Below are 113,128 nucleotides of genomic sequence, written 5' to 3'. Positions count from 1 at the left end.
CCCATCTCTTCAACCAGCCGTTCCATGCCTTCCAATCCTTGGAACAAGGCATCAACGCGGGGATCTTTCTTGTTTATCAAATCGTAGCTCATAATGTCATGTTTTTTTGAGGGTGGTAACTTGATTCCAGCAAGTGGCGTATGTCTTCCGGCTTGTAGAACATCTTGTGCTTGATGCGTGCGAAAGGCAGAAGCCCCTTGTCGCGGTACACCTGGAGCGTCCGTTTGGATACCCGGAGGATCTCGCACGCCTCCTGGTTGTCTATCCAGTTTTTCAACCCGGCATCCTTCGACGGACGGCACAGGCGGGATATTTTCTTCTCCACTTCACAGAACCGGACAACCAGCTCGTCAAATATCTTTTTTTCTATACATATTATTTCCATCACAATTTCATTTTTAGTGCGTTAAACATCCGACCGTCCATGCTTCGCGGGCAGCGGCTTCCCCTTCCTGCTCAGGAAATCCTGGACCTCCGAAGCCTTGTAATAAGTCCGGCCGTCAATCATGTAATAAGTCACCAGCTTCTTCTGGCGGTAACGGGCAAGGGTGCGCTTTGTGACCCCGAGCAGCTCGCACATGTCCTGGTTGTCGAGCAGCCTGTCGCCGTCAAGGGCGGAGGTCTGCCTGTTCATGCGGTTCAGCCTGTCATCAATCCTGTCGAACCGTTCCATTATCTGGTGGAGCATCATCTGGAATGTCTCCCTGTCTGTCTGTATCATACGAATTCTGTTTTTAGTGCGTGAATACTTCGTTTCTCACACTGTTGCGCAACAGCTTTCATTATTATACAGGCCAAAACATAGACCAATGAAGTGGACAGCCTCCGGACAGAAAGGCAAACTTATGATTATCAGAAAAATAAAAAATCAACCCCCGGAAATGGAGGCTGATGGGCGTATTGCAAATGCAAGTCTTTGCAATGTCTCATTGCAATCTTTTGCGATAAAGCAGGCGGCAAACCCCGTTTTTGAATGTCTTGGACCTGACCAGTTCCCACCGTCCTTCAGGCAGATGCCCCGATATGGAGCCGCTTCCTGCACAGACGGCGGGCAGCAGGAAAATGACCATTTCATCTATGAGGTGGTACAGGGAAAGCCCACGCAGGAATTCGGAGCTTTCTTCATCGCAGACTTCCGCCAGATAGATGTCGGAGGGGGCGGACGTGTCCTTGTCGCACATAAGGTCGATGAAGGGACAGCCGGAATGGAGCATCCTTGTGCGTTTCCCGTACCAATACGGGAAACCGTGCCTGCTGTCCTTCACCCATTTCAACAAAGGGTCTGTTTCCGCAGGTATGGAACCGTCCAGCGTCATTGCAACCAGTACCTGTATTTTAGCCATGCCTTGATCCTCCAAATTGAAAAAGCGTGAAATCCACGCATTATCAGGTAGAGGCTCTGGCAAGCCCAAAAACAGATCTGCATGGACTCACGCTATAGGATATAGCACAAGCCTCACGCAAAAGCCTCTGTTTTTGAAATTTTTGCCAGATTTCTACCTGAGACGTCTTGCGACTTATGTACGTAACCGGCAGGGCAACAGCCCTTGCCGTTATCTTCTTAAATATTTAATTGACAATTCTGCAATGCAGAAATTGCCAACTATATGCAAATGTAGGCATTTTATTCCTTTTCGGAACACATTATGCCGTTTATATTTTACTGTACACGGTAAAACGGGCTTTATTTGTCATTCAGCCCGTATTTCTTCATTTTCCTGTACAGGGTGGAAGGGTCTATATGCAACATGTCGGCCGCATTTTTCCGATGTCCTCCGCACATCCTCAAGGCCCGGAGAATTGAAAGTTTCTCTTCCGTCTCATTCTCAGGGAACAGGTAAATCTCCTCTTCCTCCTTTTCCTGCCTGATGCACAGGTCCTCGATCCCGATTACCGGTGATTTCGCCATCAGGACCGCGCGTTTCACCTTGTTTTGCAGTTCCCTGACATTGCCCGGCCACCGGTATGAAAGGAGAAGCTGTTCCGCTTCACGGCTGAAACCGTCCGTGTCCCGTTTAAGCTCTTTCGAGAACTTTTCCCTGAAATGTCCGGCGAGGGGCAGTATGTCTTCCGGGCATTCGCGGAGGGCCGGGAGGACGATTTCAAATTCGGCCAGCCTGTGATAGAGGTCCTCCCTGAAACGTTTCTCCTTTATGGCAAGTTGCAGGTCCTCGTTCGTGGCGGCTACAATCCGCACGTCCGTACGCTTCTCGCGGTTGCTTCCTATGGGAATATAGCATCCCTCCTGCAAGACACGCAACAGCATGGCCTGCACCTCCATTGTCAGGGTGCCTATCTCATCCAGGAACAATGTTCCTCCTTTTGCCATGTCGAAATATCCTTCCCTGTTGGCATCCGCACCGGTGAATGTCCCTTTCGTGTGCCCGAAAAAGAGCGTGGGAGCCAGTTCCCTCGGTACGACACCGCAGTTCACGGCCACGAACGGCATGTCCTTACGTTCACTGCCGTGATGTATGCCCCGTGCCACGGATTCCTTGCCTGTCCCGTTCGCGCCGAGTATCAGCACGGAAATGTCGAACGGGGCGACCGTCCGCGCCAGATTCTCGACCTCCTGCATCCGCACGCTGTTCCTGCGGAAGAGGGTCTTGTCGCCTTCATATATCCGTGAACTCGGTTTCAGCAGTTCCTTTATAAGATCCAGCAGCTCCTCCATCTGCACGGGTTTTGCAAGGTAGTCTTCCGCTCCCATCTTGACGGCTTTCACCGCATCCGAAACGGACGCATACCCGGTCATGACGATGAAAGGGAGACCGAATCCTTCCTTCTTCATCCATCCCAGCAGGGAAATGCCGTCGCCGTCCGGAAGCCTGACATCAGACAGGACAAGGTCGAAAGACTCTTTCCTGAGCAGTTTTCTCGCACCGGGTTCGTCTATCGTCACCACGGCCTCATAACCGGATTTCTCGAACCATTTCCTCTGCTGTTCGGCCAGCATGATGTTGTCTTCCACTATGAGTATCTTCGGTTTCATCTTCATTTTATATCATATTTTCATTTTTTTCTTCATCAGAATCCGCAAGCAGGCTCTGCGCCTCGGCGACAAGCCTGTCTATTCTTTCCATGACGGTTTCCGTATGGCGTTTAATAGCCGAAGCGTCAGGATTGTCGCTATAAATGGCTTCACCGTATGGTTCCAGTTCATGGGCTATGCCCAGCTGTTCCCACGTGGGATACATTCGGTGCAAGGTTTCCTTCATGCGCTTTATACCCGTTTCATTATCCTGCAAGGCCCGCCGGAGTTCCGCCTTGTTGCCGAGCGATTCTTCCATGAACGTGCCGAGCATCCATTGCCTGTCACCGGCAGCGGCTGCCAGACCTTCGAAATCCGCAGTGTATTCATTCCCGCTTTCCCTGTTCCCTGCCACGGATGAGATAAAGGACAGCAGTTCGTTCATGGAAAAAGGTTTCCGTATGCAACCGGCAAAGCCGGCCTCGGTATAATGGTTGTCGTCCTCGTCGTTACGGGCTGTCATGGCGACAACGGGGATGATGCGTGAATCTCCGATATTGGAATGCCGTAACAGGTACAGCAGGTCGAACCCGCCGGTTCCCTGCATCTGTATGTCTGCCAGGAGCAGGTCGTATTTCCCGTTACGGAGTCCGTTTACCACTTCCTTTGCATTCAGGCACATACGGCAGGATATGCCGTTCCTTTCCAGCATCTCCCCGACAATACGCAGCTGGATCGGGTCATCGTCCACACAAGGACACTTTTGGGCAGATGCCGTTTCCTGTCTGGCGGCATCGTGCTGTTTGCTACAGGCTCGTCAGTAATCGGGAGCGGGATTTCAACCTTGAACATGCTGCCTTCGCCGACACGGCTTGACACGGAAATACTGCCGCCCAGCAGATTGACCAGCCCCTTTGTTATTGCGAGTCCCAGACCGAACCCGGCAGAATCCACATCGGGTGCGGCCCGTTCAAACGGGCGGAATATGCGTTGTACCGTCTCCTCGTCCATGCCTATTCCCGTATCACTGACACAAATGAATAAGACACCGTCTTTGTAGCGGGCGGAAAGACTTACAGTACCGGACTTCGTGAATTTTATGGCATTGGAGAGCAGGTTGCTTATGACCTGGTCAATACGGTCGGCATCGCCGGAGAGTATCAGCCCGGCATCTTGTATGTCATGGACGAACAGCAGCCCCTTGTCGTTGGCTATGCGTGTATACTCTTCCGTAATCCTCTCCAGAAGCGAGGACAGGTTGAACGGGACTTTATTCAGGGTCTCTTTGGCTTCATTGAGACGGGAAAGGTCGAGCAGGCTGTTGGCAAGTCGCGTTATATGTCGGGATGAGCAGATTATGTTTCCGATATAGGTGTTGCGGCGTTTTCTGTCCCGTGTGTCCAATGCCAGCTCCGCACTGCCGCAGATGGCATTGAGAGGGCCGCGTATGTCATGCGAGAGGGTGACGATAATCCTTTTCCTCATCTCGGACAGGGCTTTGTTCTGTTTCAGGGTATCCTCCAGCCTGATACGGTCGCGTTCCCTGCGGCGGATGTCACGCTGTATGACCATGTGGGAAAGGACAAGCAGGATGATGGCTGCGCCAACAGTCCCGGCGACAAGCCGGTAGGAATATTTCTGTGCCTTCTCCATATCCTGTTCCCTGCGGCTGAACGATTCGTGCGCCTGTCTGTCAAGGGCTGAGAGGATGGCGTAAAGTTTACGGTTCAGTTCCTTGTTCTGCCTGCGCAGGCTGTCGGCATAGTTGTCAAGGTCGTTCCTGCGTTCCTCCTGCATGGTTATCAGACGCTTGTTGAGGGTTTGCAATACAGAGGAAGGAGAGGCGACCCGTATCGTGTCTTTCTTGCCGAACCATCCCGCTATGCCTTTCCTTTTCCTGACAACGGTTCGGGGATGTGTCACCTGCCTTGTCACTGCCGGCAGACGGTTGGCGAGCAGGCTGTCCGCCTCCTCCTGTTTGCGGAAAGCCTGCATGATGCGCAGCAGGTGCGACTCCTTGTCGGCAAGCAACATCCGAAGGGTGTCTATCTGTTCGGAACGGATAAAGTTGCCGTTGTTTTCCTTCAGCGAAAGGAGCAGGCTGTCCACATGGAGACGGCGGTCGTGATAGGCATTGTATTCTTCCTCGTCCCAGCCTACGACCGACTCTCCCTGTGTGGCAAGTACCGTAATCTGGCGGTGGGTGGCATCTATGTTACGGCGAAACTCGCGTATCTCGGAGGTCTCCGCTTCTATTTCCCGCATCCGACTACGCTCATGCAACAGGATGGCAACCATACTGCCTATGACCACTACGAGGATGATGTATCCGAAAAGTATCTTATGCTGTAGAGTCATATATTCCATACCGGGATATCATTTAATATACAAATTCTCAAGTCATACTTTGTAGTATCTCCTGATAATTGTCCCCTGTTTCAACGTTGGATTTTCTCGGAATAAGATCCGGACTTGCATTACCTTTGTTTTTTCCCCTTAAATAGACCATTTTACCTAAATCACTATTGATATCCTGATCCGTAGGGAAATCTATAGTGCCGTCTTCTAATTTTATTCTGACATTTTCCTGTATTTCCTTATAGGGGAAAATCCCTTCTGAAATCAGATATTCTTCTATCTCTTTCAATTTTTCATGTTGTCGGACATGTTCTTGAAAATAAGGATATAAACAAACTGTACGAGCTAAATAATCCAACTTTAATATCTATCGCTAAAAGAGTTATACGTATTAAGTTCATTCTGATATTCCGACTTTCCTTGATAAAGGTAAGCCCTGATTCCATTTTCAGTGATATAGTCATCTTCGACTCCATCTATATCATCTACAGGCTTCTCTATTTGTCTATTTATAAATCCCAAAATATTATTTTTCCAATTATTGTTATTGATAGTAATATGATACATTTCCGTTTCATTTTTACTCCTTAATATTAAAATTATGCAAGGATTAGCATTTGTTGTCTGCATATAGGTATAATGGCTGCCGGTATTCAATAGGCTGCCGTATTCACTCATGCCGATTGCAAGTGTTTTTTCTTGAGGCTTTGAGTATGAGGCTAAGTTAAAATCACTACCATCCCTTTTGATATACTTCGTCCCATTCCAGATGATTACCATATCGTCCTCCAACAAAAAAGTATTCTCGTCAATTTTTACAAAAGTCAGTGGCTCTGATTCAGAAGGTGTATCATCCTTATATAAACTTCCGATTTCTGTTTGATCCTCTATTATAGGTATCGGCTTTTTCTGAATGGACATAAATGATAGAGGAGAGACAGAGTCCATGCCTTTTGTTTGTTTTGAAGCCTTGTTTATTGTAGGCAAAGTCCTTGATAATTTGACAAGGGATTTTTGTTCATATATTGTACCCATAGATATTTATTATTTTATTAGACATTATATAGAATAAGGTTTTAGGGCACTGATAATCATAAGCCCTGTTCCTTATTCTGTATAAACTCTATTGTAGGAATTTTTCCAAACCATTTCCAGTGTTCAAACCAATATTGGGATATATAATATGGATATGCTTTGTATTTACCCTTATGAACTGTTCCATTCTGCTTCATCTCGGTAAAGACCAAGTTTTCTAAAACTTCATCAGTTTCATCCATTCTTGCTATGTTTATGTATTTCGGATTTTTAATCAACTCCTCTTTTCTCATTGCTATAGCCATTTTTGAACGCATCAAAACAGACTTGGCCTCTTTGCGCAATATTCTTTTCGCATAATCCTCAGCAATTGCAGTGGACGCATCTCTTTGTTTCGGCAATTGTAGAATATTTGTAAAATCATCTTGTTGGAGAGCATTCATAAGTTCATAAACAAAACTTAGTATTGCTGTTTGCTGATCAAGTGATTTGTTGATATATATGCGCCTTGCATCAAAATCTGTATTTGCTTTTGATTCTGAACCAGTATCTCCACCATACTTAAATCCCATACTACCAACAATCTCTTCAAGTTGTTTCGCCCCTGGCAATTTTGAGAACTCGGCATACATTTTATCTTCATCGAATCCTTCCTCAGAAGAATTACGTGTCGGTTGCATATATACTCTTTCCATTTGAATGGCTTTGTTTTGTACTGTCATTTCACGACTTATCGTGCGGTTTGGTATTTCCACAGATTTTCGTAAAATGTCCGATATTGAAACGGAACGGTTATTCCTGTTGGAGGATATAATCCTTTCCGTATGCGGCTTATGTCTATAATTATATTCATATTCCATATTCTTCTTTCTTTAATACGATATTCAATATATCACAATCAAGACACCGGACATCACCAGTCAGTCTCATCGCACATCGCCTCACCACATTTGTAATCGACCCTCCGGAAAGTTCAGTCCGGGCGGCAGCAGCGATAAGTTCCTCCGCATCGTCGCCGAGCCACTCTTTGGGGAGCATACTGCGCCAGAGGGCAGCACGGAGTTCCTCATCGGGCATCGGAAAGTAGATGACGGACTGGAAGCGGCGGGAAAAGGCCTCGTCGATGTTGGATTTCAGGTTGGTGGCAAGGATGACCGTACCGGGGAAATCCTCGATGCGCTGGAGCAGGTAGGCCACTTCCTGGTTGGCATGGCGGTCATTGGAGGTGTTGGTCGAGGTGCGCTTGCCGAAAAGTGCGTCCGCCTCGTCGAAGAACAGGATCCAGTTCCGGTTCTCTGCCAGGTCGAAGACTTTGGCAAGGTTCTTTTCCGTCTCGCCGATATATTTCGACACAATCATCGACAGGTCCACCCGATAGACATCCATGTTGTTTTTCTTGCCTAAAAGAGTGGCGGCAAGTGTCTTTCCCGTTCCCGGAGGTCCGTAGAACAAGGCACGGTAGCCGGGCTTGAGAATCCGTTTCAACCCCCAGTCTTCCATGATGGTATGCTGGTGCATGATCCACGTGTTGATTTCTTCGAGAGCCTCCAGTGTATTGTAATCCAAAACCATGTCTTCCCACTCCAACGGGGTGGTGATAAGTTTGGCAGGGAAACCGATATTGTAGTCCGGTTTATAATCCCTGTCAAGCAGTACAAGGCTCAGGAACTCGTCCGAAGCGCGGAGCTGTCCGCTCAGCAGCGGTTCACCTTCACCCGCACCCTCTAACCGCAGGATATTCCGCATATAGAACCAGTGGTCTTTCTGAAACATGCGGATAACGGCCTTTTTCTTCTCCATGTCCTCTCCGGCAAGGATGAACGAGGCGGTCTCGCCCGTAGGCAGGAAGCCGCCGTGCGACAGCCCTTTCCAGCCGCCGAACTCGGTGTACTGACGGTCGAAGTCCTTGTTCTGCACGAAGAAAATGTCGAGCGACTGAGGACAGGTATGCGGCATCAGGGCCAGCATGATCACCACCCGCTCGTTGAAAGTGATATCCTGCCGTCCGGTCATGCTTTCCATCCAGCCGTCATCAGGAGGCGTGACTTCCTCTATCGAGGGGTATTCGCACCCTTGCCGGAAATAAAGCTGGATGGCCACGGTCAGGACCCTGCCGAACCAGTCGATATGCGTAGTCATCATAGGCGTTCTCTACAAAGGTCAGTAACTGTTTGCCTTAGCACCCATCACGTCGGCTTCGTGTTCCAGTGCCGGATTGTCATTTACGGGCAGTCCGCCCACTTCCGTTGTCGGCTCGACACGACCGGCCATCTGCTGCGCCACGTGCCATGCCTCGTGCGGCAGGTGCTGTTCCTGGCCGGGGGCGACATGGATGTCCGTACCCTGCGTGTATGCCAATGCCTGCACGGTAGCCGGCTTGTCCGAGTTGTAATGCACCCGTACATCGTCCATTGCAAAGCCGGACAAGTCTTCGATGCCCGCTTTCAGGTTGTCGGGCATACCGGTTTCGTTCTTTCTTTGTACCGGTACCGCAAACTTTCCTTGAAGAGAGTCTTCTTCATCCTCGCCTATCCGTTGGATGGGATTGGCGAACTTGCCCTGCATGGCTTCATCGTCATCTTCCTCACGCTGTACAGTATTCTCGAATTTTCCTTGCAACGTTTCGTCTTCTTCGTCACCGAGCCGTTGCAGAGGTTGTGCGAATTTCCCCTGTAACGCTTCGTCCTCGTCTTCGAGGCGCTGTACAGGTTCTGCTACAGCTTGTAGTATCCCATGCGGACGGTTGTCCGCAAACTCCAAAGTACCTTCACCGCTGCGCTTTTGCTGGATGGTGCGTGCCACCTTGTTCTGATATGTCCTTTCAGTTTCCATGATAATATATTTTTTAATCGTTATATTATTCAAAATCAAACTCTTCCTTGTCACGCCAGATGACGCTTATTTTCTTTTTCAGCCACGGCAGCCGTATCTGGCGGTACGACCACGGCAGGGAGTCCAGCAGGATGTCATACGCACGTTCTTCGACGTACAGTACCCATTTGTCTTCGCGCTGCTCCAGTCTGCCGGGACGTTCGATGAAGCTGTGCTGAAACCCTTTTACCGAAGTGTTCTTCAGTTTCTCCCAGTTCGCCTTCACTCCGGCAAGCATCGATTCCACGGTCTGTATCTCGTTCTCTGTCAATTTCAATGCCTTCGGCAGCGGCACATAAAACGGACATCCTGTCAGAATGCGGTTGAATGCCAGTTCATGCTCTTCGTACTCCTGTACCTCATCCGTCGCCAAGCGTTGCAGGATGAATATCGCCCGGATACGTGCCTCCATATCTTTCAGGTCTTTTCTTCCGTCGTCCGTTTCTGCAAGCAGGTCGAGCATATCCAACAGGCGCGGGAACCATATCGCCAGCAGGCAAAGTCCTGCATTCGGGATTTCAATATATTCCGGTTGCACGGCTTCTTCCAAAGCCTGTCCGGTGTCAGCAATGTGCAGTTCCGTTTCCACACTCCCCACAATAGCCTCCAATGCGGACTTCCGTTCATCGGATCGCGATGTTTTGTCGGTTTCCTCATGCTCCGGCCGACTGCCATCAGCTACAGTTGCGGGTAGTTCTGACTTGGTATCCGGAATCCTGTCTTTCCATACGGATGAAGCCAAAGTTTCTATATATTCCCTGACAACCGGTGAAGCGTTTCCGCAATAAATGCGGTCTGCCGGGTAACAGGTAATAAACCGTACCAGTCCTTCGGACAATGCCGGTTCGGTTAAGCCGTATTTTCTTGATATGGTCTCGTTTGTCCGGCGTAATGTTTCAGCTAAAGAGAACGATACTCCGGCAATCATTTCCATCCATGTTTCCGTACCGAGCCATTCAGTCCACTGCCCGAAGGGGATATTGTTTTTCCCCGGATTATCAGTGGTGGAATACCGCACAAGTTTCCAAAGCAGTTCCGGTTGCCAACGGGCATAGTGCCGTAACATCTGCGATTTTTCCGTATCGCTGACTGAAGGGGACAACAGCCACGTAATCCACTCATCGAATACACTTTCTCCCTGGTAGGATATAGAGTCTTCCAATGGCCGGACATTGTTTGTCAAGCCGGATGCCGTACCGGTTCCCGTATCCGCCGTACCCGTTTGCGAGGTGATTGTATTCGTTACCCGTCTTTCAACAGTCTCCCATTGTGCCCGGTCTGTATCCGTATATTCCTTATTCCCGGCCAGAACATATTGAAGATGGCGCAGGAATAGAGAGATGATCTCCTCTGTATCCATACTGTCCGGCTCCGGCTTTTCCGTAATCAAAAGAAGGATAGCCTTTGTTACGGACAGTTCCCATTCCCCGCTGCCACCTGCAAACAGCCCGTTTTCAGTAAATACGGAATGTACCACACCGACGGTTCGGCCCAATATACCGGACAGAGCAGGGCTTGTCTGCCCCATAAGTTTTAATATTTCATCCTTGCCGATGATTTCAGCCCATAGTGTGACCGTTTTTTCATCCGAAACGATACTATCCCGAAACAACCGTATGGCCTCTTTGGGAGAATCCTCCATATAGCGATGGAGCACTTCCCGTTTCTGCCATGAAGTGAATACCTGGTTTTGCAACCAGCCAGTCATACCGGAGACATCGTTCAGATGCTGTTCAAATATTGTTCGAACCTCGTTCAATGCAAGGTCGCCTTCGGCCGGCATGTCCGGGCTGTCGTCTGCCGAGTCTATGCGCAGTATGCTGTCTGTTCCGTCCATACCACCCTTACGGATAGCCATTACTGACAAATCCGGAGCAAGGCTTCCGGAACCGATATATTGCCGCACCCGAACCAATAGAGACAATAGCGTATTGTTTACGGTACCGGCGAGGAAGTCTTCCGTATCGAAGCTGCGGACTGTTTTATTGTCCAGCAGCCCGATATAAGGAATAGGCAATGACTGTCCGATCAGTGATTCGACAACCGCCTTTATCCTGCTTCTGTCATCGCCGACGATGGCTGCCAACAAGCGGATAGCGGTATCCAAATTACCGCTTGCAGATGCAGGGGATATGATGCCATTCCATGAAGCAAGTGAAAGAAGCAACGATTTCCATACCGTCTTTGCAGGACCGGAAACAATATTTGCGACTGTCCCTATATGCCCGGTCAACAGTCCGACAAGCTGTATGGCAGTCGTTCCGGCAGTTTGACCGTCCGTACCATAGGCTTGTACAGCCAGCCGTATGGCGATATGCCTTAATGTAACCGTGTCAAGCAAACCGATAACCGTATCCAGCAACTTTTCCGATTGCAATGCCGAAATCAGTTCGCTTTCCCTGTTGCGATAGGCATCGAACCATTGCAGTACAAGCATCTTTCTGACACTTTCCGGAATCCTGTTGTCTGAAAAAATGACTTTCAAAGAGGCGACTTTCCGGGCCTCCGGAATATTCTTGTTCGGGTGTTTTTCCCGATGTATGTTTTTCCATGTATCATGGGCAGGAGCAAAAACAGGGGAAACAGATTCCAGGAACTCCCTTATAGGCCCCGGTAGGTTCGTGCTTTCCTCAGAGACGGATTCCGGCATGTTCGTATCCTCTATTGCCATGAACCCGGCAACATCGGCAGCCGGAGTCTCCTGTCCGGTTATTTCCTTATGCAGTAAAGCAGCCAGCCGTAGCATCTGCACGGAAGCGGAATCCGATGCGGAGAAGATACCGGTTGAAATTCCCTGCAATACGGCTGTATTCAACGCCTCCGTCAGTTTGCCTTTGCCGATACCTTGAAGCCAGGAAACGGATGGGGATGCTTTGCCGAGTGTTTCAAGTAGGGCGGAAACCACCTCGGCGAGTTGCAGCGAGACATATCCGGCAAGCAGCAGCAAGGTCGGCCTCTCGGTCAGGGATGCCGGCAATGACAGATGCCTCCTGTCCGGCCGGCTTTTCAACCACTGTATCAGCAACTCCGGCTTTTCCTGTGCCAGCCGTAACAGTGCTGCCCGTTTTATATGGTCCGGCTGTCCCGTATCTTCTATCCATTGCAGGAAAGAACCTGCGTTTTCTGCGATGGCTGTAGCCCTCCCGGTATCCGGCGATGATGTATCCGTCTTTTCATCGGACGGTTGCCTGTCGGTATGTCCGGTTGAAATCTGTTCCGTTCCGAGCAGCGAGAGTTGCAGGAGCATGTAATAAAGTTCCCAGGCATAGCTGTCACCGGTGGCAGGCGAACCGTCTGCATTCAGCTTCTGACGACGGTAGATGATGCCCAGCACCGTCAGGTGATTGTCAGCCCCGAAAACTTCCATAAGGAACCGTACCGTCAGTTCCGCTTTGGAAAGATATGTCTGCCGTTCCCTCTTGCGGATAAAGGACAGCAGCCTGCGGTTCAGGTGCAATCCGAAATGCCGCTTGTCGCCGAACATCGGCACGCCGTTGAACGGGTAGTGTTCGAGCAGCCAGCCGTAGAGTCTGTACCAGTATTCAGGCACGCCGATTTCGGCACGGTCTTCTGTTTCGGTGGCCATGATACGCCTGACATGGGGATTCTCTATCAAACCGGCCATGTCTTCCAGGCTGCCGGTATCTTTGGTCTCGTGGATAAAACGGATGACAGCCTGCGGCGAATGCTCCAGGACAGCGGACAGATACCGCTGTTTCTCATACCGGCCGAGAACCGCTGAGGTAAGCCATGCGGCAAAGGGTATCGCCTCCGGCAGTCGTTCCGCGCCTGTTTGCAGGAACAGCCTGTCCATGACATACGGTTTGGAGGCAAGCAGCGACAGCAGCCGTCCTGTATGTTCCGTGTCCTTGAAATGCTGCAACTCCCCGTACAGGTGGAACTCCGGTGCATTCCATTCCGGCAGGCAGAAACCGTATTCCAGGTAGTGCAGCAGGTTCTCGAAGCGTTTCTCACGGGCATACGGGAAAGGTTTGTCCGTTATCGGGTCTGTTCCGGTATTTATGTCCGATTCCGTAATTTGCGGTACACCTGTTTCATTCAGTTTATGGGCAAAGCTGCGCTCCAAAGCCTCGCGCAACCGCACAGGGAAGAGGTCGTAAAACTCGTCCTGCGGTATGTTGCCCAGATCCAGGTCCAGACGGTCTATTTCAATATAGGTCTCTTTATCATCATACCGGGAAAAACAGTCCTCTAAAACCTCCGTGACGCAATGCCGGCAGAATCCGTCCCAGTCCGCATAGAGTTCCCTGGCAAACTGTTCGTCCGCCATTCCGAACCGGAACGATATTCTGTCAATCACCGTCATGCGTCTTCCTCCTTATATTCTTCTTTAGCCGGATTGTCGCCTTTTCTTCTCTTAGACATGAAATCATCGGAGAGTGCATCCGTCATCTTCTTTTGATGGAGCGCACGGATGTCCGCCGGGGCATCCGTACTCATGCTCTCGCGCCATTTCTTGTACCCGTCCTCGAAATACTGCATCTGCAATGCGCCGATCCAGTATGTTTCCATTTTCAGGTGCGACGGGATGACAGACCTTGCCAGCCGCGTACATGCCTCGCGGAACCTCGGGGAGCGCGTGCGTGCCGTCCAGCCGGTGAAGACCAGCATCACCGTGAACGGTTCCATCGGGTCGAACAGGTTCTTCTCTATCACATATACCGCCTCGCACTGCCTGTTCAGTTCCCGCAGGTAGCGGCACAGGGTGTTCGCCCACGCGGAAAGTGTCTCCCGGCTGTTCGAACGGCCGAGGTTCATGCGCTTTTCATCCTCTTTCCTCCGGAATACCAGCAGCCATTCCCCGCCTCCGACGCTCACGAGGTTATAGTTGCTTAACCTGATGCCTTCGCGGAAAAGGGAACCGTTTATCCAGTTCGAGTTGAAGATGGGCAGATGGCGCCTCAGGTCCTCGTAACGTTTCAGCTTCTCCTTCTCCGATGCAGGAGGCGTGTCTTCCTTTACCGCCTCCACCGAACCGGAATCGAACAGGTCGTCGTCAATCATCTGGGAGCTTACCAGTCCCCGGAACCGTTCGCCCCTTTCTCCGTCTCCCATCAGGATCAGGTTGTGGGCGGGAAGGATATTGCCGACCGTGGTCTCCTCGTCCGTGTCGAAATCCAGCAGCAGGGAGAGGTACTTCTTCACGGTCGGGACATTCTCCCCTCCGAATGTGCCCGTGATGTCGAAAGAGCGGGAGCGGTCGCGTACCATTACGGGCAGCGCCTTGAGGAAGCGCATCCTGCGGCGCAGGCGGTCGTCCGCCGTCTGCCCGTAGCAGTCGGACTCCCTCATCCACTCCGGCGCGCTGTCCACCCCGTACAGGCCGTCAAGAAAGTCCATGTAACGGTCCCTCAGCCCTGTTATGTCGCGGTAACGGTCGTTGTGCTTGCGCATGGGCAGTATTTTTTCCGGCAAGGTCTCCAGCCGTGAAAGTTCAAGATCAGCCGTATCCAATGCAAGCACCCTTTTCAGCCCGTCCAGTTCACCGAGCCCGCGCTGTATCAGGAGGTCGAAGAGTTTCAGGTAGCTGCCGAAATTGCGTGCGGCGGCCTTCTCCGGGGCAGGGGTATCCCGCAGGAAATCCCTGTCGGAGGTAATATAACAGGACGGCAGGTCGTCCGCCAGCGGGGTATGGCCGTACACGTCCCTGTATTCGGAAGGGTACAGGGTCGCTTTCTCCTGTCCCGCCTTCCTGTGGCTGACGATACTTTCCAGATACTGTGCTTCCCGTTCCTGCATCAGGCGGCGTGTACGGAATGTGCTCCGCATGAAATACTTCGCTTGCAGACGTTCCATGAATTCATTGCCGTCCACATGCACCGTCCCGGTGCCGTTTCTCACCTTTACGTTACTGAAATCCTTGGACAGGTGAAGCGTGTAGCCGGTCCTGAAGTCCGTCACGGTATGCCCGTCCTTGTCCTTGAAATAGCAGGTCTTGAACGATACGATACCGGGTATCCCCGTCAGCCGGACATAAAGTTCGGTTTCCGTGTCCTTCTGTACCGGAATCTCCGCACGGGCGTTCCTCACCGGGCCTTCATACCATTCGTCCTCCCTCATGGGCAGGGGACTGCCCGCTGTCCGGTATGCGACCTCGGCGGAACCGGAAAGGTACTGCATCGCCGTCCAGTACACCTGTACGAGTATCTCCGTGGCATTCTCTCCGGTGGCAATCCCGAAATCAGCGTGAAAGAACAATTCCTCCGGTGAAACGACCTGTACGTCCTCGAACCGCTCGCACAGGTTGCGGTGCCGGTTCAGGAAGCCGAGTACCTGGCTTGCCATATCCGGAGAAAAAGGCGAGACACGCAGGCGGACATGGTAGCATCCCCCTTCTCCGGGGATTACATCCGCGTTTTCCACATCCGGGAAACGGGTCAGTATCGCCCGGCGGTAGTCCCCGGCAGTGACCGGTGCGGAAGGATAGACCGATTCGGGAGGAAAGAGCCCGAATCTCTCTTCCGCCCATTTTCCGTCCTTGCCGGCAAGATAGTCCTCCAACGGGAAATCAAGCCTGTAATCCGTTTCGGTCAGGACATAGTCCGCCGCTTCGGACACGGTCACGCCGGGATCGCCCGGGTTGTAGTCCGTCCACACGTTTCCGGACAGGCGTTGCAGTTCCGCAAGCGTCTGCCGCTGCAATGCCGTGTAGAGGTCTTCGCCGTCTTCCGGCCGTGTGATGTATAGTGATCTTTCGTCCATAACGGTCCGTTATATTTTCCAGATGGTTTCGATACGGCAATGGATGGTTTCCGCACCGCTCTGCACGCCCTTGCTCTTTATCTGGAGGAAGAGTTTGTCGCCTGTCTTCCTCCAGCGTATCTTCATATGTCCCGACCAGCCCCACCAGTGGCTGCGCGGGGAGCGTACTTTCCTTCCGTACCCGTCCGAGTGCGAGGCGATGGCTTCGCAGGTGGAGTATTTCCGTGTAAGGCTGTTCACGTAGCAGGCGGATATGCGGTACACCCGGCATCCTTTTATCTCCTGCCCGGCTTCCGCTTCCACAGGCAGGTTCTGCCAGTATCCGTTTGCCTTGACCTTCAGCACATCCGTACCGGGCGTATCTCCCTCATCGCCGTCATCGGAAAGGAATCTGTCCGCCTTCACCGTTCCAGCCACGGTCACGTTCTTTTCCTTGTCTGCGGTCATCACAGGCTCGTCCTCGCCATTCCGTATCTCCAGACCGTTGTCCCCGGTGAGGGCGATGCGCCACAAGGGGGAGGCTCCGGGCTTCTCCGGGTCGGAGGAAAAAACGGTGGCGACCACGCCATTCTTGTCCGAAGGGAAGAGACGGATGCCGTCGGCGGGAGAGACTTTTGCCTGGCCGTCTTCATGTATGTTGGGAACCGAGTCGATGAGTTCGGCAAACTGCTCTTCCGTGGGGACATCCCCCCTTTGGAAGTACGACTTCAATGTTTCCCTGTCCTTGTATCTGTTGCCCATATCTTTATATCTTTTTTATGTTCCTATCCTATCATAAAGTCTGTCCCGATTTTTCCCTCGTCCACTCCGCGGCGGCTATCTACCAGTTCCACGTCGAGCGTGTCTATATAGAGGACTCCGCACTCGTCTGAAGCGGAAAGGACGGTATCCTCATCTCGCAATTCTTCCGTAATCCGGTACAGCTTCTTTCCTGTCCGGATTTCCAGAGAAACGAACTCCTCAATATTCTCGTCGTTGACGGTGCGTGAAAGGAGGGCGTCGCACGAATACCGCACGCCGAAATCCGGCAGCCTGCCGTCCATGTACCATGCCATCAGGAATACCCTGATGCGTCTTGCAATCCGGCGTTTTACCGTACCGGGATCGGCCGTGTCTTTTTTCAGCACCGCCCTGAAGGTGACGGACAGCGGTTCGTACACCGGATTGACCGCCTGTATCTTCGCGAATGGGGAGGCATACTGCCGTATATAATTTTCTATCTCGGACAGTTTCCAGCCGGGCAGGAACGGATAGGTCCTCTTCTCCGGCTTCGGGAACACCACGATGCGGACGGTCTCGTCATTTCCCGATGCGGGGATGCAGCACGCCTTCTCGATTTCCGGGAAACGCTCCAGTATCATTTCCTCATAGTTGCTGCCGCATACCGCACGGTTACGGGCGGAAATGCGGATGCGTTGCCGTATGACGGCATCCTGCCCCGTCTCAGCCGTCTTGCCCCCGCTGCCTGCAAAGGGCTGGCACACGGAAAGGATACGGCTGTCTTCCACCAGCGGGGCGGCTATTGTCCCGGCAGGCAGGGAGCTGCCGTCTCCGTTCTCTGCCGTCACCCGGAGACAGTTCAGGTGGATGCCTTCCAGTATCATGCTTTCCGGGGCCTTGCCTTCTGCAAAGGAGAGTTTCAGCCACAGGTTGTCCGCATCTTCAGATGCCGATGCCTTGACCTCGATGAAGCCGCTGCGGGTCAGGCCGTCCGTCTCTTCGCACAGTATGTTGTCACCGGGTATTTCCTGCCAAAAACCGTTGCCCGCATACCGGCTGATGATCAGCTTGCAGTCCGTCGGATTGCCGGAGGAATTCCTGCCGTTGGCGGCATAGCGCAATGCGAGATAAAGCCGTACACGGCTCGTGTCGCCCATGTGCTCCAGGTTCAGGAGGATGGCGGGAGGCTCCATGCACGGATGGAAGACAGGATGGCGGTTTTCCTGCAATGCGCACACCTCATATCCGGACAGCTCCGAGAAACGGTACAGGCTGCCGTTTTTGCCGGAGGCAAGCGTTTCTGCCGACTTATACCCGAAAGTCACGTCTCCCAGCATCGGCACCTGCGGCTGCTCGGGAACGGGCAGCCGGTTCTTTTCCTTCTCCCTGCCGTTGTGCAGCATCACTTCGGTAAACCGGCGGTAGTAGGCATTCGTACCGAAACCTGTTTCCGGGCTCTCCAATACCAGGCGGTAGAAACCGTTACCGTCCCGGCGGTAAGGCATAGGCTGGGGGGCGTTGGCGGTCGTCTTTTCCTCCAATGCGAGTTCAAAGACGGCTTCATCCGTCAGCTTGTCTGTTCCGTCCATACGGAACAGCTGCTGCGGAGAGGCGGCGCATTCGTGCCAGCGGCTCTCTTCCTGCCATTCGCAGCGGACGGTGAAGCTGTTCCCGTCTACCGGTTTTTCCAGGCCGTAGTTCTCGTATATCGGCTTGAAGCCGTTTCCGGGCAGTTTCGTCCATGTCCCTTTCAAGGTCACGGAGGTTGTCTTTTTCAGTGCGGCTTCCTCGTGGCCGAAAACCAGCCGGCTGCCGCGTTCGCCCGTCGGGCCGAAGGGATAGAACGGCTGCGAGGGGTCCGCCTGTCCGGACTCACCGATAAGGGTGAAGTTCCGGATGCCGTCCACTTCCGTATTCAGGGTGATTTCCTTTATATATAGTTCATGGGGTAGTGCATCTATGATTTTCCTGTCGGCGAACAGGATGCGCAGCGCCGGATATTCGGTGGCGATGCCGTGCAGTTCCTCCGTGCAGGGTACCGGGGCTTCCTCGCTTTCGGTCAGAGTGATTGTAAGGCGGAGAATGCCGTGTTCACGGTCTGTCTCTATGGCGTATTCTTCTTTTTGCCGCCAGCCTTCGCTTCCGCTGAGTTGCAGGATGAAGGCGGCTGTGTTTTCATTGAAATATGAAAGGTCGGGCATGGAATCCTCTTCGCCGCTCTCTAAACGGATACTTACAATCACTGTACGCCTGCCTTCCGAGAGGACCAGGCTGCGTGAGGTCAGGAGCCATCCGTATTCCAGTGCCGAGGCTGCCTGATTCTTTATGTCGAACAGCGGGCATGGGTTGTCCTGTCCTTCGGTCAGCAATGCTGCGGCATACAGACGGTTTTCTTTGCTGAACAGGGAATGTGCGGAACGTAACTGTGCCGGGATGATATATGCCTTTTCTGTGGTGGCATAGAGGAGGTCGGAGCCGTCCGCGTTCTGCCCGGCAAAGAATGCTGTGCTTCCCGGCAACGGAAAAGTCTCCGCCTTTTTCGTGCGGTCGGGTTCGATGATGACGTATGTACTGTCCTGCACGGCTTCTTTCGGCGTGTCGTGCAGGATGTTCTTGCGGTAGAACTCCACCCAGCCACTGAAACGCCGGTTGAAGCGATTGGCGATGCCGCAGTAATTCCGGACGAAGGTGAGCAGCAGGGCGAGCGAGGCATCCAGGTCGCCGCCCGACTCGATACGTGCGATGTATTCACCGCCTTTCTTCTGGATGTCCTCCACGACACCGAGCATCCGGTAGTACGGGCGGTTCGTGTCGTCTATCCGGTGGGAGGCATATTTCATGCGGGACTCACCGTCTTGCGACAGGGCAGCCCCTAACTGTCCCGTCATCTGCAACGCCACGGCGATGGAAGGGCTGTCCGCTGCCATGTTCCTGCTGGTGCGTACAAAGATTTCGAGACGCGATATCCAGTTGCGGAAGGACTCCTGCAGGCGGCAGAAATATGACTGGCGGGAGGATGTGCCGCGCCCTTCCACAAACGAATCGACATAGCCGCCGATGTCCTTGCACAGGATGTCCACCAGTACGGTCAGCACATGGTTCTCCCACAGCGATGACAGTCTGCCGCTCTCTCTGTCGCCGGAGTCATAATAGGGCACGTCACCGCTCACGGACATGAGCCAGCGCATCAGTTCCCGCCAGTCGCTCTCTATGGGGTGGAAACCGTCCAGGGTCGCGCGGTTCGTCATGCACTCGTCCCGCAGCGTGCCTTTCAGTTCGTATGTCGTCTTTTCTGCCATTGGGTCTCCTTTCTTTTATGGTTGCAGTCCCGACAGGTCGGTGCCTTCGTTCAGGTAGAAGGGATAGACCATGTTGGTGCGGCGGTTGGTCTGCCGGATGGTGTAGTCGAGGGTGATTTTCAGGATGCCTTCCCTGTCGTTCGCCTCGAAGTCCACCCGGTTCAGGTCCACCCTCGGCTCGAACATCACTACGGCACGTTCTATCTCGTCGCGCAGCAGGGTCTGCGTCGCCACGTCCATCACCTCGAAGGCATACCGCCGTATCGGGCAGCCGTAGTCGTAGCGGTGGACGCGTTCGCCGGGCGAGGTGCTCAGCAGTGTCCACAGGCTCTGGCGTATCTTCTCCTCGTAGGCGGCCATCCGGGTGGGTGTGCCGTCCCTGTCCAGTGCCGGAGGGAAGCTCCAGCCTTTGCCGAGGAATGTCCTGTCTTCGTTCATATTCTTGTTCTGTATATCGTTACTACTTTTGTTAATTCTCTGTTTTGCTCTTGACTAACCGGAAAAAGGAAACCGCTTTCCTTTCGCTGCATCCATGCAGTCAAGGGAAAGCGGAATAATGGGGCTTTTATATAGAAGGCGTTAAACCTGCAAGCGTCATTTCAATAAGTTGCGTCCTGTCATGTCCTCCAGTACCTGCATCTGTTGTATGGCGATGCGGTTCAAGCGAATGAGTCGTTCTCGCTGGGGTATTCCGTCTTGTATAAACACGGCATTTAGGCTTTTTATGTTCGATAAGCAAATCAACTCGTTTATCGAGGCATAGTCGCGGATGTTGCCTTTCAGGCCGGGATGGGCATCACGCCATTCCAAGGCAGTCATCCCGAACAGTGCCATGTTCAGCACATCGGCTTCGTTGGCGTAGATGCGTGAGGCTTGTGCCGGGGTTATCTCCTGCGGAACAAGGTTCTGCTTGATAGCATCGGTATGGATACGATAGTTGATTTTCGACAGTTCCCGCTTCGCGTTCCAGCCAATCTGCGCCTGTTCTTGCTCCTTCAGCCGTTGGAACTCCCGAATCAGGTAAACCTTGAATTCCGGACTTATCCACATGGCAAACTCAAAAGCAATGTCTTTGTGTGCGTATGTACCGCCATATCGCCCGGCTTTGGCGACAATACCAATAGCGTTCGTCTTCAGCATCCATTCCTTGGCACTCAGACGGTAACTGTTCAAGCCAGCCTGACTTTTAATTATGTCGAATTTGGCACAATTAAAAGTCGGGTTATTCAGTTTTTTCCATATCCCAAGAAATTCAACTGTATTCCTGTTTCTCAGCCAATTGGAAAAGAAGAATTCACCGTCTTTGGCTTTTAGCATGTCGGTAAGGTTGATATAATCATCATCCCGAACTTGTATGACTGATACTATTGTATCTTTTACCAATATTTTAGCCATATCCTTACTATTCAATTAAATATAAGCAAAGATACTATATTTATCCACTTCTTCATCCAATGGTTCGGCTTTTCTCCCCATTATTCACTTTCGTGCATCTTTACTCCGTTCGGCAAAGGATGCAAGCACCCTCTGCTCTCACTTGTCGTAAAGATTCCTTTTTCCAGTATGTCAAAGAACGCTGTCGCTTTATGGTTTCAGATTACAAATCCTAATACTCCGTCCATCTGTGCGGTGGTCACTTGTACTACGTACCATTTCTTGGCGGCATTCTTGTCGAGCGGATTGGGGCGCTGAATGGGTTTTATTAAAATTGCCATAATACTTTTTGTTTTTTATGGTTTGATTGATAGGTTCCGTTCCTTTTGCTTTACTTCCTCGAACGGGTTGGGGAAGGGGGGATTGGCTTGCAGTTTATGCGTTACCGGAGGCTTTAATTCACATGAGTCAAAAATAACCAGGCAGGATAAGCTACGTTCCGGTATCTGACGGACAAAATCAGCCGCATGATGTTTCAATTCATCCAAATGAATTTCGTTTATATTCTATGGTTGCGGATTGCAATTCTTTATACTTGTGACTGTCGGTTTCTAACCCACTTTTTATTATGTTCCCTTACCTCATTTACTATGCTCCATAATGTATCCTTTAGATTATTAGAATCTGGTTTGAAAAATATATATCTATATTCGAGTTGTAATCCTTCTTGATTAACTTTTATTTGGTCAGAATCCATTTCATCTGGAGCGTTAAAACCTCTTTCTTCTGCTGTGTTAGCTGAGGATGTAAGTTTTTCTTTATTTTCACGAAAAATATTAGAGACTAATTTTCTATCAACTATGGCTGTTCTATTTTTGTCGTTTTCATCAGCTCTACTAACTTTGAGGCCCATCCCTGTTATTGTTGACTCCCAAAAAGCAGGTGTCGCATAAGCGCTACCTTCTAAAAATACATCTATACTATGTAATAGTTTTATTAATTCTTTCTTTTTTTTATTTGGTTTACTCTTAGTCTTGATAATAAAATCATCCAAGTTTTTATCAGCTAAACAAACATTTTTCATATTTGTTAATTTTAACATAAATGGAACTGCATTTTTTATAGTGGATTTACCAAAAAAAGTTGTTTGATTTATAGCACTTCCCAGCATATACATATAAGCCAGATACAAAATGCCCATGAAACTTTCGTAGCTTTCGTAGTTATTCTTTTTTATTTTTTTTATAGCGTTTGCATTACAAAACCATTCTTCTGTTTCTAATGCTTTGATGACTTCATCAACTATGTTTATTGCAGTAACAATAACTTTTTTATATATATTTTTTTGGGGGGTGCCATTTATTTCCATCATTTCTGATTCTATAAAATTATTATGTAAATCTCTTACAGCAGAAGGAATTATGCCGGCGGTAGCTTGGATATAATAAGAATCCTTTATACTTGTTTGAAAATTGCTAATTTCATTATTAATCTTGCCATTATATTTTGTCTCTAATTCTCCCTTGGGAATACCTGTATAATAACTACTATTAGGAATAGGTATCATTTTACTATCTACATCATTGTTAAAAAGCGATTTTGTATGATTTGCAATATTTTCTATAGCTTGGTCTATTTCACAATCTTTTGATGAATCTAATTCATTAAATGGATCGGTTACATATTCTAAATTAGTCATAGGTTCTAATTTTGGAACAGTATAACCCTGTTTTATTAATGCTTTTCGTATATCAATATGAGTATTAGCAAGATTGTTATGATCTGAAGTTAATCTAATATTTTTATCTATTTGACCTAAGGGCACTCCATATCCTACTCCTCCTTTTAAAAACGTATTAATTTTACTTTCTGCATCGTCATTTTGGGGCTTATTCATGGTAGGAACACATAGTTCCGCCTCAAATCCTATTGAACGTTGAACTGGTGTATCTATAGAATTTTCTTGGATCTTTTTAACTTTTGAATGCATAATGCAATTCTCTATTCTCACCCTCTGACTTACTCCACAGCCTCCATCAATTTGCCGTGAAACCCTCTCCTTATTCTGTCTTGCCTCGTACATATTCTTCCAATTTTAATGTCGTTATTACTAATTTCCTGAAAGGCGAGCCACCTGTGAGGGTGGCTACCTTGATTCTCTTTTATGACCCATGCAAGGGTGCTTCGGGAGAAACTTCCGCTTATTACGGATTCCAACCCGTATCGCCGACTTTGTTTCCGTTGTTCCAGATGCCCTCGGGCAGCTGCTGGCTGTCGCCCCCACCGAAGCCTACTTTATTGGATGCCCCTGTGGTAAGGTGGAGCGTGGTATTCGTAAATTCGATTTTCTTTATTATCTTTTCATTTGAGTAGCTTGTATATCCGAAACCGATGCAGGCAGCTTGGTTTCCCTCGGCTGTAGCGGTTATTGTGGAGTTGCTGATGAAAATGCCTTCTAATGTGAATGGAGAACTGGTGCTATGATTAGGAGTGCCTATACAAGCCGCGTTACCTGTACTGGAGGCATTTACCGTTGAGCCATTGATGGAAATCTTGCCGTATGTTTTCTGAATATCATAAGCGTCTGTTTCTATGGCAGATATTCCTATGGCAGGCGAACCGTTGCCTCCCGTGGCTTCCAACGTGATGTTGTTAATCTCGATGTTACCGCAGTACTTAGTAACCCAGGCTTCATCTCCCGCCATCCTGAATCCGACAGCCGCGCCACTGGCAGCCGTTACTTTCAGTTTGGAACTGCTTGCATTGGTGCCGTTAATAGTGATGCTCCCACGTTGGCCGCTGTTTGTTGTATCCATAATCTTGATGCCTGCGCCGCTGGTGGAGGTGAACACGTTGTTCGTACCTTCAATGTTCAGCGTTACGGAGGCTCCGTTGTTAATGGTCATCACATTGCCGGTCGTGTTCAGCTGCACATTGTCGAGGGTGATGGTGGCAGTGCCGTTTACTACGATAGGTTCGGTGCCCGTGTGGTCTTTGATGAGCACATTATCGCCATCGTTGACAGTGAATTTTCCGCCATCGGGTTGCAAGGTTGCTTGTTTCACATTGATAGTTATCTCGTGCAGCTGTCCTTTTTGGGGAGTAACGGGCGTGGAAAGGCTTTGAAGTTTGTTGCCGACGTTCACTGTAAACTTTTCTATTGGCGAGTCCGGCACTACATTGGCTTCGTAGGTATTGGCATCTACTCGATACATATTGATTTCGCCGGTAGATGTATCATCGAAACTTACCGTTCCGTTCGTGTTCGTGCAAGAGGTACAACTCTCTATCTTTACATCAGTTACACTTCCAGCCTTTTCGCCCATGAGTTTCACCCGTATTTTGGCAAGCTGATGAGTGAATTTCAACGAAACGGGGCTGTCGTAGAAAGCCTTCTCTGCGGTGGCTTGCAGCACGTAGGCCAGCCCTTGCGATTGGTCGGCGAGATTGATAATTCCGTTTCCGTTATCGTATTCGGGCGAGGTATACCATGCCGTCACGTCATCGGTGCGTTTTGTCCAATAGACGGTATTGACAGGTTTAACCGTTATATTTTCATCTATTTTGTTTATTTTGAACTCTCCAATCTCGTCTGTATTGTCCAGTTGCACATAGATAGTTTCATTACCGTCCCACTTGCTGCTGTTCCTGTCCGGGTTGTTCTCACTGACACGGGTCTGCGGGCCGTCCGCTCCCCACGGCTGAGTACTAACCTCCGCTTCGAGGGTGACAGATGAAATCTCCAACGGGTACACGCCTTCGGGCAGGGTGTCGCCTTGCTCCGTCAGTTCATCCTGAGTACAGGCGGCAAACAGCAGGAGTGCCGCCCCGAAAATCCATTTGTTCATCATTTTCTTATTCATATTGTCTTTCTTTTTATTCTCTATCGTATATATCAGATCCTTCGACTACGCTCAGGATGACAGTTTATCCTCCAATTTGTACAGTGGGACATCCGGCGACGATAACGCCTCCGTGTGCCGTCGTGTCGCCCATACGTGCGGCGGGCTTGCCACCTATCAGCACCGTTGCCGACCCCTTGATGATGGTGTCGGGCGGGCCGACGCAGGTGCACATGTCGCCCATGACCGCCGCAGGCAGTTTGCCTATCAACACCGTGGGCATTCCCGGCCCTATTATCGGACCTCCCACATGGGGTACGGGAGGCAGCCCCGGTGTCTGCATCGGGCAGGTGTGCATGTCTGTCAGTCTTGCTGCCGGTGGCATATCGTGCTCCTTTCTTTATATGTCAGTTCTTCATTCATCATTCTTCATTTAGTTAGCCCTACGGGTTTTCTTCCTCCTCACCTCGGGAATATCAAAACAAGTTTTGTATTCCTCTCGGTTCGTCGTCAGTTAATCATTACCATTGCGCCCTTGACGGTGGTCTGTCCGCTGGAGGAAAGTTCCGCCGTAGCGTTGCCTTTCACCGTCGCGCCCATCTTGGCCTGCACCTTGACGTTCAGCCCTTCTATGCTGGCATCCTGTTTGGCGGTGCCGCTGAGCTTCATCGTGGCATCCATCGTGATGTTGCCTTTCGCCTTCAGCATGATGTCTTTGGCGGACGAGAGCGTGATACCGCCCTTGTCCATCGTGATTTCGTTCTTATGCTCGTCGGTCAGCCTGATATGCTTCCCATCGTCGCTGATTTCCACCGTATTCTTTCCGGGGGTGGAGACCGTTATGGTTTTCTTTTCCTCGTCGAACTCGATGCGCATCTTCTCGCGGGTTACGAGGGCTTTCCGGTTGTTCTTCGCCTCGTATTCGTAGGGCGGCTTGTGGCGGCTGCCGTACAGTCCGCCGAGAATGACCGGGTGCGTAGGGTCGTTGTTCACGAAGCCTACCAGCACCTCGTCTTCCGGTTCGGGCAGCCAGAAAGAGCCGGAGCCTCCCGTGGCGTACAGCGTGGAGAGACGCGCCCAGAGCAGCTTGTCTTTTCCCTCCATCCACGGCAGTTCCACCTGTATGCGGCACTGCTTCTGCGGGTCGCCGTCTAATTTCTTCACCACCGCCGTATGCAGCCCCTCCATGCCGGGCAGCAGCCCTGACGCAGGGGGACTGACCACATCCGGCTCACCGGTGATGTTTGCCGGGTCGATGCCTATCCCGGCTCTGGTAATCCATTCGTTCTTTTCGATAATATGCTCCACCGAGCCGATAAACGCATTGCCGCCGAAACGCTTGCCCAAGCCTTTCAGCTCGATGATGCAACCGGGTACGGCTTCCGCAGCCCCGTAGAAGCTGAACGAACCGTGATAGCGGGCAAGTCCCGCCTTCAACGCCATGCTGTCCGCCCACGCCTTCAGCACCTTGCCGTCTGCCGGGGCATCGGTCTGGAGCAGCATATTGTTGGCTGCCGCCATGCTTTTCGGTTCCAGGTCGCCCTGCCTGTTCAGCGTGGGGACGGATGCGCTCTCCCTGACGGGTTTCTGTTCCGCAGGATTCCACGAAACGGCATCGTAACCCGCAAACTGGTCGCCTGCCGAAAGTCCGCCGTCGAAGTCTATCAGGTCGCTGCCGTAAGTGACGGTCAGCACGGGCGAGGCTCCCACTTTCGGCTTGAACACCTTGATGTCGCTGCCCGTAGCAAGGACGAACATCCCGCAGGCATCGGCACGCGAAAGGGCGAAGTCCCAGTCCGTGCAGTAGTATTGCACCATCTCCGGGTGTCGGTAGTCCGTACCGTCCACTGACACGCTGCCGTATTCTTTCAACACTTCCTTGATCATGTCCGCATCCTTCTTCTTCTCGAAAATGCGGTTCTTCCGTACCTGTGTCGCGGCATAGGCATTATCACGGCACTCTACTGTCATCACGGAGCGGTGTCCCTTGCCGATACGTATGCCGGTATCGAGGATGATGCCCTCAAACAGGGTCTTCTGCCCGTTCAAGTCTCCGGCATCCAGGCGGATGGCGGTGCCCGGCTTGAAGCTGTCGGAATCAGTCTCGTCGAAACGCTGCGCATCCATATCCCCGGCGTTGAAACACAAAGTCGCCTTGCCGATACGGTTCAGTTCCAAACGTACATGAGCCGAGACCAGCTCGAACGAGTCGTCCAGCGCCTTGCCGTTGCAGAAGACTTTGCACGCAAGAATACGGTCTGCATATTTCGACGGTGAGTCTGCCATACTTCTTCAGTTTATTTGGTTGCTCAATTTATTCCTTTTATTCTTTCTTAAGCGGCGGGAACAATAACTCCGTCCCTGCCGGTATGTTTCTGAATCCCCCAAGATTGTTGAACTTTGCTACCTGCCGCACTAAGAGGGAATCCCCGTATATCTTGTGGCAGAGGTAAGGCAGTGTCTCGCCCTCCTTGACGGTGATGAGCCGCGACATGTCGGGCGACTGCTTGTGGAACTTCTTGCGCTCCTCCTCGCTGCACCGGAAGCCTACGAATGCCAGGGAGACAGTAGCGCGGAGCGGTATGCCCTTTTCAGAAAACAGCGTATAGTCCACATTCATCCTGGAAAGCTGTCCCTTGAAAAGGATGGCCGCAAAACAGACAACCACATACGAGGGTCTATGACCGTCGCTGTTATAGACATACAACAGTTTCTCCAGGTCATCCACCTTGTCGTAAACCTTGTCATTCTCCTGTGTCTCCTCCACAATACCGGTGCAATCTATCTCGAAATCGAAGGAGAGTGTCTCCGGTCTGTATTTCTCAAAACGGTTGCCTCCACCGACTGCCCCCTGCTGCCTGTCCTCACGATACACAATCTCCTTCCCGAACCTGATATTTTCAGGCTCCATGGGAATGGAGAGGCTGTTGCCGTTTTTTGCGCTGAACTTCCCGTCGGTATAGGCTGTCAGTTTAAGCTGTTCCATATATTCTATCTTTCTTTTTTCCTTGTATCCGATACATGCCGTCTCTCGTGCAGCAAGAGTTCCTCCACCACTTTCTCCTTGATGTGTTCATACACATCTTCGGTGATTTCCGCGGGGAGGACAACCTTCTTTTCCACGGAGGTGCGCACCTGTATTTCTTTTATTATTATGGGCATCACATTATCCTTTCCAGTTCCTTGTATTTCAGTGTCAATGTCTCTACAGCAATCTTACTCTGTGACGAATCCAACGGACTCAGCTGCCATTTGACAGGAATGACCCACCGGCACTCCCAACCGGCTATCGGGTTACGATTCTCGTCCAGAAGGGAGACGATGATTTTGCTACACGGCACAATCCTGCCGTTTTTCAGAAAATTGAAGTTCTTCCTTATCCAGGCGGCCACCTTGTCATCCAGTGGGGTCAAGGCCCGTTTCAGTACAAGACTGGAGACTTTGATTTCTTTAGGATAGTCGGCATTCCCGGAAGATTTCCTGCTTCTGGCACCAAACCCCATCTCCTGGCTCAGGCCGTCCACCTCCGAAAAGGAGGCGGAGACTTGAGCGTCTTCCAGAAGGAAAGCCACGCTGAAATGGAATCCGACCGGAGAGTGCCAGGAATCAGGGTTGTTTGCCATATATCAATACTGTTTAGGATTATTATGCCGGAGTAACGCCTTCGTGAGCCAGCACGATGGTTTCCATAGATACACCGTTGCCGTCCGCCTTGAAACCCTCCACGGTATATTTCTTCGGCCAGGCATTGGTCAGTTTCCAGCTCTGCACCGGACCGCCGCTCTCGTCCAGAAGGGCGACGGTCACGCTTTCGCGCTGGATGACGTTCATCTTCACCTTGTTGATCCAGTCCCAGAGTTTCTTGTCGTCCTTGAACATCGCTTTCTTCAGGGTCACATCGCCGCTCTTGCGCAAACCCGGCATCTTGACCTTGGTGAACCCCGGCATGTCACCGGAACGGTATTCGATCACGTCGAACTCGACATCGAGTCCCGACACTTCCTTGCAGGAGATTTTACCCACATTCGATATTTCCACGCTGAAATGAAATTCAGGTACGGGCCATGTCTGAGCGCTCTGAGCAGCTCCATTTTCGTCTGCCATAATATTCTAATTTAAAGTGTTATCAATTTGATTTATTTGTTTTCGCTTATCAACCGTCATCAGCTCTTCTGCATCTGCTGCTGGAAGGTGATTTCGATGAACTCTGCCGGACGGGTGATTGCCACGAGCACGGTGATGCGCATGATGCCGTCCAGGATGTCGTTGGCGGTCATGGTGTCGCCCAGGCCGACATGGATTTCGTAGGCATCCTCCGGCGTGGCACCTGCCAGTCCACCGCGTTTCCACACGCTGCGCAGGAAGTTGTCTATCATCGAACGCACGTTCATCCAGGTTGCAGCCACGTTCGGCTCGAACACGTATGCCTTCGCCGCGTTTTTCACGGACTCTTCGAGGAACATCATCGTGCGGCGCACGTTCACATAACGCCAGTCCTGCGAGTTGCCGTCCAGCGTGCGCGCTCCCCATACCTTGATGCCTTCGCCCGGGAAGGTGCGGATGGCGTTCACCGCCTTGCCGTTCATCGGCATGTTCAGGTCTTCCTGCATGGCGTTGTCGATGTTCTCCGTGGGGCTGTTCACATAGTTCACGGACACGTTTGCCGGAGCTTTCCATACACCCCGCGTGTTGTCCACCATTGTGTAAAGTCCTGCCATCGCTGCCGAAGGAGGAAGCAGGTTCAGTTTCTCACGCACTTTGTTCACGATGTACTGGTATCCGGGGAAGTTCTGCAATAAGGCGTTGTGCAGGTTGTTCTTCAGTGCGGCCAGTTCATCAGGAGTGAACGGAACTTCCTTTTCCTCGGTCGAGGTAGCTTCTTCGCCTTCGCCTTTTGTCACCTCTACCGTTACTGTCTTCGTGCCTTTCTTGATCTTTCCGAAGGCATCTTTGAAATAGTCAGGGAATTTGGAATCCGATTCGAAGAACGGCTTCAGGACAGGAGCTTCCTGTGTATAGTCCCAGGTCAGTACCGTGCCGTCGATATCCTTGTCGGAAAGCACGGAGGTGTTCAGCCACGGATAGTAAGCCGCACCGTAGGAGAGATAGTTTGCACCCACATTGGTACGGAAAGTCTTTATCTGGTCATCCATAGTCTCGTTGCCGGTTGTCTTGGGCTGCACGTCGAGGATGGCAAAGCGGTTCATCATCTCGCCGCAGTGGGCAAGCATCTGGGTCTGGATGTCCTTGCAGTCGGGTGTGGAGGTGGCTTCCGGAACGACCACCATCGTGATTTCCTGCTCTTTCTTCAAGTCATCGAGAGCCTTTTTCACATTGTCTTTGTCAACCTTGATGAGATTCCCCTTGGTGTCTTTCTCATTGTATGTTCCGATGGAGACAATGTAGCAGGTACCTCCGCCGTTGGCAAAGAACATCACCATGTGGTAGTACAGGGAATAAGGGTTGCTCCGGTTCACTACACGCAGGAGCCTGGTCTTGCCGTTTTCGTCCTTGAATGCTGACTCGATGCCATAGAATGTCTCGGTGGCATCCTTTTCAGGCGAATCAATTACGGAAAGAGCAAACTCAGGTGCCGGAGCTCCGCCGAAATACTGCTGGAACTCCGTCATGGACGTGATTTTCCAGGGTTTGCCACTGAGTGAATCCGCACCGTTCTGTGCTTTCTCGGTAATGCCGATGAAAGCCGGGATAGCGGTCGGAGCTTCTACTACCGAGTTCGGGAAGGCGCTTTTCTCTACGATGTACACGCCGGGTGTTTTCATTTGTCCCATACGTTCTTAGTTTTAATGGTTCAACTTAGTGTTATTAATCACTGATCAATTTTTATCTGTATTTCTTACAGGCTGCATACCTGTCTTAGCAGCCCGGGTTCCGCATCCATGAACCTGCCCGGTTCCGGAGGGTCGATGTGCCTGAGCACCGTCTGCTTCCGTCCGGTGCCGCCTGCCGGTACCACCACTTTCAACCGGTAGCCGTAGCTTTCGTGCATCGGGACGGATTCCTCGGAGACGGTACGCAGCATCTCCCTGCCGTACATCCTTGCCGGTTCGAAAGGAGGGAAATGCAGTTTGCCACCCGTTTCCTCCATGAGATACTTTCCCGGCGGGACATTCTCCCCGTCACGCGGAACAAGCAGATACTCCCACCGGTATGCCGGGGCATGGAACTGCAAGGTGCAGGTCATCGGCTTTCCGTCCCGCGCCGCCTTGACCAGCTTGTCGGTCATACGGATACGGATCCGGCAGAATCCGGAACCGATGCCGCGCTTCGGTGCGGTCTCACGGATGGCCTTCACCGCATCGGCAGTCTCTTTTTTCGACGGCAGTTCCAGCCCGTAGGCTGCATCGGGGTGAAAACCGTCCCACAGCGTATAGAGCACGAATGCAGGGTCGGTCATTTCCATGTCCAATACCAGTACATCGGAGGAGGTGTCCACGCCCGCGCCGTCGTTGTCGTACAGTATCGTCCATTCGTTCTCGCCGAGCTGTCTGAACAGCAACCCGCGACGGTGCCACAGCGTCGCTTCCGCCGGAGAAATCCGGCAGCGGAAGGAACGGCAGATACCTCTGTCGAAGTATTCATGCCCGACCCGCAGGCTGTATAAAGGACGATAATCCATAGCTATATCTGTTTCATTGTCATGTTCTTATGTATTCACATCCGGACCGGCGGCTGTGCCGCTGCCCGACACGATTGAAGAAGAGTCGATGGTCAGGCCGCGCACCTTGCAGATGACCGACGGGTAATATTGCCCGCCCATGGTCGTCCAGATATTGTGCAAATCCATTGTGGACATCGGTACCACTTCCACCGTGCAGCTCTCCCGACCCGTATTGAATCTCGGCATCGACTGGATAAACGCCAGTGTCTCGGACAGGACGGAGAGTGATTCCGCATAGCGTCTGTTCTCGTAGACTGCCGCCAGCATGATGTGCATGTTCATCATCAGGGGCGCACCCTTGCCCACGAAACCGCTTCCGCTGCGCTGCATGTACGTCCTGTCTCCCGAAGCCTCCTTTTCGAGGTTGACTAAGGAGATGACTACCTTGTTCGGGGTTTCCTCTCCGTCGGAACCTATCAGTCCCACAGTCGCCAGCCCTTCGGGTTGGTGGCGGGTGCGGGACAGGTATTCGTCCAGACGTTCGGCGTAGTATGTCAGGATACGCTTTATCATTTCATCATGTTGCTTTCGTTTTCTATATGTTCGTTTTAAGGCAGGGCTACGCTACCGCTGCCAGTGCCACCTTGCCCCCAACCGATGTTTCCTTCTTCGACAGTCACGTCCAAGCCTTGGGCATTGACGGTGATGTTGTAAATCCATTCCTCACCGCTGGTGTATTTGCCTTTCGGGCACTTGACCTCGTAGGAATAGGTGGTTTCGCCTACCTTTATCTCTATGGTCTTGCCGGTGCCGGTTATCGTCTGCGGGATTACGACAGCCTCGTAGGTGGCGTACATGCCCTCCGTCGGATTAGGGTTCCTGTATGGAATGATTTCCGACTGTTCCAGCCCCTCGGCTTCAAACAATGTTATCTTATTCGGGTCTGTCCCTATGAAATTTCCTTTTATATACCAATTTCCCCCGTTTTTGCCGGTAAGTTTGACCTCCACATCTTCAGGGGCTTGCGCCGAGAGGTATTTGGACGGCCTGAGGTTGATGGTAACCTTCGAGGTGAGGTGGCGGAAATGCAGCGTGTGGTCCCCGTCGAAGGTCAATGCCGCATAGGCAAAGAGGTAATCGCTATCATTTAATTTATCTTCTTCGCTTTGGTCCTCATAGACCTCGTGTGGGTCCGAAGTATTACGCTCGTCAGGAGTTCTACTCCACGAATAGGCATAGATATAGATTATCTCATCAGTACGTCTCCAATAGATAGGGTCACGCGTATAGTAACGATCTATTACCATTGTGCCATCCGCATATATCTGATATGTGCGGACTGTACTCACCATGTAACTCATCCAGTCGATTTTATTCTCCTCCGGATACTCGATACTGCTGGCTATTTGGAGATAATTGTAAGAATAGCCATCCGGCCACGTCCCATGCACCGTGCCGCGCGTGGCAGGCGTGGCGACTGCCTCTCCTATGGCGGCGGTCAGCTCCAGCGGGTATTTCCCGTAAGGCAGCAGCGTGCCTTGTTCGCCTCCGGCAAGCTCGTCCTGCGAGCACGAGGCCAAAGCCAAGGCCAAGGCTACTACCAGCCATAAAGCAAACTTGTGTCGTAATATACTACGTTTCATATTTCGTTTTTTAGTTGTTCATTTTAACTTCACTTCGTTCGTTTTCCTCCTTCGCACCTCGGCATAGCTCAAACAAGTTTGGCTCAACTCTCGGTTTGTCGTCGGTTGTGCCACCGGTGGAGCGACCCTGCCCGATGCACCTTATATTATTATAGGTAATTCTCCGTGCCTTACGCTGCTGCACGGGATGGCTGAAATTTATTCCTGTGCGCGTACCATCACGTCCTTGTATTCGCCTGCGACAGACTGTCCTGTCACGGGGTCGAAACTGTTCGAGTAGTACACGGAGAGCGTCCCGTCAGCTTCGATGGCCACGTCTGCCGTGGAGCTCTGCCCGTTCTCTGCCGTCCAGCGCACTTCCCCGGTGGTGCAGTTCACCACCCAGTTCGTGTCGCTTGTAAATTCATGTTCGCCGCTGCGTGAATAGGCGGTGAAGGTAGCGTCTGCGCGGTACAGGTGCCAGCCCTCGTCGGGAAGTCCGTTGGAGTTTTCCACCCATTCGCCGCCTTTCTTCTCGTAGCTTTTGGAGAGAATCCATTTGCCAACCAGCTGTTCAGCAAGTGTCTTCCGGTTTTCGTCCATGCGGGAGAACGTCCATCGGAACTCTCCCTGCATTATTTCGCCCGTTTCCGAGTCGCGGGCTTCGTCATGCCCCATGACAAGCGATGTCGCGTCCAGACTGACCACATCGACGGTCATAGTGCCGAGCGTCAGTCGGTCGGTCACTTCGTCCACTTTCCATTCGCCCAGGTTGAGCTTGGTGTAGCCGTCGGGGGCGGTAAACGCACTCAGCGCCGTGCCGTCCGGGCGCATGGTGTAGATGTGTCCCTCACCTTCGGGGATGAGGTCTTCCACCCATTTGCCATCCTGCTTTCGGAGGCTTTCCTCCATATTCCACTTGCCGGTAATGTTCTCGGCGATTGGTCTCAGGATGCCGGTTTCGCTGTCCTTGCCATTGCTGTCTTTGCAGCCTGTGAAGACAGTCATCGCTGCAAGGCAGCAGGCTGTCCAAAGGATATTATTCGTGGTAAAACAATTCTTCTTCATTTTTTCCTTTCTTTTTTATGGTTTCTTTGCGCCACCGCCCGCCGCGACGCGAGCAGCTACACCGTATATCAAAAGGGCATATCTCCGTGCCTTACGCTTGCTGCATAGGATGGCTGTCAGCGATTACTCCATTTCGGCTGTGCCATCGTCATCGCCTATTTCCTTAATCCAGTCTGTAATCTTTGCACTTACTACCTTCAGCTCCGTCAGGTTGGCAGTAACGGTAAAGCGGTATTTCTTGGCAGGATCGAACGTCTTGTCCTCCGGCAGTCTGTAAATCAATGTCCCGCCTTCGGCTGTGGTGACGCGGATGAACGGTTCGCCCGATGTGAGGGTCTGCGGTACGATGATGGCCTCGTTGAGATTCTTCTTGTTTTCGTCCGTTCCTGCCGCATCCGCCGCAGAGGTGAGGTCAGTATCTATCTCAATCGGATTTCCTCCATCCGTACCGCTCTCTATCACCTCGAATTCGTTCTCCTTGCTTGGGGTGAAGACGGCTTCGAGCTTCGTGTTCAGGATTTCCACTTTCTTAATTTCCGGGCTTCCGGCTCCCTTCACCAATACCACCTCTATCTTGGAGAGCAGGTGACTGAATTGCAGATTGATGGCTTCTTTCGTGCGGGCTACATCGGTAGATTTGGCATACATGAGGTCGGACTTGGCGTAGCCGTCCTCTCCGCTTTTTTGGTTCTGTGCTACCGTGTGCGTAATGTCCGTTGCCCAGAAGCCGCCTTCCGACCAATCCGTAGCTTCCCCGAAGTTTCCGTGTATGGCGTAGATGTTCACTGCATTGCCGGTCTGGGGGAAGTACATCGTCTCGCCCGTCAAGGCACCGTCGTCTCCTGCCGTCAGTTCCCTGTCTTTGTACAGTTCCTTGTCTGCCACGTTTCCGGCATCATCCACCCACACGTGTACCTGTTCTCCGGGTTTCAACTGCGTGTCGAGGTTGTGCAAGGTACGGGTCTGCACCTCCAGACCACCTGTCAGACGGATTTCCACCGGGGCGTTCGGGTCGTCGCCGGGCAGTCCGTCATTGCTGCAAGCCGCCAGCGCAATGGCAGCGGCTGCAAAAAGAATGTAATTCGTTGCTTTCATCTTTTTATTTGTTTTTCTGTTATTGCCTGTGTGTCCTGTCCCTTATTCCGCACTGCCGCTTTCGCCGTCAGCGTTGCCCTGTTCCCAGTCCTTGATGGTGGCCGTAATCTCGATGGCGGTCTTGTGGATGGTGATGTTGTAGATGTACTCCTTGCCCGGATCAAATCTCGTGGCTTTCTCCGAATTGTTCAGCTCCCACACGTAAGGCTGCTCGTGCCCCTTGACGTGGAACTCGAACTGCATCCCGTCATAGTCATTGCTCGGCATCACGATGCCTTCGGATGTCCGGCCGTTTTCTGCGGTGAGCAGGTCGATGCCTTCGTAACCTTTCGCAATGGCTACTTTGTCGTCAGTCAGTACGTCGAAGTCGGCGGTCGTCTGCTGTCCCGTGAGGGCTACCGTCATGCCCGCCAACTCACTGTAGTTGCCCGCGAAGCCGTTTCCGGTCTCGATATTCAGGCGCACCTTTGAAAGCTTGTGCTCGAAGCGGAACTGCACGGACGGGTCGGTCTTGCTGATGCCTTTGGTCTTGCTGCTTCCCTCTGCCTGCTGCGTCGTGCTGACCATAAAGTCGATGTTTTTCTGCTCTGCCTGATTGCTCAGGTCTATCTTGTAGGTGCTGCCCGCCATTTCCGGCTTATACGGGTAGTAGGCGGTGAAGTCGCGTGTGCTTCCGTCCACCGGCAGGTAGATGGTCGCGTTTTCGTCGGCAGGGTTGAATGTGCCGAGTGCATTTTCTAACGTACTGTACTGCCTGTTGCCCTGTGCCGTCCCGCTCGTTTCATCGGTGGCTATCTCAGTGGTTCCCGGCATCAGTGCGAAGACACCGATGGCATCATTGGCTTCCCACCGGTCATCGTAGGCACGGGTCTGGATACCGCTGGTCACTTGCAACGCCACGCGGCCATTGTTGTCATTCCCTCCGGGCAGGTTTTCATCGTTGCTGCATCCTGCCAATACGGCGAGTGCAAGCAGCCCGGTAATCGTCACTTTCATTTTTTGCATAGTCTGTTATTTTATTTATTCAGTTTCCTTGTTACTTTAGATTTTCAATCTACAATCACTCTGCCTCGGCATAACCCGAACAAGTTCGGTTCTGCCCTCGGCTTAATCGTTTATTTTATGTCCGCATCTTCACCGCCGCCGTTGCCCGGCTGCCAGTTGTCGATGGTGGCGCTCATTTCCGCTTCTATCGGGGTGTTCAGGTCGCCTGCCAGCCGGAATGCCTCTGTCATGTCGTTGCCGAAGTCTTTCAGATGGTCCGTCAGGTCGCTTCCCGTCGTCTGCGTCCGTCCGTCGGTGAACACGATGTCGAGCAGAAGGGTCTGTTTGCTGCCCATGATACCCAGCAGCCGTGCGTCGGCAGTCAGCCTGTCTCCCGTACGGATAAATTCGACAGCCGTGGAGACAGCCTCGCCGGTGGTCTGCTGCGCCGCAAGGTCGAATGCTCCGGCTATGCCCGACAGCGTTCCCCTGACAGACGCTATCCGTTCGGGGTCGCCTTCGGTGACGGTCAGTTCCAGATGCAGGTCGCGTACCCGCTGCGATACGGACATCTCCACTTTCAGACTGTCATCCGCCGTGACCTCTATTTGCCGTGTCCCCGAATGCAGATATCCGGGCAGGGGGTGTATAAGCCCGTCAGCCGCACGGACTGCTGCCCCCAAAGGAGCCACACGGGCGACAAGCCCTTCCACGGAAAAGCCTTCGGGACGGTTATATACCGTTACGGTATGTGTCCCCGGCTCGAACAGGTCGGGCACGGTAAACGCGCTTCCGGTCGTCTCGAATGTCCGCCCGTCTATATCGACTGTATATCCGTCTCCGCCGGGCAACCCGCCTATATCGAGCACTACAGCCCCTTTGTCGGGATGTGGGGTATTGAAAAGCTCGTCTTTCACGCAGCCTGTCATCGTGACAGCGAAAGTAAGGGTCACTGCCGCCATCGGCAAAACCGTTTTACGGACGACCGTTATTTCCCGTGAACGTATATTTTCCAGCATATTCTTTAATATCTTCTTCATTTTTCCTCCTTCCGTTAGAACAGTTTCCACACTAAGGTGATACCCGCATTCACGGGACCCCACCAGTTCTTGCTCTCCGTACCACGGCGTACACGCACCCCGTCGATAACCTCGTATTTCTCATAGTCGGCATGGACGCAGCCGATGCCGAGGTTGAAGTCGAGCGAGAGGGTCTTGTTCAACCGCAACTGATAACCGCCGGTAATGCCTCCGCCCATCAGGTCGCCTTGTTTGCCGGTTGCGGAGAACTTGTAGTTGAACTGCCCGGCTTTGTACATCGCACCGATATAACCGCGTTTCTCTTTACCTATATAATAGCGCACTTCGGGCGACACCTCCCAAAGGGCATATCTTCTGTCCTTGTCGTTCCACGCCCATGAGGTATATGCCCCGTTCACCAAGATACCCCATGACGGATTGACGCGCCACTCGATACCCAAGTTGGGTGTCAATGTCGCCCAGCGAAGCAGGTTCGCACGCAGGGAGAGAGTATAGTCGTCCTTTTCAGTTTCTTCGGCAGCGAGCCTTTCGGCTTCCGTCTTCTCAAGTTCGGCTTTGCGTGCGGCTTCCTCGGCCGTCCTGCGCTCCTGTTCGGCACGTTCTGCCGCAAGGCGTTCTTCCTCGGCTCTCCGGGCAGCTTCACGCTCGGCGGCAAGACGGGCTTTCTCCGCCTGTTCCGCTTTCGCACGCTCCGCAGCTATACTGTCGGCTTCCGTTTGCGTACTGTCCGGGACATCTTTCTCTGCCGGTATTGCGAAGCGTACCGTGACGAAATTTCCGTCCGAGGCATGGTTGCATGTGGTGAAGCATTTCTCCACAAGCCCGCTGCGGGTTATCAGTTCCGATTTCACACGGTTGGAACGGGTCTTCGCCATGGCGAGGTTTTCCGCTTCGGTGGATGCGGAAATACTGTAGCCGTCCACATGCAGGGGAATTTTCCCCGCAAGGATGTCAGCCTTGTGACGCTTCACGCATTCCTGAAGGCGTTGCAGTTCTTTCCCGTTCTCCCCGAACGGGACGTAGAACATGTCATTGTCTGCCTTAAAACGGAACAGGTAGGATGTGTCCGCCGGTTCCTGCGCCGCAAGAGGCAGAAGCGACAGCACGAACAGCAATGTCAATATGGGCTTTTTCAGATTCATACACTTGTGTTTATTGATTCTACATGAAAGACTTTCCGGCGACATACGGGCATGGCATATCCATGTACCGCATACCGCCGGAAAGTGTACAATCCTCTGTCCGCTGCCGCAACGGTAGCGGGGGAGGTATGGGATTTATAGCATGTGTTCCGCAGGAAAAGGCAGGATAATCCGGAAAGAAAAATCCCGCTAACTGATTGATAATTAAACGATATTTTGTATCTTGACGCGCGTGACCTGAGAGAGAGAGAGAGAGAGAGAGAGAGAGAGAGAGAGAGAGAGTACAAAAATTATCCGAACACGCAAGTATTCAGCAAAATTTCTGAAAATATTTCCGGACTTTCTGTCCTCTACCGTGTTAAAACATGTCTCAGGGAAGCCATACGCAGAAACGGTATCCTCTTCGTGGAGAAGAGGACTGCCCGTCCCGGTCTTCAGAAAGTTCAAGAACAGAACAGGTCTCCATATTCTGCCGTGATTATACATGATCGTTTTACATCTGTGCAAATCTATGAAAACTTTTCCGTTACGGCAATAGGGCGGGCGATATTTTTATTCGCCCGGACCGTTTTCAGTTAAATAAGCATATCTTTCGTCCATGAGATGTCCGCCTTCACCTGTTCATACGGCAATCGGATTGGCTTTCATCGTTTCAAGATTCAGAAACAGCCCGTGATGCTCTATCATGCCGTTACGGAACATTTTCCAGAGTATGTTGCATCCGAGCTGTGCCAGCGTGGAGTTGATGAACAGGTCCTGCTTCTCCAACGCTTCCGCCAGCGAGCAGCTCGGTCCGGAATCCTCCTCCTTTACCCTCGCATATTTCACAAGGCGGGTGATGACTTTCAGTGATCCGACCGTTTCATACAGTTTGGAAGCCGGCTGCTTTATTTTCTTGGGTATGGTTCCCAGCACAACCTGCCCCGTACTTTGCGTGTTCCCGAAATCCATCCAGTAAAGTGGGGTTTCGTAATCTCGGTAATTCGAGGAGGGCACGGCTTTCAGCACGTTCCACAAGTCAAGCCGCGACTTGATGTTGTCAGTGCAGGTGATGGTGATGTTCGCCATGTCGTCCCGCCGGGTATCTTTCAGCGCGGTCGGAAAAACATCCGCTACCGCTTTCCAGTCATTTCCGAAGAAATTGTTTATACGGGTAACCAGACATTGCGCCTTGTTCAGCCCCAAGTCGGAGCAACCGAAAAGCTGGCGGCCGATGTTGGCATCCGTAACGATGTCCGGGTCATAAAGTGTCACGAACAGTCCCGGATGTCCGAGTGTCCGCAGTGTCACGTCTATCCGTGCCAGGCAGGTGAGCACCTGGGAACCTGTCCCTCCCGCACCTATCAGGTTCACCGTGACCGGATGTTGCGGGTTCAGCAGGTAGTTGTCTATGTAATGTGCTCTTTTCATTTCAATATGTCTTTCAGTTTCAAGTTATTCAAAGGTTTCAGTTCCTCAAGATTGAAAGGCTTGTCCTTTGCCGCTTTCGTTACCAGCACCAGGTTTGATCTGGTCGGGTTGCCCCCTCCTCCCAGGTGCGAGAACTCCGTCAGCCAGAACTTCTTCTCCCAATACTCCAGCTGGTTCCTGTAAGTCAGTTCTTTCGGTCTGTCTATTTTTGCAGATCCCAAACAGACGCTCGCTCCTGTCACGTTGAAGAACGGCGCGGCATAGAGTTCCGTCTTTTCCGTCGGCTTCCTGTCTTTGTATGCGTAGATACTCAATGAGCTTCCATCGGCTACATAAATGACCCCCGGCAGGTTATACTTCGCGCTCTCTATCTTGAGGGATTCGTGGAAGAACATCATCCGCTTTTGTGGGGGATTGTACCAGATATATTTCTCGCTGCCCTTGCGTGGGTCACACCACAGCATATTGGGTGGAATCCTGCCGTATGGCGTGGTGCTGTGGCTTTCGGAATAACCTCGTACCAGCTCGTTCATGAAATCCACCGTGACGGGCCGGCCTTCTCCCATCATGCCGTCATCGTCTATGTCCCTTACCTCGACAAAATAGCTGTTGTCAGTGGCATAAGAGTTGTCTTTCTCGTCTGAATAGGCAATCAACGCCGCCCTCGGATGAAGCAGCGTCCTCAGTTTTTTTGTAAGTTCATTCGTTTCCAACATAACTCAACAGATTAAAGATATGAATTCGTCCGCCCACCGGAAGAACCGCTCCGGGTAGTCATCCATCCGGAACAGTTCTTCCGTATCAGGCGACAGGTCGCAGGTAGTCACCGGAATGATGTCGTATGTCTCCATACTGTAGGAATTGTAATAGTCGACGAGATACTCGGATACAATATCGTTGATGTCATACACCATCCTTATCTGCTGGTGCAGGTACATCGGATGGAAATCCGGATTTTCCGAATAGTAGGCGTCATACCCGTATTGCATGATGCCCCGTTCGGGTGTCAGGAACGGGAGACCCCGTTTCATCGCATCGACCAAAGGTTGTTCAAACCCGTTTTGTGGAGTATATGCTTCAAGTGCTTTCGGCAGGTTCTTGTAGTAGGATTTCGATTCCACCCGTTTGAGCAGCCTGCCGATTTTCCCTTCCTGATAGGAGTCCACCAGTTTCATGCGTTCTTTCCAAGCCTCCGGTTCGCTGTCGTCCTCTTCCGACAATATTTCAAACATGAAATCCGCTTCATAGTCATCCCAAAAGGTGCCTATGCCGTTGGCCTCCATCAGATTGTGGAGAAACGTGACGGCAATCCTCCTTAAGACAGGATTGAGCGATTCCAGGAACTTCACCGGGAAGTAGTACAGCGTGAGACTTCCCCACTTATGGTATTTCCACAGCCGGAAGAAAAGCCTGCCGCCCTCCTGCTCGATATTTACATGCAGTTCGTCCCCTACAAGCGTGTTCATCTCGTCGTATAGATTGGCGATGCCTTCCCCGGCACTTTTTCCCGGCGTGTGCACGCCTTCCTTCTGCAACAACAGGGCATACCTGAAATACGAATCACGCAGGAACTCGTAATTTTCCTGCGTGATTACGTTTATACAACCGTCATGACTATCCACGACAAGACTTTTCTGCGCCAACGGTATCAAGGCCGTGCTTAGAAAAGAATTACGGCCCCGCTTGGAGCCGCAATCCGTTCTTCCCTGTCCACACCGTAGCGTACATGCCTCCGTGTCTGGCCGATGATGAGCCTTGCCAGCTGCCTTGACTGTTGTTCGTCCAATGGTACACATGGTTGCTTTTTATTGTTGTTCTTTTTACTGTTTTTTTTCTTCATGCTTCCTATCCTTTTATCCCGATGGTGGTCTTGAACTCATATTCCGTCATGTCATCCCTGATGACCGGCCCGTGTACGGTCGCCGTCGTCAGTTCCGGATAGAGGTTCGAGTAATAGCTCATGACCATATCCGGCGAGATGTTCGGATCGGGGTCCGAAAGGATTATATACTCTGTTCCTTTTTTGAACTTGAATGAGCGTGTCATTCCTTTGATTTTCAGTGTCATGGTTACATTGCTTGATTAGTGGTTTGATACTGTGGATTCAACATGCCGACCGGAAAATCCGGATACTCCGCATACTCGTCGGGCCTGTAAGCGGGCTCGTTCTGCGGCGGATACTGCCTGCCGTCCGCTTCCATCGGCGGATATCCCGCATAGTGGGGCGGCATTCCGTTTCCGTATTCGGCTCTCGGCGGTTGTCCCTGTGGCGGGTATGTCCCGGGCTGTCCGTGATACGGCTGTTGCGGCTGGCGATAGTACACCGGCTGTCCTGCGGGCTGCTGTACGGGACGGTACTGTTCCTGTTGCGGGATATAGGAGGGTTGTGCATGTGCTCCTTCCTGATGCGGACGCGTGGTCGCCGGTGCCGGTGGGGGCGTGGCGCTTTTTTCTGCCGCCGGAACAGCCACAGGCCGCGGTGCATCCTCCATCATGCCGAAGAGGCTTCCCTTGTCCATTTCCGCCGTCTCGGCTTTGATCTTTTCCTCGATTTCCTTCAGCTGCTGCTGGGTGGCATACGCCTTGGCCTGTCCGAGTGTGGCGACGGCTTCCTTGTGGTTCTTTGCGGTGATGTACTCTCCGGCTTTCTTCATCAGTTTCTCGTATTTTTCCCGCTTTTCCTTCTCCTCTTTCGTTTCCTTGGATTTGGCATCCTTCACGGCTTTGCTGTTCGCGGCGGCCTTGTCCGCCTGTTTCTCGAACTCGGCCATATTGGTCAGCAGGCCGGAAACTTTTTGGATCGGTTTTGCCACCGCTTCCATGAAGCCCGCGTCAAGCTCTCCCGGCAATCCGGTCAGCGTAAGCGGTACGATATGGTTCTGCGCCTCGTCCTTGAGGCCGTTCGACTTCGGCAATACGGATACCGTCATGCCGTTTCCTGATTTACGGATGACCATCGTGATGTCTATACTCTGGTTCATCAACCCGTTGATTTGTGTAAAAAACATAACTTGAGATATTAAATGATTAGACAATGGTTTCATGCGTCCTTGAAGAATTCGGCCAGCAGGCGGTCCCTGTCCGGGTGCTTGCATATCTCCAGGACCGGATTCAGCAGCGTGGAGATGTGCACGGGTCCCGTTGTCCCTCTCGGAGGAAGTCTGAGAACCGGTTTCGGTACATGGATTTTTTCTCTACGGCTCACGGGCATCCGCATCGGAGCCGGTGACTGTCTTGTGATAATCGCTTGATTCATAATGTTATTTATTAAATTGTGAATAATTCGGCTTTGGTAGCCGTTGAACTACAAGGGCCTTACGGCGAATGCTTCCGGTAAGGCAAGGTTTTCGGGAAAAATACCGCAGCGGAGCGAGGATGATTTTTCCACGGAACCCCGCAGGGGCGCGACCTTGCCGTCCGAAAAGAAGCATTTGCCACCTTTGCCCTGTAGTTCTGCGGTGCCAATGCCTGCATGTCCCTTGTCATTCCCTGTCCGTCGTTTTCCGCATAAAAAAAGCCGTCCAAGAAAATCGGACGGCCCTTCTTTGCCTGTAACCGGAGACCGGTATGATACGGCATTTCCATTACTGGACTGTCAGAAGACCAGAAAACTCAGGATGCACAGGATTATCGCGAGTGCCACCAGAAAACAGGCTACACGATAGAGAAACCTGAAGAATCCCCTGAAACACACGATGGCCACGGCCGTCCATACAGGGGATACGCCATGTGTATATAGCCAGCTGAACACGATGGCTGCCGCGACTGCCACCATCGCAGTCCTTGTCCATCCGCTACCCTTTATCCTTTCAATCCATTTTCCTGTTTTCATAATCTTCATTGTTTTAATGGGACATGCAGTTCCCGATTCTGCGGGCTTCCATGCAGACCGCTTCCACAGGCAAGGTTTTCGGGAAAAATACCGCAGCGTGGCGAGGATGATTTTTCCACGGAACCCCGTAGGGGCGCGACCTTGCCTGTGGAGACAGGCGGTCTGCGACCTTTGCCCGCAAATCGGAACGGCTGCGTCACTTTTTCTTTCCGCGCCCGTTCTTCGGGAACGAGAGGGTCAGGTTGAAATCGGCGTCGAAAGCGACCGACGCGTCGAAAGCCACCCCCTTCTTGCCCTTGAAACCCTTGATGAGCCTGGTGGAGCCCGAGGAGAGGAGCTGTTCCAGGTGCTGGTCTGTCAGCTCCTTGTTCAGGAACCTCCGGAAAACGAGCAGCCCGCAACCTTCACGGTCGCACCTGGCGGTCTTGGCGCGGACGATGACATTGCCAGTCCCGCATTTGGGGCAGGTGAACGTCCGTGCGGGCATTGTCGGGACAGTGCGCCCCAGTATTTCCCGGGTAACCTTGCACGTGTAGTCATTGATGGAGGCCATGAACGTACCGGCATCGAGCGTGCGCCGTTCTATCTGTGCCAGGGCTTTCTCCCAGCTTCCTGTCATGGAGACATCCGCCACCAGCATGTCTTTCACGGCCTCGTAGATGCCGAGTCCTTTTTCCGTGGGGACAATGCTCTTTCCCCTGCGCCCGATGTAATCCCTCTTGAACAGGGTGGTGATGATGGCGGCTCTCGTGGCGGGGGTACCGATACCCAGGTCCCTGACGGCTTCCCGCGCCTGTTCGTCGGGGATTTCCCTGCCGCAGGTTTCCATGGCGGCGAGCAGCGTGGCTTCGGTATAGAGAGGCTTGGGCATGGTCTTTTTCTGCGCCAGCCCGTATCCCGTGACCGGAACCGTGTCTCCCTCGGCAAAGACAGCTTCCCCTTCGTCCGACCCGGATTCGTCCTCCTCCCTGTCCTCTTTCCTGGCGAACACGTCTCGCCATCCCGGGCTGGTGACGGAAGAACTCCTTGAACGGAAAGCCATGTCTTCCAGGCGGCATTCCATCAGCAGCAGTTCCTTTTCACAGCATGGCGAGAACGCCTCAAGCATCCTCCCTGCAATCATCCCGTAAACGGCGGATTCCGCTTCGGAAAGGCTTGCCGGCTCAATGCCGGTCGTAATCAGGGCATGGTGGTCGGACACCCTGGTGCCGTCCACACTCCGGGTGTTCAGGTTGGAGAAATCAAAGGATTGCCCGTATCCCCTGAACTCCGGCAGCCTGACAGCTTTTTCCAGCAGGGAAGGGATGTGCCGCATGACATCCTCCGGGATATGGCGGCTGCCCGTCCTCGGGTAGGAAATCAGTTTTTTCTCGTACAGGGCCTGGGCGATATCCAGCGTCCTGGCGGCCGTCAGGTCGAGATACACGTTGCAGTCTTTCTGGAGTGCGGTCAGGTCGTACAGCAGCGGCGGTTGCTGCGAGGTCTTCCTGCGTTCCACCTTCGTGACTGTCGCCACGGAATCCGGCGAGATACGCTTGTATGCCGTTTCCGCTGCTTGCCGGTCATCGAAATTCCCGGTATGGAAAAAACGGCGGTGGGAGGTTTCACCTTTCAGGCTGGCGTGCAGCTGCCAGTAAGGGGAGGAGACGAATCCCCTGTTTTCCTTGAACCGGGCGCAGACCATGGCCAGTGCCGGAGTCTGCACACGTCCGATGGAATTGTTGGATGACCCTGACACGGCTGCCAGCGCACGGCTGGCGTTCATGCCCACCAGCCAGTCCGCCTTGGCCCGGCTGTCCGCCGCCGCATACAGGCTGTCGTATTCCGAGCCGTCCCTGAGGTTTGCCATCCCTTCGGTGATGGCCTCGTCGGTGAGCGAGGAGATCCACAGGCGCTTGAATGGCCTGGTATATCCCAGGTAGGCGTATATCCAGCGGAAAATCAGTTCCCCTTCACGCCCTGCATCGGTTGCCACGATGATGCTGTCGCACCTGCCGAATACCCCGTCGATGACTTTCAGCTGTTTCGCGGCGGCTATGTCCGGGACCATGCCCCGGTCCGTCCTGACCATGCGGGGGACAAGGCGGAAAGGGCCGGGCAGCATCGGAAGATCCTGCGGTGAGGTTTTCGTATAACCGTATGTTTCCGGCATGGTCAGCGACACGAGGTGGCCCAATGCCCATGTGACCATATAGCCGTTACCGGAACAGTAGCCGTCATTTCTTGTATCAGCCCCGACTACGCGGGCTATGTCCATGCCTACACTCGGCTTCTCTGCGATGATTGCTATCATAATAATCGGATAAGATTTATGCCGTTTCCCGTCTTCCGTGCCGGAAAGCGGGAAACGGCGGTTTGACATCTTTTTACTTGTCACGGGAGGTTACTTCCCCGAAGGGCTCACGCCGAGGATTTCAAGCAGGGGCGTCCCGCCCTTGTCTACCAGCTGGAGGGTGGCGTCCATCACCACGTCCACGCCGAGCAGCACGAGGCTCAGCGACATCACGCCTGTTTTCTCCCCACGGAGGAGCGTGTCCAGTTCCCCCGCCATTTCCAGTTCGTCTTTCAGGATGCCGATAGCCTCCAGTTCGTCCCAGTTCACGTCTTCAGCCTTGAAAGGCATGTTGTTTCCATTATCTTTTTTCATCGTTCTTTCTTTTAGATTCGACATTCATTCGTTCATACCCGTTTGTCAGGCTATGCTTGCCCCCTTTGATTTGCGGTTGCCCTGTTCCTGCTTCTGGCTGTTCGCCACCACGTTGCGTTGCGACGCGTCCCGTTTGCGGTCGGGGTTCTCGTTATAGAAGTCCAGGCGTCCATGGTTGAAATTCGCTTTGACATACTGCGAGATGGTTTTCCCGTCATATCCCTTGATCCCTTCCACCAGCACCGCCTTGCCGTCCTGGAGGTCGGCACGCTGCTTTCTGGTCAGTTCCACGTCCCATACCTTGTCCGGAATCTTGAACTCGGCACGCTGGTCGAAGCCGTCCGGCGTGCGGGAGTAGCTCAGGCGTCCCGTTTCCAGGTCGGCCTTTATGAACGAGGAGAACTCCTCTCCCTTGCGGTTGACCATGTCATTGAGGAAGATGACCCTTCCTTCCCTCAGTTCCTTCTGTTCTTCGGCGGTAATCTTCACCCCGCCTATTTCATTCGGGATATAGATTTCGCGTGCTCCTTCCGGTGAATCGGGGTTGTAACGGGTGTAGGACGGCCTGCCGGTTGCCTCGTCCAGCTTGACATACGATGAGAACACCTCTCCGTCCTTGCGCTTCATCCCCTCCACGAATATCGCCTTTCCCGCGTTCAGGTCCTCGACCTGCTTCTGCGTCAGTTCCACGCCGCCCAGCGACTGCCGGTTGAAGAGCTTGTCGTTCTCGAAGATGAACTCCACGCCCCTGCGCTCGGCATTGACCTGGATGAATGCGCTGAATTCGTTGCCGGACTTGGCGGTCATCCCCTCGACATAGACCTTCTTTCCCTCACGCAGGTCGTTCTGTTCCTGTTCGGTCAGTTCCACTCCTTTGATTTCTTTCGGGATGAAGGCGTTCTCCGCTTTCATGGCGACCACCTCGTTGGTGAGCTTGTCGATACTGATGAAGGACGGGATGTATTCCCCGTTGCGTCCTTTCAGCTCGACCACACGCCCCATGTTTCCCGTTTCGAGCAGGTTCTTCTTGTCCTCGTCGGAGAAGATGTGCCCGAAGTATGGACGGTCGAGTTCGGGTTTCTGGCGGATGCCGTGTATGGCCAGCACCACATCCCCGCCCGTTGATTGCTGGAACGAGAGACGCGCGTCGGTACGCAGCACGGCCGAGCCGAAATTCATGCTGATGGGGACGGTCTGGTTGGTCTTGTAACCTTTGAGCATCTGTTCGAGCAGTCCCCGTTCCTGGAGGTATTCACGCGACAGGCCGAAGTTTTTCAACTGTTCCCAGTTGATCATGGACTCGTTGTAACGGTACGTGCTCTGCTGCTGGCTGTCGGCTGCGGCAACCTGCGGCTGTGTTTCATTTTTCTTTGCCATTTCTTCTTGATTTTGTTGGTTGATACTTTGGTTTTCCTTGTTTCGTGGAACAATCTCGTACTGCTTGAGAAATTCCTCCACGGCTTTTGTCTTCTTTCCGGCGGCAATGTCCTCGATTGCCTGCTGCACTTTCGGGTCGTCCAGGCCCTCCTCCTTGACGGAAAGGATGCCGAAACGTGTCGGGTCCTTGAGCTGGCTCCAGAAATTCTTGATGAAGTTCTCGAAGATGTCCGCATAGCGGTCTATCTTCAGGAAGGAGTTGCGGTGTTCCTTGTCGGCCGCCACCGTCTTGTACTTGCCGTCCTTCCCGATTTCGGACACCGCCTGTAAAAGCAGCTCCATCTTGTCGAGGACAAACACGATGTCGCTCATCTGCTCGTTCTCGGCGGTTTGCGGTCGGGGTTCTTCCCTTGCATTTTTCTTTGCCATAATTGAAAATTTTAGCGTTAATACTGATGTTGTCACTGCAAATATATAAGACTATATTTGATAAATAACTGATTTACAGAGTATTGGGATATATATAACATCAGATGTCATCATGTTACACCGCAGGACGGAAACCCGGACGGGAGAAGGCGGGAGCGTCAAGGCAGGGACAGGAACAAACGGGAGCAGGGAGATAGCGACGCGAGCCGCACCGCAGACGGGAAAAGGCAGGACGAAACCGCACCGAAGGGCAAAGCACGGGAAAGAGAAAGCCTGTAATATGCAGAGTTGGGAGCGAGCGCAGCCCTTGTCCCGGTTTGATGTATTCCTGGGGACAGGCGGCAGACAGCCTTCTGCGGGGTATATTCAGAAGTCGTAACGCATTGGGACGGCAGGATCCGGATAAAATATCCCCTCCGGATTCTTTTCTGTGACCCTGTATCATGCGTCGTAGGTCGCTTCGCTTGCCAAGTCCCGGTCATTTCTTCAACTCGGACGGCAATACCGGAGCGTTTTTTCGGGCGGAAAATTACCGCAGGGAATTTTGTGTCCGAAAACCGGAGGCTTGAACGTGGAGGTATTCGCCCTCCGAGTTACCTTCTCCGAAGGGACTTGCCAAGTGAAGCGGGACTTAAGATGGCTGTTTATGGAAGAATATGGAAGCAAGCTCTTGTATGATATAGAAAAGCGTAACGGGTGCATATAAATAGTCAGAAAATCATTACTTTCGCATAATCATTGCATGGAAGTGGTACTTTTCATGTTCATTTTATGGCACCGTTCATTAAAAATGAATACACCAAATTTAAGCCTGATTTTTACGGATTATCCGCAAAAATCAGACAAAAAAGTTGTCTACACAAAATTAAAACACTATTTTTGCAGAAAAATAGCAGGACTATGATATTAAACCTGGAATTTAAGAATTATCGTTCGTTTAAGGGTACATGCTCATTTACAACCGAACCGACCTCTTCAAAAGCAAAGGCCGAAAATCTGTGTGAGGTTGAAACTAAGGCGGAGGGCAACAAGAAGGCATTGAAAATTTCCTTGATTTTTGGTGCCAACGCTTCCGGAAAGACCAACATCATAAAATTCCTGTATGGTTTCAGGCGTTGGGTACTGAATCTGGATAATCGTGTCGGTGAAGATATCACTTTGTACCAGCCTTTCAAGTTCGACAGTGCAACAGCAAACGCACCGATAGAATTCTCTATGGAGTTTATCACACAAAGAATAAGGTACAAGTATGAAATCAGTTTTTCCAGACTGCAAATCGAATCCGAATCATTGATATCCTATCCTAACGGCAAGCAGACGTTACTTTATGAACGTACATTACTTCCGGAAGACAAGGAATCGGATACGATCAAGTTCGGTTCAAGCCTTTCCACATCCAAACCGTTCAACGTGTTCAAGAACCAGCTGTTGATTTCAAAGTTCTTGAAGGACACGCCCTGTGAGCCTATAACCAATGCCGCAAAGTATTTGGCGGGCATGGTCATCTCCAACGGTTTCCATGAAGATACCGTACTTGGGGAAGACAAGGAAATGCTCAGGTGGCTTTATTCCCGTCCGGACAACAAGAAGATGCTCGCCGAATTTCTGGCTTTCGCGGATACCGGACTGGCAGATTTCCAATTGGAAAAGCGAAGCGGCGATGTGGAAGTGACAAGCCTGCACGGGTTGTACAAGGATGGCGAAAGCATCGGAAAGACAGATTTGCCATTGAAAGAGGAATCCTTTGGAACAAGGGCGTTGTTCATCATCGGTTGCCATATATTACAGGCATTGCAGAGTGGCAGTCCGTTCTTTGTGGACGAGATGGACTCCGGTCTCCACTCTTACATTACACAACTGATTGTTGACATATTCAGGAATGGACGGATCAACAAGAAGAACGCACAGTTGGTTTTCACCACGCATGATGTGAATCTTCTTGACCAGAATACTATCCGTAAGGACCAGGTCTGGTTTACGGAGAAAGACAAGTTCGGAGTTTCGGAAATGTTCACACTTTCGGACTTTGATGATGTGAGAGAAGACACCCTGTTTGCCAAATGGTATTTGAACAATAAATTTGGAGGAGTGCCTTCATTGCAATCATTGGAAAAACTCTTTGTGGAGGATGGCAAGGAATAACGAAAATACACGTCACAGCAACTATGTAATAAGGATAGTGTGCGAAGGGGACAAGACCGAGCCGCTGTTCTTTACGAGCCTGTGCGACCTGTATTGCAAAGGCAATGACGGCATGGATGTCCGTACCATCCCACAACCTTACATTCCACAGGATGAAGAAGAGGATAATTCTTCCAGAGGCAGCTACAAAGGGAAAAAGCGCAAAATCAAGACAGACGGGAAGGATGCCGCTGAAGATGTGGTAATAACCGGAGCCCCGCCATTAAAGTGGGTACGGTATGCACGGCAAATCTTGTCAGAAGGGGTTGATGAATCCTGGGCTGTCTATGACAAGGACAAGCATCCGAAGCATAAAGAAGCCTTGGCGGAAGCCGGTAAGGAAATTGACGGGAAGAAAGTCAATATCGCATTCTCCAGTCGCAGTTTTGAATATTATCTTCTTCTCCATTTTGAATACGTTTACCATTGTTTCAATGAAACGGAATGCGGGGAAAAGATCCGGGGTAAAAAACATATATTTGAATGCGGTACCGGAAAGAATCCTGAAAAAGACTGTGGCGGCAAGAACTGTATAAACGGTTATGCGAGAAAACAAGGATATTGGCAGGAAACCAAATCTTCAGAATCCACATTTCCTCTTGTCAAGGATAATCTGGTGAAAGGGATGGTCAATGCTTGCAGGTTAAGGGCTGAAAGTGACTTGAACACGGAAGAACCTGTCTACAATAGAAATCCATATACAAACGTGGATATCCTTGTCGGCAGGCTGATCGGCAAAGAGACCGTCGGCTATGGCAGCACATTTGAATATAAGGAACATGGCTGTGACTGGTCAGTCGGGTTCGGCGAAGATGGCTTGATTGTAACAAACAGCAAAGACGGGGTTGAACTTTTCAGAAAAGGGATGTTCGTCATATATGATTGGGAAGAAAAGTCCCGGCGGGAATTAAATGACAATGTGCTTTTGCTGCAACCTGACGAAATGAAACTGCTACCTTGCCAACTCGAACCGACCCAGGTTATTTCCATTGAAGTTACTTCTGGAAAAGAGATATTGCTGTTGCCTAAATTTGCTATATGAGAGTTTAATATTTGATTTTTGCGGATTTTCTGCAAAAATCTTATTTTAATTCCATGAATAGCAATTTTAAGCAGAACCGTATATTTGTTTGGCAGAACAAAGGTAATGCTTACCTTTGTAGTATTAAAAGTGCCCGTGCGAGCATAGTCGTCGCATCTGCACTATAAAAAGGAAGTAGAGAAATCCCGGTCATTACGACGGGGATTTCTTGTTTTTTATACCTATACCTGTATCGGCTGTGAAGGTTCCGCAATCCACTGTCTGAATATGAGAGGACAAGGTCATTGCGGGCCTTATCTTTGATTTTAATATCCGATAATTTTAAGTTATTTGTAATAAATCTTCGTACATCCCGAAACCGAGGCATCCGGCTATGGCAAAGTCCTCCTTGCCCTTGTCCGCCAGTGATTTCAAGTCATTCACGCTGTTACAGTAGAAGAATATCTCATCGTCCTTTTCCGTGTCGGAATCCATTGCCAATGCAATCCTTGCTTCTTCCGTTTCCAGCGTGTCGTGCCATCGGATGATACAGTCCGCATAATGGGGCTCATGTCCCTGCTCGCTGTAGAATTCCAGATAGTGGCCGCCTATTTCCTTTCTGACCTCATCCGGCTTTTTCCATGAACTGTCGTCCACGATTTCAAACCCGAGTCCTTCAACCAGCAGGCGCGTTCCCTTGTCATACACCATCATGGTGCGCTTTCCCATGTATTTCTCCCGTTTCTCCGCCCAATCCGGCAAGTCCCAACGCTCGACAGTCCAAATCCCGCGATAATCCTCCGGGATGGAATTGTACCCGCTTAATGTTATCTTTCTCATTTCAAGTTATTTTATGGTGTTACAAAAGTTACCTTATACGTTTTGCACGGCTTCCCGAATGCCGGACACGGATTGAACTCCGTGCATGATTCCCAATCCACGCTCATCGTGTAGCCGTTCGGGAAATTCTCTCCGGTGAACCGGCTTATCATCTCCAAATCCTCATTCGCCAGGAACAGTTCCTCCTCGATACCGTACTCCAATGCGAAAATCGCCCATTCGGGAATATTGTCCCAAACGAGCGTCTGTCTGTTGTCCCTATTCATGGTTCCGATGTTTGTTGCGATAATCCCATAAGGCTGTCGATGATGCCTTTCATCTCCGTTTCCCATTTGTCCGTACCGTCCACGAGCGACGGATAGGTCAGCTGTTGCCACTGCCGGTAATCGAAAAGTTTCATCCGCAGCGGGTAGTAGTCGAACAGTTTCCTGTTGCCAAAGAATATTCTCAGGTGGTTGGTCCCCACTTCCATCAGTTTCAGTCCATAGCTGTCAAGAATCTCATGGAGCCTTTTCATCGGGGTGAAGTTGCTTCTCTTTCTCATGTCCTTTCTGTTTTTATTGTTTGAACTTTATTTCATTTCAACAGCACATTTCATACAAGGCGGCATCGGTCAAGGTACACAGCTCCTCGTCCGTGCAATAACCGTCAATCTCCTCGTTCGCCTCCATTGCCTCATAAACGCCATTGCGCATGTCGTTCACCAGTTCATCGCACAGGCTTTCCACCGACACCCTGAACGTGCGATTGCCGGCATGTATTTCCCTGACCGGGTAGGCACATCCTTTCCAATAGGTCTTGCCGATGACGACTTCTTCCGCATTCCCTTCGATGCGGTCCAGATATTCCTTTATGATATCCCCGTGGCAAGGGTTCGGTTTACAGAAACATCCCAATGTCTTGCCCTGCAATTCCCCGATCCGTCTTCGGAACTCTTCATCCGTGCCTAAACGGTGGTAAAAATACTTCCTGTAACGTTCCAGCGTGTCGCCCCTTGCCATTGCCGCATCCGGCCTGAACGGGTTCCCGAAATAACCGTCTTTTCCACGTCCCGCCCTTCCTATATATACATCACAGGATTCCTTGCGGATATTGACCACTTTAGTCTTGCTCATGACTTGTTGTTTTTTTAGTTGAACATTCCCGGCTCGGCGAGCCGATATTTTATTTCTTGCCTGCCTTACCGTTCCGTGCCGGATTGCGCAAGGCTTTTCGGGAAAATACCGCAAGCGCAGCGCGGAAGATTTTCCCGAAAACCCGCAAGGGCCCGGCCTTGCCCAATCCGACAGGCACGGGACGACCTTTGCAGGCTGAAATAAAACAGCGGTGCATTCCTGCCTATCCGTTTTCACCCTCCCCGTTCTCCTGCGGAATGAGATGTCTTAATTCCGGGTCATTCTTTATGCGCTCCAATTCCTCCTCGATAATTTGCAGCACATCGGCTTTTATCCGGGAGTAGTTACGGTCGATCTGCTGCTGCATGATGTCGTTCCCGTCCTCGTCCCTGAACTCGTTGATGACCGGTATTTTCTTGTATGCTTTCATTTCTTCCGACACCTTTTCGCTGTCCACGATGATGCGGGAATGGAAAATCTTCTGCTCGATTTCCTCCCCGAAGTTGTCCGCCACGCTGCCCACGAACGTACCCTGCGAGAGATTCGCAATCTTTGAGGCGGGTATCAGGGAATCGAGCTGCGTGTTGATGGATGTCGAGGTGTCCTGGCGGTTGATGGAGATGGACTGGCGCTGTTGCAGGATTTTACCGAACCTCTCGGACAACGACTTGGCCGTTTCCCCGACGACCTGCCCGCTGAAGATATTGCCCACCGTGTTCTGGATTACCTTCGCTTCCTTTTCTCCGTAGTCACGGGTCAATTGCGAGAAATCCTGGAAGCCGAGACAGACCGCCACCTTGTTGCTGCGGGCGGTGGCAATCAGGTTGTCAATGCCGCGAAAATAGATTGTGGGAAGCTCGTCTATGATGATGGAGGATTTGACTTGTCCCTTTTTATTCACTAATTTCACAATACGGCTGTTGTACAGTCCGAGGGCGGCGGAATAGATGTTCTGCCTGTCAGGATTGTTACCGACACAGAGTATCTTCGGATGTTCGGGATTGTTCAGGTCGAGCGTGAAATCATCGCCCGTCATCACCCAGTAAAGCTGCGGTGAAATCATCCTTGAAAGCGGGATTTTCGCGCTTGCTATCTGGCCACTGGCTAAGCACCCGGCGCCTTGCCATGTTTTACCATGGCAGGTTTCCAAGCACTCGCCTCCGAACCGTGCTGACAGGTCTCCCCGTACACGGCTCTCCACCTTCTCATTCAGTCTAACTTTCCCGAATGTATTTTCTGATGACATACTGTACATACTGCTAATGTTTTACGGTTACGGGAAATCATTTTTATTTCCCAATCACTTTTGCCTTTCAAGTCTTTGAGCTTGCGTACATGGTGCATTTCAAGATTATCTGTTGCACCGCAATTTTCACATACCCGTGCTTGGAGTCTCTTGATTAGACCATTTCTGCCACCCGTTATAGCGACTGTATTAGGCAACTTATCATCTAAATTTCGATTCGGCAGTTCCTTACGTTTGAAACCCTTGTCGTAAAACTCACGTCTGACCTCATATCCTTTTTTATTTGTGTAGGGTATGGAGAATACACCGTTTTTCTTGTACTTCGCGATAATCTTCTTCTTTGAAGTAGTGTATTTGCCGGCATATGTCTTGTACATACTATACTCCATAATGTTATAGAATGAGTCAATAACAGGACAGTTGTTCGCTATCGAATAGTAGTTATAGAACCCTATGATTTCGGAGTTATATTGGCTTATAATCTCCAAATCATCAAGACATCTCATATATGGACGACCTTTGGATTTCCAGACCTCTTTTCCATTCTGCTTGACAATCTTCACAGCATCATATTCAAGAAGTTTCTTTCTTATCGTTTCGGTTGTTACATATAGGACAATCTTGTGATCTAACGACCTTGTCAAATGACCGTTCTTATCTCTGCGTGTATCATTGGACTTTCGTACAAAAACATCATACCCCAGAAATTTGGCGTGTTTTCTTGCATTGGTAATCAGAGTTTTTTCATCAGACAGTTCCAATTTTAATTTGTCAGCCATAAATTGCTTTATGTCCTCCTTGATTTGGATACAATCTTGCTTACTACCGATTACTCCAATTAGAAAATCATCCGCATATCTTATGTATTTCAGTCGTTTGATACTGTTATCCATTTCATCACCAGCAGGATATTTCAGTCGTTCTTTGACAGTTTCTCTAATTTCTGCAAACAACTGTTTACATTCCATTTCATCAACAGTGTTTCGTAGTTTTGTAACTAACTTGGCTTTACGATGTCCGAGTTGTTTTGCAATCGGATTTTCCTTGCGTCTTTTTCCCTTGTTGAAGTTTTCGATGTATTCCTTGATATACTTATCAAACTTGTCGAGGTAGATGTTAGCCAGTATGGGGCTAATGATACCACCTTGCGGAGTTCCGCTGTATGATTTGTGGAATACCCAATCTTCAACATATCCCGCGTTCAGGAACTTTCTGATAAGTCGAAGGAATCTTTCATCAGAAATCCTTTCTGAAAGAATGGCTATCAACACTTCGTGGTCTATGTTATCGAAGAAGCCTTTGATGTCCCCTTCGATAAACCATTTTGTATTGTTGAATGTCTTTTGAATGCTTGAAAGTGCAGTCTGTGGACTTCTTTGCGGTCTGAAACCGTGAGAAGAATTTTCAAAACTGCCCTCATATATTGCTTCCAAAATCATTCGGATAACCTCTTGCAGAAGTTTGTCTATGAATGTCGGAATACCCAACGGTCTCATTTTTCCGTTTTTTTTCGGAATATAAACTCGCTGTGAGGGTTTCGGCTGATACGTCTCATTCTTGAGCGTATCAATTAACTGTTCAATGTGGGATATACTGAATCCGTCAACGGTCTTTCCGTCAACTCCCTTTGTCATATTGCCTTGTTTGGCATATATGCGCTGGTAGGTTATGTAGTACATCTCTTCATTAAACAGTATCCGATACAGACGTTCGAACTTGTACTCCAAGTCGGAACTGTGTTGCGTCAGACTGTTTAATATCTTTTCCGGATTTCTTTTCATGTCTCTCACATTTTCCAAAATTAGACATTAAACGATATTGGCTGCTTCCCTTCGCCATGTACAAGGCTTTCCCTTGCTCGGACTACTACGGAAGCTCTGTTACCATGTCGGATATTCAAAGGTCTTTACCTTATAGCCTTTTAAGGCATTCCGATTTAGGTAATCCCCGTTTAGACATATAATAACTATTTGGCATGGCAGATTGTCGGATACGACTTTCGTCCTTTACTATGTATGTAGTTGCTCCGTGATAAGTTCTTTTGCCCAATCAACCTACAAGGAGAAGTTGGGTATCACAGCAAAACGTCTGTAACTGTCTTCCGTTAAGGCTTAACCATCGAGCCGCTCGGACTATCGTTCAACCAGTATAGGCTTTATCCTCATATCTGTCTTTTCACCTCGCCACACGGTCAGGACTTGACAGTTAGTCCACTTGCGGCTTTGCCGACATGCTACACTCCCCATCGTCTTTCGTTGAATGGATAAGTCGGCTGGTGATAGGTTATTATTTCAAAGAACACGAACCTAATAGCTTGCCAAAGCTATATTTATTATATGCCCTTACGGGCGCAGTTGGAGCTGATCTTGTGCGCCTGATTGCCAGGCATCCATGAACGGGGAAAGGTAGTTTTCCAAGGACGGGTATGAGGTCAGGATGGTGAAAATATCGGCATACGGCTTGTTCAGAAATTCAATGGCGTGTGGGAAGGTGCAATACTTGCCGTCCTTGTAAATCCGCAAATACCAGATAATTGCGGCGAGCAGGATAATCGGCGATTCCACAAAAAAGTCACCTTGCTTCTGTATCCAGGTCTTGTTCAAATTAAGCATGATCGTATAAGCAGACTCATAGGCGTCCGATATGTCCGCCATGAATTTCGGATTGATGGGATTGCAGCGGTGGCTGCGTCTGGGGTCATCGAAATTGATGACATAGAACTCCGGCTTGACCTTATAGCGTTCCTTGTACTTAAGCAGATGGTTGTAGGCTATCTCCGAAAGGTCCGGATGCTTGTAATCGTAAATATACATGGCGAAAGATTTCTCAATCTGCTGCTTGATGTAGTTGTTCACCACTGCATAACTCTTTCCCGAACCCGGCGTCCCCAGCACGATGCTGGCGCGGAAAGGGTTCACGACATTTATCCAGCCGTCCCATTCCCTGCCTTGATAGACAAACTTTGTCGGCAAGTTCACGGAATATTCGTTCTCCATGAGCCGTGTCTCCTGCATGAAACTCTCGTTGGCGGTATTGAACACATCCTCCATCAGGTTATGCTTCAGCATACGGCTTATCCATACCCCTGACATCAGCAGGAAAATGTAGCCTGCGGTGAGCGTCAGCGTATATGCGACCGCATTCACCATCGGGTTGAAAGGCAGGTCAAGCATCCACCAGTTCATGAAGAACAGGACGAGCCCGCCGAGAAAAGCGGCATATACCTTCCGCCATGTCATCTTCTGGTTCTTTACGCCTTTTGTACCCAAACACGAGAGGGCAAGGAATATGACGGCAAAGACTTTTGTTATGAGCAGGTTGCTGAACAGTCCTGCCGTCCTCTGGAAATTCAGGAGTATCCTGTCGACTACCCCGATGTTGATACCCATGTCCACGAATGACCGGTAACAGTACCAGTAGACGTGGATGACAATAAACACGATGGATATGGCACGCATGAACTCCATGACTTTTGCCAGTCCCCTCAAATCATCTTCTTGTTGCATAACGATATGGTTTTATGGTTGAAAATTCTATAACTATGAAATCCCGCGCGAACGGCGTTTTTTCTTCTTGCGTTGCAGTCTGCGGGCAAGCGCCTCCTCTTCGGGGTCGGGACCGTTCGTGTCAAGACTGAATATTCCGAAAGCCTGTTCGATGGCACTCTCCACGCTGTCGGAAAGTCTTTCCTGCAAGCCGGTATATTCTCCCGTAGTTTCCACTCCGGGAATGTCCTGCGGCCTGTTGAATAGTTGCTCGAAGGCGTTGGCGGAAAATTCCTTCCCGAGACGGGAGCCGTTGCAGACCTCCTTGTTCACATGGTCTATGAAGGTCACGCCGTAGATGCGCCCTTCCGTGTTCTCCCGGAATACCACGTCGATTCCTTTTCCTGCAAGCAGCCGGATAAAGTCCTCCCGGTTGCCACGGCAGCCGTGCATGGCCGTCGCCACCCCGTTCCGCATTTTAGGCTTCCATTTTCCTGCCTTGAACTCCCGGGCATTGTGCCCGGCCCGTTTCTCTATCCCTTCATGGCCGAAACGTTTCCCTATAAGGGAAGACTTTATGGGCGTGCATACCGGCCTGCCCGTGTCATCCGTAAGGGTATAGACGATACCGTTGTAGGGCGAGCCTTCAAACTCCCCCTTGACCTGTTTCGCCTCGATGTTGAAGCACGCCAGCAGGGCGCTGTATTCCCCGAATGACTGGAAGCGGTAGGAGGTGAATACACTTTTCAGGATATTGGATACCTGGCGTTTCACATCCCCGTCCCGGTAGTCCGCCTTTTTAAGGTACGGCTCCAGCAGTTCCCTGCGCTTGTCGTCCACCTGTTTAAGGCCGAACCTGCGTTCCAGTTCCCGGCAGGCTTCCATCGAGCGGTTCCATTCGTAGGCATCACTGATTTTCTCCCCGTTTTCGTTTACGCAGGTGGAAACGATATGGATGTGCCTGCGGTCTATGTCCTCGTGGAGATACACGATGTAGGGCTGGTCGCCGTACCCCATCCTCTGCATGTATTCACGGGCCAACTCTGCGAACTGTCCGTCCGTGAGGCGGTCATCCACGGACGGGTTCAGGGATATGTGCAGCACGGGCTTTTCCGTGTTCCTGTTGGCGGCCAGATAGCTGTCGAAAGCCCACAGTGTCTGCCGCATGATGTTTCCGGGGTTTCCGGTGAGGTCGGTAATCATGCGGTTGCCCGCTATGATGCGCGCGGTGGCGCCGTCCACTTTCCACTGGTTGTAGATGACCGCCCCGTAAAGCGAGGCACCCCTGTTGATCTTAGCCACCATTCCGCTGTTCCTCCTTCCTTCTTTTTATTAGGTATTCCTCCTCGAACTCGCGCGTCAGCAGGATAATCCGCTTGCTCAGCACCACCAGGTCGATGGTCGCCTTTTCCAGACTGCGGAGCAGGACGAAAGCCCGTTTCTCCCCGAAATTCGACTTGACGGCTTTCACCGTCTGGTTGTAGTTGTTGCCTATCGCCTGGAACTGGTGATAGAAATTGGTCAGGCGGATATAGTAGTCCATCGCCGCCTTGTCGATTCTGACCACCTTCATTTCCCGTCCGAAAATCATCGCCTTGATGAACCTTGCACGGTGTTTCAGCCCTGATTTCTGAAACAGCAGCTCGAACTGCCCGTTCTCCCGGGAGTTCAGCTTGATGCCGTAACGGAACACCGCCGGGTCCGGTTTCGGTTTCCTTCCCGTGCTTTTCCTTGTCTTTCCTTTTTTGTTTTCCTCCATACGCATTGATGTTTTTGTCTGTTGATTTTTCCGTCATGGATTTCCGACTTTGGAGGAAATCCCTCCCGAGCCGGCAGGCGAGCGGCAAGTTTGTTTCGGGATGCCCGAATCGTTTCGGGCGGCCCGAAACACAACTTGCTATGTTCGCTTGAACATGAATTTTCCTTCCGTCAAATTGTATTTTGACCTTCAGCCTCATTCTTCGGCTTCGGAATGAGGCCGCCACAGGAGTCATTCTGTTCACGGGGGCAAAGTTATGACGATGTAATATATTGTAAAATAGCGTGTTATATGTAAAAGAATGTCATATAGTGACAAGGGTCGTCACCTTCCTTGGAACATGGTGCCGATATGAAATTTTCCTCTTTTATTTGCAGCATGAACGGATGAAACCGAGTCTCCGATAACGGGATAACGGTCATGTTGTCCGATGCTTCCGTTAGCGGTCGGGACAGTGGAAACAATGTCGGATATGACGGTTGTCGGAATGTCATGACCAACAGGCCGGCCATTATCGGAATAGCGGACGCGGTAACGGAGACACTATTGGCAGGAATGACGGATAAATCCGATAACGGATACGACATCCGGTGGCCGGTTGGAAGAAAGCGTTCATGGATTGACGGATGAAACAGACAATCATTCAATAACCATTTAACAAGAAAGATTATGAGCAAGGAACCTTTATTCGTTGCTATCAGCAACCAGAAAGGAGGGGTTGGGAAATCAGCCCTGACGGTAGTGCTTTCCAGCTACCTGCATTTCGGGAAAAACCTGAACGTGGCGGTCATTGATTGTGATTCTCCCCAGCACAGCCTTGTGCGCATGAGGGAACGGGACAAAAAAGCCGCTGCCAACAGTCCCTATTACCAACAATTGCTGCAACAGCAGTGGGAGCGCGTACAGAAGAAATCATATCCTATTGTCGGCTCCACTGCGGAAAAGGCAAGGGAGGCTGCGGACGAGCTTGCCGCAAGCGGTGATTATGACCTGATTTTCGTGGATCTGCCCGGAACGGTGGAAGCCACGGGGGTATTCCGTACCATTGTCAATATGGACTATGTCCTGACACCCACCACACCGGATCTTATCATCATGCAGAGCACGCTTGCTTTCTCGACAACGGTGCTCGATTATGTCAGGAACATGAAGGATGTGCCTCTCAAGGATATCATCTTCTTTTGGAACAAGCTGAAGAAACGCACCAACGTGGAAATCTACAGGTCGTACTCGGAGGTCATGAAGGAGTTGCACCTGACTGTTCTCGACAGCACGCTTCCGGATTTGTGCCGCTACGAGAAGGAAATCACCCATTCCAACCGCGCCTTTTTCCGTTGTACCCTGTTGCCACCCCCTGCCAGGCAACTGGAAGGAAGCGGACTGAAGGAATTGGCGGAAGAACTTATTGTCAAACTTAAACTGGTACGGTCATGACGAAGAAAAAAGTGGAAGTGAACGAGGATGTCCTGAAGAATATCATTGTCGGGGACATACCTGTCTTCGGCAGGGAGAAGCCGGCAGAAGAAAATACGGGACAACCGGAAACAGAGGCTCATCCTGTCACAGAACCCGCCAGTTCCCCGTCAGAGAAAGCGGTTTCTGTAAAAACCCGGAAAAAGAAAGAGGAAACGGGTAGTTACCGGGAAAGGTTCCTGGTTAACATTCCGGCATCCAACCGTTCCCATGTCTATATAAACCGTGAAGTGGCCGAATGTATCAAGCGTGTCCTTCCGGTCATTGCCCCGGACATGAGCATATCGGGGTATATAAGCAATATCCTTGTGGAGCATATCCAGCAGCATTGGGAGGAAATCAACGAATTATACAACAAAGAATATTACAAACCATTAAAACCGTTTTAGCCATGACACAGATTGTTTTTCAAGCCGCAGCCATATGTTGCTGCATTTACACCGCTTACAGATTGGGATTGTTCATTATGAAGAAACTGCATAAGGACAACAAAACCGGGAAAACCGTTCAAGCCACTTCGTCTGAAATTTCCGGGGAAGCGGAACCGGCAAGTGGACCGGACCGGATTTCTCCGTCTTCCATCAAAGAACTGGTCAATATCGCACGCTCAGAACATCTGTCGTATCGGGTCACATATCTGGCGAATTATCCGGTCGGCAACCGCATACAGGTCTATATAAACAGGGACAGTTATGCCTTTATCAAACGTTTTCTGGCCGTTGTCTCCCCTGATACATCCCTGTCCGGATTTATAAGCAGGATTGTAGACGAACATCTGAAGAAACATGAGAATGAAATGTCCGAATTGTACACGGAATGTATCACTAAACCTTTATGACCTGTATGGAAGCGACATTCTATTTTACAGTAAAGATTGCCTGTGCGGTTCTCGTGCTACGGGATTTATGGATATTCGTCTTCAACAAACGAATGTATGGCATATGGGACAAAATCTACAATTTGATGCGTATCGCCCGCATCAGGTTATGGCAGTACCGGAAAAAGCGTATGGCTGAAAAAACGCGGAATGCCCGTCGTAAGGCGAGGCGCGGCAAAGTGCGGCCTTTGGCAAGCGGGCAGGAATCTTTTCCTGATAAAGTTGGCCGGAAACCGGAAATTGATGTCTCCCCACCCACCGACGATGTAATCGGAAAGACAAAGATTGTCTATCTGGAAGACCCTGAAACTGCAAGAATGACGCCTACACGCTCGGAGCCTCTGAAAAAAGAGCCCATAGAGGAAGATGAGGAAATCAGTCCGGATGATGTGGAGGATGGTTTCCGGCAAGACGATAAAGGACTGACCGATGAGGACAAACGTGACCTGATGTCTCCCGTAGATTCCGAACCGGATCCTGAATTTGACACGGCCATGACCTTCGAGGATATAAACAATGTGGCAGAGGTGCTGATGTCCGAAAATCCGGATGAACAGAAAGCCATCCGTGCTGCCGCCACCATACATCATAAGATGCAGGACACGCTCATACTCTCTTTTCTTACAGACAAATTGAGCAATCAGGAAAAGGTTTGCCGGCTACTCAGTGAATGTCTGGATGAAACAGGGAGGCCATTGAGAAAACGAAAGGCTGCATCCAGGAAGGTGAATGCTTTCGATATAGATAAATTCGTTTAATTGTTTCTTTTTGCTGTCATATTTTGGGGAGTATGCCGATGCGATATCGGTGTGCTCCTTTTTGCTTTTGGAAGATTCCATCGAATAAAATTCGGATGTTCATGTTTTATTATATGGCGGGCTCCCTTATCTTTGCAAAAAAAAGAACGGGTGATATGGCAGTAACAAAAGCAATATTGGAAAAATGGATGGCTGCTCAGAAGCGTCACCGTCTGTCGGACAGGCATGTGCAGATGGCTCGTGAACTCGGTCTGAATCCCGACAAGCTCGGGAAGATTGACAACCACAGACAGGAACCGTGGAAAGCTCCGCTTCCGCAGTTCATAGAGAACATCTATTTCAAGAGGTTCAAGCGTGAGCAGCCTGAAACGGTCAGACCGTTGAAGGAGATACTGGTTGAATTTGAAAGGAAGAAAAAGATGCGGAAAGGGTAAAAAGACTACCGGAGAAAACAGCAGCCCTCTTCCGTCATAGTGAAATAACAGGCGCGGGAAAACATTGGTTTCATACCCCTGCTTCTCCTTTTTCTACATTCAGGGAGAAGTGGGGGTATGCGATATGATACGGTGGATATCCTATTTCGTGTCCGGGTACAAAAGGTCGGGACTGACATTGATGAAACGTACATAATCCTCCGTATGTGCGAAAGACTCGTCATTGATCCGTTCAGCCAGTTCATCGGGCGTCAGGCATTCCACTTCATAGAATGTCCCGTCTTCAGGATCATCCAGACTTCTGGCGGGGGATTTCCTCCACATCTCAATGATTTTCTCTTCAGAAACGTCTCTGTTGAAGAACCCGCAGTTCCATACAAAAGCGAGTAATCGCGTTTCTCTTTTCCCGGCATGGTCAGGGATTGTAATTTGTTCCTTTGATTTCATAAGTTCCTATTTTTTTTAGTCTGTTTTCTTTATAAATGCGTCTGACAAGTTTGTCAGCCAGTCTGGTGATATCCGGATTGCCGGATTGGAAGGCCTGGTCCAGCAATCTGGTTATGTACCATATGTCCAGTTGCCGCAGTTCCGTGATTCGGAGACTCGACAGTTCCATGGAGGTGGTGAGGTCTTCCCCAAGGTCTTCCTCTTCGGGAATGCAGTTCAGGTCGAGAATGTTCCCGCAGCAACCGCAATGTGGGATGCCATAATAATCAGTATCCGAAGCTATGGTACGCATCTCCATGTCGGCCACTTCATTCAGGTTCGGAATGGCATTTGAGAGGTCATAATCAAGCATGAAGCTTTCCGGATCCTTTTTCATTGCCTGTAACAGCTCTTTTTCCATGTCCAGTCTTTCCGCACATTCTTCACACATGTCATACAGCATGTCTTCCTTGTCATTAAGAATTTCAAAAAGGTCATCCCCTTGAATGTCGATGGCGACAAAGCGTACAGAGGAAGAAAGGGAATGTTGGTATTCGGTGGCGAACGGGAGAAGAAAATCCGAACAAATCTTTCTTGTCTTCATTTTGTCCGGGCATGTCATTTTTCGGAACATGTCTATGATAGATCCGTATAGATGATTTGAGTATCCGTTCATGTTTTTTTAATCTGTTCATTTTATATTCGGTTTATTAGGTTCATGATTGTCCTGCAATGCAGTTATGTCCGTTATCATTTCTCCCGTAAACAGATTGATGACTTCCCGTCCGGTCTCCACGGCCTTTTTCACGGTATGGTATGTTCCTCCGTTGCACACGTTGTCCCAATAGGCGATTATCAGTGAAGCCCTGCTGACCATATACCCGTCACGGCGCAGGTAACATCCCCTGTAATATTTTTCGGAAAGCATCACTACCCGGTCAACCCTTTCAAGCAGTCCCCTGTAAAGCAGCTGGTCTTGCGGGTCAAACCATTCGGCCTGGGCTCTGAAAGGGATGGCAGCCGCCAGTGTCATATCCTCATATTGTTCTTTCAGTTGCAGGACAGCTTCAGCCGCTATCATGTCGAATCCTTCTGCCATCCCCGTATAAAATTCCCTGAAGCCTTCTTCATAGAGTTTTTTTACCATAGTGATGACCTTTTCCCTGATTTGTCCGCTGAGGTTCCGGTAGTCCTTGTTTTCCTGCATCAGTCTCTGTTTCCGGTGTCCCGTGAATGCCGCCACCTTTTTTTCTTCCTGTTTCATGATGTTCTGTTTTTTTGTTCTACATGTGTCCGGTATATGCCGGAGTTTGATTTCTTGCCGGCCTTTCTGTCCCGTGCCGGGATACTGCAAGGCTTGTCGGGAGAAAATACCGCAAGCGCAGCGAGGATGATTTTCTCCCGGACAACCGGAACGGCCCGCCTTGCAGATTCCGCAAAGGCACGGACTACCTTTGCCGGAAGAATCAAAGGACGTTTTTCCACTGTTTTCCCGTATTGTAAATCCCTTGCCGATGTAACGTGACGACACCCGGTGTCATGGCTCGTCAGTGTTGTAAATCAATAAATTAAGCATTATATATTCGCAGTCGAAATCATTTTTTGTCTCACTAATTAAAAGTTTCGACACATGAAAAAAAGATTCTTTTTTGCAGCTGTGACGCTGCTTGCGACGACAGGGGCTTTCGCCCAGGGTAACGGTATCGGCGGTATTACGGAAGCCACCAACATGGTCACTTCGTATTTCGATCCGGGAACCAAACTGATTTATGCCATCGGAGCCGTCGTCGGCCTGATCGGTGGCGTGAAAGTCTATTCCAAGTTCTCATCGGGCGACCCCGACACGAGCAAGACGGCAGCCAGCTGGTTCGGGGCCTGTATCTTCCTTATCGTGGCAGCCACCATCCTGCGTTCATTCTTCCTGTGATTATGGCGGAGTATCCTGTCAACAAGGGGATCGGGCGCAGTCCTGAGTTCAAGGGGCTGAAAAGCCAGTACCTGTTCATCTTCGCCGGGGGACTGCTCGCACTGTTCGTGGTGTTCGTCGTCATGTACATGGCAGGCATCGGGCAGTGGATATGCATCGGTTTCGGTGTCTCCTGCGCTTCGGCGCTCGTATGGGCGACTTTCCGTCTGAACGCGAAATACGGTGAATGGGGACTGATGAAGGCACAGGCGCTGCGCCGCCATCCCCGCTACGTCATCAACCGGAAAAGTTTTCTCCGGTTGTTTTTTCCAACCTCTAAAAAAAGAAATGTATGAGAAACGTAATGAAAGCCGCCACACTGGAAAGCAAGTTCCCGCTGCTGGCTGTCGAGCATGGCTGTATCATCAGCAAGGATGCGGACATTACCGTTGCCTACAGGGTGGAATTGCCGGAGGTGTTCACGCTTACCCGGGCGGAATACGAGTCCGTCCATTCCACATGGGCGAAAGCGGTCAAGGTGCTGCCGGACTACAGTATCGTGCATAAGCAGGACATCTTCATCGAGGAGAACTACAGGCCGGATACCGGTAAGGATGACCGGAGCTTCCTCAGCCGGAGCTTTGAACGGCATTTCAACGAGCGTCCGTATCTCAGGCACGCCTGCTACCTGTTCCTGACCAAGACCACGAAGGAGCACAGCCGCACGACGAGCAGTTTCAATGCCCTCACCCGTGGTTTCATCATTCCCAGGGAGATGCAGGACAAGGAAACCGTCAGCCGGTTTCTGGAAAGTTGCGGGCAGTTCGAGCGTATCGTGAATGACAGCGGGCTGCTCCGCATGGTCCGCCTGACCGATGATGAGATTACCGGTACGGAAAGTTCGGCCGGCATTATCGAGAAATACTTCTCGCTCTCCGGAGATGACACGGCCTGTTTGCAGGATATTGCCCTCGGTGCGGGTGAGATGAAGGTCGGGGACAACCGGCTCTGCCTGCATACCCTTTCCGATCCGGAAGACCTGCCTGCCGGTGTGGCCACTGACAGCCGTTACGAGCGGCTGTCCACCGACCGGAGTGACTGCCGCCTGTCCTTTGCCGCGCCGATAGGTATCCTGCTCACGTGCAACCATATCGTGAACCAGTATCTCTTCATCGACGATCCGGCGGAGAACCTGCGCAAGTTCGAGCAGACAGCCCGTAACATGCACTCGCTGTCCCGTTACAGCCGTTCCAACCAAATCAACAGGGAATGGATCGAGGAGTACCTGAACGAAGCTCACAGCAAGGGGCTCACATCCATACGTGCACACTGCAACGTGTTTGCATGGAGCGATGACTGTGAGAAGCTCAAGCGTATCAAGAATGACGTGGGCAGCCAGCTGGCTCTGATGGAGGCGAAGCCGCGCCATAACACCGTGGATGTGCCGGCCCTGTTCTGGGCGGCCATACCCGGCAATGCCGGTGATTTTCCGGCAGAGGAGAGTTTCTATACGTTTATCAAGCAGGCCTTGTGCCTGTTCATCGGTGAGACCTCCTACAAGGATTCGCTCTCACCGTTCGGCATCCGTATGGTAGACAGGCTGACCGGAAAACCGGTCCATCTGGACATCTCCGACCTGCCGATGAAGAACGGGACGATAACCAACCGCAACAAGTTCATTCTCGGACCTTCGGGAAGCGGGAAGTCATTCTTCACCAACCACATGGTACGCCAATACTACGAGCAGGGAGCGCATGTGCTGCTGGTGGACACGGGCAATTCCTACCAGGGACTGTGCAATCTCATCCATGCCCGGACACATGGGGAGGACGGCATCTATTTCACCTACGAGGAAAACGATCCGATAGCCTTCAATCCCTTTTATGTGGAGGATGGCGTGTTTGACATCGAGAAGAAGGAGTCTGTCAAGACCCTTATCCTCACGTTGTGGAAACGTGACGACGAACCGCCGACACGGGCGGAGGAAGTGGCGCTTTCCAATGCGGTCAACCTCTTTCTGGAGAAGATCCGCACGGACAGGACGGTCACTCCCTCGTTCAACACGTTCTATGAGTTCATCCGCGACGAGTACCGGGAAATCCTGAAGCATAAGCATACCCGCGAGAAGGATTTCGATGTGTGGGGGTTCCTGAATGTGCTGGAGCCTTATTACAAAGGCGGGGAGTATGACTTCCTGCTGAACTCGGACAAGCAGCTTGACCTGCTCGGCAAGCGTTTCATCGTCTTTGAGTTGGACAATATCCGTGACAACAAGGTGCTGCTTCCGATTGTCACTATCATCATCATGGAAACTTTCATAAGCAAGATGCGCAAACTGAAAGGAATCCGCAAGATGATACTTATCGAGGAATGCTGGAAGGCGTTGGCTTCCGCCAACATGAGCAATTATATCCGCTACCTTTTCAAGACGGTCAGAAAGTTCTTCGGCGAAGCCGTGGTCGTTACGCAGGAGGTCGAGGACATCATCTCTTCTCCCATCGTCAAGGGGACAATCATCAACAATTCCGACTGCAAGATTCTATTGGACCAGAGAAAGTACATGAACAAGTTCGATGAAATCCAGACACTGCTCGGCCTGACCGACAAGGAGCGTGCGCAAATCCTCTCCATCAACATGGCCAACAATCCGTCCAGAAGGTACAAGGAAGTGTGGATAGGCTTGGGCGGAACCCAGTCGGCGGTCTATGCCACCGAAGTTTCCCTTGAAGAATACTGTTGCTACACGACCGAGGAAACGGAAAAGCTGGAGCTGATGCGTCTTACCCGGGAATTGGGCGGCAACATTGAGCTGGCCATCAAGCAGCTGGCAGAGGGCAAACGTGAAGGACAGAATCATTTATTGACAAACAATCAAAAATCAAAAGTATGAATGACAATTTTGAATCAGACGAGAGGAAGCGAGGGGAAATCATGGAATGCCTTTACCAGTCCCTGATGCTTGGATGGGATATGCCACAGGATATCCGTGACCATTATGGATTCACGAAGGACTATCAGTTGTTCCATCAGCTTGAAAGTATGGAACCCGGGGAGTACCGGCAGAAAAGGCAGAAGGGTGAAGTTCCCGATATCCTGGAGATTGACGCAAGGCTGACACACCGTGTGGAAGAGGTTTTCGAGAGGCTCTGCCGCCGGCCTCCCGTACCGTATCTGGAAATGTTGAACAGAGAGCTGGAGAAACTGGGGAGTCTGGCAATCAATCCGAAAAACATTGACGGGCTGTTTATCCATACCCACTTTCTCATCAAGTACGGCATAGACAGGAATGCCCCGGAGGACATCAGGCGGAAACAGGCAGAGGATGCCTACAGGAAACTGGACGCACGGTTCGTAAAGATGACGGGCAGGAAGCCTTATGCGGATGAACTTTTCGGAACTGCAAAAACGGAACTGCCCGTGTCCGGTGAAATCAAGCCGCGCGGGAAAGCCCGCATTGTTGCCAGGCCGAAACCGAAAGGCCGGAAAATGGGGCTTTGACACCGAGAGACAACCAACCATTTATCAACAATCAAAAAGAAAGCGATATGAAGACAAAAGTTTTGGCAGCATTATGCTGCCTGTGTGTATTTTCCGTCGGTAAGGCACATGCCCAATGGGTCGTGACCGACCCCGGCAATCTGGCCCAGGGCATCATCAATGCCGCAAAGAACATCGTGCATACGTCCTCCACCGCCAGTAATATGCTCAACAATTTTCAGGAGACCGTAAAAATCTACCAGCAGGGCAAGGAGTATTATGACGGCCTGAGAAAAGTGAAGAATCTGGTACGCGATGCCCGCAAGGTGCAGCAGACCATACTGATGGTGGGTGACATCACGGAAATCTATGTGACCAGTTATGAACGGATGCTCAATGACCCCTATTTCACGCCGGAGGAACTGAGCGCCATCGCCCTCGGGTACACGAAGCTGCTGGAGGAAAGCGCCCATTTACTTAACGACCTGAAGACGGTGGTCAACGAGAACGGGCTTTCCATGAACGACAAGGAACGGATGGACATCATCGACCGCTGTTATACCGACATGCTGCAATACCGCAGCCTTGTCCAGTATTACACCAACAAGAACATCGGGGTGTCTTACCTGCGTGCCAAGAAGCAGGATGACCTTGACAGGGTGATGGCTCTCTACGGTTCCCCCAATGAACGCTACTGGTAATTTCAAAAAGGATTGCTTATGGTATTGTTGGCTGTAAATTTTGACAACCTGCATCAGATCCTGCAAAGTCTTTACACGGACATGATGCCGCTCTGTTCGAAGATAACCGGCGTGGCCAAGGGCCTTGCCGGTTTGGGAGCCCTCTTCTATGTGGCATACAGGGTATGGCAGTCGCTGGCGCGTACCGAACCTGTCGATGTGTTCCCGCTTCTCCGTCCGTTCGCTTTGGGACTCTGTATCATGTTTTTCCCCACTCTCGTGCTGGGTACACTGAACAGCATCCTGTCGCCCATCGTGACCGGTACGCACAAGATTCTGGAAACACAGACCTTTGACATGAACGAATACCGCCGGCAGAAGGACAAGCTGGAATTCGAAGCGATGAGGCGCAATCCTGAAACGGCTTATCTGGTCGACAAGGAAGCTTTCGACAACAAGCTGGATGAGTTGGGGGTGTTGGAGGCGCTCGATGCGTGCGGGATGTATGTGGACCGGGCGATGTACAACATGAAAAAATCCGTCCAGAACTTCTTCCGTGAACTGCTGGAACTCATGTTCAACGCAGCCGCCCTTGTCATCGACACGCTCAGGACATTCTTCCTGATAGTGCTCTCGATATTGGGGCCGGTTTCATTCGCCATCTCCTGTTGGGACGGTTTCCAGGCTTCGCTCAGCCAGTGGTTCGTCCGCTATATCAGCATCTACCTCTGGCTGCCCGTGAGCGACCTTTTCAGCAGCGTGCTGGCCCGCATACAGGTGCTGATGCTACAGAGGGACATAGAACAGATGTCCGACCCCAATTTCATTCCCGACAGTTCGAACGCCGTGTATATAACGTTCCTGATTATCGGCATCATCGGGTATTTCACCATCCCGACAGTAGCGAACTGGATTATACAGGCAGGCGGCGGTGCGGGCAATTATGGGAAGAACGTTACCCAGTTGGCGTCCAAGGCCGGTTCCGTGGTAGCGGGTGCTGCCGGGGCCGCCATAGGTAACGTAGCCGGAAGATTGATCAAGAAATAACAATAAAAACGAGTAAAGAATGGAATTCAAATCATTGAAAAATATCGAGACCAGTTTCAGGCACCTGCGTCTGTTCGGGATAGTCTACCTGGGTGTCTGTACCTTGCTTGTCTGTTTCTCCGTATGGAAAGCATACGGTTTCGCAGAGGCACAGCGTCAGAAAATCTATGTGCTGGATGAAGGCAAGTCGCTGATGCTGGCCCTTTCGCAGGACCTGGAGCAGAACCGTCCCGTGGAGGCAAGGGAACATGTCAGACGCTTTCATGAGCTTTTTTTCTCGCTTGCGCCCGACAAGAGCGCCATCGAGGGCAATATCCAGCGTGCCATGTTCCTGAGCGACCGTTCCGCATACACCCACTACGTGGATTTGGCGGAACAGGGGTATTACAACCGCATCATCTCGGGAAACGTGAACCAGCGCATCGAGATCGACAGCGTGAAATGCGATTTCAACGCCTACCCGTATGATGTCGTGACGTACGCACGCCTTTTCATCATCCGGGAGAAAAGCATTACGGAGAGAAGCCTTCTGACGAAGGGCAAGCTGCTGAACTCCACGCGCAGCGACAACAACCCGCACGGGTTCATCCTTGAGGGGTTCCGCGTCCTGGAGAACAGGGATATCAGAATGTATGACCGATAAAAACGATTGTATGAGAAAAATGTATGCAAAAATCAAGGATTCCGTGGAGGACAGGCTGCGTGGCTTATGCGGCAGCCTGAGTCCGGAAAAGAGAATGACAGCCATCATCGTGATGGCAGGACTTTTCGCGCTGGTCAATTTCTATATGATTTTCCGCGCGATATACGGTATCGGACAGGAGGATGTCCGGCAGGAAACCATCAGGATAGCTCCTCTTGACATTCCGGAAATGATCCCTGCCGATACCCTTTCCGATGAGAAGGTTCGCGAGATGGAAGAGTTTTTTAACCGATTCAACGAACAGGACAATGAGTAGTGACGCTGAAAAATTAAAACAGAGACAGAAAACCAGAAAATACCTGGTTTTCGCAGGGATGTTCCTGCTGTTCGTCGGGTGCATGTGGCTGATTTTCTCCCCGTCGGAAAAAGACAGGCAGGAGAAGGAAAAGAGCATGGGGTTCAATGCCGAGCTCCCTGTCCCGAAAGGGGCGGGTATCGAGGCCGACAAGATGACCGCCTATGAGCAGGATGACATGAAGCGCAGGCAGGAAGAGAAGATGCGCACGCTGGCGGATTTCTCGGCCCTTGCCAATGAGCGGAAGGAAGATGAGCCGGCGGCACGGGTTTCGGAGATGGCATCCGGCTCCGGACAGGGTGACAGCAGACCGCCCGGCAAGGGCAGGAATGCCGCTTTCGCCTCTTCCGCTTCTGCTTATAACGATATCAATGCCACGCTCGGCAGCTTTTACGAGCAGCCGCAGGACGACCCCGAGAAGGAAGCGTTGAAGGCCGAGGTCGAGCAACTCAGGCGGGCGGCCGCACAGCAGGCTGCGGGACCGAGCTATGAGGAACAGGTGGCCCTGCTGGAGAAATCATACGAGCTGGCTGCCAGGTATATGCCGGGGAACAACAATGCCGGAATGGGGCATCAGGCAGAGGGTGAAGCGGACACGGGAGACGGAAAGGCGAAAGCCGTTCCCGTGGGGCTGGCATCATCCCGCGTGGTTTCGTCCCTTCCGCAGCCTCTCAGCGATTCGGCAATGATTGCAAGGCTGGCTTCGTTCGGAGACGCGGGTTTTCATACGGCAGTGGGAGAAACCGGGAATCAGACCGGGAGAAATACCGTCCGTGCCTGTGTACATGGCGACCAGACCATTGTCAGCGGCCAGAGTGTACGGTTAAGGTTGTTGGAGCCCATGCGTGTCGGAAGCCATGTCCTGCCACGGAATTCCCTTCTTACGGGGGAAGGGCGCATACAGGGGGAACGTCTCGGCATTGAAATCATGCAGGTCGAGCATGGCGGGACCGTCATTCCCGTGGAACTGACCGTACTGGACAACGACGGACAGGAGGGGATATTCATCCCGGGGTCGATGGAGGCGAGTGCGGCCAAGGAAGTGGCTGCCAATCTGGGGCAGAACCTCGGCACGAGCATATCCATCACCAACCAGTCGGCAGGGGACCAGCTTCTGTCCGAGCTTGGCAGGGGAGCCATTCAGGGCGTGTCGCAGTACATCTCCAAAAAGTTGCGTGAGGAGAAGGCGCATCTCAAGGCCGGCTACACGCTGCTGCTTTATCAGAACAACATTCAGTAACATTAAAAATTTCAACGAACATGAAAAAGATTTTTGTAATGCTTGCCCTTGTTACGGGCATCGCAAGTGCCTATGCACAGCCGGCTGATTCTACCGCCGTAAAGAAGGATGTAACCCTGGCAGCGGATATCTATCCCGGGCAGGAAGACGGCGACATCTATCACGGTCTGTCAAGGAAACTCACGTTTGACCGCATGATTCCGCCCTACGGGCTGGAGGTGACTTACGGCAAAACCACCCACATCATCTTCCCGTCCGCGGTACGTTATGTGGATCTCGGGTCTCCGAACCTTGTCGCCGGCAAAGCCGACGGTGCGGAAAATGTAATCCGCGTGAAAGCCACCGTGAAGAATTTCCGTGAGGAGACCAACATGTCCGTCATTACCGAGAGCGGCAGTTTTTACACTTTCAATGTGAAATATTCCGATGAGCCGCTGCTCCTGAACGTCGAGATGAAGGACTTCATCCACGACGGCAGCGAGGTGAACCGTCCCAATAACGCCCTTGACATCTACCTGAAGGAACTTGGCAGCGAATCACCGAAGCTGGTGCACCTTATCAGCAAGGCCGTTCACAAGGACAACAGGCGCCACATCAAGCATATCGGCAGCAAGGCGTTCGGTATCCAGTACCTTTTGCGCGGTCTTTACACCCATAACGGGCTGCTCTATTTCCATACCCAGGTCAAAAACACATCGAACGTGCCTTATGAGGTGGATTTCGTGACATTCAAGATTGTGGACAAGAAGGTGATGAAGCGCACGGCTATCCAGGAGCAGGTGATTTTCCCGTTGCGTGCCTATAACTATGCCACCGCCATCGCGGGGAAAAAGGACGAACGTACCGTTTTCGTATTCGGCAAGTTCACCATTCCCGCCGACAAGATGCTGGTGGTGGAGATGCACGAGAAAAGCGGAGGAAGGCACCAGTCGTTCACCGTGGAGAGCGAGGACATCGTGAGAGCGAAGATAATCAACGAACTTAAAGTGAAATGAGCATGAAAAGATACCTGTTTTTATTTATCCCGGCCGTATTGCTTGCCCTGTCGTCAGGGCAGGCATACGCCCAGCGGTATCTGCCCGGGATGAGGGGCGTGGAACTCAGGGGCGGTTTTGCCGGCGGTTCCAGTTCTCCGCTGAACTATTATTCGGGAATGGCCATTTCGGGATATACAAAGAAGGCGAACCGGTGGGTGGCAGGCGTGGAATATTTGCAGAAGAACTACGGCTATCGGAATATTTCCATTCCCCGTGCCCAGTTCACGGCGGAAGGCGGTTATTTCCTGAAGTTCCTGTCCGACCCCACAAAAACGTTTTTCCTTTCCCTCGGCGGATCAGCCCTGGCCGGCTATGAGACGGTAAACTGGGGAGACAGGCTGCTCCATGACGGTTCCCGTCTTCTTGCCAGGGATGCCTTCATCTATGGCGGTGCCCTCACCCTTGAGCTGGAGAGCTATATAACCGACCGTATCGTACTGCTCGCCAGTGTGCGCGAGCGTGTGTTGTGGGGAGGCTCGCTGGAAAAGTTCACGACGCAGTTCGGGTTGGGACTGAAATTCATAATCAATTGACAGCCTATGGACATAGAAAAAATAAGGAGTATTCCTATCACGGATTTTCTGGCACGCTTGGGACACGAGCCTGTCAAACGCCGGGGAAACGAATGCTGGTATTCATCCCCTTGCAGGCAGGAACGGACTCCTTCGTTCCATGTAAACGAACACAAGGGAGTCTGGCATGACTTCGGGACCGGGCACGGAGGCGACATTTTCTCCCTTGCCGGAGAGATTGCGGCTACCGGCGATTTCAAGGAGCAGGCGAAGTTCATCGCGGATGTGTATGGAAACACATTGCCGGACAATTTCATGCCGGCCTGTGTAAAAACCGGGAAGGCGGACAAAACGCAGAAAACGGCCTCGTGTTTCGAGAACGTGACATGCGGGCCTCTGTACGACCGGATCCTGCTCGATTATCTGAAAGGACGGGGAATCGCCGAGGACATTGCCCTGCCGAACTGCGAGGAGGTGAGGTTCCGCCTGCATGGTAAAAGGTATTTTGCCATCGGTTTCCGGAATCTGGGGGGCGGCATTGAACTGCGTAACCGTTTCATGAAATGGTGCATACCGCCGAAGGATGTATCCGGCATATTCAACGGTTCGGGTACCTGCAACCTGTTCGAGGGATTTATCGACTACCTTTCATGGATGGTGCTCGGCATCAGCTGCGGGGAAGATTATCTCATCCTCAATTCGGTGGCATTGCTCGGGCGGGCGTACCCTTACCTTGACCGGTATGACCGGATAAGGTGCTATCTTGACAATGACGATGCGGGAAAAAAGACGCTGGAGGCCTTACGGAAACGCTACGGGGACAGGATAGACGACTGCTCCGACATGTACGCCACCTACAAGGACCTGAACGAGTACCTGCAAAGGAATTTTCCGCTGGAATAGAAATATTATCGACAAACCATTAATAAAAAGAACGAATGATGAATGCAATGAAAAATGAGAGAAAAGGGCTTTTCGCCCTTGCATCAGCCCTGATGGGCCTGACAATATGCATGCTGACCGCTTGCAGCGCCGACCTTGACGTACAGCAGTCCTTCCCCTTTACGGTCGAGACCATGCCGGTCCCCACACGTATCGTGAAGGGTGAGACAGTGGAAATCCGTTGTGAGCTCAAGCGGGAGGGACGTTTTTCGGATGCCCGTTATACCATCCGGTATTTCCAGCCGGACGGCGAAGGCACGTTGCGTATGGATGACGGGATGGTGCTGCTGCCCAACGACCGCTATCCGCTGGACAGGGAGGTGTTCCGTCTCTATTACATGTCTGAATGTACCGACCAGCAGAGCGTGGATATCTATTTTGAAGACAACAGTGAACCTGCGCAGCTTTTTCAACTGACATTCGATTTCAACAATGAGACGGAAGACGGGGATGCCGCAGCGGTTCCCGATGCAGAAGAGTTGCCGGTTGCCGTTGTCCGGCAATAAAACAGATTCCGCCTATGGGAATAAGGGTAAAGCTGTTGGCGGCGTTCTTCGTTGCTGTTTCTGTCTCGGGAGTGACATCGCGGGCGGAAAATCCGGTGAAGGAAGAACCGGACAAGTTCAGTCTTGCCGTCGAGTGCATCCGGCGGCACGAGGGCTGGCATGGGGAGAAAAGGCATTGGCCCTATGTCGGCTGGGGGCACAAGGTGCTTCCCGGGGAAAGGCTGACAAACAATATCTCAAAGGCACAGGGGGATTCCATCCTGAGAGCCGACCTGCGCAAACTGTGCAGGATTTTCAGTTATCTGGGACGTGATTCGCTCCTGGTCGGTGTCCTGGCCTACAATGTCGGTGTCTACCGTCTCAAGGGATATGGTAAAATGCCCAAAAGCAACCTGATACGGAAGCTGGAAGCCGGGAATCGGGACATCTACAGGGACTATGTTTCTTTCAGGTGTTACCGTGGCAGGGTGATACCAAGCATCGAACGGAGAAGAAAAGAGGAATTCATGCTGCTTTTTGAGGAATGATGGAAAAGGGAGGACTTTGCGGTGCAACCGTAAAGTCCTCCCTTGCTTATGATTCCATCTTCCGGCGATTGTCTTTGCCGGATTATTATTGCCCGTCCATAGGGTAATGACAGGTGCCGGGGACGGACACCTGTCTGAATCGTTCTTGCACCGGGTAAAATGAACGGAATCCCTTACTCTGCATTTTCCGTGAGTTCAGTGGAACAGATTTCAATTTACCAGGACGGCATCCTGAATTTCCGTTTCTTCGGGAAGACGGGACAACAGGAGTTCCGCCATGGCTCCGTTCTGCGGGATGAGTGCCGGGAAGTCCGTTTTGCCCGGTTTGTATATTTCTGTGGCCACGTTATACAGGTCCCAGGCGGTAATCCGCCCCTTTGCGGCGACCAGTTTAAGCACCTCTTCCGTGAATATGGAAATTTGCCCCTGATTGAGGGGATAGGTTTCCACGGATGATGAGAGGTTTCTGTCCGAACTGTCATGGGAGACACGCAGTGCGGTCAGCAGCCCTATGTACATGTATATTTCCTCCGAAGAGATAATCCTCTGTTTCAGTCTGCGGATCCGTTCGATATCCTCGTTCATGTTCACTTCGAAATTTGCCATCCAGCCGTCCACCGTATCGAACACTTCCTCTGTCGTCACCTTTCTCTTCCCGTAGTTGCATACGCTCCGTTCGGGAGAAAGGATACATTGGTTATGGCATATCTTCACGCAAGGGCCTATGGCCGCCTGTATCCCGTCCTGGTGGTAGGCGATGACCAGCGTTGTCGTCAGTTCGTCCGTCTCCCAGTCTTTGATCCGGATGGTGGCGAAGATGCGCCGGAGTATATGCGCTTCTACCGCTTTCTCACCGTGTGTCTGTTCCACCTGCGGGAGTATGCTCACGCCGGGCTGTGTCTTGTTCCTGTTCTGGGCGGCGAAGATCTCCTCCACCTCGTAATTGAGGCTGTACTTCTCGCAGATGTCCATCATGCGCCGGATGACCTGGTAATGGTAGATGCCCTGGACAGGGTTGTTGTAGATGTCGTTTTCCTTGTAGGTACGCTGAAGCGTCTCGAAATTCATCACTTCGATTCCGTTCTTTTGGAAATCGAACTGCTGTTGTCTTTCCAATACTGCTAATGTGTCCATAATCTTGAATTTTATGTTGTTAATACTGTATTCAGGTGTGTATCTGCCATCCGTGGAACGGCCGCATCGTGACAGCGAAAGACCTGTCGGGTATTCCGTGGTAGAGCAGACCGCCCACGATGCCGGTCCTTCCGTCGGGATAATGCTGCGTAAAACCGAACGAATACGGCGCATGGTCATAGTAGAGCGAGATTTCGCTGGGATGTTCCGGGTTTTCCTCCCAGCTTTTCAGCCTGTCCAGGCATTGCCGGAAGGAGGTGTCGCCGATGGATTCGGCATAACGCTTTACATTCTCGAAATGTTCTTCATTCAGAATTTTCATGACTTTATGTTTTTAATCTGTTAGACAAGCCCGGCTCTTGTAGCCGGTATTTTTTATTTCTCGCCTGCCTGGCCGTTCCGTGTCCGTACCGTACAAGGTTTGGCAAAAGAAAATACCGCAGCCGTGGCGAGGATGATTTTCTTTTAGCCAACCCCCGGAAGGGGGCCTGACCTTGTACGTGTACACAGGACACGGGACTATCTTTGCAGGTTGGGAAATAAAATATGCGGTTTTGTTTATAAATCATGGAGAGCCGTTTGGGGCGGTTACGGGCATATATGTTGCTTTTTGGCAATGATACACTGCTTGGGCAATAAGTGATGAGTCCGGCATACACGGCAGTCATAAGGATTCAAACGGGCATTGGTGTAAATGTGCGATAGGAATAAAAGCGAAGACCCGGCTGGCTGCCATGTGTGTATATCCGGTCAGCCGGATCTGTTTCAATACAAGGATTCCGGATTTTTTATATGTCCTTTGTTTTCTTCCGCTATCTGTATCTTGCCTTTATCAGGGCATACGCCTCTTTCTGCGACATCCCCCGGAGCATGAATGTAGCCATGTCCATTGCCTGCTGTTCCTTGTAATAGATACCGTTTTTATGTCTTATATCTTTCAGGATAATGTTTGTTTTTTTCTTTCTGTCCATATGCTGTTGTTTTACTGTGAAAAAAGGACAAGGCGGTAACGCTTTGGAGTTTTGTCGGTACCGCCTTATTCTTCAAATGCTCATTTTGTCGCAAGGTGTTCAAGGTAGTCTTTGACCGCTTTGTGGCACCCCGAAAAATCGGGCGTGCGGCAACCCTTGTATTTCCTGAAACTGATGGCTCCTGTGTTGTAGACTCCTGTCACGTGACGGTTGAATGTACCTTTGGTCCTGATATGTATCCTGAAACCGTCCCGTCCGGTGATTGCAAGGAACATTTGCGCCGTGATTTTCTCTCCATCCAGAAATTTACGTTTGTTCTCGTCAAGTTCCTGCTGCCACTTTTCCTCCTCCAACCTGCGCTTCTCTTCTTCTTTCTCTTTTCGTTCCTGCCGCCTTTGTTCCTGCTTTTTCCGGTACGTTTCACGGGCTTGCAGCAAAGGGGCGGTGTCAAGTCCGAGTTCTTCAAAAACACGGATGGACAAAAGGGAGACATGATTCCCGTTTTCTGCGTCCCGGAGCGTGTTCGCAATCCAGTTCCTGCAATAGGAGGCCGCTTCTTCCCTGCTTTTTTCCATATCAAGGATTCTCCGCGAATACTGTCCGCCGGAGAAATAGACGTTTTCAATCTTGCAGACCACATGGAAATAATCATTGTCTTCGTTCCCGTACTCGTCCTTTGCCGATAACGCGACATACACATCTTCAGCATACGCTTCCAGTTCCATGTAGGGAGCTACGACGGTGTTCCCGTCAAACTTGTATTTCAATACTTTTGCTTTCATTTCATTCGTGTTTTGACAGTTCGTACATATAGTCTGATATTTCCCTCTCGATAGTATCGTATATCCGGTCGAACCGGTCCTGGTATTTTTCCAGGAAGGCTCCATCTTCGTCACACATGTCTTCAAGGGGCTTTCCTGTTATACGGCACAATTCCATGTCTGCCAGTTCGCAGACTATTTCACTGAGCATTGTGCGCTCCCTGTCTTCGGGAAGCAGCCCGTCCTTTTTCAGGCAGCAATAGTTGCGGATACTGATTCTCAGGGAGAGGTCGGCCTCTTTCCACCGTTTGTCGGGAAAGAGCAAGAATGCCCGTTTCAATCCGTCGGGCTGTTTCTCCCACCATTCGTTCAAATTCTTCGGTTCCATATCTGTAATTTTAATTGGTTGTCGCTTGTTTTGCCTGCCAGGCCTGATGCGCGGCAATGATCTCCTTCCGTTCCTGTTCCAGCAGGGCCTCCGTTTCCGGGGTATAGCCGAGGAACCGGATGTAGCCGCCATTGTACCCCGTGAGCTTGCATCGCACTCCCGCCTGTTCCAGCTTGTCAATCCGCTTTTGGGCGGTTTTGGCGCTTGAATACTCTTTCGGCCAGAAGTAATGCTCGCCCCGGGAGCCGTAATGGTCTTCTCCGAGTATCATCTCCCCGATATGCTGCCTGTGCTCGATGAAGCTGAAACGGGCCGTACCCAGTGCCCGGCGCAACGCCTTGTGAGCCGCTCCTTCGGGATGCCTGAACTCTTCCGGCCTGTCCTTCCCCTTGCAGGCAAGTTTCGGCAGTTCCGCCTTGTAGGGTTTCCGGTAGCTGCCTATGCCCAATGTCAGGTAGAAATTGGTATGGAAATAATCCGTCATCGCGTCGCTGTCATCGAAGTTGTATGACATGACGAAGTCACAGACATTCATCATCACCTCCTTTGCACGGTCTGTAAGGTCGGGATTCCTTTCTATGTGGTAATGGTTGATATTGTCCTGCACCTTGCCGGATTCCTTGGTGAACGCCTCGAAGTCCGCGCTCATCAGTTTGATGTAAATGGAATTGTAGTCCTCCCGCCTGACGGAGAACCTGTATTTGGGATATGTCTCCTTGAGCCATGTCCGTACCAGCTCCACAATCTCGGGAGCGTGCTGTCCCTTGTAATTGCGGCCTTTCCACCGGTATTCGTTATACACGTACTCGGTGTATTCCCTGGCCGTGGCCCCGGAATAGTCGTATTCGTAACCGGTGGAACCGGCGGAAACAACCGTGGAGTCCTTCCACGTGTCATAAAGTTTTTCAAACTCGATGTTCACCTGTTGCATGACGGCAGTGTCGCCGCCCTTGTCGGGGTGGTGCTGCAATGCCAGGCGGCGGTACTCCTTCTTCAGGTCCGCCAGGCTGTGTATGTTTTGAAAATAAGCCATGACTGTAAATTTTATGCCCCTGCGAGGCGGTTGATGAAATATTCCTGATAGTCGAGGTCAAGACCGAGGTTGAGACATGCGGTCTCTATGTCATCCTCCCTCAAATCATCCAGTTCCTGCAACTCGCGCAGGCTCTGAAGTTCAAAATCCAGATGTTCCTGTGCTTCTGTCTTGTCGCAACCGCATGAGTTGCAGATCAGATTGATAATGTTTCCTTGCATAATGTCTGCTTTTCAATGTTCATATTCCTGTTCCTGAAGCGTCGTCTATCATATATCGAGACGGCACGTTCCGCCAGTAACCTCCGGTTGTCTTCCGAAAGTTCCATGTAAAACCGTTCTGCCGCGCCATAGATGGATTTTTCCGCCAGCATGTTCCATTTCTCCCAAAAGTGCAGGTACATACCGCCATATACAACTTTACATTCCTCCATGCTCCAGGCGTTCCACATATAATAGAAGAAACTGGAGACCGCATTTTCCACATGGTATTTCATGACTCTTCCGTTTGAGGTCCGACATCCGTTTTTTCTTCCAGTTGCTGCCATACGGCATCATACATCTCGCGAAGCCAGTCGATGTTCCTCGCGCCGAGTTCAAACGGGCTGTAACATTCCACTTCGTCACCGCTCTCTTTCTCTTCGGCAAAAACGGTCAGGTTGTTCTCCGTCACCCGAAGTCCCGTTACCCTGCATTCATACGGGTCGCCGCTCTTGCCAAACCATATCACCCAGACCGGATCGCTATCTTCTTTGGGAAACCGTATCTCGTTCATGCAGCGGGAATGCAGCAACTGCCGTATCTCATTCATTATATCCCCGCGCAGTTCCTCGATTCTCCCGCTGAAATCAATGGACGCCTGAGCGCCCCTTCCGTTTTTGGGGGTTACGGAAAGCAGCTGCATGTAAGGGTGAACCCCGAAGTTCCAGTCCAGCACCTCCTCGTCGTCGCGTGTTGTGTGGATATTACCGCCCAGAACCAGCCCGCAGTCCTCAGACACCATTTGCCTTGCTTCAGCGTGGTCTTCAGCCGCTACCGTGTAAGTGCCCTCAAAGGCATACCTTACTCTTACATCATACTTTGCCATAATTTTCATTGTTTGATTGTTTATACTTGTTTTACTATTAAGAGACTATGCTGACCGCGTTGTTGAAAAACGAATCGTCCACGCCATACACATGCTGTATGGAACAGTCATATTCGGAGCGTTCGTCATCCAGACGAAACCGGAAGCCGCGGCAGCCTTTGACCTCCAGTTTCAAGCGCACGTCCTGCTTCAGTTCCATTTCAAGGAGGCTTCCGCCGCCATACATGGAACTGAACAGCCCGCAGCAGTTGCCTTTGGGGACGATGACCTCTTTCAGCGAAAAATTGGCATCATACAGGTCCTTCAGGCTCACCCTGCCGATGTAGGTCAGCAGGTTCGCCCCGCAACAGGAGTTGACAAGCTCCTCGTAGAATTGCCCGTATGAAACCTGTCCTTGCCGTTCCGGGATTTTTTGTTCGGGAAACGCCCGCAAACCTTGTAGCCGTGTCCCGTCAGGAGTCTCTTCACTTCGGCAGGATTGAGGTTCAGGCTGTCCACCATGTCCCCGAAGTAGGACTCCTCGTAACTGTAACCGCCCTGCGATTCGAACCAGTTGGAATTGATGCAGTCGTAATCGGAAAGCAGCTCCACACGGATGGGGATGTCATCCGTGTTCTTTATCAGTTCTTTCACTACGTCCGAATCATTCCGGCTGTAAATCTCGTCCCGGATTTCATCCTCATGTTCATCGAAAAAGGCATCGACCTCGTCTTCGTCAAAGTCGTCAGTACATTCCTCTTTCAGTCTGTCCGCTATCCCATTGACCGCTTCCCATTCCGCGTCGTGGTACCATTCATCCGTCTTTTCCCATAGGTGCTCGCAATTCCGTTTGTCCAGGCATTGCCGGATAATGTCAAGGTGGTTGTCGAGGTTGTCGTTATAATCCGTCCATACCAGCGTATAGGATGGTTCCATGAGGGATTTCACGAAATCCAACGTAAGCGTTTTCTGTTCTTCCATTCGTCTTTACCTGTGTACGGCAGGGTTCTTTTTCCCGTACATGTGTCTATAAATGCGAAGGGCGACCTTGTGGCCACCCCCGATGTTTTTATCATTCTCCATATATCTCTTTTTTGATTTCCTTATACCTGTTTTCCGGCATCTCGGTTTTCTGGTTGAGATGAAAATACGCGGTATGCCGGTATCCGGTCCTCGGTTCGCCGCCGCATCTTTGCAGGGCCGTGTCTATATCCCAGTCCCGGTCGCTTATGCCGAGACTGATGGACCGGGAATGCAGCAGGTCCCTTGCCAGCCTTATGGCCACGCCGGTCTTTTTTTCGTTGCATAGCAGGTCGAAAGCCATTGTCGCAATCTCCCGGTTTGAAACCGTCACGTTTTTCATACAGCTTCCATTTTTGGTCAGGCTATCCTGACAAGTTGTTTGAAACGTGCGGTTATTTCACGGTATTTGCTTCGGGCAAGCACGTCATATTTACGGCAAACGGCGCAATACTCCGGCCAGGACTTGCCTGCAAGTTCGTCCCGGTATGATTCCGTGACAAGCTCCGGATATTCTTTGAAAAGCGTTTCAAACTCTTTACGCCATTTTCGTGCTTGCCATGAACCTTCGGCCACCAGCTTTATAAAAAGAAACATTTGTTCGTCGGTTTCCACATCCAGTGCGTAGAAACGGTCGGTCTTCGGCCATACGTTGTTGGAATGTTGCAGGGTCTCGATCCGATGGGTCTTGGCGTTATAGGCCATTCTGGTAATTATCTGGTAACTCATATCTATAATTTTTTTAGTTCAATGTCATACTGTCTGCCTCTTTGTCTTTCGCGGCCAGGACACCGAAAGGCAGGTCCAGTATCCTGTGGTTGAAACACAGCGTGGAATTGTAGTCCGTACGTTGCCATAGGGTAAAATGGTCTCCGGCGAATGACCATCTGAAATAGCCTGACAGCGATCCGAACTGCGGGTTGACATTCCTGCTCAACAGGGACCTGTTCACGTCCACGATATGTCCTGCGGTCAGTATGATGTTCAGTATCTCCACGAATGCCATTTGCGAGTACGGGTCGACAGGCATTACCGGACCTTTGAAATTAATTTTCATATTCATTTGTTTTTTAGTTAGTTATAGTTGTCATCAAATACTTCATAACGGAATGGCAACGTGTCGCAGTAGTTACTTGACACGCCTGTATATATCAGGGAGTCTTCCGTTGTATCCGCATAATCGTCTTCCGGTTCCGTGACGGCGGTTCCGTGCATGTCCTGATAGTGCGAGACCATCATGTGGGGATCATCCGTGGTTATGTCATAACCGTAATGCCCGCTCCATGTCATGAAATACTCCGTGTCGTCCTCGTCGAGCCTTTCAAGGGCGTCCCTTATCTCAAAGAAGTTAGGGCACAGCCACTCATGGCTTATCAGCAGGTCCGGAATATTTTCCCATCTGGGATACCGGTATTCCGGTTCGCGTTCCCCGGGAAAGAGGTCGGAACAGGCACACAGGAATTCCCCCATGTCGCTGTAGTCGGACATGTACAGCCAATGGTCCTTGTTTTCCTTTATGTCTATGAGATGCTGTGTCGTTACGGCAATCTCCGCATTGCTAAGATTCATGTTCTTTATTCTTTTATGTGGATGCCGAGGATTTCATTCCACCGGCCTCTGCAAGGTCCCGTGTCCCGGCTGTGCAGGTTTTTTCGGGGAAATACCGCAGCTCCGGCGAGGATGATTTCCCCGAAAACCGCCTGCGGCATGACCTTGCCCGGCCGTGAAGGACACGGGCTACCTTTGCCGGTGGGAATGGATTTCTCGGTGTTCTCCATACGGTTCATATTTGATTTGTCATTCGCTGGCTTCCCCAGCTGATATGTATCTTGCCCTCGCTGTCCTGTGTACGGATGAGCAGGCTCTCAATGACGGACATGGTGACATCGAACTCCTCGAATATCTCGGACTGTTCCTTGACTTCGCCTGTCTTGATGAACTCGTTGAGACGTTCTTTGGTCAGTACAAGCGCCATCAGGTTCTGTTCGACGGAATCCTCATAGGTGACATAATGCACATCCTTCATCTCTTTGGAATCCAGACGTATGAAACGGAAATAGAACTGTTCCATCTTCGGGATGTTCCATTGAAGCGACTCCAGTATCACGTCATTGCAGGTAGGTATGTTCACCGAACTGCTCAGGCTCTGCTGGGTGCATATCAGTATGCCGTTGATGGTGGAGTCGAATTCCGTCACGATACGCTGGCGCTTATTGAATGCCACATCTCCCTTGACGACAAATACCGGCCTTTCGGGAAAACGCTCACGGATATAGCTTTCGTAAAGGTCGAAAGCGGCCAGTGTGGTGCAGCCTATGGCTACCTTGCCGGGTATCTTTCGGACAAGTCCCTCGATGTACCTTGTCTTGCCCGGATACTCCTCCCCGTAATATCCCTCTATCAGGTGCGGGACGGAGCAGGCCTTGATGAGCAGCCTGATCTGTCTCATGAGCCGCAGCCCGGCATCTTTCTTCGCGTCTCCTGTACTGTTGTAGTAGAGTTCACAGATACGGCAGAATTCCTCGATGATGACACGGTATACCTCATGCTCTCCTTCCGACGGGCTGACGGTATGCGTCCGTATCCTGTATTTCTCGCCTGCGAAATCCCGGAACTTGCGGGTGATGACGGTCTTCCCGATAAGTTCCGCCAGTTCATCCTTGTTATACACGTCCTGGTTCTGCTTCTCTATGCCGAACACGGTGGCCTTGCCGGGACAATGGCAGGCACGGAACAGTACGTGTCCCCTGAAAGCGGGGAACGGTTCCCCGTAGTACGGGTTGTTCTCCGCTTCTATTTCCTTGTCCCTGTTCTCGCGGTAAACCGTCCCGCTCCAGGATATCATGTTGACGGAGTTGTTGTAGAGCAGTTCGAACTGGCTGTACAGTTCGGTGATGTTGTTGCGGGTGGTCGTACCGGTATCGAGAATCTTGTACCTGAGCCTCCTGAACATGCACAGGACATGTCTGGTACGTTGCGATGTGGGATTGGTGATCTCGTCCGATTCGTCGAACACCAGGCACAGTTTTCTTGAAGTGAGCCTGACAAGGCGCATCAGCCCCCTTTTCAGCTTGCCGAGCATGGAAGTGGAGACGACAAGGAACGTCTCTCCCGGGATATTCTCAAGGTCCCGGTTTGTCCTTATCACACGGAAGGTTTCCCTGTTGACGGTAAGGAACGGTATCCAGGTCATGTTGACAGCGATGGCCGGTGCCAGAATGATGGCGTTCCGTACTTTCCCGGACTTGAGCAGGTACTTCGCCCGGTGATAGACGGCGGCGGTCTTGCCGGAGCCCTGCTGCCAGTTCAGCAGGGCATAGCGTTTCTGTAATACGAGATTCAGGTCATGTTTCTGGAGGGTGGTGAACTCGCAGATGTCGCCGTCTTTGTTGACGAAGGTGGCACGGTCCAGGTATTCCTTCAGGCCGGCATCCTCTTCCATGTCCGCAAACTGCCGGTTCTGGATTTCATATTGCCTGCGTTTTTTCCGAATCAGTTTTTCCGCCGCGCGGATTTGTCGCATGTTTTCTTCCGTCACGTTCTCCGGTATCGGGAGTTCGGCCCGTCCCAGCACAAGGTCATTGATGCTTGCCGCCTTGTGCGGTATCTTGTCCAGCAGGCGCGGTGCGTATGGTTTCAGTTTGAACCCGTAGGAGGTCTTTACCAGGGCGATCTCCCTGCGTGGAATGACATTCTGCGAGGTGATATACCTGCGGATGATGCCGAGCACCTTCCCTGTGGTCAGCTTGTTCTTCTCCCATTGCTTTATCTGTTCCCGGGTGGCATTCTCCGGCGGCTTCTGGTTGCGGAACTTCGTGACCAGCGCTTCCGCCTTGGCGATGTGCCGGTTCAACCCGGCGTGTGCCTTCAGCTCGTACATGTACTTGGCGAGCTTGTACTCGAAGGTTTCCAGTTCCTCCTTGTCTATCCGGTTGGTCTCCCGCATAAGGTCGAGGCGCAGCCTGTGCTTCATCTGCCTTGCCTCATGGATGCGCTCTTTCAATTCGGACATGGAGATGAACTCCTCTGCATTGTAGGCCTGCATCTCTATATGCAGGGACCGGCGGAGGAACACCATGACCTTTGTGCCGAAGTTCTGTACTCCGACCCGTGCGAAGGCAGCCGGGTCCAGTTTGGTCTGGCCGATAAATGAGAAGTTCGAGTTGATGTTCGCCACGCGGGTCTTTTCCCAGAATTCATTCTGCATGAACGACAGCGGGACAATGATCATCAGGATTCCGGCTGGGTTGAGCACGTCGTAAGCCTTGTCCATATAGTATTCCTGCGACAGCCTGTAGTCGAACTTCAGGTTGAAGGGAGGGTTGCCGATGATGACGTCGAAGCGTTGTTCGGGACGATACTGCTGTATGTCGCATTTTTCGACATGGGCTTCCGGGTAGAGGTATCTTGCGACGGCCACTGCCTTGCCGTCTATGTCAAAGCCGTAGGCGTTGTGCAGGTTGGGCAGATGGTTGAAGAAATTGCCCATGCCGCAGCACATGTCGAGAACCATTTCCGTGGAGGTCGGGGACAGAATCCCTACCATGTCCCGGCATATCTCATGAGGGGTGAAGAACTGGCCCATCTCGAATTCCTTCTTGGCCTCCGCGTATTCATTGTAGCTGGCAAAGTCGGACTGCTTGAGCTTGTGCAGTCCTCCCATGCCGGTATAGCAGTTGTAGATGCTTTCCGCCGGAATGAGGTCTTTGCCGGAGTCTATGGCGAAAAGTATCTTCTCGTTGACCTCGGCCCGCCTGTCCTGCGGTATCTGTTGGGGGATGATGGCATACATATCTTTAGTCGGTGTTTACGGTTGTAAATGAAAACACCCCGCAGGGCGCTTCTTACGGGGTGCTGTGGGATGCTTTTCATAATCAGTTCTCAGGTAACGTGATTTCATCAAGGCGGAGGCGCCTGAAGCAGTTCTCGGCTGCCTCGCTGTCCTTGAACCTTACGTCGATACGGCCGTTCTTGTAGAATCGGATTTGCTCGGCGTTGGTGGTCGTGAGGTCGTACCAGTCATTGACGGACACATCGTTGTGGTCGAAACGGATAATCATTTTCGAATTGCCGCACAGTGCGTCATCCGCACCGTAGGCGATACCCGCGCATAGGGTTTCAAGCTCTCCACCGTAGTTATAACTGATTTGACACTTGTTGTATTGCAAATAAAAATCGTCGAAACGGATGATTTCGGGAAAGACAATCTTGTCCTTCTTCAGTTCCGTCTTGACCTTGCTCCAGCGGGAGGGTTTGACAACCCGGGCAACCCTGGCAAGCAGTTCCTCCACCGCCGTCTCACGGAAGCTCTTTCCTCCGAGGTGTTCGATGACCGTGTCCACGTAAGTCTGGTAGACCGGACGGAATCCCATGCGCTGGGTCTTCTCATCAATTACAGGAATGGGGACATTCACGTTGTAGGTCTTGTTGAAATAGGAGATGATGCGACCCGCGAAATTTGCGTTGGCATTGCAGTTATTGTCCACAAGCTCGTTGATGAGGTCAAACGGTTTGAATTCGTTGTGGGTATAGTCATCCTCCTCGCTGTAGTTGAAATAGAAATTCCGTATGGAAACCTTCCCGTTATCCTCATACTTGAAGTTCTTGATTTCCCGGTATCGTTCCGCCTCTTCCTTGAAGATGGCATACCAGCGGTCTATCCGGTCAAGTGTCTTGTAGAGCAGGTCCTGCTGCCGTTGGCAATATTGTCGGTCCTGTTCGGTAATCTTCTCCTCGTTCCTCACTTGGATATTCATGATTCCTGTAAGCAGGTCGGTCTGGCTGCCGGCCGTCTTTGCTGTCGTTGTCTGCATGACTGTTGGATTTTAAGTTAGAAATTTTGTGGTTTGATTCGATGGAAGTAGGTGATGTGCTTTTCCATGTCCTTGACAATCTTTACCTGTTCCGGATGGAAGTTGAGCCTCCGTTCCGTTACCGGAGCGTCTATCCTTTCCCATTCCGTAAGTGGATGGAACACATATTCCCGCCGGAAGCACCATACCACAATCTGGTCTTCCCGGTTGCCCTCGCATACCGTTCCTTCGTAGTCTCTCAGGAATTGTTGGAATTCGCATTCGTCACGAAAAGCGATATCAAAACCTTGATAGAGATTGCCGTTTTCCGACTCCTGCCTTTTGTTCAGGTAAAACTTCCGGTAGGTCTCGGTCGTGAAAATCCCGTATTTGGGATTGGGTTCGGCATAGAACCATAACGGCACTCTTGCGATGAATGTTACCGCCCCGTTGCCGCACGCTCCGCAATGTCCCCAGTCCTTGAACGCGCCTTCCGTCCATTTCAGGAATTTCAAGTCCTTCGGATTTACGGAATGGAATGCGCCTCCGCTGACGCTCAGGCGGATGTTTCCGTCCTCTTCCCAAACGAAAGGCACATACGGTTGTTCGCAGACGGAAAGATACCCTTCCTTCGCGTGCCTGTCATCAATAAGGGCGTGCCTGTAATAATCCCCGTGCTCGGTTACATATACCAGCCTGTCGCCGATTTGCGGTGTCACTTCCGAGCGGGTACGCTCGATGACTTCGACATAACGGTTGGCCATGTCCACATCTTTCTGTGTCAGCCAATGTTCATGGTCGTATGAAACATTCAATGGCTTGAGTGTTTCCACTGTGTACTTGTTCGTTGTTTTCTGTAACATAACATTTATTTTTGTCAGTCCGGCTTTCTGGGGCCGGAGTTCCCATAACTACAGGCTTTAAAAGGTCGTGTTCCGTACATGCAAGGTTGGCGGGAAAAATACCGAAGCCCTTCGGGGCGAGGATGATTTTTCCACGACACCCGGAGGGCTTGACCTTGCTTGTACGATAAGAACACGAGTTACCTTTGCCTGTGGTTATGGGGACTCGGCTGCGGTGTGCTTATCCTTTACGATACGGGATTACTCTATTAGATTATGGCCTTTATTGGCTGATTTTTCAAAAATAAATATTACCTTTGTGAGCGAGATAAGAGTTATTTGAAAGCATGAGAAATATGGCGGTCCTAAACAGTTAGTTTTTTTCTTATCCGTTGCCTGTTCTTGTGCGAGTCCTGTCTAATCTGTTGGTAGTCAAATAAAACTCCCCTGACTATAACAAATATACAAAAAAGCCAACTAATTCGCAATACTTTAAGTATGAATTAGTTGGCTAATTTTATTCTATTTACTGAATGTCCCGAAGTACACCGGTACATGCTGATGCAGCATGCCGGTACGTGCCGATACAACACGCCCGCGACATCATTCGAAAGACAGCGTGCCGAAGAAATCCGGGCAATGGAACATGGGACGTTCCAGCGCGATAGGACTCCAGGAAAGGAAATGGGGAGTGGGCAGTTTGTCACCGCATTTATAGAAATTGCCTTTCATCGTTTTGCCGTCCAATGAGTCCAGGGTATCCTTGAAGAAAGCGGAAACCGGGATAACCATTGTAAGCTCCCAGCTACACTCGCCGACACGCTCTCCGAATGGTTCCGTACCCAGCGAGCTCCAGCGCTTCACCATTGCCAGCACTTCCGAACTTGCCGCAGGACGGCGCTCGTTCACCGTACCTCCCTGAATCAGCAGCTTGCCCGCACAGTTGCACTCGAAGTTGTAATAGTTGTTATCGCCTCCGGGAGATACGAAGAATTCCACGCAGGCATCCTCCCAGACTGCTCCGTTGTCCTTATCGGCCACGGCACGCACAGCCGCTTCCTTTACCTTATAATGAAGCAGGATTTCCTTGCCCGTATGGGCTATGCGGAAGCTTACCTCGGGTTTGTAGGGATAGTCTTTCCAGTTTACCACGTCAATGGGATGAAACTCTATCTTGTTTTCGTCCAGCAAAGACGGTACAGCCTCACCCGAAGGTGAAGCCGTACACATAATCTTCTTTACAGACAAGCTCTTCGCATCCCGGGCTTCACAATGGCACAAACCTATCAGCAAAAGAGCGATGACTCCAAGAAGCCTGTTCATATAACCTTTCATCATAATGCCAGTCTTTTATTTCTTTACGGCAGCCTTGTCTGCAACTGCAACATCCCACCCGGATACGACGTCTCCGTAAAGGTAGAAGGTTACGTCAAAAGTAGTCTTGCTGTTGTTGTCCATAACCTGGTAGCAGCGTGTGGCATCGTAGGAGTCTACCTGTTTGTATTCGCCCAACACCAGCGGAGCAAGCTCTTTCTTGCCGGCGGCTTTGGCTATGATTTGCTGCATACGTTCCTGAAGCAGCTTCATGATGCCTTCATGCTTGAAGGGGTCGGGTTCGGCAATCGCCGGATAGGTGGCTTTTATCACCCCGCCATTGGCGGCACGTACTGCCTTGACACTGTCGGTATATGCCTTGAACTGCTTCCTTACCTCCGGAGAGCGCAGCCCCATGATAGTGAATACGGCAATGCCTTGCGCACCGTTGTTCAGGGCGGCATCCATACACTCGAACATCATCGGGCCGTCGGTGGCGGTCATACCACAGTACAGCGTAGTCATCTCGTTCTTGTCGCGTGCATTCTCCACCGTACAGTCGGCTATGAAGCTGGCATCGCCCGTGTAGAAGGTATGGTAGACCATTGGGAATACGATATCCAGGTTCCACTTGCCCCAGTCCTGGCGTACCATGCGCGACGCCATTTTCGGTGTGGGGAACGGGGATGCCGCCATGGTCTTACCGTAAGAGTGCACTACCTCGGCAATCATATTGGCTACTTCGGTTATCTGGTCGCAACGGAACTGGCGCCACTTCACGTCCAGGGAGGGGTCTTCCTGCTCGCGGGGGTCGTATCCGTACTGTTCCTTGAACTTCTTGAGCATTTCCGGATGATAGCCGTAATCCCACGCCGCATATTCGCGGTCTTGTACGATGCCGTAATGAGGCCACAGGGTGGTGGGAAGCACTACATCGACAAAGCGGTGATAATCGATAGCGATACCGTTCAGTCCTTCGACCTCGCAATAGGCTTTAATTTTCTCCTTGATGTACTCGCGGACTTCAGGCAATGCCGGGCAGAGGAATTTGTAATAGCCTACGTATGCCGTAGTGTCTGCCAGGCTCTTGCCATTGCGGTTTACACTGAGCCACTCGGGATGTTCTTTAAGAATTTTGTCGCGGTCGTGTTCCGGATTCATGCTCCACAGCCAGGCATATACCTCGATTCCATATTTATGGGCAATCGGTATGGCAACACGGTAATCGTCGGGCGTAGGCGCATTCAGCATAATTCCGTCCATGCCGATGTCGTTCATCACTTGGCAAATGGAGTCGAAATTCATGCCGGGGCGGTAGTCCAGCCATGTCCAGAACATCGGGTATTCCTTACCCGTCGTTTCTTTGGCTTTCTGCTGGCACGAGAACATGCCCGATGCAAGAAACAGCAGTAACAGTAGAGGTAAAAAGCTCTTTTTCATTCTATCTAAATTTTAAGTTTAACATGCAATTTTTCCATTACCCATGTAACGCCGATTACTACAAAGGCGAAACAGAGGCAGTTGATTAGCCCCATGAATCCGTGCGTAAACCAGTCCGGCAGGATAATGCCGGTTACGTCTGCAAATCCGTAGAACACGTAGGGCACGAGGTACGTGGTCAGCGTAGCTGTCCCGGCAGGCCGTATCAGGTTGAACCATGCCGTAACCCGGTGGCTGGCCAGGTAATCGAGCAGCGTATAGAGCGCCACAGAGATAGCGCTTACATAGAACACCCAGGGGGGAGTGCTGCCTATCTTGGCTACTATCCAGAAGTAGTGCGCCACTATGCCTGCCAGCAGAAGCAGGGTGGCAGCCAGCAGCCCGTTGCGTAGTTTCCACCCGCCGGCATTGCCGGCATAGCGGGCGCTGAGAATGGAAAGAATCATTCCGCCCATTGTAAAGGCGGGCAGCGCTCCGTTGCCGATATGCAGCACGCCCAACATGCCGTAGTAGAAGTTCTGCTCGGGGAAGGCAAGAATGGGCTCACCGCCGAATTCCTCGCGCAAAGGAGTACCCAACAGGCATATTAGGACAAAGGCTGCCCAGACCGGCAGCAGGAACTTCAACCGGTCGCGGCCGAAGAAGTAGATTACCGCGCATACCAGGTAAGTCCAGCCGATAGAGCCCAAGATTCCCCAGTAAGCACCGAACACCCCTCCTTTGGGATTGCGGAATGTGAATGCCAGGTAGAGGAGAACCAATACGCCGATTATCTTGAAGATGCGGAACAGGTTCTTCTGAGCTTCGGAGGCAGGCTTGGGGTACTGGTTCCATACGCCGATAAAGCCTATTGCCATTAGGAACCAGTAGACTCCAATAGGGTAAGGAGCTTCCGGCGAAAGCCGGAACTCCGAATTGGTAATGAAGGCTCCCATAACCAGCAGTGCGAAGGTGCGCGAAAGGATATGTCCCAAAGTGGACTCGGCAGAGAATCCTTTGGCATACCTGCGCTCAATGGCATAGGGTATGGACATGCCTACCGCAAACAGGAAGCAGGGGAACACGATATCCGCCAGCCCCATAAAGTCTTCGCCGTAGGTGGCATGTTCCAGCCAGTGGGGTACGCCATGCACTTTCCAGAAGTCGTTGACGAAAATCATAATGAACATCGTCAAGCCTCTCAGCATGTCGATAGCCGTGTTGCGCCTCGAATAGATTGTATTATCACCCATAGCGGTATTGCTTAAAATTCTGAAACCAACATCAACCACCTGGCTGCCGATGAGCCCCATACTTCTTTATAAGTAGCCGTATTGAACTGAGGCCAGTAAGGTGCGTCTTCGTTGAAATAGGACTGCATGCCCACGGGTATCTCTCCCACCGTTTCTCCGGGCAGCGCCGTATAGAGCTGCGTATAGTTGCTGCCTTCTCCGTAAATCATGGACTGGCCGAAAGGATTCTTGCCTACCACCCAGAAAAGCTGCTGCTCTGCAATGTCTTTCAGTTGTTTGTCTTTCAATATCCGGGCGCAGATAGCCGCTGCCTTGCCGGTAGACAGGTGTACGGCAATGTTGCCCTTGAACGAGAACCAAACCGGGAAGATGCGCAGGTAATGTTCTTTGTCCAGACGGACGCCATTTTCCAACTGTTCTTTGTAATCCTTTTCAGCACCGCTGCGGATACCTACTTGTACGGCATAGAAGTTCACGGAGTCTTTCACTTCGTCTTTATGGTATATGCCGCTCGGAACCATTCCATAGGGGTAGACGTATTGCATGATGTTCTTCAGGTAATCGCCGTAGAGTTTCATGGAATGTATCCACTGGTTGTAGTCGGCATGGCCGGGCTGTGTTTCGCAAAGGGCGGCAAGTGCCTCCATATAGGCGTAGTCGCGGGACTGGTGGGTATAGTGTACTATGGATTTCTTGGCAAGGTCGCGGTAGAAGAAGCCGCAGGTCTTGTTCTTGTCTTTCAGCGGCTCGGTGCGCTGGCATTGCAAGGTGTAGCGGATAGCTTTCACGGCTTCGTCGGCGTACTGCTGCTCGCCGGTAAGCTTATAGAGCATGCTGGCAGCCCATGAGATATTGGCATGGTACTGGCTTTCGGATGCCATGGCTGCATGTCCTCCTCCTTTCTTTACCAGCTCGGCAAAACCTAATTTGTTGAAACGTTCCATGGCATAGCCGAAGTCTTCCCGGGCTATCTTCTTCAGGTTCCCCTTGAGGGCTGCATCGTTTTCAATCATCATGGAGGCGTATGCTTCGATGCCTGCAAGCAGGAAGTTCTCGAGCGCTCCGTTATGTACCAATACTTCGCGGTAGCCGCTGTCATCGTCCGTACCTACCTTGCCGTCTGTCCAAAGGTTGGTTCCCCATGTCTGCGCACGGTATCCGTTACCCAGGCGGGTTTTCATCACATAGTCCATTCCCCACAGGGCTTCTTCCATTAAACGGTTGTACAAGCCGGTATTGCCTTTGTCTTTGGCGCGCTTGGCCATAGAGAGCAGGGAATAGGCTATCTCGCCCGTCTGCAATGTTTGCTGGGACATGTCGGCAGCGTCGTGCCAGCCTCCGTTTATCGGGATGATATGTCCGTCGTAGTTGGCATGCAGGTCGTTATGGCAAGCTCCGTGTTTTCCGGGAACGGGGTAACCGCAGCGTTCGCAGAACAGGAAGTTCACCATTCGCCATGCGGAGTCTTCCCATACGTCCTTATGGATATAGAAAGGTAGCGTGGTGACGTTTCCTACCTGGATAACGTACCGTCCTTGTGTCTTGAAGTCGGAGAAATCAATTGTCTCGAACTCTCCCAGACCGGTCTTTTCCTTGCGCACGGGGCCGGTATAGACGATAGCCTGCGTTACGGCATCTTTCAACTGGAACTGGCCGTTATGCTCCGCCACATTGACAATGGCGTTCTTAGCGCTTTCAGGACTGTAACCGGTAGTGGAAAAGATTATCCGGTTTTGTGCCGGCATCCAACCTTTCACGGTTTCGGGGTTTTCTACTTTCTGAAGTTCTACCGCATCTACGTCGAAACGTAATGAGTCGCCCATAGTGCGTTCTTTGCCGAAGACTTCGATTGCAAACGATATTTTGGTTACTTTATCGCGTGCCAGGCCGGACATCTCGACGAAGCATTCGTTCCACTGGTTGTTTTTCAGGTTGATTTCGTGATAACCTTCGCGCCCGTAAATATCGGGTACTTTGATTTCACCGTCGTTCTCTACGTAGAGGTTGAGGTAAATGCTGCGGGCGCCCTCGCAAGTGGGGTAAATATAGAATTTCAAACGGTTATAGTCTTCCCAGTTAGCTCCGCCTACATCGAAGGATGCCATACATGTGCCGCGTCCCAGCCCCCAGCCGAGTAACTTCTCGGGATGAGCCGGCGCTTCCAGGCGGAGGCTGTGCTGTCCGGACTTGCTGCGTTCGGTCGTCAGCCCTATTTTGCCGATGCCTTTATGCGACCATTTGGCGAAGTCTTCCATATCGCATAGCATTACGGACTCCAGCACTTTCTTTTTCAGGCCGAATGTTTCGAAGGCTTTCGTTTCGTCGAGCGGTAACGGACTGTGTACATAACCCGTACTGACGATATCTGCTTTCAGCTTTTCGTCAACCTGGGCATGAAGAAGAACGGACGGAGCACAGAGCAGGGCTATGGAGACTCCAACTGTTTTGATTGTATTTTTCATGATATAAAAAAGTATTTATCGGATTTAAAACCTAAAGATATAAATGGTCTTGTAAAAAGAGAGGTGTATCAAGAAATATTTTCCCCGGATTTAGTAAAAAGGACTCTTTCGATACACCTTCTCTTTCTGTGTTAAGTTAAAAAACGGTTTCGGTTATATATTGCTTTTATCCACATCCCAGAAGATGCGTGTAGCGCCATTGTCGTCACCGCCCAGTAATTGGACTGCCTGTGCGTAGCCTTCAGGGTTGTTGGTTACCTCATCCTGGATAAACGGGAGACGGCGTACGCCCAGTTCCGTGGGTATCACGCCCTGGCTGTTGTTCTGCCGGATTTGGAAAAGTTTAGGATAGCCCGTTCTGCGCCATTCGGCCCACGCATTCTTGCCTTCGGGGAAGCCGGCAATCCATTTTTGCGTGATAATCTTTTCCAGGCGTTCCTCGTCGCTGGTTGCATCGTCCCAGCAAGGAGTGATAGTAGAAGCGGCTGCAATATTGTTTTGCACGGCCAGGTTCCTGACTGTCTCGTCATCAGCGTAATCTGCCAAAGGGTCGGTGAAGTAGGCAGGTACGGCATGGCTATTCAGGTAGTCGCCCAGGGTAACTCCCCATTCATTGAAAGAGGCTTTTACGCCTTCTTCATAATATGACTTGGCTGTCCCTCCTCCCGTATTCCAGCCGCGTAAGGCTGCTTCCGCCAACAGGAAGTATGGCTCTGCCGAGGACATGATTACTCCCGGGGTGGTTGTCTCTACGTTGATATTGGAGATGACTGCCTTGTATTTGTCGGTCAGGATATCCAGGTCGGGAATTCCGGAACGGACGCCCAGTACCTCGTCTTTTTTGGCAATGCCGAACATCTCTAACCGGGGGTCGTCGAAGCCGCCCAATATGGACTTGATATTAGCGCTGATAAACATGTCATTGTACTCGATAGAGCAGGTGTACAGAGGGTGCATCCACTCGAATCCGGAAACGATGAATCCTTCTCCGCTTTTCAGCAAGCCTTGCGAGGCGGCGATAGCGGCTTCGCCTTCTTTCTTAGCCCAATCGGCATCGTACTTTACCACCCGGAGCGCCAGGCGGAGCCGTAAGGTGTTGCAGAGTTTCAGCCATTTGGTCAAATCGCCTTCATAGGCCATGTCGAAGTTGGCAAAAGACGCCACTTCGTCTTTCTTGGAGTACTCGTCCAGGATGCTGCTTGCTTCTGTCAGTTCCTCAAAGAAAAGCTTGTACGCGTCCTGTGCGGAATCATATGTACCGCCGGTTTTAGTCTCGCCGTATTTAGAATAGATGATAGGGCCGTATTCATCGACAACGCGCGACATGGCAAAAACTCTTAAGACTGTATTGATTGCGTTGAAGTGGGCATAGGTTTCCATACCCATTTCTTCGCATTTCTCCTTTATCTTCAACTGGTTAATCATTACATCGTCGTACATATATGCCCAAAACGTATCGGTCCAGGCACTGGGCAGTACGTAAGTCTGCGTATCGCGTCCTCCCAAAAAGACACTGGGGGTAGCCATATAGCCAGACCAGATGTCGGAAGTCAGGTTCTGTATAGTCTGGAAGTCCCAGCCGAATCCGCCTACATTATAATATATCGCTTTCTGCAAGGTGGGAAAATGCTGGCCGATATAGTTGTTGTCTTGTAACAATTCCTCATCCGAAACTCCATACGGGTCGGTATTCATGCCTTCGAATGCGTCTGTACAAGAAGACAATAAAGACACTGCGAATGCCGTAGAAATAATATATGATATTGCTTTTTTCATATTCTTCATAGTTAGAAATTGAGTTTAACATTAAATCCAAACGACCGTGTACTCGGTACGCCGAATACGTCTACTCCCTGCAGGGCATTTCCTACGGAAAGTGCGCCGTCCGGGTCATAAGGTGCATTGTTCTTGAAGAAGAACAAATTACGTCCGACCAGGGATATATCTGCCCCTTTTATCACTGGGATATTCGTAAACAGTTTCTTCGGCAGGCTGTATCCGAGGGACAACTCGCGCAAGCGGATGTTCGTTCCGTCGTAAACATAGTTCTCGGTAATACCGTCGCGTCCGCCGACTATCGTATAGAAGCCTTCGACATCCGTAATCTGCTTTCCGCCGAAGGGTACGTAACCGCGGTTACGGGCGTCGCCGGTTCTTTTGCTTACACCGTATTTGTCGAGCTCGGCCTCTGTAAGCGACATTACATCGCCTCCAAAACGCCCGTCGATAAGGAAGTACAAGGTAAATCCTTTATAGGAGAAGGTGTTCTGCCAACCCAGATTGAAGTCCGGCGAGGTGTTTCCGACCTTTTTCAAGTCTGACTCGTCTTTCAGCGGCAAACCGGCATCATCGTACAGATAGTTGCCTTGCTCGTCGCGCTGGAACGTATATCCGTAAATATCGCCGAATGAACCGCCTACTTCCAGGCGCATGCCGTAACCGCCGTTGCCGCCAAAGCTAAAATATCCCAAGCCGTCGGCCAGTTCCTCGACCGTATTGCGGTTCAAGGCAAAGTTTACAGAGGTTTTCCAACGGAAATCATTGGTAAGCACCGGGGTTCCTCCTAATACTACTTCAACGCCTTCGTTCTTAATGTCGCCTGCATTGACATAGTAAGTGGAATACTTGGAGCCCGAAGGGGCAGACAGAGAGAACAACTGGTTCTTCGTATGTGTCTGATAATAGGTCAGGTCTAATTCCAGCCTGCTGCCGAAGAAGCGCCACTCCGTACCGAATTCCAAGGAAGTGGTCATTTCCGGCTTCAGCTCGTCGAAAGGAGCCGTACTGTTGAAGCTGATGACTCCTCCTTTTCCTACTGAGTTCAACGGATTACTGCGGTATCTGGGCAGGCCGTTACCTACCTTCGACCATGCACCGCGTATCTTACCCAGGTCAATCCATTCGGGCAGGCGGAGTACGTCGTTCATTATCCATGTCAGGCCGACAGAGGGGTAGAAGAAACCTTTCTTCACGTATTTGGTGAATGCCAACGTGGAAGTCCAGTCGTTACGGGCGGTAACATCCAGGAACAGCCAGTCTCTGAAACCTAACTGTCCGGTAAAGAAGATAGCCTGTTCCTGCTCATGGTAGTTATCCAGCGAGGGAGTACTTGCATTCAGGTTGATGTTGCCTACATCGAAGATATTCGGATTGAACAGTCCGCCGCCAAAAGAGTCAAATCCCATGGATTTGCCGGTTTCGTCCTTGATGCTGGCTCCCAGGGCTGCATTGACGGAGAAGTTTTTGAATTGCTGCTGATAGCTCAGCATCAAATCGCCGTAGACATTCAGGTCATGGGACGAATCCGTAATAAAGCGTCCGTTGGTTCCTGCAATCGAGGTATCGGTTCCGGTGTACATTTTCATCTCGTATTCATCGGTTACGAAGTCGGCATTACCGCGCGCCTGAATGGTCAGGTAGTCATTCAGCTTAAAGGAGAGGCTCAGGTTGGCGATTGTCCTGTAACGTTTCCCGTCGTTGGGCAGCATGTTGAGAAGCCAGTACGGGTTTTGGTTAAAGCTGGTGGGGGTGGTATACCAGTTCTGCGTATACAGGTTGCGCTCCTTGTTCATTATCTTATAGTTGTTCTTATAGTAATCGAAGGATTCTCCTCCCTGTACTCCTCCCCGGGGGAACATATACAGGCCTACCAGCGGATTCAGGTAGAAACCTCCGGAGGAGGGGCGGTTCTTCATATCCTGGAACATCATGTTAACATTGGCGTCTACTTGCAGGCGCTTGTCAAAGAAGTTGGCGGTTTCACGGAAGTTGAAGTTGTGCTTGTTCAGGGAGTGTTTCTCCATAATGCCCCTGCCATAGGTATTGGCATACGAGAAATAGGTTTGCATCGCTTCCGAACCGGTACTCAATGTTAAAGAATTGATAGTGGTTATACCTGTCTGGAAGAAGTCGTCCGTATAGTCCGGGCTACCGCTAATGGCATCTCCCCAGCTCGAAGTCACTCCGCCATAGGAGTTCTGGAATTCCGGAATTCCATACGCCACATTTTCCCAGGTCGTATTGGAGTTGAAGGTGATGCTCGTACGGCCTTCCTTGCCTTTCTTGGTGGTAATCACTACAACGCCGTTAGCGGCAGAGCTACCGTACAAAGCGGCGGCGGCAGGGCCTTTCAAGATATTCATACTCTCGATGTCATCGGGGTTAAGGTTGGAAATACCGTCACCGCCGTCGCGGTTGCCCGCATCGTTGTTACCTCCGAGCGGGGTAGCGGTCTGGTCGTTGGACGAGCTGTTGATAGGCACACCGTCGATTACATACAACGGCTGGTTGCTGCCTGTTACTGAACGCGAACCGCGGATAGTCATCTTGACCGAGCCTCCTAAACCGGAAGAGCTTCTGATAATCTGCACGCCGGCCGTTTTACCTGCCAATGAATTAATCATGTTGGGGTCTTTCGCACGGGTCAGCTCATCTCCTCCCACGATTTGGGTAGAATAGGTCAGGGATTTTTCTTTTCTCTTGATACCCAATGCGGTTACCACTACTTCATCCAATTTCTGGCTGTCTTCTGTCAAGGTTACGTTGATGACACGCTGCGACCCTACCGCAACTTCTTCGGTCCGGTATCCTATGAAGGAGAATACCAGTACCGCTTCACCGGCAGGAACCGTTAACTGGTAGTTTCCGTCCAAATCGCTGATAGTTCCGTCCGAAGAACCTTTCACCTGGATTGTGACTCCCGGCATAGGGGCGTTCGTTGCATCGATTACTTTACCGGTTATCTTCACCGTTTTTTGGGTTACAGCCAGGTTTTCAGCCTTCTTGCCTGCCGACAGTACGATGTAGCTGCCTTCTATGGCAAACTCTATATCCGAATTATTGAACAGGTTATGCAAAACCTTATCCAAAGGCCTGTCAACGACACTGAGGGAGGTGTTGCGGTTTACATTTACATTCTTGTTGTATACGAACAGATAGTTGGACTGTTTCTCAATATCTCCCATTATATTAAGCAGAGCCACATTGGTCTTGTTAATCGTTATCAATGCTTTGGGGGCTTGTATACTTGCTGCATGTACTTTTACAACGCAGGCGGACAAAAAGAGAAAGGTTATTGTCATGACCTTGAAGAACATCCGGTCATGCAGTCTTTTTCGAAGTACTTTTTTTAAGGTGTGTTTTTCCATACATTTGTATGTTTTAATGATTATACAAAAAATATCAGTTAACAATAAGAAGATTGTTTCCCAATCTTCGGTTTCATTCTTTCCCCATAGGCTTAATGTATTATAAGTTAAAAATTATTTGATATAGATTACATTTCCGTCTTCCGAATACGTATAGGTGTATCCGACTTCTTTCTGCAATACTCTCAGCAGGTTGTCTATGCCGTCGGAGACACGGAACTTACCGCTGAAAGAGTGTTCGGGCAACGAAGGGTTTTCGATGAAGGTCTTTACTCCATAATATTTCTCTACACGTTTCATCAGTTCAACGAAACCTAAATCCTTAAAGCAAATAAGCCCTTCTTTCCACCGGTAAACATCGTAATCCGAAATATCGCTCACCAGCATCTTTCCCTGTGCGAAATTTACTTTATGCGCCGGATTGAGCCGTACTGTATTGGAGGGCTCCGCATTGTCCCTGACCTTAATCTTTCCTTCCATTAAAGCCGCCGAAAAACTATTTTCATCCTTATAGGCTTCTACATTGAATTTTGTTCCGGTAACTTCTACATCACAGATATGGGTATGTACGACAAACGGCTTTTGCTCGTTTGCAGAAACTTCGAAATATGCTTCGCCGTCCAAGCTGACATTGCGTATGTTATTTGTGAAAGATGACGGGTAAGTGAATGTAGACCCCGAATTAAGGCATACTTTAGTTCCGTCGGAAAGAAACAGATTTACGCGTTGTCCCGCAGGGACTATAACCGTATTGTCTGCCGCCTCCGAGGTACGGTATTGAATTTCAAGAAGCATATAGCTGGAAATGAAAGCCAGTAAAAGTACGGCTGCCCATTTAAGGGAACGTTTCATCAGTATCCTGAAACCGGACGTCGGACGCGCTTCTTCTATACACGGTTTCTCATCTGCCAACATTATGGCATCATAGAATGCGCGTTCTTTCAGTAAAACCTGTTGGTTGGCAGCATCTTCTTCCAACCAAGACTTTATGGCAATCTTCTCCGAATCAGAAGCTAATCCTGCAAAAAATTTATATAGGGTATCTTTTTCCATATTTGTTCCTTTTATATTAAAAGCAACTAAATATTTCCATACCCTAACCCATGCCGGTTGTTTTATTGTTAATTAATCTAAATGAGAGGAGTTCAAGTAAATCAGATAGATAGGAAAATAGTCTCTTAAGACGATGCGTAATATCTTCAGGGCTCTGGTAATATGGTATTCCACAGCTTTAACAGAAACGCCCAACTGCACTGCGATTTCTTTATTGGACTGTAACTGGTAGCGGCTTCTCAATAGGATATTGCGGGTTTGTTCCGGCATAGAACGGAGTGCTTTCTGCACCAATGCCTGAATTTCATCAGACAATAACTTTTCCGGCTCGCATCCTTCCAAAGTGCTTATCTTAAGCCTGAGCTCCCACTCGCCCAAAGACTGGAAACTGCACTTGGCTTGTTCTTCCAAAGCCTGGTGTTTCAGGTAGTTGATACATTTATGCTTTATGACGGTCAATAAATAGGCCGAAATATTTTGTTCGACAACAACTTGCTTATGTTCCCAATAGTACATGAATGTGTCGCTGACAATATCCTCCGCAACTTCGTTTTCGACTACATAGCTTTTTGCGAAACGGATGAAACGCCGGTTATATTTCTCATATAGTCGGTTAAATGTAAGAGTGTGTTCTATCGGGGAGGACATAGAGAAACAAAATATTTAATCGTGCTAATTAATTTTATGTAACAAATATATAATTATCAATTAAGAAAACAAAGAAAAAGAAAACAAATTTTTCTAATTTAAACTGTCGAAAAATAATTATATCAATGCAATGAATACGAATTGCTTACATAGCATCCAAGACAATATAAGCCTCATATATACCAACAATGAAAAAAGAAAGAATACTGTATCTAAAGAGTACAAACAGCTCTTTTATATATAACAGGCAAGTAAATAACAAAGAAAAATAAAGACATATTCTATCCCTGTCCGATTCAGTTACTTGCAGTCCGCATATCTTGAAAAGGGGCTGAAACATATAGGAAAAATTATTCCCCGAGAAATTCAAAACCGGATATTACCGACAGGAACTGTTGTTTTTGCGCATAAACGCTTTCGATGCCGGGTTACCCAAAGTATCCAATTACCATGGAACTGAAGAATGCCATTCTACATAACCGGAATACTTTATTCATAAAGAATCCTTTCCTATGAACCGGAAGTATAAAGACTATAAAAATGGTATGTGCAATGGACTTCGAATAGCCATACACATACCACCTTATTTTTAGAGACCCGATAAGAGTATTTCTCAAAAAACGTATTTCGATATTCTTTCTCCTCTTACCGTTTCAACCGGCTTACTCATCTTCCAAAGATTCCGTATATTCCATTTCACCTTGTACGATGAAAAGGATTTCATCCGGATTATAATCGCCCATTTCGTCTTTATGGGCTTCCTTGACGATGTAGTCCACGATTTTTTCCAAATCGACTTCGATATATCCGTCACCGTCGGGCTGCACATCGAGGATGCCGCTTTCGGAATAGTACTCGTCAATCAAATCGAGGAAATAATAGAACTCGTCGTCTGAGAATTTCTCTTTCAACTCCTGCGGCAAATAGTTTTTGATGTACTCGATAGTCTTTTCGTCATCGAGGTCATTTTTCAAAAAATCGTCTTCCAGTCCCATAGCTTTATTTTTAAAGGATTATAATAACGCTTCTATCTTTTGCACATAAGTCGGCTTGGGGGCGGAACCTACCTGCTTGTCTACCAGTTCTCCGTTCTTGAAGAACAATACGGTAGGAATGTTGCGGATACCGTACTCGGCAGCTACATCGCCGTTATCATCCACATCGCATTTGCCGATAAGCACTTTGCCTTCGTATTCGCCGGCCAGCTCTTCGATGATAGGACCTACCATTTTGCAAGGTCCGCACCACGGAGCCCAAAAGTCTATTACCACAGGTTTGCCTTCTGCCAAGATTTCCTTGAAATTGTTGTCTGTAATTTCTAATGCCATTTCTTTTAAATATTAAGTTTGAATATCGATTCGCAACAGTACGGCAACGCGCTTTATACGCTTACCGTTATCAGTGAAGCAAAGATAATTAATTTATCCGAAACTCAAGCTCCGGACGTTCTTTTAAATAAGAGATAAGCTCGCGCCCTACGGATAGCTTTACGGGGCGCGACACCAGGTCTACGGTCATCTTATTCTCCGGGTCGGTTACCTTGAAATAGAGTTCCGTAGTTCCGGGACGGGTTTTCGTCAACTCAGCCAGCTCCGTAACCAGCGCCTTGTTCAGTACACTGAGCGGGATAAGAATCGTTATCTTCTCTATCAGTTTCTCCTTTACGTCGGGAAGCAGTTCCATAGAGGTAATCTTCAATTCCAGTTCGTCCTGCCGCCACTGCCTGGGCTGGCAACGTGCTTTGATGTAAAGGAAAGTACGTTCGCCCAGATATCCCTGGTAGGTTACCCAGTCGTTACCGAAGAAGGGCAGCTCCGCCGAACCGGAATAGTCTTCTATCTTGGCAATGCCGTACGGATTGCCATTTTTACTGATGCCCCGGCGTACGGAGGTGACGATGCCTCCCATAGTGATTTCACGTCCTACAAGGGCTGTCTTGTCTTCCAACTCTGCCATGCGGGTATTACAAACATGTTCCAGCACAACGGAATATTCGTCCAGCGGGTGGGCGGAGAGATAGATACCCACCAAATCGCGCTCCTTGTTCAGCCGGTCGAGGTCGCTCCAACGCTCTGCCGGAAGAATTTCGGGGGTAGCGATATCCACTACGTTCTCGCCGCCGAACAAAGAGTTGACCGCCGCAGCCTTGTCCGCCTGGTAGCGGTTGCCGTAACGTACCAATGTCTCGATAAAGACTTCGTTCTTGGCGTTGACGGCGAAATACTGTTCGCGTTTCAACTCGGAGAAACTATCGAAACCTCCGGCAAGGGCAAGGCATTCCAGGTTCTTCTTGTTACAGGCATTCAGGTTGACGCGCTGTACGAAGTCGAAAATACCTTTATACGGGCCGTTCTTCTCGCGTTCTTCCATGATACTCTGCACCGCTCCTTCGCCCACGCCTTTCACGGCTCCCAGCCCGAAACGGATATTGCCTTCGGGGTTGACAGTAAATTTCAGGTTCGATTCGTTGACATCCGGTCCGAGTACCTTGATGCCCATCGACTTACATTCGTCCATGAGCTTGGTAATGGTCGTTATGTCGGACAAGCTTCGGCTCATCACAGCGGCCATGTATTCCGCCGGATAGTTGGCTTTCAGGAAAGCTGTCTGATAAGCTACCCATGAATAGCAGGTGGCATGCGACTTGTTGAAGGCATAAGATGCAAATTTTTCCCAGTCCGTCCAAATCTTTTCGAGTACCTTCGGGTCGTGCCCGTTCTTCTGCCCGCCTGCGATGAACTTCGGTTTCATATGGTCCAGCTTGTCACGCAGTTTCTTACCCATTGCCTTACGCAGGGCATCGGACTCGCCACGGGTGAAGTCGGCCAGCAAACGGGACAGAAGCATCACCTGCTCCTGATAGACGGTAATGCCGTACGTGTCTTTCAGGTACTTCTCCATAATGGGAATATCGTACTCGATAGGCTTGCGTCCCCACTTACGGTCGATGAAGTCCGGAATATAGTCCATAGGTCCCGGACGATAGAGGGCGTTCATGGCAATCAAATCCTCGAACGTACCCGGCTGCAATTCGCGCAGGTATTTCTGCATACCGGTGGACTCGAACTGGAATGTTCCGATAGTCCGTCCGTCGCAGTATAACTTATAGGTAGCGGGGTCGGTAATGGAAATCTTGTCGATATCCAATGCCAGCCCCCGGTGTAAACGTACATTTTCAACGGCTTCCTTGATAATCGAAAGGGTTTTCAACCCCAGGAAGTCCATTTTAATCAACCCTGTATCTTCAATGACAGAACCTTCGTACTGGGTAACGAGCATCTTCTCGCCGGTTTCCTTATCGTCCGCCGTACTTACGGGAACCCAGTCGGTAATATCGTCGCGGCAGATAATCGTACCGCAGGCGTGTACGCCTGTACCGCGCACATTGCCTTCCAGCATCTTGGCGTATTTCAGCGTATCGCGCACCAACGGGTCGGATGAGGCTTCCGCCGCTTGCAGTTCGGGCACATAAGCTATGGCATTGGGCAGGTTCAGCTTCTTGTCGGGGATTTTATCAGGAACCAATTTTGCCAGGCGGTCGGACTCCGGCAGAGGCAACTTCTGTACACGGGCAACGTCCTTGATAACCATTTTGGTTGCCATAGTACCGTAGGTGATGATATGCGCCACCTTCTCTTGTCCGTACTTTTCCGTTACCCAGCGCAACACCTCACCGCGGCCGTCGTCATCGAAGTCCACATCGATATCGGGCAAGGAGATACGGTCGGGATTGAGGAAACGCTCGAACAGCAGGTCGTACTGGATAGGGTCTATCTTGGTAATGCCCAGGCAGTAGGCTACTGCCGAACCGGCAGCCGAACCACGTCCCGGCCCTACCGAAACGCCCAGTTGCGTACGGGCGGCATTGATAAAGTCCTGCACAATCAGGAAGTAACCGGGAAAACCCATTGTCTTCATGATGTACAGCTCGAACACCAGGCGTTCTTTTATTTCGTCCGACAGCGGGTCGCCGTAAAGCCGCTTAGCGCCGTCGAATGCCAATTTGGCAAGATAATCGGCTTCCAACTTGATACGGTAGAGCTTTTCATAACCGCCCAGACGCTTAATCTTGGCTTTGGCGGCTTCTTCGTCCAAAACGACTTTCCCATTCTCGTCCTGCGTAAATTCATCGAACAAGTCTTTCTCCGTATATTTCTTCCGGTATTCTTCTTCCGTACCGAAGTCTTCGGGAATGGCGAACGTGGGCATGATAGGTGCATGGTCGATAGAGTAGTATTCTACCTTGTCCAGAATTTCCAGGGTATTGGAAAGCGCTTCGGGAACATCGGCGAAGAGCTCGTTCATCTCCGCCTTCGTTTTCATCCACTCCTGTTTGGTGTAGAGCATGCGGCTGGGGTCGTCCAGGTCTTTGCCTGTACTCAGGCAGATAAGGCGGTCGTGCGCCTCGGCATTCTCCTCGTCCACGAAATGGACGTCGTTGGAACAGATTACTTTAATATTGTATTTCTTGGCATATTCCAGCAGCTTGGCATTGGCTTTCTGCTGCAAGGGAAAGGCTTCACGGTTAGCCCTGATTGTAGGGTCTTTCACCTCATGGCGCTGTAATTCCAGGTAGTAGTCGTCTCCAAAAAGGTTCTTGTACCAGCGGATAGCTTCCTCGGCTTCTTCCAACTGGTCGTTGATAATTCTTTTAGGAACCTCGCCGCCGATACAGGCAGAACAGACAATCAGCCCTTCATGGTATTTCTCCAATTCATTACGGTCGGTACGCGGACGCATATAGTATCCCATTGTCCATGCACGGGACACCAGCTTTATGAGATTATGATAGCCTTTCTCGTTCTTCGCCAATACTATCAGGTGATAACCGCTCTGGTCGGGTTTGCCTTCTTTCTTGTCCATGGTACGGCGTGCCACATACATTTCGCAACCGATGATAGGTTTGAACAGCTTGTTTTCGGCTTCCGTAATCTTCGCCTTGCATGCCGCTATCTCCGCCTCCTTGTCCTCGCATGCTATCTCGCCGCTCTCTATGCCGGCAATCCGTTTCTTAAGGTCTTTAATCTCTCCCTTCGGACCGCTGTTCTTCTTATTAACATAGTTGGTAAACTCTTTGATACCGAACATATTACCATGGTCGGTCACGGCAATACCTTTCATTCCGTCCTTCATCGCCTTGTCTACCAGCCGGCTCACGCTTGCCTGGCCGTCGAGGAGCGAATACTGGGTATGTACGTGCAAATGAACAAAATCCTGCATAAATGTATCCTTTCTATAAGTGAGCATAAAGGTACGACCTATGCAATATCTAACAAAGATATTCCTCAAAAAGTTATCAACACCTGCAATTCTACGACCAATTTCTTGTTAGATTTTCAAAATAAGCCTATTTTTGCAGATAATTTGCATCAGAAGATAAAACAAAATACATGGGTCGACTAAAAAAATTAAAGAAAATACGTATCCACCGTGAAGGGACGCATACACTGGCAGGCAGCCTGGTGCTGCTGCTCGCCGTAAACGCCGGGCTTTACTTCGGCCTGGAGTGTAAGGCTCCTTTCTACGTAGCGGCAGTCATCAGCCTTGTGGTTTATGGCATCTTAGTAAACTTCTTCCGCTGCCCTATACGTTTGTTCGGCCAGGAAGATACCGAGAAAATCGTGGTTGCCCCTGCTGACGGGAAAATCGTAGTCATAGAGGAAGTCGAAGAAACCGAATATTTCCATGACCGCCGTATCATGGTTTCCATATTCATGAGCCTGGTCAACGTACATGCCAACTGGTATCCCGTAGACGGAACCGTGAAATTGGTATCCCACCAGAACGGCAAGTTCATGAAGGCATGGTTGCCCAAAGCAAGTACCGACAACGAACGCTCGACCGTAGTTATCGAAACTCCCGAAGGCGTGGAAATCATGGCACGCCAGATTGCAGGCGCCATGGCACGCCGTATCGTTACTTATGCCGAACCGGGCGAAGAATGTTATATCGACGAACATATGGGTTTCATCAAATTCGGCTCCCGCGTGGATGTATTCCTCCCGCTGGGTACGGAAGTGCTTGTAAAACTCGGACAACTGACTACCGGCAACCAGACCGTGATAGCAAAACTTAAATGACAATGGCAAACCGTATCACCCGTTCCATACCCAATACCTTAACCTGCCTGAACTTATTCTCCGGGTGTATCGCCTGTGTCATGGCTTTTGAAGCCGATTACAACCTGGCGCTCGTATTCATTATCCTCAGCGCCGTATTCGATTTCTTCGACGGTATGATGGCACGCCTGCTGAATGCACACTCGCCTATCGGAAAAGATTTGGACTCTTTGGCGGATGATGTCAGTTTCGGGGTGGCTCCTTCATTGGTGGTGTTCTCACTGTTCAAAGAAATGTATTATCCGGCATCCATGGAGTTCATCGCCCCCTATATGCCGTATGCCGCATTCCTCATATCCGTATTCTCGGCACTGCGTTTGGCTAAGTTCAATAACGATACCCGCCAGACGAGTTCCTTCATCGGAGTGCCGGTTCCGGCCAATGCCCTTTTCTGGGCATCGTTAGTGGCAGGAATGCACCCTGTGCTCCTCTCCGAAAACTTCAATCCCCCTTACTTGCTGGTGCTGGTTTGCCTGTTCTCATGGCTGCTGGTGTCGGAGATACCGATGTTTTCGCTGAAGTTCAAGAATCTCTCATGGAAAGACAATAAAATAAGTTTCATTTTCCTGATTGTCTGCATTCCACTTCTTGTTTTTTTAAAGGTCAGCGGCTTTGCAGCAGTGATTGTATGGTACATCCTACTATCGCTCCTAACGGGGAAAAGTAAGTAAACATTTTCTTGGCACGGTTGTTGTACTATCGTTCGCAGAAAACGAACACATAAAAAGACATTAGCCCATGTTTCATTTCTTAGGTTTCTTATTTATCATCCTAATCGCTATCCTGTTCATCGGACTTAGCATTATAGGCACTGTTATCCGGGGGGTATTCGGACTGGGCAGACGCCGTTCATCGAATACTTACCAAAATGGCAATGGAAATTACCAATCAGAAAGGGAGTACTCTTCCAACGAAAGGCAACAATCCGACCGCACATCCCATGAAGCGCCGAGAGCCTCCCGAGAAACCGCACATGCCAAACATAAAAAACTGTTCTCTAAAGATGAAGGAGAATACGTAGACTTCGAGGAAATCAAAGAAGAGTAGAAATACATCTACTCATTTACGCCTCGCTGCAAAGAAATCTTTCATCAACGCCGCACATTCATCTGCAAGCACTCCCTTTACAACCACCGTTTTAGGATGCAATGCCTGCGGTGCATAGCGCTGATACCCCCGTTTCTCGTCTTCCGCACCAAATACCAAGCGCCCCATTTGCGCCCAAGCAATGGCTCCGGCACACATCACACAAGGTTCAACGGTTACATAAAGGCTGCATTCATTCAGGTATTTACCGCCCAGGGTTGCAGCAGCAGCTGTGATAGCCTGCATTTCGGCATGGGCGGTGACATCGGTCAGCGTTTCGGTCAGGTTATGCGCACGGGCAATGATGCGGTCTTTACAGACAACAACCGCCCCTACAGGAACTTCGCCCCGTTCTCCCGCCTTCCGCGCTTCGGCAAGCGCCTGCTTCATATAATCCGTATCCGTCATCCGTTACTTCCGCCGTTTTAATCCGTTTTACATCATCGTTACACTACTTCCTTATCTCCGCATATCATGCTCACCGAACAAAGTAGGATAATCTTCTTCCATATTCTTATGGATAAACATGAGAATAGTTTCCCTCAACCAGCGCGATTTGTTCGTTATCTTATACTTCTCCAGATAACGGTCTACAATCCGCAGCTCTTCCTCGCTCATCAGGCACACCATGCGCTGTTCGCGTTTCGGCTCTTCGGGTGTCGCTTTCGCACACGTTTTATCTCTCTTTCTCATATTTCCTTGCAAAATTAGTTTTACTTCTGTAAAAACAAAACAGAAAAAACGTATTTTTGTACTGAAAGAAAGAAAATCGTACTATGGCAATACATAATGCCCTGGGAAAAGCAGGAGAAGACGCAGCAGCAGCCTATCTGGAAGACAACGGATATGCGATACGCGACCGGAACTGGCGGAAAAACCGCCTGGAACTGGACATCGTTGCCACCAAAGACGGCGAGCTGGTAATCATAGAAGTAAAAACCCGGAGCAGTACGGAGTATATCGAGCCGCAAGATGCCGTCAACTGGCAGAAAATACGCCATATTGTCGTAGCGGCCGATGCCTATGTCAAGCATTTCCGTATCGATGCTCCCGTACGTTTCGATATCATTACGGCAGTGGGCGATACGGAAACTTTCAGGATAGAGCACATCAAAGAAGCCTTTTATCCGCCTATGTTTTGAGAACAGAGAACAGAAAACAAAAAATACCGATAACCGTCGATACACCATGAATATAGAAGAAGCCCGTGAATATTGCCTCAGTAAAAAGGCTGCGACCGAAGATACTCCCTTCGGTGAGGATTTTCTCGTTATCCGAGTAATGGGAAAGATGTTTCTATGCATCAACCTCAACACACCAGACCGTATCACAATGAAATGCGACCCGGAATACGCACTGGAGCTGCGCGACCATTACAATGCCATTGAAGGCGCCTGGCACTTCAACAAGAAATATTGGAACCAGGTATTCCTCGACCGGGACGCAGACGATAAGCTGATAAAACAACTGATAGACCATTCCTACGAAGAAGTAATCAAGAAGTTCACTAAAAAGATGCGCAACGAATATGAAGCACTGCCCTGAAACGTTTCCCTATCCGCTGATTACACTGAACGAGACAGACTCCACCAACCGGCACATCAGCCAGTTATGCAACAGTTCGCAAGAACCCGTTGCCGAATTCACCACGGTAACAGCCGAATTCCAAAGTGCAGGAAAAGGCCAGCGCGGTAACACCTGGGAATCGGAAAGGGGAAAGAACCTGCTTTTCAGCCTCGTCCTCTACCCTACCTTTCTGGAAGCCCGCCGCCAGTTCATCTTATCGCAAATCGTTTCCCTCTCCATTAAGGAAGAATTAAGCCGGTGGTCAGACGAGATTACGATAAAATGGCCGAACGACATTTACTGGAAAGACAAAAAGATATGCGGCATATTGATAGAGAACGACCTTTCCGGCCATTTCATCGGACGCAGCATATCCGGTATCGGAATCAACATCAACCAGGATGAGTTTCACAGCGATGCTCCCAACCCGGTATCCCTAAAACAAATTACCGGCAAAGAGCACGACCGTTATGAAATACTGGCACACATCCTGCAACGCATACAAACTTATTATAACGGTCTGCAAACGGAAAAGCACAGTACCTACGCAGCTGAAATAGGCGCCCGCTACGCCCGTTCCCTTTTCCGCCGGAGGGGTTTTCATCCCTATGAAGACGCCGGAGGAAAATTCTCCGCCCGCCTGCTCCGGGTAGAACAAGACGGGCGGTTCGTGCTGGAAGACGAAAACGGGCAAGAGCGAGAGTACCTGTTCAAAGAAGTACAATACATCATCTGACCGGGCAATCCGGTAAAACAACATCACCGGCTGCAAAATAATATCTTATCAAGGAATAGAAAACATGAAGATAAGGCACAATAGTGCACCGCAACTCCGGACAAAAGTCCGGGCAACGGAATGCTTGCCATACGTTTAGAAGCCAGCATAGAGAACATAGAGAACAAAGAAAACAGAAAACAGAATACAGAATACAGAAAAAACAAAGAAGAGAGAGAAAACAAAGAAAAAGAAAAACAGGGACATTCAGTAAATAATATAAAATCAGCCAACTAATTCATACACAAAATATTGCGAATTAGCTGGCTTTTTTGTATCTTTAGGTATTCCCCCGCAAATAAGGTTTGAAGGCCAAAACGGGGGAAATTCCC

Annotated in this window: 119 protein-coding genes and 3 pseudogenes (1 of these 122 cut by a window edge); 32 read left to right on the top strand and 90 right to left on the bottom strand. The window is 50.6% G+C overall.

The features are described 5' to 3' along the window. The 36 genes from C233_RS0108115 to C233_RS0107945 form a co-directional block, all read right to left on the bottom strand. On the bottom strand, positions 1-92 hold the start of the coding sequence (locus tag C233_RS0108115; RefSeq protein ID WP_018667098.1) for a helix-turn-helix domain-containing protein. Its footprint begins 220 nt before the window's first position; 92 of the gene's 312 nt are visible here — the first part of the coding sequence; it begins with the start codon at positions 90-92; its stop codon lies off the left edge, out of view. After that, positions 89-385: a helix-turn-helix domain-containing protein gene (locus C233_RS0108110; RefSeq protein ID WP_018667097.1), complete on the bottom strand. Its 297-nt coding sequence runs from the start codon at positions 383-385 to the stop codon at positions 89-91. The genes C233_RS0108115 and C233_RS0108110 overlap by 4 nt, the downstream gene beginning before the upstream one ends. Before the next feature lie 21 nt (positions 386-406). Then, positions 407-721: a helix-turn-helix domain-containing protein gene (locus C233_RS0108105; protein ID WP_018667096.1), complete on the bottom strand. Its 315-nt coding sequence runs from the start codon at positions 719-721 to the stop codon at positions 407-409. A gap of 205 nt (positions 722-926) precedes the next feature. Beyond that, positions 927-1,343, bottom strand: a complete 417-nt coding sequence (locus C233_RS0108100; protein WP_018667095.1) for a hypothetical protein — start codon at positions 1,341-1,343, stop codon at positions 927-929. A 341-nt stretch (positions 1,344-1,684) separates the two neighbouring features. Next, a complete protein-coding gene (locus tag C233_RS0108095) occupies positions 1,685-2,992 on the bottom strand; it encodes a sigma-54-dependent transcriptional regulator (RefSeq protein ID WP_026314789.1) in 1,308 nt (435 codons plus the stop codon). 7 nt (positions 2,993-2,999) lie between these two features. Continuing rightward, the gene (locus tag C233_RS24775) at positions 3,000-3,722 is read right to left on the bottom strand and encodes a response regulator (protein ID WP_244149058.1); all 723 of its coding nucleotides are present in this window, start codon (positions 3,720-3,722) and stop codon (positions 3,000-3,002) included. Continuing rightward, complete coding sequence (locus C233_RS22455) at positions 3,644-5,338, bottom strand: sensor histidine kinase (RefSeq protein ID WP_244149057.1); 1,695 nt, start codon at positions 5,336-5,338, stop codon at positions 3,644-3,646. The genes C233_RS24775 and C233_RS22455 overlap by 79 nt, the downstream gene beginning before the upstream one ends. Before the next feature lie 28 nt (positions 5,339-5,366). After that, positions 5,367-5,618, bottom strand: coding sequence for a hypothetical protein (locus C233_RS0108085; RefSeq protein WP_018667093.1), 252 nt, complete (start codon positions 5,616-5,618; stop codon positions 5,367-5,369). A 71-nt stretch (positions 5,619-5,689) separates the two neighbouring features. Continuing rightward, a complete protein-coding gene (locus tag C233_RS0108080) occupies positions 5,690-6,364 on the bottom strand; it encodes a hypothetical protein (RefSeq protein WP_018667092.1) in 675 nt (224 codons plus the stop codon). 56 nt (positions 6,365-6,420) lie between these two features. Next, positions 6,421-7,224, bottom strand: coding sequence for a hypothetical protein (locus C233_RS0108075; protein ID WP_018667091.1), 804 nt, complete (start codon positions 7,222-7,224; stop codon positions 6,421-6,423). Continuing rightward, the gene (locus C233_RS0108070) at positions 7,214-8,503 is read right to left on the bottom strand and encodes an ATP-binding protein (protein WP_018667090.1); all 1,290 of its coding nucleotides are present in this window, start codon (positions 8,501-8,503) and stop codon (positions 7,214-7,216) included. Before C233_RS0108070 ends, C233_RS0108075 begins: the two co-directional genes overlap by 11 nt. 21 nt (positions 8,504-8,524) lie before the next feature. Continuing rightward, the gene (locus tag C233_RS0108065; protein ID WP_025069012.1) at positions 8,525-9,196 is read right to left on the bottom strand and encodes an eCIS core domain-containing protein; all 672 of its coding nucleotides are present in this window, start codon (positions 9,194-9,196) and stop codon (positions 8,525-8,527) included. Positions 9,197-9,221: 25 nt separating this feature from the next. Continuing rightward, on the bottom strand, positions 9,222-13,562 hold the full coding sequence (locus tag C233_RS23230) for a contractile injection system tape measure protein (RefSeq protein WP_018667088.1): 4,341 nt from the start codon (positions 13,560-13,562) through the stop codon (positions 9,222-9,224). Beyond that, on the bottom strand, positions 13,559-15,958 hold the full coding sequence (locus tag C233_RS22445; RefSeq protein ID WP_018667087.1) for a hypothetical protein: 2,400 nt from the start codon (positions 15,956-15,958) through the stop codon (positions 13,559-13,561). The genes C233_RS23230 and C233_RS22445 overlap by 4 nt, the downstream gene beginning before the upstream one ends. A gap of 9 nt (positions 15,959-15,967) precedes the next feature. Next, positions 15,968-16,699 carry a hypothetical protein gene (locus C233_RS0108050; RefSeq protein WP_018667086.1) on the bottom strand — a complete coding sequence of 244 codons (732 nt, stop codon included), beginning with the start codon at positions 16,697-16,699 and terminating at the stop codon, positions 15,968-15,970. Between the two features lie 23 nt (positions 16,700-16,722). Further along, on the bottom strand, positions 16,723-19,977 hold the full coding sequence (locus C233_RS0108045) for a baseplate J/gp47 family protein (RefSeq protein WP_018667085.1): 3,255 nt from the start codon (positions 19,975-19,977) through the stop codon (positions 16,723-16,725). 15 nt (positions 19,978-19,992) lie between these two features. Further along, complete coding sequence (locus tag C233_RS0108040) at positions 19,993-20,415, bottom strand: GPW/gp25 family protein (RefSeq protein ID WP_018667084.1); 423 nt, start codon at positions 20,413-20,415, stop codon at positions 19,993-19,995. A 156-nt stretch (positions 20,416-20,571) separates the two neighbouring features. Next, positions 20,572-21,372 carry a KilA-N domain-containing protein gene (locus tag C233_RS0108035; RefSeq protein ID WP_018667083.1) on the bottom strand — a complete coding sequence of 267 codons (801 nt, stop codon included), beginning with the start codon at positions 21,370-21,372 and terminating at the stop codon, positions 20,572-20,574. 197 nt (positions 21,373-21,569) lie between these two features. After that, positions 21,570-21,692, bottom strand: a complete 123-nt coding sequence (locus tag C233_RS23545) for a hypothetical protein (RefSeq protein ID WP_018667082.1) — start codon at positions 21,690-21,692, stop codon at positions 21,570-21,572. 248 nt (positions 21,693-21,940) lie between these two features. After that, complete coding sequence (locus C233_RS0108025) at positions 21,941-23,434, bottom strand: hypothetical protein (protein ID WP_018667081.1); 1,494 nt, start codon at positions 23,432-23,434, stop codon at positions 21,941-21,943. A gap of 121 nt (positions 23,435-23,555) precedes the next feature. Beyond that, entirely contained in the window at positions 23,556-25,214 is a 1,659-nt protein-coding gene (locus C233_RS0108020) for a fimbrillin family protein (RefSeq protein ID WP_018667080.1), read from the bottom strand. A gap of 64 nt (positions 25,215-25,278) precedes the next feature. Further along, the gene (locus tag C233_RS0108015) at positions 25,279-25,578 is read right to left on the bottom strand and encodes a PAAR domain-containing protein (protein ID WP_025069010.1); all 300 of its coding nucleotides are present in this window, start codon (positions 25,576-25,578) and stop codon (positions 25,279-25,281) included. Positions 25,579-25,703: 125 nt separating this feature from the next. Then, entirely contained in the window at positions 25,704-27,479 is a 1,776-nt protein-coding gene (gene vgrG, locus C233_RS0108010) for a type VI secretion system tip protein VgrG (protein WP_018667078.1), read from the bottom strand. A gap of 37 nt (positions 27,480-27,516) precedes the next feature. After that, the gene (locus tag C233_RS0108005) at positions 27,517-28,179 is read right to left on the bottom strand and encodes a CIS tube protein (protein WP_018667077.1); all 663 of its coding nucleotides are present in this window, start codon (positions 28,177-28,179) and stop codon (positions 27,517-27,519) included. A 5-nt stretch (positions 28,180-28,184) separates the two neighbouring features. Next, positions 28,185-28,355, bottom strand: a complete 171-nt coding sequence (locus C233_RS24060) for a hypothetical protein (protein WP_018667076.1) — start codon at positions 28,353-28,355, stop codon at positions 28,185-28,187. Then, a complete protein-coding gene (locus C233_RS0107995; protein WP_018667075.1) occupies positions 28,355-28,816 on the bottom strand; it encodes a phage tail protein in 462 nt (153 codons plus the stop codon). Before C233_RS0107995 ends, C233_RS24060 begins: the two co-directional genes overlap by 1 nt. A 22-nt stretch (positions 28,817-28,838) precedes the next feature. Beyond that, positions 28,839-29,297 (bottom strand): phage tail protein, encoded by a 459-nt coding sequence (locus C233_RS0107990; RefSeq protein ID WP_018667074.1) that lies wholly within the window; start codon positions 29,295-29,297, stop codon positions 28,839-28,841. A gap of 59 nt (positions 29,298-29,356) precedes the next feature. Beyond that, positions 29,357-30,985: a phage tail sheath family protein gene (locus C233_RS0107985; RefSeq protein ID WP_018667073.1), complete on the bottom strand. Its 1,629-nt coding sequence runs from the start codon at positions 30,983-30,985 to the stop codon at positions 29,357-29,359. A 65-nt stretch (positions 30,986-31,050) separates the two neighbouring features. After that, positions 31,051-31,833 carry a hypothetical protein gene (locus tag C233_RS0107980; protein ID WP_018667072.1) on the bottom strand — a complete coding sequence of 261 codons (783 nt, stop codon included), beginning with the start codon at positions 31,831-31,833 and terminating at the stop codon, positions 31,051-31,053. Between the two features lie 27 nt (positions 31,834-31,860). Continuing rightward, positions 31,861-32,388 (bottom strand): Pvc16 family protein, encoded by a 528-nt coding sequence (locus C233_RS0107975; RefSeq protein ID WP_018667071.1) that lies wholly within the window; start codon positions 32,386-32,388, stop codon positions 31,861-31,863. A gap of 35 nt (positions 32,389-32,423) precedes the next feature. Continuing rightward, positions 32,424-33,458, bottom strand: coding sequence for a fimbrillin family protein (locus tag C233_RS0107970; RefSeq protein WP_018667070.1), 1,035 nt, complete (start codon positions 33,456-33,458; stop codon positions 32,424-32,426). A 198-nt stretch (positions 33,459-33,656) separates the two neighbouring features. Next, positions 33,657-34,505, bottom strand: coding sequence for a hypothetical protein (locus C233_RS0107965; protein WP_018667069.1), 849 nt, complete (start codon positions 34,503-34,505; stop codon positions 33,657-33,659). Between the two features lie 123 nt (positions 34,506-34,628). Beyond that, positions 34,629-35,600: a fimbrillin family protein gene (locus C233_RS0107960; protein WP_018667068.1), complete on the bottom strand. Its 972-nt coding sequence runs from the start codon at positions 35,598-35,600 to the stop codon at positions 34,629-34,631. Positions 35,601-35,642: 42 nt separating this feature from the next. Then, the gene (locus C233_RS0107955; RefSeq protein WP_018667067.1) at positions 35,643-36,605 is read right to left on the bottom strand and encodes a fimbrillin family protein; all 963 of its coding nucleotides are present in this window, start codon (positions 36,603-36,605) and stop codon (positions 35,643-35,645) included. A 110-nt stretch (positions 36,606-36,715) separates the two neighbouring features. Beyond that, complete coding sequence (locus C233_RS0107950; protein ID WP_018667066.1) at positions 36,716-37,624, bottom strand: FimB/Mfa2 family fimbrial subunit; 909 nt, start codon at positions 37,622-37,624, stop codon at positions 36,716-36,718. 14 nt (positions 37,625-37,638) lie between these two features. Then, entirely contained in the window at positions 37,639-38,766 is a 1,128-nt protein-coding gene (locus C233_RS0107945) for a DUF3575 domain-containing protein (RefSeq protein ID WP_018667065.1), read from the bottom strand. A gap of 23 nt (positions 38,767-38,789) precedes the next feature. Between C233_RS0107945 and C233_RS24055 the strand changes: the two genes are divergently transcribed. Continuing rightward, the gene (locus tag C233_RS24055) at positions 38,790-38,936 is read left to right on the top strand and encodes a hypothetical protein (RefSeq protein ID WP_018667064.1); all 147 of its coding nucleotides are present in this window, start codon (positions 38,790-38,792) and stop codon (positions 38,934-38,936) included. 451 nt (positions 38,937-39,387) lie between these two features. On the opposite strand, the gene C233_RS0107930 is transcribed toward C233_RS24055, so the two are convergent. The 11 genes from C233_RS0107930 to C233_RS0107880 all read right to left on the bottom strand — a co-directional run bounded on the left by C233_RS0107930 (position 39,388) and on the right by C233_RS0107880 (position 48,461). Continuing rightward, positions 39,388-40,176 (bottom strand): PRTRC system ThiF family protein, encoded by a 789-nt coding sequence (locus C233_RS0107930; protein WP_018667062.1) that lies wholly within the window; start codon positions 40,174-40,176, stop codon positions 39,388-39,390. Further along, on the bottom strand, positions 40,173-40,892 hold the full coding sequence (locus tag C233_RS0107925) for a prokaryotic E2 ligase family D protein (protein WP_018667061.1): 720 nt from the start codon (positions 40,890-40,892) through the stop codon (positions 40,173-40,175). The genes C233_RS0107930 and C233_RS0107925 overlap by 4 nt, the downstream gene beginning before the upstream one ends. A 3-nt stretch (positions 40,893-40,895) precedes the next feature. Continuing rightward, complete coding sequence (locus tag C233_RS0107920) at positions 40,896-41,798, bottom strand: hypothetical protein (RefSeq protein WP_018667060.1); 903 nt, start codon at positions 41,796-41,798, stop codon at positions 40,896-40,898. A gap of 38 nt (positions 41,799-41,836) precedes the next feature. Then, positions 41,837-42,016 carry a hypothetical protein gene (locus C233_RS24770; protein ID WP_018667059.1) on the bottom strand — a complete coding sequence of 60 codons (180 nt, stop codon included), beginning with the start codon at positions 42,014-42,016 and terminating at the stop codon, positions 41,837-41,839. A 5-nt stretch (positions 42,017-42,021) separates the two neighbouring features. Further along, positions 42,022-42,243: a PRTRC system protein C gene (locus tag C233_RS0107915; protein WP_018667058.1), complete on the bottom strand. Its 222-nt coding sequence runs from the start codon at positions 42,241-42,243 to the stop codon at positions 42,022-42,024. A gap of 2 nt (positions 42,244-42,245) precedes the next feature. Beyond that, positions 42,246-43,184, bottom strand: coding sequence for a PRTRC system protein E (locus C233_RS0107910; RefSeq protein ID WP_018667057.1), 939 nt, complete (start codon positions 43,182-43,184; stop codon positions 42,246-42,248). Between the two features lie 32 nt (positions 43,185-43,216). Then, positions 43,217-43,432: a hypothetical protein gene (locus C233_RS0107905; protein ID WP_025068871.1), complete on the bottom strand. Its 216-nt coding sequence runs from the start codon at positions 43,430-43,432 to the stop codon at positions 43,217-43,219. Positions 43,433-43,771: 339 nt separating this feature from the next. Then, positions 43,772-44,008 (bottom strand): hypothetical protein, encoded by a 237-nt coding sequence (locus tag C233_RS0107895; RefSeq protein WP_025068870.1) that lies wholly within the window; start codon positions 44,006-44,008, stop codon positions 43,772-43,774. A gap of 196 nt (positions 44,009-44,204) precedes the next feature. Continuing rightward, positions 44,205-46,301: a type IA DNA topoisomerase gene (locus C233_RS0107890; protein WP_025068869.1), complete on the bottom strand. Its 2,097-nt coding sequence runs from the start codon at positions 46,299-46,301 to the stop codon at positions 44,205-44,207. 90 nt (positions 46,302-46,391) lie between these two features. After that, complete coding sequence (locus C233_RS0107885) at positions 46,392-46,655, bottom strand: DUF4099 domain-containing protein (protein WP_018667052.1); 264 nt, start codon at positions 46,653-46,655, stop codon at positions 46,392-46,394. A gap of 45 nt (positions 46,656-46,700) precedes the next feature. Further along, positions 46,701-48,461: a DUF3945 domain-containing protein gene (locus tag C233_RS0107880; RefSeq protein ID WP_018667051.1), complete on the bottom strand. Its 1,761-nt coding sequence runs from the start codon at positions 48,459-48,461 to the stop codon at positions 46,701-46,703. Between the two features lie 112 nt (positions 48,462-48,573). Here C233_RS0107880 and C233_RS24685 point away from each other — a divergent pair, with 112 nt between their 5' ends. The 3 genes from C233_RS24685 to C233_RS0107865 all read left to right on the top strand — a co-directional run bounded on the left by C233_RS24685 (position 48,574) and on the right by C233_RS0107865 (position 51,684). Next, complete coding sequence (locus C233_RS24685; protein WP_025068867.1) at positions 48,574-48,840, top strand: hypothetical protein; 267 nt, start codon at positions 48,574-48,576, stop codon at positions 48,838-48,840. Between the two features lie 521 nt (positions 48,841-49,361). After that, positions 49,362-50,603 carry an AAA family ATPase gene (locus C233_RS23220; protein WP_018667050.1) on the top strand — a complete coding sequence of 414 codons (1,242 nt, stop codon included), beginning with the start codon at positions 49,362-49,364 and terminating at the stop codon, positions 50,601-50,603. Further along, positions 50,590-51,684: an RloB family protein gene (locus C233_RS0107865; RefSeq protein WP_025068866.1), complete on the top strand. Its 1,095-nt coding sequence runs from the start codon at positions 50,590-50,592 to the stop codon at positions 51,682-51,684. Before C233_RS23220 ends, C233_RS0107865 begins: the two co-directional genes overlap by 14 nt. Positions 51,685-52,005: 321 nt before the next feature. On the opposite strand, the gene C233_RS0107860 is transcribed toward C233_RS0107865, so the two are convergent. The 9 genes and pseudogenes from C233_RS0107860 to mobA all read right to left on the bottom strand — a co-directional run bounded on the left by C233_RS0107860 (position 52,006) and on the right by mobA (position 60,114). Beyond that, on the bottom strand, positions 52,006-52,503 hold the full coding sequence (locus C233_RS0107860) for a hypothetical protein (protein ID WP_018667048.1): 498 nt from the start codon (positions 52,501-52,503) through the stop codon (positions 52,006-52,008). 11 nt (positions 52,504-52,514) lie between these two features. After that, a complete protein-coding gene (locus C233_RS0107855) occupies positions 52,515-52,769 on the bottom strand; it encodes a DUF6926 domain-containing protein (protein WP_018667047.1) in 255 nt (84 codons plus the stop codon). Continuing rightward, positions 52,766-53,047, bottom strand: a complete 282-nt coding sequence (locus tag C233_RS0107850) for a hypothetical protein (RefSeq protein ID WP_025068865.1) — start codon at positions 53,045-53,047, stop codon at positions 52,766-52,768. Before C233_RS0107850 ends, C233_RS0107855 begins: the two co-directional genes overlap by 4 nt. Before the next feature lie 37 nt (positions 53,048-53,084). Beyond that, a complete protein-coding gene (locus C233_RS0107845) occupies positions 53,085-53,618 on the bottom strand; it encodes a DUF4326 domain-containing protein (protein ID WP_018667045.1) in 534 nt (177 codons plus the stop codon). A gap of 223 nt (positions 53,619-53,841) precedes the next feature. Then, positions 53,842-54,720: pseudogene (locus C233_RS0107835) on the bottom strand (TraM recognition domain-containing protein); the annotation flags it as partial. Between the two features lie 107 nt (positions 54,721-54,827). Continuing rightward, positions 54,828-56,645: a reverse transcriptase domain-containing protein gene (locus C233_RS0107830; RefSeq protein WP_025068863.1), complete on the bottom strand. Its 1,818-nt coding sequence runs from the start codon at positions 56,643-56,645 to the stop codon at positions 54,828-54,830. 573 nt (positions 56,646-57,218) lie between these two features. Continuing rightward, positions 57,219-58,370, bottom strand: a pseudogene (locus C233_RS22430) (YWFCY domain-containing protein); the annotation flags it as partial. Positions 58,371-58,403: 33 nt separating this feature from the next. Continuing rightward, positions 58,404-59,654, bottom strand: coding sequence for a conjugal transfer protein MobB (gene mobB, locus C233_RS0107820; RefSeq protein WP_018667039.1), 1,251 nt, complete (start codon positions 59,652-59,654; stop codon positions 58,404-58,406). Continuing rightward, positions 59,644-60,114 carry a conjugal transfer protein MobA gene (mobA, locus tag C233_RS0107815; protein WP_018667038.1) on the bottom strand — a complete coding sequence of 157 codons (471 nt, stop codon included), beginning with the start codon at positions 60,112-60,114 and terminating at the stop codon, positions 59,644-59,646. The genes mobB and mobA overlap by 11 nt, the downstream gene beginning before the upstream one ends. A 414-nt stretch (positions 60,115-60,528) precedes the next feature. Here mobA and C233_RS22425 point away from each other — a divergent pair, with 414 nt between their 5' ends. The 6 genes from C233_RS22425 (at position 60,529) to C233_RS22420 (ending at position 63,650) form a co-directional block, all read left to right on the top strand. Continuing rightward, a complete protein-coding gene (locus C233_RS22425) occupies positions 60,529-60,738 on the top strand; it encodes a hypothetical protein (protein ID WP_018667037.1) in 210 nt (69 codons plus the stop codon). Between the two features lie 39 nt (positions 60,739-60,777). Then, entirely contained in the window at positions 60,778-61,542 is a 765-nt protein-coding gene (locus tag C233_RS0107805) for a ParA family protein (RefSeq protein WP_018667036.1), read from the top strand. Next, the gene (locus C233_RS0107800) at positions 61,539-61,970 is read left to right on the top strand and encodes a DUF3408 domain-containing protein (RefSeq protein ID WP_018667035.1); all 432 of its coding nucleotides are present in this window, start codon (positions 61,539-61,541) and stop codon (positions 61,968-61,970) included. The genes C233_RS0107805 and C233_RS0107800 overlap by 4 nt, the downstream gene beginning before the upstream one ends. 2 nt (positions 61,971-61,972) lie before the next feature. Further along, positions 61,973-62,419, top strand: a complete 447-nt coding sequence (locus C233_RS0107795) for a DUF3408 domain-containing protein (protein WP_018667034.1) — start codon at positions 61,973-61,975, stop codon at positions 62,417-62,419. 5 nt (positions 62,420-62,424) lie between these two features. After that, positions 62,425-63,216 carry a DUF4122 family protein gene (locus C233_RS0107790; RefSeq protein WP_025068861.1) on the top strand — a complete coding sequence of 264 codons (792 nt, stop codon included), beginning with the start codon at positions 62,425-62,427 and terminating at the stop codon, positions 63,214-63,216. A 155-nt stretch (positions 63,217-63,371) separates the two neighbouring features. Continuing rightward, on the top strand, positions 63,372-63,650 hold the full coding sequence (locus tag C233_RS22420; RefSeq protein WP_034777773.1) for a hypothetical protein: 279 nt from the start codon (positions 63,372-63,374) through the stop codon (positions 63,648-63,650). 141 nt (positions 63,651-63,791) lie between these two features. On the opposite strand, the gene C233_RS0107780 is transcribed toward C233_RS22420, so the two are convergent. The 3 genes from C233_RS0107780 to C233_RS22415 all read right to left on the bottom strand — a co-directional run bounded on the left by C233_RS0107780 (position 63,792) and on the right by C233_RS22415 (position 65,340). Continuing rightward, positions 63,792-64,097, bottom strand: a complete 306-nt coding sequence (locus tag C233_RS0107780; RefSeq protein WP_018667031.1) for a hypothetical protein — start codon at positions 64,095-64,097, stop codon at positions 63,792-63,794. Continuing rightward, positions 64,066-64,680 (bottom strand): hypothetical protein, encoded by a 615-nt coding sequence (locus C233_RS0107775; RefSeq protein WP_025068859.1) that lies wholly within the window; start codon positions 64,678-64,680, stop codon positions 64,066-64,068. Before C233_RS0107775 ends, C233_RS0107780 begins: the two co-directional genes overlap by 32 nt. 87 nt (positions 64,681-64,767) lie before the next feature. Next, entirely contained in the window at positions 64,768-65,340 is a 573-nt protein-coding gene (locus tag C233_RS22415) for an SLOG family protein (protein ID WP_025068858.1), read from the bottom strand. Between the two features lie 36 nt (positions 65,341-65,376). Here C233_RS22415 and C233_RS24460 point away from each other — a divergent pair, with 36 nt between their 5' ends. The 15 genes from C233_RS24460 to C233_RS0107695 all read left to right on the top strand — a co-directional run bounded on the left by C233_RS24460 (position 65,377) and on the right by C233_RS0107695 (position 76,948). Further along, complete coding sequence (locus C233_RS24460; protein ID WP_167321136.1) at positions 65,377-65,601, top strand: hypothetical protein; 225 nt, start codon at positions 65,377-65,379, stop codon at positions 65,599-65,601. A gap of 105 nt (positions 65,602-65,706) precedes the next feature. After that, a complete protein-coding gene (locus C233_RS0107760; RefSeq protein ID WP_018667027.1) occupies positions 65,707-66,003 on the top strand; it encodes a DUF4134 domain-containing protein in 297 nt (98 codons plus the stop codon). Between the two features lie 2 nt (positions 66,004-66,005). Then, the gene (locus tag C233_RS0107755) at positions 66,006-66,338 is read left to right on the top strand and encodes a DUF4133 domain-containing protein (RefSeq protein ID WP_018667026.1); all 333 of its coding nucleotides are present in this window, start codon (positions 66,006-66,008) and stop codon (positions 66,336-66,338) included. Beyond that, positions 66,335-68,872: a TraG family conjugative transposon ATPase gene (locus C233_RS0107750; RefSeq protein ID WP_018667025.1), complete on the top strand. Its 2,538-nt coding sequence runs from the start codon at positions 66,335-66,337 to the stop codon at positions 68,870-68,872. The genes C233_RS0107755 and C233_RS0107750 overlap by 4 nt, the downstream gene beginning before the upstream one ends. Continuing rightward, a complete protein-coding gene (locus C233_RS0107745) occupies positions 68,869-69,480 on the top strand; it encodes a hypothetical protein (RefSeq protein ID WP_018667024.1) in 612 nt (203 codons plus the stop codon). The genes C233_RS0107750 and C233_RS0107745 overlap by 4 nt, the downstream gene beginning before the upstream one ends. A gap of 47 nt (positions 69,481-69,527) precedes the next feature. Then, positions 69,528-70,160: a DUF4141 domain-containing protein gene (locus C233_RS0107740; protein ID WP_018667023.1), complete on the top strand. Its 633-nt coding sequence runs from the start codon at positions 69,528-69,530 to the stop codon at positions 70,158-70,160. Between the two features lie 18 nt (positions 70,161-70,178). Continuing rightward, positions 70,179-71,186, top strand: a complete 1,008-nt coding sequence (gene traJ, locus C233_RS0107735) for a conjugative transposon protein TraJ (protein ID WP_018667022.1) — start codon at positions 70,179-70,181, stop codon at positions 71,184-71,186. A 19-nt stretch (positions 71,187-71,205) separates the two neighbouring features. After that, complete coding sequence (gene traK, locus C233_RS0107730) at positions 71,206-71,829, top strand: conjugative transposon protein TraK (RefSeq protein ID WP_018667021.1); 624 nt, start codon at positions 71,206-71,208, stop codon at positions 71,827-71,829. 10 nt (positions 71,830-71,839) lie between these two features. Then, positions 71,840-72,145 carry a TraL conjugative transposon family protein gene (locus C233_RS0107725; RefSeq protein WP_026314787.1) on the top strand — a complete coding sequence of 102 codons (306 nt, stop codon included), beginning with the start codon at positions 71,840-71,842 and terminating at the stop codon, positions 72,143-72,145. Then, a complete protein-coding gene (traM, locus tag C233_RS0107720; protein ID WP_025068856.1) occupies positions 72,138-73,424 on the top strand; it encodes a conjugative transposon protein TraM in 1,287 nt (428 codons plus the stop codon). Before C233_RS0107725 ends, traM begins: the two co-directional genes overlap by 8 nt. A 20-nt stretch (positions 73,425-73,444) precedes the next feature. Next, complete coding sequence (gene traN / locus C233_RS0107715; protein ID WP_018667018.1) at positions 73,445-74,419, top strand: conjugative transposon protein TraN; 975 nt, start codon at positions 73,445-73,447, stop codon at positions 74,417-74,419. A gap of 2 nt (positions 74,420-74,421) precedes the next feature. Continuing rightward, positions 74,422-74,994: a conjugal transfer protein TraO gene (locus C233_RS0107710; protein WP_026314786.1), complete on the top strand. Its 573-nt coding sequence runs from the start codon at positions 74,422-74,424 to the stop codon at positions 74,992-74,994. 6 nt (positions 74,995-75,000) lie between these two features. Continuing rightward, complete coding sequence (locus tag C233_RS0107705; RefSeq protein WP_018667016.1) at positions 75,001-75,876, top strand: toprim domain-containing protein; 876 nt, start codon at positions 75,001-75,003, stop codon at positions 75,874-75,876. A gap of 38 nt (positions 75,877-75,914) precedes the next feature. Continuing rightward, positions 75,915-76,421, top strand: coding sequence for a DUF3872 domain-containing protein (locus C233_RS0107700; protein WP_025068855.1), 507 nt, complete (start codon positions 75,915-75,917; stop codon positions 76,419-76,421). Between the two features lie 14 nt (positions 76,422-76,435). Beyond that, the gene (locus tag C233_RS0107695) at positions 76,436-76,948 is read left to right on the top strand and encodes a glycoside hydrolase family protein (RefSeq protein WP_018667014.1); all 513 of its coding nucleotides are present in this window, start codon (positions 76,436-76,438) and stop codon (positions 76,946-76,948) included. A 210-nt stretch (positions 76,949-77,158) separates the two neighbouring features. On the opposite strand, the gene C233_RS0107690 is transcribed toward C233_RS0107695, so the two are convergent. The 29 genes and pseudogenes from C233_RS0107690 to dnaE form a co-directional block, all read right to left on the bottom strand. Next, positions 77,159-78,082, bottom strand: coding sequence for a hypothetical protein (locus tag C233_RS0107690; protein WP_018667013.1), 924 nt, complete (start codon positions 78,080-78,082; stop codon positions 77,159-77,161). 31 nt (positions 78,083-78,113) lie between these two features. Next, entirely contained in the window at positions 78,114-78,404 is a 291-nt protein-coding gene (locus tag C233_RS0107685) for a DUF4120 family protein (RefSeq protein WP_018667012.1), read from the bottom strand. A gap of 490 nt (positions 78,405-78,894) precedes the next feature. Next, on the bottom strand, positions 78,895-79,053 hold the full coding sequence (locus tag C233_RS24050; protein ID WP_018667011.1) for a hypothetical protein: 159 nt from the start codon (positions 79,051-79,053) through the stop codon (positions 78,895-78,897). Positions 79,054-79,133: 80 nt separating this feature from the next. Continuing rightward, positions 79,134-79,835 carry a hypothetical protein gene (locus C233_RS0107675; RefSeq protein ID WP_018667010.1) on the bottom strand — a complete coding sequence of 234 codons (702 nt, stop codon included), beginning with the start codon at positions 79,833-79,835 and terminating at the stop codon, positions 79,134-79,136. Position 79,836: 1 nt separating this feature from the next. Further along, complete coding sequence (locus C233_RS0107670) at positions 79,837-80,202, bottom strand: hypothetical protein (protein ID WP_018667009.1); 366 nt, start codon at positions 80,200-80,202, stop codon at positions 79,837-79,839. A 10-nt stretch (positions 80,203-80,212) separates the two neighbouring features. Beyond that, the gene (locus tag C233_RS0107665) at positions 80,213-81,235 is read right to left on the bottom strand and encodes an LPD29 domain-containing protein (RefSeq protein WP_018667008.1); all 1,023 of its coding nucleotides are present in this window, start codon (positions 81,233-81,235) and stop codon (positions 80,213-80,215) included. A gap of 11 nt (positions 81,236-81,246) precedes the next feature. Next, the gene (locus tag C233_RS0107660) at positions 81,247-81,456 is read right to left on the bottom strand and encodes a hypothetical protein (RefSeq protein ID WP_018667007.1); all 210 of its coding nucleotides are present in this window, start codon (positions 81,454-81,456) and stop codon (positions 81,247-81,249) included. Next, positions 81,432-81,731, bottom strand: a complete 300-nt coding sequence (locus tag C233_RS0107655) for a hypothetical protein (protein ID WP_018667006.1) — start codon at positions 81,729-81,731, stop codon at positions 81,432-81,434. Before C233_RS0107655 ends, C233_RS0107660 begins: the two co-directional genes overlap by 25 nt. Further along, entirely contained in the window at positions 81,728-82,321 is a 594-nt protein-coding gene (locus C233_RS0107650; RefSeq protein WP_025068854.1) for a hypothetical protein, read from the bottom strand. The genes C233_RS0107655 and C233_RS0107650 overlap by 4 nt, the downstream gene beginning before the upstream one ends. 37 nt (positions 82,322-82,358) lie before the next feature. Further along, positions 82,359-83,281: pseudogene (locus C233_RS22410) on the bottom strand (hypothetical protein). A 91-nt stretch (positions 83,282-83,372) separates the two neighbouring features. Then, positions 83,373-83,663 carry a hypothetical protein gene (locus C233_RS0107635; RefSeq protein WP_018667003.1) on the bottom strand — a complete coding sequence of 97 codons (291 nt, stop codon included), beginning with the start codon at positions 83,661-83,663 and terminating at the stop codon, positions 83,373-83,375. Between the two features lie 17 nt (positions 83,664-83,680). Beyond that, the gene (locus tag C233_RS0107630) at positions 83,681-84,049 is read right to left on the bottom strand and encodes a hypothetical protein (RefSeq protein ID WP_018667002.1); all 369 of its coding nucleotides are present in this window, start codon (positions 84,047-84,049) and stop codon (positions 83,681-83,683) included. A 13-nt stretch (positions 84,050-84,062) separates the two neighbouring features. After that, positions 84,063-84,377: a hypothetical protein gene (locus C233_RS0107625; RefSeq protein WP_025068853.1), complete on the bottom strand. Its 315-nt coding sequence runs from the start codon at positions 84,375-84,377 to the stop codon at positions 84,063-84,065. Positions 84,378-84,394: 17 nt separating this feature from the next. Beyond that, positions 84,395-84,889 (bottom strand): hypothetical protein, encoded by a 495-nt coding sequence (locus C233_RS0107620; protein ID WP_018667000.1) that lies wholly within the window; start codon positions 84,887-84,889, stop codon positions 84,395-84,397. 5 nt (positions 84,890-84,894) lie between these two features. Further along, entirely contained in the window at positions 84,895-85,098 is a 204-nt protein-coding gene (locus C233_RS24450) for a hypothetical protein (RefSeq protein ID WP_164835497.1), read from the bottom strand. 5 nt (positions 85,099-85,103) lie between these two features. Next, positions 85,104-88,112 carry an N-6 DNA methylase gene (locus tag C233_RS0107610; protein ID WP_018666999.1) on the bottom strand — a complete coding sequence of 1,003 codons (3,009 nt, stop codon included), beginning with the start codon at positions 88,110-88,112 and terminating at the stop codon, positions 85,104-85,106. An 82-nt stretch (positions 88,113-88,194) separates the two neighbouring features. Beyond that, positions 88,195-89,133: a hypothetical protein gene (locus C233_RS0107605; protein ID WP_018666998.1), complete on the bottom strand. Its 939-nt coding sequence runs from the start codon at positions 89,131-89,133 to the stop codon at positions 88,195-88,197. Between the two features lie 17 nt (positions 89,134-89,150). Further along, the gene (locus tag C233_RS0107600) at positions 89,151-89,975 is read right to left on the bottom strand and encodes a DUF4121 family protein (protein ID WP_018666997.1); all 825 of its coding nucleotides are present in this window, start codon (positions 89,973-89,975) and stop codon (positions 89,151-89,153) included. Positions 89,976-90,557: 582 nt separating this feature from the next. Beyond that, entirely contained in the window at positions 90,558-91,277 is a 720-nt protein-coding gene (locus C233_RS0107595; protein ID WP_034777766.1) for a carbohydrate-binding family 9-like protein, read from the bottom strand. A gap of 27 nt (positions 91,278-91,304) precedes the next feature. Then, on the bottom strand, positions 91,305-92,708 hold the full coding sequence (locus C233_RS0107590) for a glycoside hydrolase family protein (protein ID WP_018666995.1): 1,404 nt from the start codon (positions 92,706-92,708) through the stop codon (positions 91,305-91,307). Positions 92,709-92,713: 5 nt separating this feature from the next. Continuing rightward, complete coding sequence (locus tag C233_RS0107585) at positions 92,714-93,940, bottom strand: DUF5009 domain-containing protein (RefSeq protein ID WP_018666994.1); 1,227 nt, start codon at positions 93,938-93,940, stop codon at positions 92,714-92,716. A gap of 11 nt (positions 93,941-93,951) precedes the next feature. Then, complete coding sequence (locus C233_RS0107580) at positions 93,952-96,402, bottom strand: glycoside hydrolase family 9 protein (protein ID WP_018666993.1); 2,451 nt, start codon at positions 96,400-96,402, stop codon at positions 93,952-93,954. Between the two features lie 153 nt (positions 96,403-96,555). Further along, complete coding sequence (locus tag C233_RS0107575; protein ID WP_025068851.1) at positions 96,556-98,178, bottom strand: SusD/RagB family nutrient-binding outer membrane lipoprotein; 1,623 nt, start codon at positions 98,176-98,178, stop codon at positions 96,556-96,558. A gap of 11 nt (positions 98,179-98,189) precedes the next feature. Continuing rightward, positions 98,190-101,483, bottom strand: a complete 3,294-nt coding sequence (locus tag C233_RS0107570) for a SusC/RagA family TonB-linked outer membrane protein (protein ID WP_026314785.1) — start codon at positions 101,481-101,483, stop codon at positions 98,190-98,192. A gap of 180 nt (positions 101,484-101,663) precedes the next feature. Continuing rightward, positions 101,664-102,602: a FecR family protein gene (locus tag C233_RS0107565; protein WP_018666990.1), complete on the bottom strand. Its 939-nt coding sequence runs from the start codon at positions 102,600-102,602 to the stop codon at positions 101,664-101,666. A 72-nt stretch (positions 102,603-102,674) separates the two neighbouring features. Next, positions 102,675-103,250 carry an RNA polymerase sigma-70 factor gene (locus C233_RS0107560; protein ID WP_018666989.1) on the bottom strand — a complete coding sequence of 192 codons (576 nt, stop codon included), beginning with the start codon at positions 103,248-103,250 and terminating at the stop codon, positions 102,675-102,677. A gap of 662 nt (positions 103,251-103,912) precedes the next feature. Continuing rightward, positions 103,913-104,245 carry a hypothetical protein gene (locus tag C233_RS0107550; protein WP_018666988.1) on the bottom strand — a complete coding sequence of 111 codons (333 nt, stop codon included), beginning with the start codon at positions 104,243-104,245 and terminating at the stop codon, positions 103,913-103,915. 18 nt (positions 104,246-104,263) lie between these two features. Then, the gene (trxA, locus tag C233_RS0107545) at positions 104,264-104,578 is read right to left on the bottom strand and encodes a thioredoxin (RefSeq protein WP_018666987.1); all 315 of its coding nucleotides are present in this window, start codon (positions 104,576-104,578) and stop codon (positions 104,264-104,266) included. 88 nt (positions 104,579-104,666) lie between these two features. Then, entirely contained in the window at positions 104,667-108,470 is a 3,804-nt protein-coding gene (gene dnaE, locus C233_RS0107540; RefSeq protein WP_018666986.1) for a DNA polymerase III subunit alpha, read from the bottom strand. Between the two features lie 170 nt (positions 108,471-108,640). Between dnaE and C233_RS0107530 the strand changes: the two genes are divergently transcribed. The 3 genes from C233_RS0107530 (at position 108,641) to C233_RS0107520 (ending at position 110,416) form a co-directional block, all read left to right on the top strand. After that, positions 108,641-109,330 carry a phosphatidylserine decarboxylase family protein gene (locus tag C233_RS0107530; protein ID WP_018666985.1) on the top strand — a complete coding sequence of 230 codons (690 nt, stop codon included), beginning with the start codon at positions 108,641-108,643 and terminating at the stop codon, positions 109,328-109,330. Positions 109,331-109,332: 2 nt separating this feature from the next. Then, positions 109,333-110,040 carry a CDP-diacylglycerol--serine O-phosphatidyltransferase gene (pssA, locus tag C233_RS0107525; RefSeq protein WP_025068850.1) on the top strand — a complete coding sequence of 236 codons (708 nt, stop codon included), beginning with the start codon at positions 109,333-109,335 and terminating at the stop codon, positions 110,038-110,040. 67 nt (positions 110,041-110,107) lie between these two features. Next, positions 110,108-110,416: a DUF4834 family protein gene (locus tag C233_RS0107520; protein WP_018666983.1), complete on the top strand. Its 309-nt coding sequence runs from the start codon at positions 110,108-110,110 to the stop codon at positions 110,414-110,416. Between the two features lie 12 nt (positions 110,417-110,428). Here C233_RS0107520 and C233_RS0107515 read toward each other — a convergent pair whose 3' ends face one another. Next, on the bottom strand, positions 110,429-110,863 hold the full coding sequence (locus C233_RS0107515; RefSeq protein WP_018666982.1) for a nucleoside deaminase: 435 nt from the start codon (positions 110,861-110,863) through the stop codon (positions 110,429-110,431). 51 nt (positions 110,864-110,914) lie between these two features. After that, positions 110,915-111,148, bottom strand: a complete 234-nt coding sequence (locus C233_RS0107510) for a hypothetical protein (protein ID WP_004293731.1) — start codon at positions 111,146-111,148, stop codon at positions 110,915-110,917. A gap of 83 nt (positions 111,149-111,231) precedes the next feature. On the opposite strand from C233_RS0107510, the gene C233_RS0107505 reads away from it, so the two are divergent. The 4 genes from C233_RS0107505 (at position 111,232) to C233_RS24045 (ending at position 113,033) form a co-directional block, all read left to right on the top strand. Then, positions 111,232-111,597 carry a YraN family protein gene (locus tag C233_RS0107505; RefSeq protein ID WP_018666981.1) on the top strand — a complete coding sequence of 122 codons (366 nt, stop codon included), beginning with the start codon at positions 111,232-111,234 and terminating at the stop codon, positions 111,595-111,597. Between the two features lie 46 nt (positions 111,598-111,643). Continuing rightward, a complete protein-coding gene (locus C233_RS0107500) occupies positions 111,644-112,000 on the top strand; it encodes an MmcQ/YjbR family DNA-binding protein (protein ID WP_018666980.1) in 357 nt (118 codons plus the stop codon). Next, entirely contained in the window at positions 111,984-112,757 is a 774-nt protein-coding gene (locus C233_RS0107495; protein ID WP_018666979.1) for a biotin--[acetyl-CoA-carboxylase] ligase, read from the top strand. The genes C233_RS0107500 and C233_RS0107495 overlap by 17 nt, the downstream gene beginning before the upstream one ends. A 120-nt stretch (positions 112,758-112,877) precedes the next feature. Then, the gene (locus C233_RS24045; RefSeq protein ID WP_018666978.1) at positions 112,878-113,033 is read left to right on the top strand and encodes a hypothetical protein; all 156 of its coding nucleotides are present in this window, start codon (positions 112,878-112,880) and stop codon (positions 113,031-113,033) included. The last annotated feature ends 95 nt before the right edge of the window (positions 113,034-113,128 follow it).

It is taken from the genome of Bacteroides gallinarum DSM 18171 = JCM 13658 (assembly GCF_000374365.1).
Taxonomy (GTDB): Bacteria; Bacteroidota; Bacteroidia; order Bacteroidales; family Bacteroidaceae; genus Bacteroides; species Bacteroides gallinarum.
This window is presented reverse-complemented; position numbering and strand designations above follow the sequence as displayed.

What these genes read in the sequence shown, in the direction of transcription:
- C233_RS0108110 (WP_018667097.1), bottom strand. Translation starts at nt 385, where the DNA reads ATGGAAATAATATGTATAGAAAAAAAGATATTTGACGAGCTGGTTGTC.
- C233_RS0108105 (WP_018667096.1), bottom strand. Translation starts at nt 721, where the DNA reads ATGATACAGACAGACAGGGAGACATTCCAGATGATGCTCCACCAGATA.
- C233_RS0108100 (WP_018667095.1), bottom strand. Translation starts at nt 1,343, where the DNA reads ATGGCTAAAATACAGGTACTGGTTGCAATGACGCTGGACGGTTCCATA.
- C233_RS0108095 (WP_026314789.1), bottom strand. Translation starts at nt 2,992, where the DNA reads ATGAAACCGAAGATACTCATAGTGGAAGACAACATCATGCTGGCCGAA.
- C233_RS22455 (WP_244149057.1), bottom strand. Translation starts at nt 5,338, where the DNA reads ATGGAATATATGACTCTACAGCATAAGATACTTTTCGGATACATCATC.
- C233_RS0108080 (WP_018667092.1), bottom strand. Translation starts at nt 6,364, where the DNA reads ATGGGTACAATATATGAACAAAAATCCCTTGTCAAATTATCAAGGACT.
- C233_RS0108075 (WP_018667091.1), bottom strand. Translation starts at nt 7,224, where the DNA reads ATGGAATATGAATATAATTATAGACATAAGCCGCATACGGAAAGGATT.
- C233_RS0108070 (WP_018667090.1), bottom strand. Translation starts at nt 8,503, where the DNA reads ATGACTACGCATATCGACTGGTTCGGCAGGGTCCTGACCGTGGCCATC.
- C233_RS0108065 (WP_025069012.1), bottom strand. Translation starts at nt 9,196, where the DNA reads ATGGAAACTGAAAGGACATATCAGAACAAGGTGGCACGCACCATCCAG.
- C233_RS23230 (WP_018667088.1), bottom strand. Translation starts at nt 13,562, where the DNA reads ATGACGGTGATTGACAGAATATCGTTCCGGTTCGGAATGGCGGACGAA.
- C233_RS22445 (WP_018667087.1), bottom strand. Translation starts at nt 15,958, where the DNA reads ATGGACGAAAGATCACTATACATCACACGGCCGGAAGACGGCGAAGAC.
- C233_RS0108050 (WP_018667086.1), bottom strand. Translation starts at nt 16,699, where the DNA reads ATGGGCAACAGATACAAGGACAGGGAAACATTGAAGTCGTACTTCCAA.
- C233_RS0108045 (WP_018667085.1), bottom strand. Translation starts at nt 19,977, where the DNA reads ATGGCAGAAAAGACGACATACGAACTGAAAGGCACGCTGCGGGACGAG.
- C233_RS0108040 (WP_018667084.1), bottom strand. Translation starts at nt 20,415, where the DNA reads ATGAACGAAGACAGGACATTCCTCGGCAAAGGCTGGAGCTTCCCTCCG.
- C233_RS0108035 (WP_018667083.1), bottom strand. Translation starts at nt 21,372, where the DNA reads ATGGCTAAAATATTGGTAAAAGATACAATAGTATCAGTCATACAAGTT.
- C233_RS23545 (WP_018667082.1), bottom strand. Translation starts at nt 21,692, where the DNA reads ATGGCAATTTTAATAAAACCCATTCAGCGCCCCAATCCGCTCGACAAG.
- C233_RS0108025 (WP_018667081.1), bottom strand. Translation starts at nt 23,434, where the DNA reads ATGTACGAGGCAAGACAGAATAAGGAGAGGGTTTCACGGCAAATTGAT.
- C233_RS0108020 (WP_018667080.1), bottom strand. Translation starts at nt 25,214, where the DNA reads ATGAATAAGAAAATGATGAACAAATGGATTTTCGGGGCGGCACTCCTG.
- C233_RS0108015 (WP_025069010.1), bottom strand. Translation starts at nt 25,578, where the DNA reads ATGCCACCGGCAGCAAGACTGACAGACATGCACACCTGCCCGATGCAG.
- vgrG (WP_018667078.1), bottom strand. Translation starts at nt 27,479, where the DNA reads ATGGCAGACTCACCGTCGAAATATGCAGACCGTATTCTTGCGTGCAAA.
- C233_RS0108005 (WP_018667077.1), bottom strand. Translation starts at nt 28,179, where the DNA reads ATGGAACAGCTTAAACTGACAGCCTATACCGACGGGAAGTTCAGCGCA.
- C233_RS24060 (WP_018667076.1), bottom strand. Translation starts at nt 28,355, where the DNA reads ATGCCCATAATAATAAAAGAAATACAGGTGCGCACCTCCGTGGAAAAG.
- C233_RS0107995 (WP_018667075.1), bottom strand. Translation starts at nt 28,816, where the DNA reads ATGGCAAACAACCCTGATTCCTGGCACTCTCCGGTCGGATTCCATTTC.
- C233_RS0107990 (WP_018667074.1), bottom strand. Translation starts at nt 29,297, where the DNA reads ATGGCAGACGAAAATGGAGCTGCTCAGAGCGCTCAGACATGGCCCGTA.
- C233_RS0107985 (WP_018667073.1), bottom strand. Translation starts at nt 30,985, where the DNA reads ATGGGACAAATGAAAACACCCGGCGTGTACATCGTAGAGAAAAGCGCC.
- C233_RS0107980 (WP_018667072.1), bottom strand. Translation starts at nt 31,833, where the DNA reads ATGGATTATCGTCCTTTATACAGCCTGCGGGTCGGGCATGAATACTTC.
- C233_RS0107975 (WP_018667071.1), bottom strand. Translation starts at nt 32,388, where the DNA reads ATGATAAAGCGTATCCTGACATACTACGCCGAACGTCTGGACGAATAC.
- C233_RS0107970 (WP_018667070.1), bottom strand. Translation starts at nt 33,458, where the DNA reads ATGAAACGTAGTATATTACGACACAAGTTTGCTTTATGGCTGGTAGTA.
- C233_RS0107965 (WP_018667069.1), bottom strand. Translation starts at nt 34,505, where the DNA reads ATGAAGAAGAATTGTTTTACCACGAATAATATCCTTTGGACAGCCTGC.
- C233_RS0107960 (WP_018667068.1), bottom strand. Translation starts at nt 35,600, where the DNA reads ATGAAAGCAACGAATTACATTCTTTTTGCAGCCGCTGCCATTGCGCTG.
- C233_RS0107955 (WP_018667067.1), bottom strand. Translation starts at nt 36,605, where the DNA reads ATGCAAAAAATGAAAGTGACGATTACCGGGCTGCTTGCACTCGCCGTA.
- C233_RS0107950 (WP_018667066.1), bottom strand. Translation starts at nt 37,624, where the DNA reads ATGAAGAAGATATTAAAGAATATGCTGGAAAATATACGTTCACGGGAA.
- C233_RS0107945 (WP_018667065.1), bottom strand. Translation starts at nt 38,766, where the DNA reads ATGAATCTGAAAAAGCCCATATTGACATTGCTGTTCGTGCTGTCGCTT.
- C233_RS24055 (WP_018667064.1), top strand. Translation starts at nt 38,790, where the DNA reads ATGAAAGACTTTCCGGCGACATACGGGCATGGCATATCCATGTACCGC.
- C233_RS0107930 (WP_018667062.1), bottom strand. Translation starts at nt 40,176, where the DNA reads ATGAAAAGAGCACATTACATAGACAACTACCTGCTGAACCCGCAACAT.
- C233_RS0107925 (WP_018667061.1), bottom strand. Translation starts at nt 40,892, where the DNA reads ATGTTGGAAACGAATGAACTTACAAAAAAACTGAGGACGCTGCTTCAT.
- C233_RS24770 (WP_018667059.1), bottom strand. Translation starts at nt 42,016, where the DNA reads ATGAAGAAAAAAAACAGTAAAAAGAACAACAATAAAAAGCAACCATGT.
- C233_RS0107915 (WP_018667058.1), bottom strand. Translation starts at nt 42,243, where the DNA reads ATGACACTGAAAATCAAAGGAATGACACGCTCATTCAAGTTCAAAAAA.
- C233_RS0107910 (WP_018667057.1), bottom strand. Translation starts at nt 43,184, where the DNA reads ATGTTTTTTACACAAATCAACGGGTTGATGAACCAGAGTATAGACATC.
- C233_RS0107905 (WP_025068871.1), bottom strand. Translation starts at nt 43,432, where the DNA reads ATGAATCAAGCGATTATCACAAGACAGTCACCGGCTCCGATGCGGATG.
- C233_RS0107895 (WP_025068870.1), bottom strand. Translation starts at nt 44,008, where the DNA reads ATGAAAACAGGAAAATGGATTGAAAGGATAAAGGGTAGCGGATGGACA.
- C233_RS0107890 (WP_025068869.1), bottom strand. Translation starts at nt 46,301, where the DNA reads ATGATAGCAATCATCGCAGAGAAGCCGAGTGTAGGCATGGACATAGCC.
- C233_RS0107885 (WP_018667052.1), bottom strand. Translation starts at nt 46,655, where the DNA reads ATGAAAAAAGATAATGGAAACAACATGCCTTTCAAGGCTGAAGACGTG.
- C233_RS0107880 (WP_018667051.1), bottom strand. Translation starts at nt 48,461, where the DNA reads ATGGCAAAGAAAAATGCAAGGGAAGAACCCCGACCGCAAACCGCCGAG.
- C233_RS24685 (WP_025068867.1), top strand. Translation starts at nt 48,574, where the DNA reads ATGTTACACCGCAGGACGGAAACCCGGACGGGAGAAGGCGGGAGCGTC.
- C233_RS23220 (WP_018667050.1), top strand. Translation starts at nt 49,362, where the DNA reads ATGATATTAAACCTGGAATTTAAGAATTATCGTTCGTTTAAGGGTACA.
- C233_RS0107865 (WP_025068866.1), top strand. Translation starts at nt 50,590, where the DNA reads ATGGCAAGGAATAACGAAAATACACGTCACAGCAACTATGTAATAAGG.
- C233_RS0107860 (WP_018667048.1), bottom strand. Translation starts at nt 52,503, where the DNA reads ATGAGAAAGATAACATTAAGCGGGTACAATTCCATCCCGGAGGATTAT.
- C233_RS0107855 (WP_018667047.1), bottom strand. Translation starts at nt 52,769, where the DNA reads ATGAATAGGGACAACAGACAGACGCTCGTTTGGGACAATATTCCCGAA.
- C233_RS0107850 (WP_025068865.1), bottom strand. Translation starts at nt 53,047, where the DNA reads ATGAGAAAGAGAAGCAACTTCACCCCGATGAAAAGGCTCCATGAGATT.
- C233_RS0107845 (WP_018667045.1), bottom strand. Translation starts at nt 53,618, where the DNA reads ATGAGCAAGACTAAAGTGGTCAATATCCGCAAGGAATCCTGTGATGTA.
- C233_RS0107830 (WP_025068863.1), bottom strand. Translation starts at nt 56,645, where the DNA reads ATGAAAAGAAATCCGGAAAAGATATTAAACAGTCTGACGCAACACAGT.
- mobB (WP_018667039.1), bottom strand. Translation starts at nt 59,654, where the DNA reads ATGGTGGCTAAGATCAACAGGGGTGCCTCGCTTTACGGGGCGGTCATC.
- mobA (WP_018667038.1), bottom strand. Translation starts at nt 60,114, where the DNA reads ATGCGTATGGAGGAAAACAAAAAAGGAAAGACAAGGAAAAGCACGGGA.
- C233_RS22425 (WP_018667037.1), top strand. Translation starts at nt 60,529, where the DNA reads ATGTTGTCCGATGCTTCCGTTAGCGGTCGGGACAGTGGAAACAATGTC.
- C233_RS0107805 (WP_018667036.1), top strand. Translation starts at nt 60,778, where the DNA reads ATGAGCAAGGAACCTTTATTCGTTGCTATCAGCAACCAGAAAGGAGGG.
- C233_RS0107800 (WP_018667035.1), top strand. Translation starts at nt 61,539, where the DNA reads ATGACGAAGAAAAAAGTGGAAGTGAACGAGGATGTCCTGAAGAATATC.
- C233_RS0107795 (WP_018667034.1), top strand. Translation starts at nt 61,973, where the DNA reads ATGACACAGATTGTTTTTCAAGCCGCAGCCATATGTTGCTGCATTTAC.
- C233_RS0107790 (WP_025068861.1), top strand. Translation starts at nt 62,425, where the DNA reads ATGGAAGCGACATTCTATTTTACAGTAAAGATTGCCTGTGCGGTTCTC.
- C233_RS22420 (WP_034777773.1), top strand. Translation starts at nt 63,372, where the DNA reads ATGGCAGTAACAAAAGCAATATTGGAAAAATGGATGGCTGCTCAGAAG.
- C233_RS0107780 (WP_018667031.1), bottom strand. Translation starts at nt 64,097, where the DNA reads ATGAAATCAAAGGAACAAATTACAATCCCTGACCATGCCGGGAAAAGA.
- C233_RS0107775 (WP_025068859.1), bottom strand. Translation starts at nt 64,680, where the DNA reads ATGAAGACAAGAAAGATTTGTTCGGATTTTCTTCTCCCGTTCGCCACC.
- C233_RS22415 (WP_025068858.1), bottom strand. Translation starts at nt 65,340, where the DNA reads ATGAAACAGGAAGAAAAAAAGGTGGCGGCATTCACGGGACACCGGAAA.
- C233_RS24460 (WP_167321136.1), top strand. Translation starts at nt 65,377, where the DNA reads ATGCCGGAGTTTGATTTCTTGCCGGCCTTTCTGTCCCGTGCCGGGATA.
- C233_RS0107760 (WP_018667027.1), top strand. Translation starts at nt 65,707, where the DNA reads ATGAAAAAAAGATTCTTTTTTGCAGCTGTGACGCTGCTTGCGACGACA.
- C233_RS0107755 (WP_018667026.1), top strand. Translation starts at nt 66,006, where the DNA reads ATGGCGGAGTATCCTGTCAACAAGGGGATCGGGCGCAGTCCTGAGTTC.
- C233_RS0107750 (WP_018667025.1), top strand. Translation starts at nt 66,335, where the DNA reads ATGAGAAACGTAATGAAAGCCGCCACACTGGAAAGCAAGTTCCCGCTG.
- C233_RS0107745 (WP_018667024.1), top strand. Translation starts at nt 68,869, where the DNA reads ATGAATGACAATTTTGAATCAGACGAGAGGAAGCGAGGGGAAATCATG.
- C233_RS0107740 (WP_018667023.1), top strand. Translation starts at nt 69,528, where the DNA reads ATGAAGACAAAAGTTTTGGCAGCATTATGCTGCCTGTGTGTATTTTCC.
- traJ (WP_018667022.1), top strand. Translation starts at nt 70,179, where the DNA reads ATGGTATTGTTGGCTGTAAATTTTGACAACCTGCATCAGATCCTGCAA.
- traK (WP_018667021.1), top strand. Translation starts at nt 71,206, where the DNA reads ATGGAATTCAAATCATTGAAAAATATCGAGACCAGTTTCAGGCACCTG.
- C233_RS0107725 (WP_026314787.1), top strand. Translation starts at nt 71,840, where the DNA reads ATGAGAAAAATGTATGCAAAAATCAAGGATTCCGTGGAGGACAGGCTG.
- traM (WP_025068856.1), top strand. Translation starts at nt 72,138, where the DNA reads ATGAGTAGTGACGCTGAAAAATTAAAACAGAGACAGAAAACCAGAAAA.
- traN (WP_018667018.1), top strand. Translation starts at nt 73,445, where the DNA reads ATGAAAAAGATTTTTGTAATGCTTGCCCTTGTTACGGGCATCGCAAGT.
- C233_RS0107710 (WP_026314786.1), top strand. Translation starts at nt 74,422, where the DNA reads ATGAAAAGATACCTGTTTTTATTTATCCCGGCCGTATTGCTTGCCCTG.
- C233_RS0107705 (WP_018667016.1), top strand. Translation starts at nt 75,001, where the DNA reads ATGGACATAGAAAAAATAAGGAGTATTCCTATCACGGATTTTCTGGCA.
- C233_RS0107700 (WP_025068855.1), top strand. Translation starts at nt 75,915, where the DNA reads ATGAATGCAATGAAAAATGAGAGAAAAGGGCTTTTCGCCCTTGCATCA.
- C233_RS0107695 (WP_018667014.1), top strand. Translation starts at nt 76,436, where the DNA reads ATGGGAATAAGGGTAAAGCTGTTGGCGGCGTTCTTCGTTGCTGTTTCT.
- C233_RS0107690 (WP_018667013.1), bottom strand. Translation starts at nt 78,082, where the DNA reads ATGGACACATTAGCAGTATTGGAAAGACAACAGCAGTTCGATTTCCAA.
- C233_RS0107685 (WP_018667012.1), bottom strand. Translation starts at nt 78,404, where the DNA reads ATGAAAATTCTGAATGAAGAACATTTCGAGAATGTAAAGCGTTATGCC.
- C233_RS24050 (WP_018667011.1), bottom strand. Translation starts at nt 79,053, where the DNA reads ATGGACAGAAAGAAAAAAACAAACATTATCCTGAAAGATATAAGACAT.
- C233_RS0107675 (WP_018667010.1), bottom strand. Translation starts at nt 79,835, where the DNA reads ATGAAAGCAAAAGTATTGAAATACAAGTTTGACGGGAACACCGTCGTA.
- C233_RS0107670 (WP_018667009.1), bottom strand. Translation starts at nt 80,202, where the DNA reads ATGGAACCGAAGAATTTGAACGAATGGTGGGAGAAACAGCCCGACGGA.
- C233_RS0107665 (WP_018667008.1), bottom strand. Translation starts at nt 81,235, where the DNA reads ATGGCTTATTTTCAAAACATACACAGCCTGGCGGACCTGAAGAAGGAG.
- C233_RS0107660 (WP_018667007.1), bottom strand. Translation starts at nt 81,456, where the DNA reads ATGCAAGGAAACATTATCAATCTGATCTGCAACTCATGCGGTTGCGAC.
- C233_RS0107655 (WP_018667006.1), bottom strand. Translation starts at nt 81,731, where the DNA reads ATGAAATACCATGTGGAAAATGCGGTCTCCAGTTTCTTCTATTATATG.
- C233_RS0107650 (WP_025068854.1), bottom strand. Translation starts at nt 82,321, where the DNA reads ATGGCAAAGTATGATGTAAGAGTAAGGTATGCCTTTGAGGGCACTTAC.
- C233_RS0107635 (WP_018667003.1), bottom strand. Translation starts at nt 83,663, where the DNA reads ATGAAAAACGTGACGGTTTCAAACCGGGAGATTGCGACAATGGCTTTC.
- C233_RS0107630 (WP_018667002.1), bottom strand. Translation starts at nt 84,049, where the DNA reads ATGAGTTACCAGATAATTACCAGAATGGCCTATAACGCCAAGACCCAT.
- C233_RS0107625 (WP_025068853.1), bottom strand. Translation starts at nt 84,377, where the DNA reads ATGAAAATTAATTTCAAAGGTCCGGTAATGCCTGTCGACCCGTACTCG.
- C233_RS0107620 (WP_018667000.1), bottom strand. Translation starts at nt 84,889, where the DNA reads ATGAATCTTAGCAATGCGGAGATTGCCGTAACGACACAGCATCTCATA.
- C233_RS24450 (WP_164835497.1), bottom strand. Translation starts at nt 85,098, where the DNA reads ATGGAGAACACCGAGAAATCCATTCCCACCGGCAAAGGTAGCCCGTGT.
- C233_RS0107610 (WP_018666999.1), bottom strand. Translation starts at nt 88,112, where the DNA reads ATGTATGCCATCATCCCCCAACAGATACCGCAGGACAGGCGGGCCGAG.
- C233_RS0107605 (WP_018666998.1), bottom strand. Translation starts at nt 89,133, where the DNA reads ATGCAGACAACGACAGCAAAGACGGCCGGCAGCCAGACCGACCTGCTT.
- C233_RS0107600 (WP_018666997.1), bottom strand. Translation starts at nt 89,975, where the DNA reads ATGTTACAGAAAACAACGAACAAGTACACAGTGGAAACACTCAAGCCA.
- C233_RS0107595 (WP_034777766.1), bottom strand. Translation starts at nt 91,277, where the DNA reads ATGAACAGGCTTCTTGGAGTCATCGCTCTTTTGCTGATAGGTTTGTGC.
- C233_RS0107590 (WP_018666995.1), bottom strand. Translation starts at nt 92,708, where the DNA reads ATGAAAAAGAGCTTTTTACCTCTACTGTTACTGCTGTTTCTTGCATCG.
- C233_RS0107585 (WP_018666994.1), bottom strand. Translation starts at nt 93,940, where the DNA reads ATGGGTGATAATACAATCTATTCGAGGCGCAACACGGCTATCGACATG.
- C233_RS0107580 (WP_018666993.1), bottom strand. Translation starts at nt 96,402, where the DNA reads ATGAAAAATACAATCAAAACAGTTGGAGTCTCCATAGCCCTGCTCTGT.
- C233_RS0107575 (WP_025068851.1), bottom strand. Translation starts at nt 98,178, where the DNA reads ATGAAAAAAGCAATATCATATATTATTTCTACGGCATTCGCAGTGTCT.
- C233_RS0107570 (WP_026314785.1), bottom strand. Translation starts at nt 101,483, where the DNA reads ATGACAATAACCTTTCTCTTTTTGTCCGCCTGCGTTGTAAAAGTACAT.
- C233_RS0107565 (WP_018666990.1), bottom strand. Translation starts at nt 102,602, where the DNA reads ATGGAAAAAGATACCCTATATAAATTTTTTGCAGGATTAGCTTCTGAT.
- C233_RS0107560 (WP_018666989.1), bottom strand. Translation starts at nt 103,250, where the DNA reads ATGTCCTCCCCGATAGAACACACTCTTACATTTAACCGACTATATGAG.
- C233_RS0107550 (WP_018666988.1), bottom strand. Translation starts at nt 104,245, where the DNA reads ATGGGACTGGAAGACGATTTTTTGAAAAATGACCTCGATGACGAAAAG.
- trxA (WP_018666987.1), bottom strand. Translation starts at nt 104,578, where the DNA reads ATGGCATTAGAAATTACAGACAACAATTTCAAGGAAATCTTGGCAGAA.
- dnaE (WP_018666986.1), bottom strand. Translation starts at nt 108,470, where the DNA reads ATGCAGGATTTTGTTCATTTGCACGTACATACCCAGTATTCGCTCCTC.
- C233_RS0107530 (WP_018666985.1), top strand. Translation starts at nt 108,641, where the DNA reads ATGGGTCGACTAAAAAAATTAAAGAAAATACGTATCCACCGTGAAGGG.
- pssA (WP_025068850.1), top strand. Translation starts at nt 109,333, where the DNA reads ATGGCAAACCGTATCACCCGTTCCATACCCAATACCTTAACCTGCCTG.
- C233_RS0107520 (WP_018666983.1), top strand. Translation starts at nt 110,108, where the DNA reads ATGTTTCATTTCTTAGGTTTCTTATTTATCATCCTAATCGCTATCCTG.
- C233_RS0107515 (WP_018666982.1), bottom strand. Translation starts at nt 110,863, where the DNA reads ATGACGGATACGGATTATATGAAGCAGGCGCTTGCCGAAGCGCGGAAG.
- C233_RS0107510 (WP_004293731.1), bottom strand. Translation starts at nt 111,148, where the DNA reads ATGAGAAAGAGAGATAAAACGTGTGCGAAAGCGACACCCGAAGAGCCG.
- C233_RS0107505 (WP_018666981.1), top strand. Translation starts at nt 111,232, where the DNA reads ATGGCAATACATAATGCCCTGGGAAAAGCAGGAGAAGACGCAGCAGCA.
- C233_RS0107500 (WP_018666980.1), top strand. Translation starts at nt 111,644, where the DNA reads ATGAATATAGAAGAAGCCCGTGAATATTGCCTCAGTAAAAAGGCTGCG.
- C233_RS0107495 (WP_018666979.1), top strand. Translation starts at nt 111,984, where the DNA reads ATGAAGCACTGCCCTGAAACGTTTCCCTATCCGCTGATTACACTGAAC.
- C233_RS24045 (WP_018666978.1), top strand. Translation starts at nt 112,878, where the DNA reads ATGCTTGCCATACGTTTAGAAGCCAGCATAGAGAACATAGAGAACAAA.